We start from the raw sequence: 115,343 nt of genomic DNA, 5'->3' as shown, positions 1-115,343 counted from the left end.
CAAAGCTTTTAAAAGATGACTCTTTAAAAGAACAAGAAGCTTTAGGTGAGGGTGATATACCTGTTATTGCTTCTTTTGCTGTAATTTTAGGACTACAAGCTTCTTTAATGGTTATGTTTTTTGCAGCACTTTTTGCTATAATTCCAGCAATATATAATAAGTATAAAAATAAAGAGATTGAAATACCTTTTATTCCTTTTTTATCTTTAGGTTTTATAGTTGAATATTTTTTTGAAATTACAAAGGTTATTTTTTGAAATTAAAGCAGTATTTATTTAATCAATTAGCACATACATTTTTTCCTATTTTTTTAGGATTATATTTTATTACATCTATTATATTTCTTGTTAAAATTGCAGCACTTACCTCTGTAATTACAATGGATTTTTTTGAGTTATTAAGACTCTATATGTATATAATACCTACGATTTTATTTTATACTTTACCCATATCTTTTTTTATATCTTTAGTTATTACCTTATCTAAACTTTCAAGTGAGTATGAACTTATTGTGATTACTTCTTTTGGTTTAAACCCTGCAAGAATACTAAGAATATTTTTACCAATTACTTTAATTTTGAGCATTTCTTTACTTTTTGTATCTGTTGGATTAATTCCAAAAGCAAAGTTTTTAAATGAAAGATTTTTAGAGCAAAAGAAAAAGGAAGCAAATTTTAATATAAAAGCCTCTGAGTTTGGACAAAAATTTGGAGATTGGCTTATTTATATTAATGAAAAAGATGATAAAACTTATCAAGAGTTAAAACTTTTTAAAACAGAAGACAATAAAGATCAATTTATTATTTCAAAAAGTGGGCAGTTAAATAATGATAGAGGAGACTTAAGTTTTGAATTATTTGATGGAAAATCATTTTATATTGATGAAGAAGAATTAAATCAAATTAATTATAAGAATCTTATTATCAATGATTCCATAAAGAAAACAGAAAATGAATTCTTTATAGACTCTTTTTCTTATTGGAAAGAGCACTTAACAAAAAATGATCTTGTAGATAAATTTACATTTTATATTTTAACTTCAATTTTTCCTTTAATATCGTTATTCTTAGTTGTTATTTTTGGTTATTTTAACCCAAGATATGAAAAAAATAGATCTGTGATGTTTGCTATGGTTTCTGTTGTAGCCTTCTATGTCTTTATAGAGTTTTTAACTGAGAGTACTTTGCTACATTCACTTTATTTAGTACCGATAATCTGGTTTATATGTACATATTTCTTATATATAAAGACTGTAAAATATCAATATTAAAATGAATGCAAAGTTTATAATTTCCTATGATGGAACACAATTTCAAGGAAGTCAAACTCAACCTAATGGTTTAAGTGTTGAAGATAAAATTCAAGAGGCATTTAAACAAATTAATATTAGTACAAAGATAGTTTTAAGTGGTAGAACAGATAAAGATGTTCATGCCACAGGACAAGTTTTTAACTGTATTCTTCCAGATTTTTGGCAAAACTTAAAAAAATTAAAAAGAGTATTAAATAGACATCTTCCTTCTTCTATAAATATAAAAAGTATACAAGAAGTGGATATTGATTTTCATTCAAGATTTCATGCTAAAAAAAGAGTATATAGATATTTAGTTTCTTCAAGGAAACCTTCTGTTTTTGAATCAAATTATCTTTCTTATTGTGAAAATATAGATGAAAAGAAAATAAAAGAAGCAATAAAACTTTTTGAAGGAGTTCATGATTTTGAATATTTCCATAAAAAAGGAAGTGATAAAGATAATACAGTAAGAGAAATTTTTGCTACAAAATTTTATAAATATAAAAATACTTATGTTTTTTATTTTTGTGCAAATTCATATTTACGTTCTCAAATTAGACTTATGGTAGGGGCTCTTCTTAGAGTTTCAGAAGGTAAGTTATCCCTTGAAGATTTACAAAAACAATTAGAAAAAAAACATCATAAATTTAAAACCCCAGCAAGTCCTTATGGCTTATATTTAGCAAAGGTTTATTACTAATGTTTAAAAAAAGAAAGTTTTATACGCTAGGAGATATAAAAAAACATTTAATCTTTACTCCTATTTTTTTTGCAATAGTTCTTGCTATTATTTCTATTTTAGTAATAATCTCCATTTTAGAATTTGAAAAAAACAATGAAGTAAAACTTTTATTGCAAGAAGCAGCTTATAAAAAAAAGAGTTTACTCTCTGAGTATGTAAATAATATAAAATTTAATGTTAGTGGTAATTTTGATAAAAATGAAACGATTTTAAATAAAGCAGTAACTGAAATAAGTGGTTATGTAAAAAATTCTTCAAAAAATATTGATTTAAAAGATTTAAAAAAAGCCTTAAAAAACTATGAGACAAAACACAATGTGGATTTTGTTATTTTTAATAAAAAAAATTATGAGATACTTTATGGTGAAAAAAGTATTGATTATCTTATGGATATTACGGACTCAGAGATAAGACTAAGTAATTTCCAGTATCATATATTGAAAAATATTCAGTATATAGGGGATTCAAACTTAATATATTGGATTGATAAAGAAAAAAGAAAAATTCAATTAAGTTACTTTGTTAATATAGAATCAAAGGCTTGGTTCCTTGGTGCTTTTTCTAAAATTGATGATATGGAAAATCTAACAAGACTTACGATTATTGATTCAATATACAAAAAAAGTAAGTATTTTGATGATATGTACTTTTGGTTTTATGATTATGATTTAGGATATGTATATAACTATTATAATAGAGGTCAAAAACTTGATGCAAAATATATTTTAGAAAAAGATAGATTAAATAGCTCAAATGAGATTTTAAAAAAATATAATAATCAAGAGAGCAATATGAGTGAAATCTATAAATTTGCTAAATATAATTTTTTAGTATCTATCAAAAGTAATAATCCTTCTTTTAAAATTGATAAGCTAAAAGCTAAGTATGATTCTAAATTAAGAATTTCTATTTCTATAGTTATTTTAGTAACTCTATTTTTTATTCTAGCTTCAATTGTTTTTTCAAAATTTATTAATACTATTTTTTATAGATATAACAAAAGAATTGAAACTAGAAATAAAATGTATAAAAAATGGAAAGATAGATATGAACTTGCAATTATTGCTTCAAATGATGGACTTTGGGATATTAATTTAAATACAAAAGAGATTTATTTTTCTAAAAAATGGTTAGATATGTTTGGTTATGAAAAAGGTGATATAAAAAATATTGAAGAGTGGTTAAACAAAATACATAAAGAAGATAGACCCATTGTTGAGAATAGATTAAAAACCCATTTAGATGGGAAAACTGAACACTTTGTTAGTGAATATAGAATAAGAAATAAAAAAAATGAATATAAATGGGTTTTAGTAAGGGGAAAAGCTTTTAATGATACGAAAGTAAACCAAAAAAGAATGTTGATGATGTCAATGGATATTGAAAGAAGAAAAAGACTTCTTGAAGAACTTCAATACGTTGATCTTTTAGTAGAATATGGAAGAATTGTTATTTTCAAATGGAAAAATGACAAATATTTAAGTCCTGAATATGTTTCAAAGTCAATAAGTTCTTTTGGCTATACTAGTGAATACTTTGAAAGTGAAAAGAAAAGTTTTTTAAACTTTGTTCATAAAGATGATTCTTTAGATTTGCAAAATGAGCTAGAAGAAGCAATAAAAAAAGATAATAAATCTTTTACAAAAATTTTTAGAGTTATAGAAAAAGATAAAACTATTAGATGGGTATTTAATAGAACAATTTTTTTAAAAAATGACTTTGGTAATGTGACACATCTTTATGGTTATATTTCAGATATCACAAAAATGAAGTTAACAGAAGAAGAATTAAAATTAAAAATTGCAGAAGAAGTATCTAAAAATACTGAAAAAGATAGAATTTTAGTACATCAAAGTAAACTTGCAGCAATGGGAGAGATGCTAGGAAATATTGCCCACCAATGGAGACAGCCTTTAAATAATATAAACCTTTTAACTCATTTTATTAGAGATAATTATGGAAATCTAAGTAAAGATGATATTGAAGATATTGTTTCAGATACAAAATTACAAATTGATTATATGTCACAAACAATTGATGATTTTAGAAACTTTTATCAACCCACAAAAGATAGAATTAAATTTGATATTAAAGATTCAATTCTTTCTTCACTAAAGATTGTAGAAACTCAATTTGAGAAAAATAATATAAAAACAGAAGTAAATCTAGAGAATGTTGAATTAACAAGTTATCAAAATGAATTTCAACAAGTTATTTTAAATATATTAAATAATGCAAATGATGCAGCAATTATAAAACAAAAAGAAAAAGGCTTTATTGCAAAAGTTTTTATAAATATTAAAAAAGAATGTAATCAGGTTAAAATAGAGATTGGTAATAATTGTGGTGAAGTTCCTTTTAAAGTTATGGAAAGAATGTTTGAACCTTACTTTACTACTAAGTTTGAGGAACAAGGAACAGGAATAGGACTTTATATGGCTAAAATTATTATTGAAAAGAATATGAAGGGTCAAATTCAAGTAGAAAATATAAAAGGTGGAGTTGTCTTTACGATTTCTTTACCGCTATAAAGTTATAATTACACAATAAAATAATATGGGAATTTATCATGAAAGAGTATCAAACAAGAGTTTTATTAGTTGAAGATGAAGATGTTGCAAGAAAAACTCTATCTTTTTATTTAAATACAATATTTGATGAGGTTGTTGTGGCATGTGATGGACAAGAAGCTAGTAATATTTTTAAAAAAGAGTATGAGCATAAAAAATCTTTTGATTTAGTATTAACAGACTTAAAAATGCCAAATAAAGATGGAATGTCAATGATAGATGATATTCGTAAACTAGTTTCCAATCAAAGATTTATAATAGTTAGCGCACATAAAAATGAAGACGACCTACTTAAACTTATTAATTTAAGGGTTTTAGGATATTTTGTAAAACCTTTAAATATAGATAATATGATGGAGATGTTAAAAAAAGCAAAAGAAGAAGTATTAGCTGATAACCTTCCCAAAGAAGAAAGTAAATTACTTAATCTAAATAAACGCTATACTTACGATAAAGAGAATAATAAACTATATAATCAAGAAAGTATAGTAAAACTATCAAAAAAAGAGTTAGATATTTTAACTGTTCTAGTTGATAACTTAGGAGAAGTAGTTCCCGTTGAGAAATTTAAAGAAGTTGTTTGGAATGATATAAATACTAATGATTCAGCTTTTAGAACAGTAATGAAAAGATTAAAAGATAAAGTAAAAGAAGATGATTTTATTATCTCACATAAAGGCTATGGTTACATAATTGAAAAGCAATTAAGAAAATAGAAAGAAGAGATTAAGAGACCGTTTAAAAATCTGTGTCAAGTAACTAATTGTAACTAATTTACACCTCTAAAAAATCATCTAATCTTCCCTCAAAAAATATAGCTAATTGAGAGAGGGTTAGATTCCAGTTCCTAACTGGCATTGTCCATTTTTCACTTGCATTTTGTATTCCCATATAGAGTAATTTTAATAATGAATTTTCATTTGGAAATGCTCCCTTTCTTTAGGATTTTAAACATATAATTATCTACCTTAAAATAATAATACCTTTTATAATAAGGTAGATCTAAATTTTAAAATAAAGGCTCTATTCTATCTTTATCACTTATATCATCTATAGATTCAATCACTTTTGTTTTATCCATTGGTTTATTTATATTAATACTATCACTTTGAGAATCTATATAACAATCTATAGAGTCTCCATATAAATCTATTTTAATATTATATGAAATTTGAGAATCCATTCCACTAAATAAGTATGTATCACATACATATACCTGCTTTGTAGAAATATTTTCTAATTCTAAATACAATTCATTTGCAAACTCTAAATATTTTTTTTCAAAACTCATAGGATAAAAAGATTGATATTCATTAGCCTCTATTTTTCCTGAAATTGATATATATTTACTACTATTTTGTTTATAATATGAATTAGATTCATACTTTTTTTTTGAAACAAGATTTACTTTAAACTTTTGTTCTGAATCTATAGAAGAAGTTAAAACTAATTTTTTTTCCTTTTTTACTTCAACTTTTTCTTTTTGATTTTTTATAACACCTTCTTTCTTTAAGATAGTCTTCTCTATTATTTTTTTTTCATATTTAGGAATTTCTACTTTTTTAATCTCTTCTAAATTATTAACTGTATTAATATCTACCTTTTCAATAAAAAGTTCTTTTGTATCTTTTTTATCAGAATTTACAAAGAAAAAATAAATTAAAACAAAACAAAAAATTGTAATAGGAATATAATATATTTTCTTCATTTCTATTCACTATAGCTAACATAGTTATTTAATACTTTTGTATAAAAATCACTTACCTCTTTATACTGTTTAAATATGTCTATATTATCTCTAGTACTATTCATATCTTGTTGAAGTCTTGCTGTATAGTTATATAAAAATTCTTCAAAGTTGATATTTACATCATCTTTATTATGAGGTCCAAACCCAGCAAAGTTTCCAATATTTGCTCCTTCTTGAAATCCAGGTAAAGCCTCCTTACCTGAGGCAAGTTGAGATAGATTTAATGCTAACATACTAAAATAATTACTTCTAACTCTAGGATCTTCGGTTTCATTCATCGTTTTATATAAAACCTTATTAAACTTATCATCCCCTGTATAAGTAGCTGATGCTAATAAATGAAAAGATTTTCCTTTTAATACTCCTATTATTGGTAAATCCATATTACCTGACCAATCTCTTAAGACAACCCCATGCATTGTTTTTGTTTGTTCAAATGATAACTTTTTCATATCTTCATCATCTAAACTACCATCTGATAAAAGCTCTCTAAATAGTTTTGCATCCTCTTCATTTAAACTATCAAAGGCTTTGTGTTTATCTAAATACTCTAATATCTCGCTTTTCTCTTCAACTTTTTCACTATCCATAAGTGATGAAAATGTTTGTGTTTCTTCTGCTTTTGCATTAGATTCACTTTTATTTGCTGAAACTTGACTATTTATTGTTTGATAACTATTATAATTAGTTCCTATTTGCATTTTAATATCCTTATTTAGTATTTTTATATTATTTTATATTATTTTATATTATTTTATAATCTTTTAAGTTAGAAAAAAATAAAAATTTGAGTTATTATAAAAAGGAAAAAAATGAAAAGGTTTATCTTAAGTTTATTTAGTTTGTCATTTGCTTTAGTATTAAATGCAAATGCAAGTGGTTATTTATGGAAGGTAACTGCAATAGAAGGAATTTTATTTCAAGATGGCAAATTTTATGGACCTTATATAGAAAAATTAATTAATGGGAGATATACAACGTATAATTGGTTAACAAATTTTGCACAAGGCGAAGAAGTTTATGTTTATGGTGAAGAATACTATGGTAATATGGTTTGGGTAGAAGTTCACGGTATGCCACACGATGAACCAACTGTTAAAATAGGTACAAAATATGGCGTAATCATGGAAACAGATAACCTTGTAAATAGCTCAAAAATAATATATGGGAAGAGATATAAGTTTTTTGTTCCTAAAATCCCTGTTAGTTCTGTATCTTCTATAACAGATGTAGATTTAAAAGATACCCTAAGAGTTTATGATGGTACATCTCTAAAATTTGAAGCAGGTATTAAGTAAAAATAAGAGACCGTTCAAAAATCTGTGTCAAGTAACTAATTTACACCTCTAAAAAATCATCTAACCTTCCCTCAAAAAATATAGCTAATTGAGAGAGGGTTAGATTCCAGTTCCTAACTGGCATTGTCCATTTTTCACTTGCATTTTGTATTCCCATATAGAGTAATTTTAATAATGAATTTTCATTTGGAAATGCTCCCTTTGTTTTTCTCACACTTAGTGTTCGCTCTAGGCTGTAAGTTTTCTAAATTGCCTATGAACAGACTCAATAATATTAGTCGTGTAAATTACTTTTCTAATTTCTGGTGGATATTTAAAATAAACAGATAAATTCTCCCACTTAACAAATGGATAAATAGATTCTAATGGTCTACTTTGCGATGCTTTTACTTTATCAATAATTTTATCTGTAATTGCACTTATTGTTGCAGTTGATAATTCTACTCTATATATCTCTTCAATATGTTTTATTATATCTCTATAGCTTAATCCTAAGCCATACATTGAGATTATTCTCTCTTCTATTTCATCTGATAAGGAGCTCCTGAAGTAACAGAACAGATTGCTTTTTTCCCTTTGAAGTATCCTTTATCATATCTCATTTTACTAGTATAAAGGCCACCTGCAACAAAAACTCTATCAAACCACCCTTTAAGCATGGCTGGTTGTTGATGCCACCATAATGGAAATTGTAAAATTAGTAAATCACATCTTTTGACTTTTTCTATTTGTTCTTTAACATCTTTTGCTAAAGTATCTGTTTTATATGCATTTCTTTGTTCTGATAATACATCAAATTTAGAGTTATTTACTCTATTTTTATAATGTATTGCTTTTTCTACTGGATCAAAATCAATTGCATATAAATCTGATATTTCTACACTATGACCTTGTTTTGTCAATGTTTTTTCAGCAATGTTTGTTAAAGATGCATTAAAAGATTGTTTTTCTGGATGACAGTGAACTATTAGTATATTCATAAGAGGAACTCCTTTATATTAGAGCAAAATATTAATAGATCAATTATAATAAAGTATCCTAAATGGATACTTTATTTATAAGGATACTTCATATTTTGAAGTACTCTTTACTTTAATTTAGCTTTTTGGAAAAAATAAATTAAAGCAAAAATAGCTAGTCCTATTAAATAAGATATATAGTGACTTGGTAAAGATAGTTTTGCTTCCATAATTTTTGGTAAGAACATAAATGGAACAATTGATAGGAAAACTAATCTTTCAATTACATTTGTTTTTGTTATAAAATAACCTTGAGTTGCACAAGAAAAAGCCATCATTCCAATAAAAGCAGTAGAAAATATTATTGCTATTTCAAAAGGATTTGTAATCCATATCCATCCTTTTGGATCAGCTGGATTAAGTGCATCAACCCCTGAGATTAAAAGTAATTCGGGATTAAAAAAGAACATAAATGGCAAAATAGCTGTTCTTATATCATATTTGAATCCTTGAATACCTGTTTTTATTGGGTCAGCTTTGGCAATACCTGCAGCAGCATAAGCTGCAAGTCCAACAGGTGGGGTGTCATCTGCTAAGATACCAAAATAAAATACAAATAAATGAGCTGCAATAGCAGGAATTAAAAAACCATTATCTTGAGCCAAAATCAAAATAACAGGTGCTGTTAAAGATGCCATTACTATATAGTTTGCTGTTGTTGGTAAACCCATACCAAGAATTAAAGAAATAATAGCTGCTAAAAGAAGAATAATAAAAATATTACCATCTGATAAAGTTTCAATCACATCTAATAATACCTGACCTAAGCCAGTTAAAGTGATACTTCCTACTACAATACCAGCAAGAGCAGTCGCTACTGCAATTGGAATCATATTTTTTGCTCCACTAATCATCCCTGCTAAAATATCAATAAAACCAGAAAGTAAAATATCTTTTGTAATTTTCTCTTTTGCTAAAAAAGCTCTGAATGGGTGTTGCACAACCATTAAAAGCATTAACAACATAATTGCATTAAAAGCAGCACTTGCAGCGCTTTCTCTTAATACCATAAGAGTATAAAGTAAAAAGAAAATAGGAACTAAGTAGTGAATACCCTGAGCAAAAGTTTTCCATTTAGGTGGAATATCTTCATCTTCCATCCCTTTTAATCCCAATTTTAAAGCTTCTAAATGAACAATATAAAATAAAGCAAAATAAGAAACAAAAGCAGGTATAAATGCAGCAAAAATAACATCAGTATATGCAAGACCTAAGAACTCTGCAATAATAAAAGCAGCAGCTCCCATAACAGGGGGCATTAATTGTCCATTAGTAGAAGAAGCAACTTCTACAGCTCCTGCTTGTTCTGGTCTGAATCCAGTACGTTTCATTAAAGGGATAGTAAAAGTTCCTGTTGTAACAGTATTTGCAATAGAAGAACCACTCATGATTCCAGTGAAACCTGATGCAACAACTGAGGCTTTTGCAGGACCTCCTCTAAATTTTCCAAGCATTGCAAATGCAAGATTAATAAAATACTCTCCGGCTCCAGCTTTATCCAATAAAGAACCAAAAAGAACAAATAGAAATACAAAACCAGTAGAAACGCCAAGAGGCACACCAAAAATACCTTCTGTTGTTAAAAACATATGACCAGCTAGTTTATTTAAACTAGCTCCTTTATGTATAATAAGTTCAGGCATATAAGGACCTAATAAGTCGTAAGCAATAAAAACAATTGCAATTATAGATAATGCAAGTCCAAGAACTCTTCTTCCTGCTTCAAGTAAAATTATTATACCTATAAGTGCAACAATAATATCAATATTAGTATAATCTCCTGGTCTTAGTGCTAACTCTTCAAAAAAGAAAGCTATATAACCAGCAGTACATAAACCAACTAAAGCAAGAGTATATCCAAACCATCTAATTTTATTTAAAAAGTAGGGTTTTCTTATCATAGGGTAAATCATAAAAGCTAAGATTAAAGCAAAAGATAAGTGAATAGATCTAGATATTGTAGAATTTGTTGGTTCAATTACAATGTATAATTGAAATAATGACCATAATAAAGCAAGAGTAGAGATTATCCAAAATTCATAATGTTCTCTTCCAAAAACTCTTTGTCCTTCAAGTTCATGTAAAACTTTTCTTGACTCTTCAGCTTGTTCATTTTCAAGTTCATTTAAAGTATGTGGTTTTTCTTCATAAATCTTCATTATAAATCCTTATGAATTTTATTATATGTAATTTAGAAGTAAACTATATATAATAAAACTAAATTTAAAAACTCAAAGACTTATGCCTTTGAGTTTAGTTTAGATTATAGTAATCCAGCCTCTTTATAATATTTTTTCGCACCTTCATGTAAAGGAGCACTTAATCCATCAAGTAATGATTTTTTTGTAATATTAGAATATGCTGGATGAAGTTTTTTAAAGTCTTCAAAATTCTCTAAGATAGCTTTTACTAAAGTATAAACCGCTTTATCACTAACATCTGTACTTGTTACTAATACAGCTTTAACACCAAAAGTAGGAACAGGTTTATCAACACCTTTATAGATTCCAGCTGGAACATTTGCCTTTGCAAAGTAAGGATTGTCTTTAATCATTTTATCAACAGCTGGTCCAACTATTGGAGTGATTGCTATATCAACAGAGTTTGAGGCATCTTTAATATTTGCAGTTGGATGACCAACCATATAAAAATATCCATCAACTTTATTGTCTCTTAAAGCATCTGGAGATTCTCCTGCTTTTAAAACTCCTGCAAAACTTAAGTCATCTTTTGAAATTCCTAAATAAGGAAATAATGTATCAGCAGTAGAAGCATGTCCACTTCCAGGGTTTCCTACATTTATTTTTTTCCCTTTTATATCTAGAATACCTTTAATACCAGCTTCTTTTCTAGTAACTAAAGTAAATAATTCAGGGTAAATAGCCATTACTGATCTTAATTTATCAACAGCTTTACCTTCATATTTTTTTAGCCCTTTTGACATATTATATACAACATCAGATTGTGCAACACCAAAATCTAATTCTTTGTTTTTAATTGTATTAATATTGTATTCAGAACCACCAGTTGATTCAACAGAACATCTAATCTTAGTCTCTTTTTTATATTTATTAACCAACCTACAAATTGCTCCACCAGTTGGGTAATAAGTTCCAGTAACACTTCCTGTACCAATTGTAATAAATTCAGCAGAAAATGCTGGGATTGTTAAAGCAGCAACTAAAGCTGCACTAGCTAATTTTTTCATGTCTACTCCCTGATTTTTTTAGTTTAGAAAGTACTAATATCCAAAGTTGTTATTAGTGTTTTCTAAATAGTTAAAAAATTGTATTAAAGTTACAATTACAAGTAGTTTATAATATAAAAAATATTATGAAACTTAAAAAAAAAAATTAATTTCTATCAAAAAAATAATTTAGCACTTTTATAAATCTTTTGCTAAAAACAACTTGACATTTACTCACTCATATAGTATAATTCATTTAGCAGTTTAAGATAACAAGTGCTAAAAAATAAATTAGGATATGAATGATTGACAAAAAAGAGTTTTTATTACATTCCATAATTAAAGCATATATTGAGCATTTAGAACCGATAGGTTCAACACAATTAAAATCAATGTATGACATAGCATACTCTCCTGCAACTATTAGGGGTTACTTTAAAAAGTTAGGGGATGAAGGATTTTTAGCTCAAGAGCATGTAAGTAGTGGGAGAACTCCTACAACTGAAGCTTTAAAGCTTTATTGGACTAATAAATTAAATTTTAAACTCAATTTTGTAGATGAAGATGCAATAGAATATCTTTCTAAACATATAGGCATTACAGTTTTTGTGCAAGAACAGAAATCTGATACTTTAAAAGATATATTAAATGTAGAGAACAGATATATGATTCTTGAGTTTAGTTCTTTTTCAATAACTGTAAAATATACAGATATGCTTTATAGATTTTTATCAGATATGAGAGGTTTAGAACTTATTCATATTGTTAATATTTCAAAGCAGGTAGGAGCCTATGAAATTTATGAAAAGGTGAGTTTACATCTTCAAAATAAGAATTTTCATATCTATAATACTAAAGATTTTTTTTCTTTAGCACTTAGATTTGACCTTGATGAAAAAAGTATTAACTCTTTTTTGAAAGGCAAAATTTTAGACTCAATTGATGAAGGTTTATATTTTGATGAAATTATTCCTGAGGGATATATAGGTATTTGTCATAATTGTAAAATAAAAAACAATGATATTAAAATGTTAGTAGTTGGGGAGTTATCTAAAGACTACGAATATTTTTTTAATAAAATAAGTATGATTTAGGAGATAAACTTTGAGTGAAGAAACAAAAGAAGAACTAAAACAAGAAGAACTTCCTTTAGAAGAGGAAGTTAATGAGACAGTAGAAACTACTGAAGAGAATCAAAACTGTGATGAAAATAAAGAATTAAGTCTTGAAGAAAAAGTTGCTGAACTTGAAGGAAAACTAAAAGAGAGTGAAGATAAATACTTTAGAGTTCATGCAGATTTTGAGAATATTAAAAAAAGATTGGAAAAAGAAAAGTATCAAGCAATTGATTATGCAAGTGAGAAGTTTGCAAAAGATTTATTAACACCAATTGACACTCTTGAGATGGCTCTTGCTGCTGAAGAAGCAGCAAAAGAATTGCCTACTGAAGAGCTTTTATCAAAATTAAAAGAAGGTGTAGAATTGACAATTAAGAATTTTTATACTGCTTTTGAAAAACATGATATTACATTAGTAGAAACTGATGGTGAATTTGATCCAAATTTTCATGATGCGGTAATGCAAGTTGATAGTGAAGATCATGAAGATGGACAAATAGTTCAACAACTTCAAAAAGGTTATAAATTTAAAGATAGGCTATTAAGACCAGCAATGGTTTCAATTTGTAAAAAGTAATTAAAATGACCGTAATGTCTATAAACTATTGAATAAAACTAAAAATTAATAATAAAGAAAAGAAGGATAATAAAATGAGTAAAGTAATTGGTATTGATTTAGGAACAACAAACTCTTGTATGGCAGTTTATGAAGGTGGTGAAGCAAAAGTTATTCCTAATAAAGAGGGTAAAAACACTACTCCATCTATTGTTGCATTTACAGATAAAGGTGAAGTTTTAGTTGGAGATCCAGCAAAAAGACAAGCTATTACAAACCCAGAAAAGACTATCTATTCTGTAAAAAGAATTATGGGTCTTATGATGGATGAAGAAAATGCAAAAGAAGCACAATCTAAAGTTGGATATAAAATCGTTAATAGAAATGGTGCAGCAGCAGTTGAAATTGCTGATAAAGTTTATACTCCTCAAGAAATTTCTGCAAAAATTTTAGGAAAATTAAAAGCTGATGCAGAAGAATATTTAGGGGCTCCTGTAACTGATGCAGTTATTACAGTTCCAGCATACTTCAATGATGCACAAAGAAAAGCAACTCAAGAAGCAGGAACAATTGCAGGATTAAATGTATTAAGAATTATTAATGAGCCAACAGCAGCTTCATTAGCATATGGTTTAGATAAAAAAGGTGAAGAAAAAGTACTTGTATACGATTTAGGTGGTGGTACATTTGACGTTACTGTTCTTGAAATTGGTGATGGAACATTTGAAGTACTTTCAACAGATGGTAATGCATTCTTAGGTGGAGATGACTTTGATAATGCAATCATTGATTGGTTAGCAAAAGAGTTTGAATCTGAAAATGGATTTGATATTAAAAATGATAAAATGGCATTACAAAGATTAAAAGATGCAGCTGAAAATGCTAAAAAAGAGCTTTCTTCTGCTGAATCAACTGAAATCAACTTACCATTTATTTCTATGGGTAACGCGGGACCAGTACACTTAGTTAAATCTTTAACTAGAGCAAAATTTGAGTCTATGACTGAGCATTTAATTAATGAAACACTACAACATATTAAAACTGCAATGGATGATGCAGGATTAGATAAAGGTGATATTCAAGAAATTATTATGGTTGGTGGATCAACAAGACTTCCTAAAGCTAATCAAGTAGTTAAAGATTATTTTGGAAAAGATTTAAATAAAGGGGTAAACCCTGATGAAGTTGTTGCAGCAGGTGCAGCAGTTCAAGCGGGTGTATTAAGAGGTGATGTTAAAGATGTATTATTACTAGACGTTACACCTTTATCATTAGGTATTGAAACTCTTGGTGGAGTTATGACTAAGCTGATTGAAAAAGGTACTACAATTCCTGTTAAAAAATCACAAGTATTCTCAACTGCTGAAGATAACCAACCAGCTGTATCAATTCATGTTACTCAAGGTGAAAGAGAGTTTGCAAAAGATAATAAGTCTTTAGGTATGTTTGAATTATCTGACATCCCAGCAGCTCCAAGAGGTGTTCCTCAAATTGAAGTAACATTTGATATTGATGCGAATGGTGTTTTAAATGTATCAGCTAAAGATAAAGGTACTGGAAAAGAAAATAAAATTACTATTTCTGGTTCATCTGGGTTATCTGATGAAGAAATTGAAAAAATGGTAAATGAAGCTGAAGCAAATAAAGAAGCAGATGCAAAAAGAAAAGAAGTAATTGAAGTAAGAAATCAAGCAGATGCTTTATTACACTCAACTAGAAAAACTTTGGAAGAGAATGAAGATGCTGTTTCAGCAGAAGAAAAAACAAAAATTATTGATGCAGCAGCAGCTTTAGAAGAAGTTTTAAAAGATGAAAATGCTACAAAAGAACAAATTGAAGAAAAAGTAAAAGCTTTAACTGAAGTTTCTCACAAGTTAGCAGAAGCTATGTATAAAAAAGAAGGTGGTGACCAAGCAGGTGCTGGTGCACAACCAAATCAAAAGGCTAAAAAAGATGACGATGATGTTATCGATGCTGAAGTAGAGTAATCTCTACTTCATGCAAACTTTAATCTTCTTACTATTAATTTTTTTAATAGTAATCTTTTCTATTCTTTTATATTATAAAAATAAACATTCTAGTGTTGATAAATTAAACAAAGGTATTTGTCCTACTTGTGGAGCAAAACCTAAAACTTTTTATGATGAAAGAACAAAAAGTACTTTTACTGTACCTGTAATTAAAACAAGAATTCTTAAAAATCATGGCTGTTCAGGAGTTAGTGATATTGAATATACTTGTACATCTTGTGGTACAAAAGAAGTTTATTCCCAAAGTTCTTTATCTAATTGTTCTGTGTAATCTTTTATTAACTTTTAGATGTTACAATTTCCAAAAAATTTAGGAAAACTAATGAACAAAATTATCTATTCAATTATTTTATTAATACTTTTTTTTACAGGATGTTCTCAAAAAGAACCACTTAAATTTGAAAAGCTAGATAAGATATCAAAAGCAAATGTAAAAAAAGTTGAATTAGATAAGATACATGGTTTTTATGCTGATGATTTAAATTATGCTCTAGAAGTATTTAAAAAAGATTGTAAAAGAGCAAAAAGATATGAACTTTTTGAAAAAGCTTGTGAAAAAGCAAATGATTATGAAAATGGTTCACAATTTTTTACAGAAAATTTTGTTGCTTATGAACTTTATAATAATGATGGGACAGACACTGGAGTTATAACAGGTTATTATGAACCTTTATTAAAAGGTAGTCTTACTCAAAGTGAAAAATACAAATACCCAATTTATAAAACTCCTGATGATATGTATATTGTTGATTTATCTTCTATTTATCCAGAACTTAAAAAGTATAGATTAAGAGGTAAAATAAAAGGAAATAGAATTATTCCTTATGATGATAGAGAAAAAATAAATGATAGAGATGATTTAGAAGCAATTTGTTATGTTGATGATAGATTTGATTTATTCTTTTTACATATACAAGGTTCAGGTAAAGTTCAACTTGAAAATGGAGATATCTTAAATATAGGATATGCAAATCAAAATGGGCATAAATATAAAGGTATAGGTGGAATGCTTTTAAAAGAAGGAGTTCTTAAAGGTTATGGAGCTTCAATGCAAGGAATTAAAGCTTATTTAAAAGATAATCCTAAAAGAGTAGATGAAATATTACATGCAAATAAGAGTTATATTTTCTTTTCAAAAAGAGGACAAGGTGCAACAGGAGCTTTGGGTACAGAATTAGTAGCTCAAAGGAATTTAGCGGTAGATAGAAAATATATTCCCCTTGGAATGCCTGTTTTTATTAATACAAAGAATAGTGTAACTCAAGAAAAAATTGATAGACTAATGGTTGCTGCAGATGTTGGTGGAGCAATTAAAGGTGAAATAAGAGCTGATTTCTTTTATGGAAATGGAAAAGATGCTGAAGTTTATGCAGGAGGAATGAAAGAACAAGGAAAGCTTACAATCCTTGTCCCTAAAGAATTTGCAAAGTAAATTGAATTTACTTTGCTACATACAGCATCCACTTCCACAACAAGTTGATGGAGCTTCTTGTCTAAAATTGATAATAAAATTTTGACCTTGTTCTACTAAATCAAAATCGTGTTTTTTACAAAATTCTAAATTCATTTGATTTTTCATTTGTATAGCTTTACTTAAAGCTTCATCTTTAGATGTAAATTCAAGATTATTTTCTAAGTCACTTCTTTTAAAACAACCACATTCTTGTTCAACAACAACTTTATGCATACTAAAGTTCTCCTATAATATTTTTTTTGAAGATTATCAAAAAAAAATTTAATTTAACTTATAAGAGTTAATTATTAATATATTTTAAAATCAAGAATATTTTAGATAAAATATCTGTTAATATAATATATAAGGGAAGAGATGCATATAACAAATATAATTTCTCAATATTTTGGAAAGTTTGCAAAAACAGAATTTCCTTCATTTTTTCAAAAAATTATAAATGGAGTCTATGCAAAGATTTTTAAACTTGATTTGAGTGAATTTAGAGGAGCTAAATATTATAAATCTTTAACAGATTTATTTACGAGAGAATTAGCAATTGCCAGAGAAATTGATGAAGATAAAGAAGTCTTTATTTCTCCAACAGATAGTTTAATTACTCAGTGTGGAAATTTAGACGAAGATTTAGCTTTACAAATAAAAGGGATGGAATATTCATTTGAAGAATTATTAACTTATAATTGTGCTAATAATTTTGATAAATTAAAAAATGGTACTTATATGAATTTTTATTTATCTCCAAGGGATTATCATAGATACCATGCTCCTTGTGATTTTGAAGTAAAAAAATTAATTCACATTCCAGGTAAATTATATCCTGTAAATTTAAAATATCTAAATAAACAAATTGATTTATTTGCAGAAAATGAAAGAGTTATATTAGAGTGTATTCATGAAGAGAAATTATTTTATATGGTTTTTGTAGGTGCATTAAATGTTGGACAAATGGTATTTGAATTTGAACCGAAAGTAGAAACAAATACAAAAATTAGAGATATTCAGATTTATGATTATGAAGAGAAGTTTCTTAAAAAAGGTGATTGTTTAGGTTATTTTAAAATGGGCTCAACAGTAGTTATGTTTTGGGAAAAAGGTTTTGTTGAACTTGAAAATCTTCTTGGGCAGTCAATTAAATATGGACAAGGTATTTGTAAAAAACTAGTATAATTTTTTAAGTAAATAAAAGCTATTTTTAGTAAAATTAATAAATAAAAAATAAAGGGTATATTATGGCAACTACTGAATTAGGAACTCTTTCATTAAGTGGAACAAAAAAGGGAGTTATCTCTATTTCTAATGTATCTGAACCATATGGAAAAGGTACAGAAGATATTGTAAGTATCGGTATTTCTTTAAATGGAAAAGACATTGAATGGAAATCACATATTCCATATGCAAATCTAGATGATGTAATTAAAATTTTACAAGAAGCTAGTGAAGCTAAGAAAAAAGAAGAAGAGCAGTAATAAGCTCTTTTTTTATTTATTATATTTTTCTAAATCTTTATCTTCTTCAATCCAAGCTGCAATACCGCCTTCTAAATGTGCAATATTTGTAAAACCATGGTTTTGAATTAAATAATCTGCAACAGTTCTTGTTCTATTTGCATGAGCACAAACTAAAATAATAAGATCATCTTTTGTCGAAATAAGATTTTCAAGTTTTGACATCCATGTTGATATATCACAATTTCCAAACATATCAAAAAAAGTCATTGTGTGAGAGTTTTTAATTATTCCTGTGTGTTTCCATTCATCTTCTCTTCTAATATCAATTATAATACTATTTGTATCTATTAATTCTTCCACTTCTTGAGGAGATAAACTCTTAAGTTTGTTCATTAGTATTCCTTATATTTAAAAAATAGGATTTTACCATTAATTTTATTATTTATTTATAATAATTAATTATAATTGCCCTTTATAAGAAAAATATAAAGGTTTTATAAACAAATGCTTTACAAAATTTGATTATAATATCTTTAAATATTAGAGTAAAGGTATAAAATAAATGAAAAAAATACTAATATTACTACTATTTATGGTAGTTAGTCTATTCTCATTAGAAAGATCTTTTTTAGAACCACACGAAGCTTTTAAAGTAAATATGGAAGAAAAAGATGAAAAAATAGTTGCAAGTATAAAACTAGGGAAAGATATATATTTATATCATGAACAATTAAAAGTTTTAATTACACAACCAAAAGAGATAGACATTACTTCTAAATTACAATTACCAAAGCCAGAAGAGTATGATGGTTTTATTGTACACTTTAATGAAATTTCAATTGATATTCCTTTTTCTGTATTAAAAGATAGTGTTGATGCTTCTTCTTATGAGGTACAGTTTCATTTTCAAGGTTGTTCAAAAGCAGGACTTTGTTATTCTCCAATGGATGAAACAACAACCGTTACTTTAGGGAATGATGCTGGCAATAACTTAGAAATAGTAGAAAGTAAAACTACAAAACCTATAGAGAAAGTTGAGGAAAATAATAATATCTCAGAAAGTGATAGTATAGTAAATACTTTAAAAGATAAAAATATTATTTTAGTTTTAGCAACATTTTTTGGTTTTGGTTTATTATTATCTTTAACACCTTGTGTTTTCCCAATGATTCCTATTCTTTCTTCAATTATAGTAAAGGCAGGAGATAGTGAAAAATTAACTGCTTCAAAAGGTTTTTTCTTATCTTTAGTATATGTACTAGCAATGTCAGTAGCGTATACAATAGCAGGTGTTTTAGCAGGTGTATTTGGAGCTAATTTACAAGTGGCATTACAAAATCCATATGTTCTTTCAGCCTTTGCTTTTATTTTTGTAGTCTTAGCATTTTCAATGTTTGGATACTTTAAATTAGAATTACCACAAGCTTTACAAACAAAAGTGAATCAAACAACAGAAGGGAAAGAAAAACAAGGAGTTTTTGGAGTTGCAATTATGGGATTCCTTTCAGCCCTTGTTGTTGGTCCTTGTGTTGCACCGCCACTTGCAGGTGCTTTAGTTTATATTGGACAAACAGGTGATGCTTTTTTAGGTGGAGCTGCATTATTTGTAATGAGTTTAGGTATGGGTGTTCCTTTATTATTAATTGGACTAGGAGCAGGAAAATTTATGCCAAAACCAGGTGGTTGGATGGAGCAAGTTACAAAAGTATTCGGAATTGTAATGCTTGCAATTGCGGTATGGATGTTAGATAGAGTACTTGACCCAAGTATTGTAATGTATTTATGGGCATTATTATTTTTAGGTGCTGGATTATTTATCAAAAACTTTGAGCATATTTTAGTAAAATTACTTGCTACTTTATTATTAATATACGGAACAGCTACTTTTATTGGTGCTGTAAGTGGAGCAACAAATGTTTTAAAACCTTTAGAAAAATTCACTTCTTCTAAAATTGTAAGCTCTACAAGTAGTACTGATTTAGATTTTAAAAAAGTTAAAAATTTAATGGAATTAGAAAGAGAAATAAAAACTTCATCTAAACCAGTGTTATTAGACTTTTGGGCTAATTGGTGTGTTTCTTGTAAAGAGTTAGATAATATTACTTTCCAAGATGAAGAAGTAAGAAAAGTTTTAGAAAAATTTACTCTACTTAAAGCTGATGTTACAAAAAATAGTGATGATGATAAAGCTTTAATGAAAAAGTTCCAAGTTTTTGGACCTCCTGCTTTAATATTTTTTGATGAAAATAATCAAGAGATGAAAGCAGCAAAAATTATAGGATATAAAAATCCAGAAGAGTTTTTAGCAGTAATTAATAAAAATTTCAAATAAAAATATCTTTATTTTGTTATACTTCCTTAATAGTTTTTAGGAAGTATAATGGAATTATTCTTTTCAACATTTTTAAAAATGTTTTTTATAATGACACCTTTTTTTGTTTTATCAGTTTTTTTAACTGTAACAAGTGAAGTTACCTCTGCTCAAAAAAGAGCCCTTGCAATTAAAGTGACTATTTCAGTAATTATTATTAGCTTAATTTTATTATATTTTGGAAAACATATCTTTGCTGTTTTTGGTATAACTTTAGATGCTTTTAGAATAGGTGCAGGTTCTTTACTATTTCTTTCTGCTGTTGATTTAATAAAAGGAAATAAAGATACTCAAAAAGTAGAGCAAAAAGATATTTCAGAGTTAGCAGTTGTTCCTTTGTCTATTCCTATTACAATTGGACCAGGAACAGTTGGTATTTTGCTTGTAATGGGTGCAAGTTTTGATTCAAATGGTTCTATGCTATTAGGTAGTTTTGCTCTTATTTGTGCAATTTTATTAATAGGTTTTATGCTTTATTCTTCTGCAATAATTGATAGAATAGTAGGGAAACAAGGGTTACTTGTAATTTCAAAAATAACTGGACTTTTTCTAGCAGCTTTATCTGCTCAAATTGTTTTTACGGGAATTAAAAACTTTTTAGGTCTGTAAATGTTTGATTTTAGAAGTGAAATAAATTTTTTAAAGCCAAATATTGAGATTGATTTTAATAAAGTATGTGATGAAAGCTCTTCATATAAATTACTTTTATCTTTACTTGAAAAACGATATAAGGTAAATAAAGAAAATATCGAACTTTTTAACGGTTACTCTTCTGCTATATATTCTCTTTTAAAATATTTAGACTCAAAATATTGTTATATTTATTCTCCTTGCAATTTAGAATATAAAGAAGCTTCAAATAACTTAAGCTATGAAACAAGATTGATTAATAGATTTGAAAATATATATTTACCCATAAAAGAGTTTAGTGTTGTAGTCTTTATGAACCCTTCTTTTTTAGATGGTACCTATTATGAATTAGAAAAACTCTTTGAATATTGGAAGAGTAAAAATGCTAAAGTAATTATTGATGAAACATTGATTGATTTTTGTGGGAAAAAGTCTAATGTTGATTATTTATCAGAATATGATAATCTTTTTATTTTAAAGGATTTAAGTAAATTTTACTCTCGAAAGAACTTAAATATAGCAACTGTTTTTACAAATAATAAGAATATAGAAAAACTTAGAAAGTTTGAACCCCAAAATAAGGTTTCAAATTTTGAAATAAAATATTTAGAAGAGGCTTTGAAAGATATAAAGTTTTCTTCAATAACAAATTCAGTTTATATAAAAAATCGTATAGAACTAGAAAAAGTTTTACAGAAATATAGTTTTACAGACTTTATGTTTCAAAGTAATTCAAATTCAATATTACTAAAACTTAAAAATATCACTTCAGAAGAGTTTGAAAAGCAACTTTTTGAAAATAATATTATTTTAAATTCTTGTTTAGAATATGACTTTATTGATGAAAGCTTTGTAAGTTTTTATATTTCTTCCTTATTTAATATACAAGGCTTAAAAAAGGCATTAGAAAATGCTTTTTGAAAATAAATATATCTATAAAATTTCCATAATAGTTTCAATTGCTTTTCTTATTTTGATTATCTATTTTATAGCTAAATCTTTTTTTATAGTGAAAAACCAATTTATAAGTATTGATGGTGCAACATATGTAAATCAAGTCAGACAAGATGAATATACTTTGAAATTAGCAAACTTTCTAACAAAAGATTGTAATAATGATGAAATTTGTGAAGTTCAGTCTATGCTTGATTTTGTAACAAAAATACCTTATAAAATAAATAAAAGTGTAGCAAGAAGTCCAAAACACGTAGTTGAACAAAACTTTGGAGATTGTGATGATAAGTCAAACCTACTTATTTCTTTACTCAAAACAAAAGCTTATGAAGCTTATTTTGTATTAGTTCCTAAACATATTTTTGTAGTAGTAAGATTGGAAAAAGATTTAAAAAATACAAAAGCTTTATATATAAATGGTAAGGCTTATTACAAATTAGAAAGTACTGCAAAAGGTTCTAAAATAGGTTTTCCTTTAAAGTATAAATTAGAAGAGATAAACGCAGTTATTGACCCTTTTAAAAATAAAAAGTTAGTAGTAGAAAGTTTGGAGTATAGATAAAGAGAGTTTTTATAAATAAACTCTCTTTTAGTAGAAGCTATTTTTTAACAGAATCTACATCTATTTCAATAGAATTCCAATCTTTATCTATTTCCCCATAAATCGTAATAGTATCTTCTGGTCCAACATTAACACCTCTCCAATCATCGTGGTCAATTTCAATTGTTATTTCTCCTGATGAATCACTAAAAAGATATTTATCTTTTCCTAAATGTTTTATAATTTTCCCTTTTATTACTACAGGCTTATCATCTTTTAATGTTTTTGCTTGTTCTATTGTTGTTTTTGAAATACTAGGTCCTGAAAATCCACCTTGAGATTTACTTTCACTCGTATTTCCGGTAAAGTCTGCAAAAACTGTTGTTGAGGCAAATAATAAACTTGCTAATATAAGACTTTTTTTCATTTTTTCTCCTTTTGACTTTATAAGTCATTGTTTTATTGTTGTAATTAAAACAAAGAATTATTAGCAAAAAATTAATTTTTTATTGTATTTAGTTGATTTACCAAAAAAGAGTGATTTTGAAGCCTTTAGGTGAAGTATTTTCAAAAGTAATATTTAAATTATGGAGTTTTGCAATTTGTTTAACAATAGAAAACCCAAGTCCACTTCCTATTTGTTTTTGCCCTGCTGGACGAATAAATCTTTCTCCAATACTTTTTAAGACTTCAGGACTTACCCCTTTCCCATCGTCTTCAATACTTAAACTATTTTTTTCTAGTTTAATCTTTATATTAGTGTTTTGTGTATTGTAGTTTATAGCATTATCAAGTAAATTTCTAAGAAGTAAAGATAACATAAAAGCTTCGCCTTTGATAGATTTATAATCCTTTATATATATAAAGTTTATTGATATATCTTTTTTTTCTGCTTTGCTTTTAAGTTCTTTTATTGTTGTATTAATAAGTTCTACCCAATTTATTGTTGAGAAATTTTCTAAATCTTTAATTGATTCAACCCGTGAAAGTGCCAAAAGTTGAGTAACCATTCTTGTTGCTCTATCTACACCTATTTCTATATTATCAAGTGATTTGAGAAGTGAATCTTTATCTTCTAATGATAGTTTTGCAACTTCCGTTTGAATTTTTAAAGCTGCGAGGGGTGTTTTAAGTTCATGGGCTGCATTTGATGTAAAACGCCTTTCTTTTTCTATCATTATGTTGATTTTTTTAAACAAAGAGTTCAACGCTTTTATAACTGGTCTTAGTTCCTTTGTTGTATTCTCATTTAAGAAAGAATTATCATCGGCATTTTTTAAACTCAACTCTTTTGATAGTTCATTTAAAGGTTTAAGTTCTTTTCTTATCAAAACAATAGTTGTAATAATTAAAAAAGGTAAGATAAAAAACCAAGGATTGAATAAGTCTTCTAACGTATCAAATATTAAGTCATTGACATACTCTTTTTCCTGAGCCACTACGACTATAAAATTTTTATCACTACTTAACATCCATATAATTCTAAACTCATCACTTTCTTCAAAGTAAAAACCATCATAGGTTTTTAATACTTTAGAGTTTAAAATAAAGTCTTTACTATCTTCTCCATCTGTATATAACATATCTCCTTTTGTAGAAAAGATGGAAAAAGTTAAAGCATCATCTTCAATAGACATATATTTTTCAACTATTCTATGGTTTTCATTATCTAAAGAATTAGTAGAAGAGGAGTTAAGTAAAAGCTTTATATTTGAGCTTGAAACTCTTTTTGCAAAATAATAAAGCTGTGTATCAAATAATTCAATTAAAGATTTTCTTGTTTGATACATACTAATAGATGTTGAAATAAGTGAACTTATAACAAATACTAAAAGCATTAAAATCACAAGTCTAAGGCTTAAACTTAAGTTTTTCATTTTTTATCTTCTAGTTTATAACCAGCTCCATATATTGTTTTTATATAGTTATTTCCAAGTTTTTTTCTAATTGCATGAATAAAGACATCTAGAGCATTTGAATTAAGTTCTTTATCAAAATCATAAAGTTTCTCAGCAATAGTTTCTCTACTTAAGACTATATTTTTATTTAACATAAATAATTCAAGTATTTTTATTTCTTTACTTGATAGTTTTATCTCTTTATTATCTTTTAAAACTTTTTGTTGGGCTGGATAGAGCTTAATATTACCAATTTCAAAGTATTCAGCCACTTCTGAACAACTTCGTCTAATTAAAGCATTTATTCTTGCTTGTAATTCAGTTAGAGAAAAAGGTTTACACAGGTAATCATCGGCACCTTTATTTAATCCCTCAACTCTTTGCTCTAGTGCATCTCTTGCTGTTAATATTATTACTGGAGTTTTAATCTTTTTTTCTCGCCAAAATTTTAAGATATCTAGACCATCTATATTTGGAAGTGTTAAGTCGAGAATAACAGCATCGTAATTTGCCATAAGTAAAGCATCTCTTCCTTCAAGTCCATCTTCAAACCAGTCAGTATTAAAACCAAGTTTTTTCAAACCATTTACAATTCCATCACCTATTAAGTTATCATCTTCAATTAATAAAATTTTCATAATAAACTTCTTTTGTACTATTTTAAAATTTATATCACAAAATTATTAGAAAAATATTAAGAATAAGTTAAAATAAGCAAAAAATAATATAAGAGTAATTAATGTCATATATAAAATGGTATAAAGCCCATGGAAACAAACACGCAAAAATAATGGAAAAACTTAAAGATAAAAGTGATGAGGAGGTTATAGAATATTTTAGATTTGATAATATGGTAAAAAATGAGCCTGATTTTTGTCCTTTATATGAAGAAAATAAAAAATGTCATGATTATGAAGAGTTAAATTGTTATTTATGTGCCTGTCCAAATTTTAGATTCAATGATGAAGGTGTAGAGAAACAAGAAGATAAAACTTTATATTCATTCTGTTCAATTGATTCAAAAGATGGTTCTCAATTTGTAGGAGAAGATTATATTCATCAAAATTGCGCAGGCTGTTTAGTCCCACACAAAGAAAGGTATATAAAAAAACATTTTAAACGAGATTGGTTTGAAATTATGAAAAATGTTAATCTATTAAAATAATCTTTAACAATAATATTTTCTTTTTTTCATTATTTCACTTGGATTTTTACCAAAAAATTTTGAAAAAGCATTAGTAAAGTTTTGAACATATTTATATCCTATTATTTGAGCTATTTCAGTGGCATTATATTCACTTTCTTCTAATAGTTTTTTTGCTTCGTACATTTTCATTTCAAGCATAATATTTCCAGGTGTTGTATTAAAAAGATGCTTAAATCCATATTTTAGTTTGTTTTCATTTAATGCTACTTTTCTTGATAATTCATTTATTGAATAAGAAGTTTTATTTTTTATAATTAGTTCCCTAGCTTTGTATAAGGCCTCTTTATCTTTTTCTGTTAATATAATTTTATTATTTTGTATTCCCTTTTTCTTTATAATACTTAGAAATTCTTCATATATTAATTCATAAGTTTTACTCTGTAAATAAATATTATTTAATAAACCATCAAAAGGAGAATTATAAATTTGTTTAGCTAGATGCATAGTTTTTGTGCTTGCTAAAGAAGATTTAAATATTGTTAATTCGTCATTTTCATAATTTTTTTCTATGTGATACCTTTTTTGATCATCTAAGTATTTAAATAAATTTTCTTCAATATAATCTTTTTTTATAAAGATTCCTAATCCTTTTAATTGATCATCTTTTTTTAAATGAGTACATCTCTTCGTATTTCTTGAGTATTTTATAATATCAATATTATTTGGGCAGTTTATATTTTCTTTCGAGTTTTTATTATCTGAATATTTAATAGTACCTTGTATATTTATTGAAATAAATACATCATCAGGACAGTTTGTTGTTTCAGCAATAATTTTTGTCTCTTCTTTAGAGTATAGTTCTTCTTTTATTATGATAATATCTTTAGAGATTTGTTTATCCTCTATTTTCTGATATCCAAAACTTTTAGGAAGAAAAGTTTCATTTGTATTATTAGGAGATTTGGCTCTAATCTCTTCCAAAAAATCATTCAAATTAAATGAATATGCCATAATAATCCTTATTTAATACAATTTAGTTCTTTTTTAATAACAAAAAACTTGAATATGATAATTGGTATTGATTATACTGCTAAAATTATAAATAATTAATGAAAGGAAGATAAATGAGTTATAAAAAAGTTGTTTTATCTTTGAGTACAATATTAGTATTACATAGTAATATTTATTCTGATGATAAGATTTAAACATTACAAAGTATAGTTATAACTGCAAATAAAATAGAAGAAAAACTTCAAGATATTCCTCAAAGTATTACAGTAATAGATGCTCAAGAGATTGAAGAAAAAGAGATAAAAACAGTTTCAGATATAATAAAACAAATACCTAATATGTCAGCAACTCCTGATCGTGGGATAAAAGTAAAATTTAGAGGATTAAATGCTTCTTTATTTACTGAAAACAACCCTGTAGTAATTTATGTAGATGGAATACCTGTATCTTCTAAACGTTCTTATATTATATCTTTAGAAAATATTGAAAGAGTAGAAGTTTTAAGAGGACCACAAGGGACACTTTATGGTAAAGATGCAATAGGTGGGGTTATAAATATTGTAACAAAAGAACCAAGTAATGAAACTAGTGGAAGTATTGGGTTTGAATATGGTAGTAATAATTATATGAGAGGTACTTTTAATTTAAATACTCCTTTAATTGAAGATAAGTTATTTATAAATTTAAATGGAGAACTTACTTCAGATGATGGCTGGGTAACAAATACTTATAATAATGATGATAAAGCAAGTAAAGAAAATAATAAAAACTTTGCAACTTCTTTATTTTATAAATTAACAGATAATCTTTCTACTAGATTATCATTAAAAAAAGAAAGAAGTAAAAACTATGGATTTAAAGGTTATGGAATAGCCTCTCCAAGTGCACAATTTTCTGATTTTAAAAGAGATGATGCTGAAAATCATGGGTTTGAGAATACAAGCTTTGAAAAATATACAATAAATTCTCAAGGTCTTAATATAAAATATGATACAGATAATTATACTTTTGACTCTATAACAGTACATAGAAAAACAAGTGTAAATGGTAAATATGATCTTGATTATACTAATGGAACTTACTTAGATAATTCTAGTATGTTTAATGATGAAACTTTAGAAAATTATTCTCAAGAATTTAGAATATCAAATAAAGAAAATAATGGAATTCGTTGGCTTGGAGGTATTTATTTAGATAAAACAGAACAAAAACATGATCCGTATGGAACTCATACTTTAATGTATGGAATAGACTATGGCACAGCTAATATGAAATCAGATATGGATAATGACACACAAGCTATCTTTGGACAAACAATGATACCTTTATATAAACAACTAGAATTAACATTAGGTGCGAGATACCAAAGAATCAAAAAAAAGATAGATTACGATTATTATACCAATGCAATAAGAACTACTGGTTATAATACTCAAAAAACATGGAATACATTTATTCCAAAAATTGCATTAAATTATAAAATAAATGATAACTTTTCATCTTTTATATCAGTTTCTAAAGGGTATATGCCTGGTGGATTTAATAGTGCAGCATCAGGTTCAAGTATAAACATAACAGAGAGTACATTTGAACCCCAACAATCTACAAATTATGAAATAGGGATAAAAGGAATATATGAAAAGTTTGATTTTACAGCATCTGTATTTAGAATGAATATAGAAGATGTTCATGTCTATAGAAGACTAGCAGGCGGGTCAGTTTTCACAGACAATGCAGATAAAGCACATTCTCAAGGAATTGAATTTGATTTCCATTATTTCCCAACAGATAATTTAGAAATAAGTGGAGCACTTGGTTTTATAAAAACAGAATATGATTCTTATAATGTTGGAGATTTTAATTTTAGTGGAGAAAAAATAGAAACAACCCCATCTCATACTGCAAATTTAAGTATTGGATATTACCATCCAAATGGTTTTTACGCTCGTACAGACATTAAAAATCAAGGCTCAATGAATTTTTATGATGACCTTAATAAAGATTTTGTGAAAGAAGGAAGTTATACTCTAGTGGATGCTAAGCTTGGCTATAAATATTCAGATTGGGACTTTTACGTCTATGGTAAAAATTTAACTGATGAAGAGTATGTTAACATGTATGAAAGTAATAACTTTTTTTCATATGCATCTTTTGGAGATCCAAGATTTTTTGGTGTAGGTGTTAAATATACATTTTAAATTAAAGAGAAACTCCTCTTTAGTTTAAATGTAAATAAATAAAATATCTTTTTGGTTTTAAAGTATTGTTTTCAATATCTAAGCTTTAATCTATTAAAATAGAAAAAATATTTTTTCCTTTATTATGCTTATATATTAGTTTATATCCATGTAAATTTGCAATGGTTTTTACAATATATAAACCTAATCCAAAACCATCACTTCTTTTTTCTTCCTGTGAAAAAGGTTCTGTATAATATTCAAGATTTTCTTTTAAAGGTTCTCCTTGAGAAATAATATCAATTCTGTGTTTATTGGCATTTAAAATTGCATGTGCATTAGGGGAAAATTTAATTGCATTATCAATTAAGTTTTTTAGTGCAACTGAAAGCATAGCTGTATCAGCATTTAAATTAAAGTCTTGAATTTTTGTACTTATTTTATCGGGACTTAAAAGAGCGATTTCTATCGTTCTATTATAAATCTTGAAAAAAGAAGTAAGCTCTTTATATAGGAAAGTATTACTTGAAGTTAATTTCTCAACCATAGCAAGTTCTTTGATTATATCATCCATTCTATGAAAAGCTTTTTGAAGCATATCTCTTTTTTTCTTATCTTCTAAGGTTTCGGCAATAAACATAGCTTTAGTAATTGGAGTCTTAAGTTCATGCATCATATTTCTCATAAATAAATCTTTTGACTTCCTTTGGTTATTTATTTGAGTTAATGCTTCATCAAAGGTTTTTGCAATTGTTCCTATCTCATCTTTACTGTGATATTTAATTCGTACATTACAATCACCTTCTGAAAATTTTTTTATTTCATTATTTAAATTTCTAAGAGGTTTTAGTTTTCTTTTTAAAATATAATATAAAGAAAATAGAACACCAAGAGAAATAGCAATAGCTAAAGATATTATTATTAGATTATAGGTATAAGTTTGAGTATCTTTTATCATTAGGTTATATCCATCACGTTGAACATAAATATATAAAATATCATCTGTACTAAAAATTCTGTAAATACCTTCTGCTGTATCCCTTAAAATAAGAGTTTTCCCTTTATTTATAATATTAAGTTTTCGTTTATTATCTTGAATCTGAATCATTTTAAATTGATCTATAATAAATTTAAGACCATTTTTTGTAGGTTTATTCGATAAAGATTTTAGAATGCTCTCAGCTACTAACTCATATTTCTTTTGCATAGTAATATTATATCTTTGCTTATCAAGTTTAATAAAAATAGCAAAAGTTAATGATATAGCAATTAATGCTAAAATAAATATGGTATTAATAAAAGCAGAGATAGAAATATTACGAATCATATTAACTGGTAACCAATTCCTCTTACTGATTTTATATATGTTTTAGTATTATCTATTTTAGAAAGTTTTGTTCTAATTCTTGAAATCATTACATCAATATTTTTTAAACTACTATCATCTTCAATATGATCACTTGTATAAATAAAGTCTTCTCTAGCAATAACTGCACCATTTCTTTGTATTAGTAGTTTTAGAATATCAAATTCTGCTAAAGTTAGATTTAATACTTCATTTTTAAAAATGATTTGCATATCTTCTTCTTTTAAAATAAAATCACTTTTTTTCTCATTCTCTAAGGCTTTTTTCTCATTTGTATTTATTCTTTTTAAAATAGCTTTTATTCTTGCTTGTAATTCTCTAGGGTTATAAGGTTTAGGAAGGTAATCATCTGCTCCCCTTTCTAATCCCATAACCTTATCAAGAATATCATCTCTAGCACTAGAAATAATAATTGGGATATCAGACTTTTCTCTAATTTTTGGAATAACTTCTAGTCCATCAATTTCTGGTAGAGTCAAGTCTAAAATCAATAATTCATATTTTTTTAGGTTTAACATTGACAACCCATTATATGGGCTATCAGTATTAGTCACTTCAATATTTTGTGAAGCTAAATAGTCTGTAATGATTTGTGCTAACTCTAAATCATCTTCTATCATAAGTACTTGTATTATGGTAAATCCTTTTATTTTATTACTAAAGGTATAGTTTGTCCATATCTATCAATATAAACTCGTTTTAATTTATTATTATATTTTCTTATTGCTTGTTGCATGTCTGGAAAACTTTTTATTTCGATATCCTCAATTTGAACTATAACATCTCCTGGTTCAAATCCAACTTTTTCTGCATCAGAGTTTGGCTCAACACCTACAACTAAAACACCTTTTGTATTTGAACTTAGTCTAAATCTTTGAATCATTTTAGAATTTAATTCAGATAATAGTAAACCACCTAAGAATTTTCCATTATTTGAGTCTGATGTTACAAGTCCTGCTCTATTCCCTAGTGTTATATGAATTTTTATATTTCTTTTATTTCTTTCTAGATTAACAGAAATAGTATCCCCTGGCTTAAATGAAGCAATTACATTTTGTAAATCTTTTCTATCTTCAATTGGTAAGTTATTAATTGAATAAATTAAGTCTCCTCTTTTTAAGCCACCTTTTGAAGCGGGAGTATCATTTGCTACATCTAGAACTAAAGCTCCTTTAGTATGATTATATAATTTTGCAATTTTTTGGTCTAAGTCACCAATAACAACACCTAAGTAACCCCTTGTAACCTTACCATCTTCAATAAGTTTTTTAACTACATCTTTTACCATTGAAACAGGAATCGCAAAACCAATACCATTATTTCCACCAGATTTTGAAATAATAGCACTATTAATTCCTATTAATGCACCTCTACTATCAACTAGTGCCCCTCCTGAGTTACCAGGGTTAATTGAAGCATCTGTTTGAATAAAATTTTCATATCTATTTATTCCTACATGGTCTTTATTTAATGCTGAAATAATACCTTGTGTTACTGTAGTACCTATACCAAAAGGGTTACCAATAGCAAAGATTAAATCTCCAACTTTTAAGTTTTCAGAATAACCAAATTTAATTGCATCAAAATTATTACCTTCAATTTTAATAACAGCTAGGTCACTATCTGAATCTTTACCAATTACTGTAGCATTGTATTCTTTGGGGTTATCCGCAATTGTGACAATAATTTCATCTGCATTTTCAACAACATGATTATTTGTGACAATATATCCATCTTTTGAAATAATAACACCAGAACCTAAAGATCTTTGGATTCTATTTTGTCTAAATTGTTCACTAAATTGATCCCCAAAAAATCTTCGTAGAAATGGGTCATTAAACATTTGAAATGGTATGTTCCCTGCATTTGAAACAACTCTTCTTTTTGCTGCTATATTAACAACTGTTTGCATTGGGTCTTTTATACTATCATTAAATGATAAAACCTGAGTTGGATTACCGGGAAATATTCTTTCTGGGTTTTTAGAAGCCATTTGGAAGTCTATTTTTTGTGCAAATGAACACGTAACTATAAATAAAGTTATTAAAAATAGTTTTTTTATCATTTTTATCCTTTTTAAAATATTTTATTTTAAGAATTATAATAGTTAAGTGTAAACTATTTTTGAATAAATTGTAAATAAAAAATTAATACAAAATTAAATAAAAGAAGTAGTTTCTACTTCTTTTATAAGTCTGTTTTTAAAACAGCCCCACTACTTGCATTTGTTACAAGAGCTCTATATTGTCCTAACCAAGAAGAATTAAGGGGTTTTTTAAGTGGTTTAAATTCTGCTTTTCTTTTCTCTATTTCTTCATCAGTTAGATTAACTGATAAAATATATTGGTCTACATCTATATGAATTTCATCACCATCTTTTAGTAATCCAATCATTCCTCCTTCTGCTGCCTCAGGAGATACATGACCAATAGAAGCTCCTCTTGTAGCACCTGAAAATCTTCCATCTGTAATTAATGCAACTTTATCTCCAAGTCCCATACCCATAATAAGTGAAGTTGGGGCTAACATCTCTTGCATACCAGGGCCACCTCTAGGTCCCTCATATCTAATTACAACAACATCTCCTGCTTGAACTTTACCTTCAACGATTCCCTTGATTGCTTCAGGTTGCCCATTGAAGCATACAGCCTTTCCTGTAAAAACTCTATCTCCTGTGATACCTGCTGTCTTAATAACTGCACCTTGTTGAGCTAAATTACCATAAAGAATAGCTAATCCACCAACTTTAGAGTAGGGGTTATCAATTGTGTGAATAATATTTGTATCTTTAATATAAGCATCTTTAATTTTTTCATAAAGTGTTTCTCCTGAGATAGTAGGGTTATCAATTAAGATATCATCACCTCTTTTAGTCATTTCTTTCATAACTGCATTTACTCCACCAGCTTTATTAATATCTTCCATGTGAACAGTTGATAAAGATGGAGAAATTTTTGCAATGTGAGAAACTCTTTTAGATATATCATTGATATTCTCAAGGTTAAAGTTTACTTTTGCTTCTTTTGCAATTGCTAACATATGTAAAACAGTATTTGAACTTCCACCCATTGCCATATCAACAGCAAAAGCATTTCTTACGGCATTTTCATTTAATATATTTGTTAATTTATATTTATCTCTTGCTTGATTATCTTTAGCTATTTCACAAATTCTTCTAGCTGCTTTTCTATATAATTCTTCTCTTTGGGGAGTTAAAGCTAAGATAGTTCCATTTCCTGGAAGTGCAATACCCATAGCTTCCATTAATGTATTCATTGAGTTTGCTGTAAACATACCAGAACATGAACCACCACTTGGACAGGCATTACATTCAATATCTTTTAACTCTTCTTCATTCATATCACCTTTTTCATATTTACCAACAGCTTCAAAAGCAGTTGCTAAATCAATAGGTGTACCTTCCTTAGTATGACCTTTTTGCATTGGTCCACCACTAACAAATATAGTTGGAACATCAACTCTTAAAGCACCCATAATCATACCTGGTACAATTTTATCACAATTTGGAATAGCAATCATTGCATCTAATTTATGAGCATTCATTACTGTTTCAATAGAATTTGCTATAAGTTCCCTTGATGGAAGTGAAAATAACATACCATCATGTCCCATTGCAATACCATCATCAACTCCAATTGTATTAAATTCAAATGGAACACATCCATTTGCTTTAATCTCTTCTTTGATGATTTGAGATACTTTATCTAAGAAAAAGTGACCAGGGATTAATTCAATAAAAGAATTTGCAACACCAATAAAAGGTTTGTCAAAATCTTCATCTTTTAATCCAGTAGCCCTTAATAGAGACCTATGTGGTGTTCTATCATAACCTTTTTTTATCTCGTTACTTCTCAATTTTAATCCTTTAAATTCCTATTATCTTATATTAAATATTATACATTTTTTGCTGTTGATTTTTCATTAAAATTTATAAATTTTATAAAATTTTGATTTTTTTCACAAAAAGTCTTGACAAATAAAAAAAAATCTATTATAATTCCAGTCCAATTTGAGAAACAAACATTCAAAAAAGGTTTTTCAAATACTACTTTTAAGTGCGAGTGTGGCGGAATAGGTAGACGCGTGGGACTTAAAATCCCATTCCGGTTTCGGAGTGTGAGTTCGATTCTCACCATTCGCACCACTTAATTTTAAATGATGCGAGAGCATCTTTTTTTTTGTTCGTAGTGAGTTGACTGAGTTGGTCGAAAGTACCGGTTTTGAAAACCGGCGAGGTTCACGCCTCCGAGGGTTCGAATCCCTCACTCACTGCCACTTTATTTATTTTTTAACTATTTTATCATAATAAAGAAACCAGGTTATTTATTAAAATTTATTTAAGGTTTAATTGATATAATGTCGTTCACTTTTTTGTGGAGGTATAGCAAAGTTGGTAATGCCCGGGATTGCAAATCCTGTATGCGTCGGTTCGAGTCCGGCTACCTCCTCCAATCTTTAATTAAATTTAATTGTAAATTCAGCTCCTAAATCATTATTCTTAACAGTTATTTTCCCGTTATTAGAGTCTTCAATTATTGTTTTTGCTAGATATAAACCTATTCCTAAGCCTTCTTGTGCTTTTTTTGTACTGAAGTAGGGTAAAAAGATTTTATCAATATTTGATTTTATTCCTCCAGCATTATCAGAAATAATCAATTTTTTTTCATCAATAATAAGTTCTATTTTAGGGTTTGAAATCTTATTTTCTTTTAGTGCATCAATAGCATTATTAATTAACACTATTAAAACTTGAATAATTTCTCCTTCTATACAGAATATCTCTGCATCACTTTTTTCTATGATTTCATAGGCAATTTTATTTTTTGAGAATTTTGTTCTTAAAATAGTCAAACTTTTTTTTATGATTTTTTTTAGTTTATGATTTGCTTTGTTTTTATTAGGATTTAGATAGTTACTAAAGTCTTCTATTGTTTTAGACATATATTGCGTTTGTATTTCTATTTCTTCTAGTTTTTGATTTATTTCTTTGCAAAATATATTTTTTTGCATTAATAGTGTATCTACTCCCATTACTGCAGAGTTTATTGAGTTTAAAGGTTGTCTCCATTGATGGGCAATACTATTAATCATTTCCCCTGTACTTATTAATTTAGATTGATGAAACATAATTTTTTCTTTTAATTTATTCTTTTCTATTTCTTCTTTTACTCTATCTTCTAAATTGTTTTTATAATCTTGTAATAATATATGTGTTTTTACTCTTGAAATTATTTCAATTTTTCTAAAAGGTTTAGTAATATAATCAACAGCCCCAAGGGTAAAACCTTTTTCTATATCATCATCACTATTACTAGCAGTTACGAATATAATTGGTATGTAGTATTTTTCATGGTTTTCATTTATTCTTTTACAAACTTCAAATCCATCCATCTTTGGCATAAAAATATCTAATAGAATTAAATCTATTCTTTCTTTTTGAACAATTGATAAAGCTTCTTCTCCAGACATAGATACTATTATTTCAAACTCAGTACATAAAAACTCAACAAGTATTTTTATATTTGATTGATTATCATCAACTATTAGTATTGTAGGTTTAGGCATTATCTTTCCATCTTTCAATAAGTGAAACAATATTTTTAAAACTATACATTTTTATTTCTTCACTAATTTTTGCTAAAAGTATATGCTCTTTTTCTTTTAAAGTAAAGTTTTTTAGTTTGTCTACAGTGTCTTCAACTTTTTTAGGTCGATTTTTCTTTGCATACAATAATATATCATCAAATAAACTTTTTATATCTTCATCTGAAACTTTTTTTTGATTGTTTTTTATTGGCATATTACTTTCTTCTTTTAAGAATAATTCAATCTCTTCAAGAAGTTTACTCAATAGTTTTTGTAATTTTTCTTCATAAATCCTATTTTGTGTTCGGTTTATTTCTTCGCTAATTAAAAAGAGTTCTTTTGAACCAATATTTTTACTAAAAGATTTTAGTTGATGTACTTCTTTAAAAAAAAAGTCATTTTGTAAGGTGCATAAGTTTACGTTTTTATATTGCTTTAAAAAGTTCACTAAGATATTACTTAAAAGATTTAAATCATTATCAAGATATTTTAACGCATAATTTTTATCTAAATATTTATAATACATACTTTCAATTATATCGAAAATTACATTTCAAATCAAACTATAAGGTTATCTTATAATTTGTGATTATAGAATTAAAAAGAATATCAAAATTACATTTATAAGAAAATATTATACAAAATTAAGTACTTTTTTATTTAAGAGGCAGTATCATTACATTGATTAATTTCATGCATATCTTAAAAAGAAGAACCTTTAATAAGTTTATCTTATGGTTCTTCTTTTTATTCTATTTCTCCAATATAGCTTGTATAAAAGTTTATATATGGACATTTATTTTTTATATCTTTCGTCAAATTATTTACTTGTTTTGATATTGTTTCACATGCACCTAAGTTTTTACTTGTGGGATTAGTTTTTAATAGCCCGTCACATAAGGCATAAATATCTTCTAGTTCTTTAACTTTTGCATTTAAAATTAAATAAGTTAGTAATTCTTTTTCCATTTTTGAATGTAAATAGTTTATTGAACCATAACCAATAATTGCACCAAATATCCCAGAGAATATTATTATTTTAAATAATTTCATTGTCATCCACGCTTTTAGGAATTTTTATATAAAAGCTAGCTCCAAGATATTCTTCATCTTTAAAGTTAAACTTTTCATTTTGAACAGATATTTTACCATTAAAATGCTTTTCTATTATTTCTTTTGTCATAAATAATCCTATTCCTGTCCCTTGACTTTGATGTTTTGTTGTAAAATATGGTTCAAATACTCTTTTTATAATGTTTTCTTCTATACCTTTTCCATTGTCTTTAATATTTATAATACAAGTATCTTTATCTTCTTCATAAATATTTACAAATATATATCTGTTCCCTTCATACTTTTCTAAAGAATCTACAGCATTATTGAAAATATTTATTAATGCTTGAATTAATTCATTTTCATATCCATAAATTTCTTCTTCTGTGATATTGTATATTATTTCAATATCTCTATTTGCAATTTTTGATTGTAAAAACTGTAAAGATTTTGAGATTAATTCTTTTGTCTCTATTCTTATTGATTCTTTATCTTTTTTAAAAAAATTCCTAAAATCTTCTATTGTATTTGAAAGAAATTTACCACTTTTTAGGATTTGATCCATAAACTCGAATAATTCTTCTTTTGATAAACTATTAAGTTCAGTTCTTAGTTTCACACCACTTGCTGAAGTAGTGATTACTGATAAAGGTTGTCTCCATTGGTGAGCAATATTTTCAAGCATTTCTCCCATTGCTGCTTGTCTTGATTGTTGTACAATAAATTCATTTTGTTTTTGAAGTTCAATTTCAAGCTCTTTACTCTTGGTTATATCTTGATGGATTCCTGCAATTATTTCTGGATTTCCATTATTGTCTCTTTTTACAACACTTCCATTTGATAAAATCCATTTTATAGAACCATCTTTAGCTTTCATTCTAAACTGTGCCTCAAAATTTTTTGTAAGTCCCTCAAAATGTCTTTCTAAAGATTTCTTTACTTTTTCTCTGTCCTCTTCTATAATAAAAGAAGTATGGTCTTTATTTTCAATTTCTTCTTTTTTATATCCTAAAATTTCAGCCCATCTTTCATTTATAATATTAATATTTGTATTTATATACCAAGTCCAAGTTCCAAGTCTTGCTCCTGAAATTGTTCTATTTAAATTATTTTCAATTTTTTTTCTCTTTTTTATTTCTATAGATAAAATTACGTTTATTAGGATTATTATTATTAGTACTGTTATTATAAGAATTAATATTTCATAAAAATATTCTGGTAAATCATTTTCAAATTTTACTGTTAACCATTTATTCCTTATCATTTGATGTTGTTCTTCACTTATTGAAGCTATAGTTTTATTTAATATTCCTACTAGAATAGGAATGTCTTTTTGTACAGCAATTCCTAATTTCCATTTTTCATCAAATTTTCCAGCAATTTTTAATTGACCAAAATAGTCTTTTTGTATATTGTATCCTACTGTTGAAAGCACACCAATAAAGCCAAATACTTCTTTTTTAGCAACTTTTTCTAGACCTTCTTTTATATCTTTTACTGAAATAAGATTTAAGTGAGGATAGTTTTTCTTTAAGATTTCTGAATAGGCATAGTTTTCTACTATTGCAATTTTTTCTTTTACTGATGAAATATCATCTACAAAGAGTTCATCTATTCTTGTTGCAATTATTAAAGGTGTTTCTAAATAAGCTTGTGTAAAGTTAAGGAATTTTTCTCTTTCTTCTGTTGGAATGGCTAAAGATAAAATATCACATTTCTTTTCTTTTATTGCTTCAAGAGATTCAGTCCAAGTTTTTGTAGGGAAAAATTTTATTGGTAGGTCTAGTTTTGACTCTATAATTTTTAGGTAATCAGCAGTCATACCTATATGTTTTCCTTTTTCATTTTTTTCTAAAGGCATCCAGTTTGGATCAATACAGACTTTTAACTCTTTGATAGAATTTAAAAAGTTTATTTCTTTATCTATTAAATTTGTTTGATTTATTCTTTTTTTGTCTTGTATTTTTAGAGTTGCAAACCACTCACTTCTTAAGGAAAGCTTCTCAATTTCAGTAATTGCATCTAATCCTTTATTTAGAATAGAAATTGCTTCTGGCCAGTCTTTTCTAATAGAAAATACAAGGTTTACAGGATAATTATTAAAAATATCAATAGTTTTAATATAGTTTAACTTACTTTTTTCAAAAAAATAACTTGAGGTTTCATTTCCTATTAAAGCATCTACTTTTTCTTTTATTAAGTAGTCAATTAATTCTTTAGTATTTTCAACTTCAAGAATTTTTGCTCCCCATTTTGTAGCAATCTTTTTATCTAATAAATTTCCTTTTTGTATTGCAACTACTTTGTCTTTTAAATCTTTTTTTGAAGAGATATCTTTGTTTTTTGAAGATACAATTAAAATCCGATAAGTATTAATATAAGGTTTAGAAAAATTAAAATATTTTTCTCTTTCTTTATGCGCAATACTAGTACTAAGTCCATCTATTTTTTTATTTTTTGCTTTAGTAACTATATTATTCCATTCTCCAAGCTGTAGTTGAAAATTTGAGCCAGTTAGTTTATTTATTTTATTTAAAATAGAGACATCATAACCAATAATAGTTTCAGCATCAGTTTTAATCACATATGGAATCCAAGATTTATCTGTCCCTAATGTAATAGTTTTATGTTTTTCTAAAAATTGCTTCTCTTCTTTTGTTAATTCTATTTCTTTTGCAAAAATATTAATTAAAAATAGAGGAATTATCAGTAAAGCTAAAATTTTTTTCATAACTGATAAACCTCCCTTTTTTATTTATATTATAGCTTAAGAACAGTTATTTTCTCTTATTTTATCAATATAATCAAAAACTAAATTTATATTTTTCTCTACATCTTCTGTAGTTTCAAAAATTTCTTTATTTTCACCTTTATTCCCATATAAGTTAACAGTTTTTTGAACTAATGAGTGAACTTTTTCATGGGCATTCTTAAAGTCTTCCCACTCTGGCATTTTACTAAAGTTTTGATTAGGGTCTTTCTCCACTTGGTCAATCCATTTACCAAGATCGCATTCGTGATGATTTTTTACTGTAAAGTTTTTACCTGGAGCACATTGATTAAAATTCATATTTTTAAAGTTAATATGGTCTGATTTTAAACTATTTAAGTCGAATATTAAATTAGGTTCACAAATTCTTTTTTTAGAGTTAGCATCAAAGCTTGTTTTATTTACAGCATCTTGAAGTTGAAGTGCTAAATCTTTTGTTTCATGAGCCATTTCATAAATATTTGAAGCCAAAGAAGCATTTTGCTGTGTAGCTTTATCTAATGAGTTTACTGTATCATTAATTTGATTCATTGCTTCATTTTGCTCTTTTGTTGCATTTGTAACACTAGTTATTAATTCAATTGTTGTTTCAATATCATGATTTAATTCATTATATCCATGAATCATTTCTCCTGCTACATTTTTTCCTGTTTTTGCTTTTTGCGTTGCACTATCAACTAACTCTTTTATTTGTTTTGCAGCTTCCGCTGATCTATTTGCTAGGTTTCTTACTTCCCCTGCAACAACAGCAAATCCTTTTCCTGCTTCTCCTGCTGTTGCTGCTTCAACAGCTGCATTAAGTGATAAAATATTTGTTTGAAATGCAATTTGGTCAATTACTGTTATTGCTTCGTGAATTGTAGTTACTTCTTCATTTAATTCATCCATAGATTTTGAAGTTTGGGTAGCTAGATTTTTACCTTCTTGTGTAGAAATAGTTACCTTCTTTGCATATTCTGCCATTTTAGAAGTATTTTCATTACTTTGATTTATAGTTGAAGTGATTTCTTCAATAGCAGCAGCTGTTTCTTCAAGTGCAGCTGCTTGTTCATTTGATGAATTACTTAAATCCTGAGATGCACTTGTTAACTCATCAGCACTTGATGTTAATTTTCTATTTGATGAATCTATTAATGCCATTACTTCATTCATTGTTGATTGGGTAACTTTTGTACCACTTATTAATGAAGCTATCATTCCTGTACTATTTTTTATGTTTGGTATTTTATGGTCATATTTTGCTTTTGATAAAGCAACTAAAGTTTCAGATAATATTGTAAGATTTTCTCTACTTTTATCAATCATATTATTTATTTCTGTTACTAATGAATTGATTTCTTCAGAGTCTGCTTTTTGTTTTATTCTATCATTATAAAGTCCAGAATTTACTTTTTCAATTATTTGTTTAGTTTCATCTATTACTAGTCTATCTTGTCTTAAACCTTTTTCAATGGAATCTAAGTATTCATTAAAACTAGATACAACTTGTCCTATTTCATCATTTACACCTACTGGTATTTGTTTTGAACTATTATCTTCTTTTACATTATCTATTGCTTTTTTTAATCTTTTTATTGGAGTTATTATTGAGTTTTTCATATTGAAAATATTTATAAACATTGTAGTTAGTAATGCTATTACAAGAATAATTAATGCAATAAAGATCAAAAACGTTGCTTTGTCTATAGCTACATTTACAATACTAAGAGGTCTTGCTACAAGTGCAATACCTACTTCTTTATTATTAAAATCTTTTAAAGTTGTATAAGTATAAAGATATTTATTACTAACTAAATAGTTTTCTTCTAAAAGTTTTTTTATATTTATTTTATTTGCATCATCTAGGAACTCTTTATTAATAAATTTTTGTGAAATTGTGTAATTATGAAATTGTTTTTTTTCATCAAGTTTGGCAACAGCTAATTTATTATCCATTAGTAATAAAAAATTATCTTTTCTTTTATCAAAAATTTTTGCTACTGAATTTACTCCTTGCATAAATTCTAATGAACCTAAATGTTCCTTATTGTAATTAATAATAGGAACTACTGATCTTATACTTAATCCAGCTTTCCCAACTTCAAAAGTATTAACTGTAGTTTTTGAAGAATTAACTTTTACAACACTATCCCTAAAAGAGCTTAAATCATCACCAAACTTTTCAACTTTCCAATTTCTTAAAAAAGAGTGATTGTCTTTTGTATGGATATGTACTTTTATATTTTTAAAAGGAGTATGATTTTTCATGTTTTTTGATAATTTAGCTAAAGCTTTAATTGCTAAATCTCTATTATTTGTTGATAATGCTTCTTTTAATATACCATCATTTGAAATTGATATAGCATTTGAAATACCCACATCAAATTTATGCTGAAGATTATTTACTAAATCACTTTTTAAAGAATTAGCTTGTTTTAAATAAACATCTTTTTTTATATTGTTTTTATATGAATTAAGAATAAAAAAACTAATTAGTAATGTTATAACTGTAACTAAAATAGTTATAAAAGAAGACCTCTTTAAAATTGACGACTTTTTCATGCATTGTCCTTGATTTTAACTTAATAAAAAATTATATTATAATGTTACAATGCTTTTAGTTATAAAATGATTAACTATAATAAGAAAAGTTAATAATAGCTTTTTTTAATTGTTTATTTAGAAGTTAATTTTAAAACCTACTCCAGAGATATTCTTAATAGTATCTTTCCCTATTTTTTTTCTTAATTTATTCACTAGATTTTTTAATGCTGAATCTGTAATATCTATGGAATCTTTCCATATGATGTCTTTTATTATTTCATATTCTAAAACTTTATTATGGTTTTCAATTAATAAGTCTAATAGTTCTATTTCTTTTGCTGTTAATTCTAACTCTTTTTTTTCATTTTCAAGAAATAATGTTTTATGTAAAACATCATAAGAAATATTATTTGAAAAATTAATTATGAATTTGCCATTAAGATATATTTCTTCCGCAGCTTTGTTTAAAGAATTATTAAGTGTATTAAAATCGGTTGGTTTTATCAAGTAATCAACAAGTTTTAATTTAGTTGCTTCTAGTAAATAGTTTTTATCAGTGTATGCTGTTAATAAAATTATTGGAATATCAATATATTTTTCTCTTAGAGACTTAATAAATGATAAACCATTTTCTTCTTTTAAATTAATATCAGAAATAATAATATTAATTCTTTCTTTTTCTAATACTTTTATTGCATCATTAATAGATTCTACATCAAAAACTTTAAATGCAATAAGATTTAAAGTCTCAGTTATATTTTTTCTAATATTTTTTTCATCCTCTAAGTATAGAATATTTAGGTGTTTTAGAATAATTTTAAAAGTTTTTTTATTATTGGGTGTAATTTTCATCATTAAATAATCTTTTTATGGTAAAATTAAGTTTAAGTATATAATAAAATAACTCATTTTGCAAATTAAAATTTTCAAAAGGGTCAAAAACGGAGGTAAAAAATGTATAAGAAAGTCAAAAAAATTATTTTTTTGAAGATGTTTATTGTAATATTTGCTTCTTCTTTATCTGCTACAAGTTTAAGGGATAGTGTTCAAGAAGTAATAAATACAAATCCAAATGTAATTGCTGAAAGAAGAAATCAAGAAGCTTTTAGAAAATATGTTGATGAAAGAAAAGGAAGCTATCTTCCTACTATAGATATTGAAGCATATTATCAAGATGGAAAAATAAGAAGAAATAGAGATAGTGTAGAAAATGATGGAAAATGGGAAACACAAAATGGATATAATGCTGCAATTATATTTAAACAATATATATATGATGGAGGTTTAACCCCTGCACAAGTTGCAGAAACTAAATATCAAGAGCTATCTAATAAATATAGAAGTTTAAATGTTATTGAAAATACAGTATTAGAAACAGTAAAAGCATATAATTCTCTTGTACAATCAGATGAAATACTTAAATTAACAGAATCAATGATTAAAGTTAATGAAGAAAATTTAGTAACTGCAAAACAGCAAGAAGAAATTAGTGGCGAAGTTTTAGAAACTTATCAGGTTTCTTCTAAATTACATTTTACTAAAGATAGATATATAGAAGAAAATGAAACTAGAACAAGTTCTTTGGCTACATATTATAGATTAGTTGGAAAAGAAATAAAAGATAAAACATGTAGACCTGGAATTGATGAAACTAAATTACCTAAAAATTTAGATGAAGCTATTAAAGTAGCAGTTATTTCAAATCATAAAATATTAGAACAAATTCAAAAAATTAAATTACAAAGAGAAAAAATCGCCCAAGCAAATGCAGCTTTTTTACCTACTATTGACTTAGAACTTAAAGCTTCTTTAGATAATGATTTAGAACTAAATGAAGACGGAAGAGAAGATGAAAAGTATGCGAGAATAAATTTAAGCTGGAATTTGTTTAATGGAAATAAAGATAAAACTACTTCAGAACAAGAAAAACTATTTTTACAAGAACAAAAGAAAACTTTAGATGATATAACAGCAGAAGTTGTAGCGGAAGTAAAGTCTTTATATAATAAACATTATACATTGGAAAAAAGAATTAATGAATTGAAAAAATATGTAGCAGCAAATGTTAATATTGTAGAGGTTTATAGAGATGAGTTTCAAGCTGGTACAAGAACCTTTGTTGATATTCTAAATGCAGAAAGTGAATTGTATGAATCTACAAAAACTTTGATAGAAATAGAATTTTCTCGTTTAAATAATTATTATGATTTAATGTATAATCTTTCTGGTTTAACTGATTCGATTTTATATTCATCAAACCAAGATTGTATAAATATTCCTCCAAGAGTGGTTGAATATAAACCTAAGAAAAATGAGAATACTTTGGAAATGGAGTTAGACGGATTAATTAGTGATGAGGATAGTGAGTTAATAAGAAAAGAATTAGAACTAGATAAATAGCAAAATTAAGACTTCATATAAAGATAAAGATGTAGATAATACATCTTTATCTCTTCTTTTCTGTAAAAATAAGCTATATAGTGATATATTGTTAGACTTAGAAATCAATTGATTAATCAAGGTTCCAAATTGCAAGAAAATACAAAAGACTTAGACCAAAATTTAAATACTCTAAAAGATAGAAGAACTGTTGATTCCTTGTTAGAATGTTTAGTTTTTCTTTCTAAATATTATAAGAGAGAAGCTTCTGCAGAATCATTAAAGTTCAATCTACCGATTCATAATAGGTCCTTAGATGTTTATATGTTTATTGAATCTGCAAAGAGAATAGGCTTGGTATGTAAAACAGTAAAAAGAAAAATTACAAAATTGACAAAATTAGCTCTTCCTGCTGTTTTACTTCTTGAAAAAAATAGATCCTGTGTACTTCTTGATTATGATGAAGAATCAGGAATAGCAAAAGTAATTTTACCAGGACTTAGTTCCGGTGAAACAGAAATGACTTTAGAGAAATTAAATTCAGAGTATACAGGGGAACTCATTATTATAAAACCAGAATTTAATTTCAACAATAGAGTTGAAAAAGATATTATGGTTGACAGTCCAAGAGAATGGTTTTGGGGGACACTTTTTCGAAACAAAGGAATATATAAGCAGGTTATATTAGTATCTTTATTTATTAACCTTTTTATTTTGGCAACTCCTTTATTTACGATGAATGTTTATGATAGAGTATTACCTAATAATGCTATTGAAACTATGTGGGCATTATTTATTGGGATTAGTTTAGTAATGCTTTTTGATTTTATTTTAAAAATTTTACGTTCCTATTTTTTAGGAATAGCTAGTACTAGAACAGATACTATAATTTCCAATAAAATTTTCAATCATGTTCTAAATATAAAAATAAATTCAAAACCCGCTTCTACAGGACAATTTGTTAGTAGATTACAATCTTTTGAAAGTGTAAGAGAATTCTTTACAAGTGCTACAATTGCTGCTTTTGTGGACTTTCCTTTTGTTATTATTTTTATAATAGTTATTTTTTATATTTCAGGACCACTTGCTTATATTACTATCGCAACAGTACTTATATCTATTTTAGTTTCTTGGTATATGCAAAGACCTCTTAAAACAATAATAGAAAAATCAGTTAAAGAAGAACAATTAAAACAAACAACTTTAATTGAAGCAGTAACAGGATTAGAGATTATTAAAAGTGTAAGAGCACAGAATAGAATGAGAACTAACTGGGAAGAATCAGTAAATAAAACCATACATTATACTGATAAAGGACACTTTTTATCTCAAAGTATAACTTTCTTTACAGCTTTTATCTCTCAATTTTCTAATATTGCAATTGTTGCAGGAGGGGTTTATTTAGCAAGTGAAGGTGAAGTTACTATGGGGGCAATAATTGCTTCAATGATTTTAAATGGAAGAGTAATAGCCCCTGTTTCTCAACTTGTAGGACTTATTATTAAATTTGATAAAACAATGCTTTCTTTATCAAACCTTGATGAGGTTATGAAAATGCCTGTAGAAAAAGAAAATAAAACATATATTAATAGACCTATTTTAAAAGGAAAAATAGAATTAAAAGATGTGAACTTTGCTTATAAAGACCAAAATCACCAAACTTTAAAAAATATAAATTTAACAATTAAAGAAGGTGAAAAAGTAGGAATTTTAGGAAAAATTGGATCTGGAAAATCTACCTTATTAAAATTAATTATGAATCTATATGAACCAACTTCTGGTTCTGTTTTAGTTGATGAACTTGATACAAGACAAATTGATCCAATTGATTTAAGAAGGGCAATGGGATGTGTTCCTCAAGAACCTTTTTTATTTATGGGAACAATAAAAGATAATATCACTATTGGGGAGCAATACGTTGCAGATGAAGAGTTATTAAAAGTCTCTAAAATTGCTGGACTTGATGAGTTTTTAGGTAAACATGAAGCAGGATTTGATTTGATGGTAGGAGAAAGAGGTGAAGGACTAAGTGGAGGAGAACGGCAATCAGTGACTTTGGCAAGAGCATTAATCTCAAATCCAAATATTATTATGCTTGATGAGCCAACTAATTCAATGGATAGGCAAACAGAAAAAGCATTTATTAATAAAATTGAGAAAATAATTGAGGATAAGACCTTGATTGTTGTGACCCACAAAACTTCAATTTTACAACTTGTTGAAAGAATTATTATTGTTGAAAATGGTCAAATAGTTTTTGATGGTCCCAAAGAAGAAGTTTTTAAATCAAAAATAGGAGACAATAATGTTTAATTGGCTTTCTAAGCTATATGGTTTAAATAAAGAGAAAGATGAGGATTTAGAATTTATCTATACAAGTTATGCCCATGCAAATGAAAATCCTAGTAAGATAGCAAATATTGCTTTTTTCTTTATAATTACTTTTTTTTCAATTGTAATTATTTGGGCTTACTTTGCAAAGGTTGATGAGTTAGCAAGGGGAAGTGGAAAAGTTATTCCTTCTGATAAAATTCAAAGAGTACAATCTTTAGATGGGGGTATTATTTCAGAAATTCTTGTAAGAGAAGGAGAAATTGTAAAAAAGGGTGCTCCTTTAATGAAAATTGATACAACAAGATTTCAAGCAACATTAGAAGAAAGTAAACAAGAATATATAAGTTTATTAGCCGTTAAGCAAAGATTAGAAAAAGAATCAATTATTGATATAAATAAGCCTATTCCTAAGTTAAAATTCCCTAAAGAAGTTATGGAAGATTTTTCAAGGTATGATATCTTAGAACAAAGATTATTAGAAAATAGGTTTAAAGAGTTAAAGTCAACAATACAAGTACTAAAAACTCAATTAGGACAAAAAAAACAAGAATTAAGAGAAATAGAAAATACAATTAAAAATTTAAAAAAGAGTTTTGCATTAATAAAAGAACAAAAAGTAACTATACAAAGATTAGTTAAAAGAGGTGTAAAATCAAAATATGATTTATTGGATATAGAAAAAGAATATACTAAAACTGCCGGGGATTTAGAAGCTGCATTATTATCTGTAAGGCGTTCAGAATTAGCAATCCAAGAAGCAGAAAATAAGATTTTAGAAAAGTTAAATAGTTTTAGGGCAGAAGCTTCAAATACTTTGCAAGAAACAGTAGGAATGATAAATAGATTTGAAGCTAGATTAGTTGGCGATAAAGATAAAGTTGCTAAAACTACTATTAGTTCTCCTGTTGATGGAATAGTAAAAACTTTAAATTTTAATACTATAGGTGGTGTTGTTCAATCTGGAATGGATTTAGTTGAGATTGTTCCTCAAAGTGATATTTTATTAGTTGAAGCAAAAATTGATCCTCGAGATATTGCCTTTATAAATCCTAGTCAAAAAGCAATTGTTAAAATTACAGCATATGATTTTTCTATTTATGGAGGACTTGATGCTAAAATTGTAGAGATATCTGCTGATAGTATTATAGATAAAGAATCAAAAGATGGAAAAAGTTATTATCGAGTAATTGTAAAAACAGAAAAAAATTATTTAGAAAGAAATGGTGAAAAACTTCCTATTATTCCAGGTATGATTGCTTCTGTTGATATTATAACAGGTAAAAAAACTATTTTAGATTTTATTCTAAAACCAATTCTTAAAGTAAAACAAAATGCATTACATGAAAGGTAGTTGAAAATGAAAAATTATATAGTTATTTTAATAACTTTATTTTTTATAGGATGCGCTAAGCAAAATAGTCTGCAAAAGGAATCTTCTTTTGTTTCAGAACCTTTGCATAATGCTGTAAGAAGCAATAATAAAGAGTTAGTAAATTCATTAATTAAAGAGAATAAAGAACTTTTAAATAAAAAAGACAGATTTGGTTACACTCCTTTACATCTTGCTTCAAGGTTCAATCATTTAGAAATAGTAAAACTACTTATTGACAGTGGTGCAGAAGTAAATACTCAAGATAAGTATGGTGATACACCTTTAATTGATGCTACAAAAAATAATTTTACTTCAATATCTAAATTATTAGTATGTAATAAAGCAGATGTTTTAGTAGAAGATAAATATGGTAAAAAAGCTTTAGATTATGCTCAGAAATTAAATAATGTATATATCAGTAAATTAATAAAAGCAGATAACTCTGAATATCTATGTAACCCTACTAAAGTTAAATATCATGATCTTATAGCAATTGATAATTATAATACAATAATTGAAAGTAATCCTACTATTTGCGGTAATATTTTAGATTCTTCAGTTTCACGAGTCCAAGCTTCTTTTGATGGTGGGGAAACTATACTTGAAGGGCAGCTATATAAAGATGAAAAAAGATGGTGTGTAAAAAATTATAGAAAGTTATTAAATGGTAAATATTTATTGGCAGTAATGGCAATAAATAAAAAAGGGCAAAAAGCATTAGTAAAGAAAACTATAAAAATTGATAAAAAAATAAGTTTAGCTACAAGATTGAATAATGAATTTAAAGACGATTTAAAAAAATGGAATGCAGAAATTTTAGATAATGAATTGATTTTTAGATTTAAAAATCCTAGTTTATTATTTGAAAGAGGAAGTACTAATTTAAATCCAACATTTAAAAATATTTTAGATAAATTTATTCCTAAATATATAAATATAGTGAAAGATTATAAAGAGAATATTTCTTTAGTTTCAATAGATGGACATACGTCATCTAAGTACAAAAGTGCTAGGACTTTTGAAGAAAAATTTGAAAAGAATAGACTTTTATCTCAAAAAAGAGCAGACAGTGTTTATGATTATATAATAAGTATTGTAAATAAAGATGATAAAACTTTTATAAAAGATAATTTTATTGCAAAGGGTCTCTCTTCTAAGAAATTAATTCTTAATAAAGATGGAAGTGAGAATGTGGAATTATCAAGAAGAGTTGAATTTAAAATAGAAAAGTAAGGAAAATAAAATGAATATAAAAATTATAATATTAAGTTTAAGTATTGCCTTATTCTTTATTTCTTGTAGCTCAAAAGATGGTTTTGTAATTGTTGAAAAAAATAATAAATATGGAGTTTTGCAAAAGAATGGTAAAGAAATAATTCCTCCTTTATATGATGAAATACTTATATCTTCTGATAAAAAAAATAAAAATATAAAAACAGAACATTTACATCCTATTAATTTACATTGGCTTCATAATTATAATGGGAATAGATATGTAATCGTAAAGAAAGATAATAAATATGGAATCGTATCTTTAACTAATAAAATATTAGTTGAACCTATATATGAATATATATCAAAAGAATACAATGGATATTTTATCATAAAAAAAGATAATAAATATGGATTATTAAATACTGATTTTGAACTTGAAGGGGATATCCTTTATAGTGATATTATTAACACTTCTGAAATTATTTTCCTTAAATCTAATAATAAATGGAGTTGTTTTATTGATAATAAGATTAAAGAAAAAGAAAAGTTTGATGAAATCTATCCTTTAATTGATAATTATTCAAGATTTGTTATTGATAAAAAGTGGGGATTTATTGATAAAGAGTGTAATGTTATTTCTTCTGCAAAATATGATTATGCGTATGATTTCTCAAATGGTTATGCAAAAGTTATTAAAGAAGAAAAAATTTTATATATAAATGATGAAGGTGATGAAATAGTAAAACCTTCTTTCCATACTGGACAAAATTATTAAAGAAGATGAGATGAGACAAACTAAAATTGATGATTTTCTAGAATTAGAAAAAGAAAATAAAAAATTAGAAAAACTTGTTGCTATTGAAGTAGAAAAAAATAGACAAAAAGATAAGATAATGTTCCAGCAAAATAAAATGGCTGCAATGGGAGAAATGCTAAATAACATAGCTCATCAGTGGAGACAACCATTAATGGAGCTTTCTTCCCTTTTTATACCTATTCAAGCAAAATTAGAGATTAACAATCAATTAAGTAAAACTCAACTTTTAGATTCTATTGAAAGACTTAATAGTATTACTAAATATATGTCAAATACAATAGATGACTTTAGAAATTTTTTTGTTAATGATAAAGAAAAAGTAAGATTCAAACTTTCAGATCAGATTAATTCTTCAATGGGAATTTTAAGTGTAGGTTTGAAGAAAAATGATATTATGCTTGATATTATAATTAAGAAAAATCCTACTTTATATGCTTGTAAAAATGAATATACACAAGTATTAATAAACATAATAAATAATGCAAAAGATGTTTTAATACATAGACAAATCTTAAAACCTAAAATAATTATAACATTATCAGAAGATGAGGAATTTGCAATTCTTTCTGTGGATGACAATGCTGGAGGAATAAAAATAAATAATATAGAAGATATTTTTAAACCTTTTTTTACGCATGAAAAAAAAGATGGTACAGGGGTGGGGCTTTTTATGTCTAAACTAATTATTGAAAATAATATGAATGGTAAATTAGAAGTATCAAATACTGAAAAGGGAGCCTCTTTTAAAATTAAAGTACCCAAAAAACTAGCTTAATAATAATTCTTAATTATAGTTTCTAAATATAAAGAAAAAGTGACTAAAAAGAGACTTTTTTTATATATAATTAAAGTAGAGATAAAAATCAAAGGATTAAGCTATGATTAAATTAATAATTAAAAACCCTGATGGAACTAAAGAAGTTCTAAATATAACTGAGAATATTAACTTTAAGCCAGAATCTGGACAACAATTTTATTTTGAAAATCTTGATGGTAAAAAACACATATTTAATTTAACAGATGGAGAGTCATCTGTTGAATTAGTTTTTACTTCAAATGATGAAAAACTTATTTTTAATTTTGAAGGTATGGCTGACCTAATAAAAGAATCAAATTCTATTGCAGGTCAAAAAAGTAAAACAGTTCTTGGAATCATAAACGATGAAGAAGGGCTTGAGGAGTTAAATTCAACAGCATTAAATCCTGATTTTAAAGGTGATGATGTAATTATTAAATTAAAAGAATTATTAGCTGAAACTGATAAGGGTGAAGATTATCAAAATGGAATTATCATAGATGATTTCGGTTCGTTAGCAGAACAATTAGATGCTGCAGCAGCTGGAGGAGCAACTTCAGATGCTTCTACAAGTCCTTTTAATATTGATGGTCCTACTGTTAATACTTATGGAGTTGAGGGAAGAGACCGAGGTTCTGAATTTGATGACCAGACACTTGACTTCGGTGGAGAAAATACAGATACTATAATATCAACAAATGAGCCAGAACCAGAACCTGAGCCAGAACCAGAACCAGAACCTGAGCCAGAACCAGAACCAGAACCAGAACCAGAACCTGAGCCAGAACCAGAACCAGAACCTGAGCCAGAACCTGAGCCAGAACCAGAACCAGAGCCGAATTCTGTACCAACAGTAGAAGTATCAGATTTAACAGCAGAAGTAGGCGATAATATAATTGCAGAAGATGCAACAACAGCAGTAAGTGGAACATTTACAATCGCAGCGGAAGCAGGAGTAGAATCAATAAGTGTAGATGGTACTACAATTACAGAAGCACAGCTTAAAGATTTAAGTGCAAATCCAGTAGAAATCACAACAAGTGATGAGGGTGGACAACTTACAATCACAGGATATGATGAGTCAACAGGTGAAGTAAGCTATGAGTATGTACTAAATCAACCAAAAGACCATAGTGCCGGTGAAGATAGTGTAATAGATACAATAGCAATAACAGTAACAGATGCGTTAAACCAAACATCAGCTGTAGATACCTTAGATATTTTAATAACAGATAGTACGATTGAAGCAGTAGGTGAAGAACATAGTTTAACAGAAGATTCAGCAATAACAACAGTTTCAGGAGATACCTTATCAAATGAAGCAGATCCATTCGATGGAGATGTAAGTTTCGTATCATGGGATAGTACAACAGCTAACTATGGAACAGTAACATTAAATGCAGATGGAACATATAGCTATACACTAGATAATACAAATCCAACAGTAAATGCATTAAATGATGGTGACACATTAACAGAGACATTTACATATACAGTACAAGATGGAGATGGAACAACATCTCAAACAGAAGTAGTAATCACAATAAATGGTTCAACAGATTCTGTACCAACAGTAGAAGTATCAGATTTAACAGCAGAAGTAGGCGATAATATAATTGCAGAAGATGCAACAACAGCAGTAAGTGGAACATTTACAATCGCAGCGGAAGCAGGAGTAGAATCAATAAGTGTAGATGGTACTACAATTACAGAAGCACAGCTTAAAGATTTAAGTGCAAATCCAGTAGAAATCACAACAAGTGATGAGGGTGGACAACTTACAATCACAGGATATGATGAGTCAACAGGTGAAGTAAGCTATGAGTATGTACTAAATCAACCAAAAGACCATAGTGCCGGTGAAGATAGTGTAATAGATACAATAGCAATAACAGTAACAGATGCGTTAAACCAAACATCAGCTGTAGATACCTTAGATATTTTAATAACAGATAGTACGATTGAAGCAGTAGGTGAAGAACATAGTTTAACAGAAGATTCAGCAATAACAACAGTTTCAGGAGATACCTTATCAAATGAAGCAGATCCATTCGATGGAGATGTAAGTTTCGTATCATGGGATAGTACAACAGCTAACTATGGAACAGTAACATTAAATGCAGATGGAACATATAGCTATACACTAGATAATACAAATCCAACAGTAAATGCATTAAATGATGGTGACACATTAACAGAGACATTTACATATACAGTACAAGATGGAGATGGAACAACATCTCAAACAGAAGTAGTAATCACAATAAATGGTTCAACAGATTCTATTTCAGTTTCAGATTCAAAGGCAGTTGTCTCAGATGAAGGTTTACCTGGAGGAAATGAAGATGGATATCAAAAGAATCCAAATTATACAGGACCTGATTATACTGATCAAACTAATTCAAATTCATATATTGGAACTTTAACAATTGCTTCAAATAGTAATAGTTTAGTACATACTTTAGAAATTGATTTATCAACCTTACCAACTAATTTAAGTTCATCTGGAGAGGAAATATCTTGGTCTTATGATAATGGAAATAAAGCTGTTGCTCTGGGTAGTACAAATAATGGAGAAGTAATAAAAATAGAATTAAATAATGGTGACTCTGAACTTAATTCAACAAGTACAGACATTCCTTCGTCTGTAGAATATAAAATAACAACTTCTGATTCTATTGATCATCCTGTAAATAGTGTTGAAGATACACTAGATTTTGATTTTGATGTAACATTATCAGATGGAGTTAATACTCCTGTAAATGGTACTGTTTCTGTTACTATTGAAGATGATATGCCATCTGCAAATGATTCTTCAACAACAATTAATATTGAGCCTTCATCTGTTAATTTAATTGTAGCACTTGATTTATCAGGAAGTATGAATGATAAGCTTGCATTAGCAAAAGAATCTATTATAAATTTAATTAATAAATATGAAGACCAAGGTGAAGTTAAAGTTCTTTTAACAACATTTAGTGGATATAGTGAAGTAGAAACAAATAATACAGGTTCAGTTTGGTTAGATGCAAGTGAAGCTATCTCTATAATAAATAGCTTACGTGCGAATGGTGGAACAAATTATGATGATGCCTTATTGAAAATCATGGATGCATTAGAAGATGAGCCTGCTCCATTGGATGGAGATACAGTTTCTTACTTTATTTCAGATGGAGAACCAACTTATGGAATGCATGAGGATACATATTGGTCTTGGGATGATTGGGCATATATTACAGGTTATGTAAGAGATGGGGATGGTCGTAATGAAACAGACGTAAATGATGATATTGTAAATGATTGGCTAGCTCTAGGTATTGATAAAATGTATTCAGTAGGAATTGGAGATGATTCTTTAACTACATATTTAGATGAAATTTCTGATTCATCGAGTGATGTTATAATTGTAAATGATGCTAATGATTTAGATTCAACATTAAGTGATACTGTAGTTGTTGAAACTGGCTCTTTAGATTTCTCTTTTGGAGCAGATGGTGCAGCAGATGGTTCTGGTATCAAATTAGATGGTGGTAAGCTAGCTTTTACTTGGGAAACACCAAGTGCAACAGGGAATGATGCTTCTTCTATTTCATGGAGTGTTAATGGAACTACTTTAATTGGTACAATTGCAGGACAAACTGTAATTAAAGTTGAAGCAACTGAAATAAATAGTGATAATCCTCAATATAAAATTACGGAATTAAGTAACGAACTTGATATAAATAATATATCTTTCCCTTATACTATTACAGATGGTGATGGAGATAGTATGTCTGCAAATTTAGATGTTACTATTACAAAAGTTACACCAACAGCAATAGTAATATTAAATGATGTTAATGTTGAAGAAGGATCAGGAGTAGCAACTATAGGAGCAACATTAAACCATACTCCTAATACAGACTTTATAGTTACTCTTTCAAATGGTTCAACAGTTACTTTTGGTACAGATTATGTACCAGGAACTATTGTTGAGTCAACAGAATTTAATATTCAAGAAGATGATGTTTATGTTGATGCTGAATCATATGATGTAACAATTACAGGTACTCAAGGTGGAGGTTTTAAAGATTTAAATACTGAAGATACAGCAACTGTAACTATATCAGATACTATTACTCCTGTTGATGTAACAATTGATGCTGTAGCAACAACTCCTAAGGTTATAGATGTAACTACTGCAACAGATGGAACGACTGGTGTTAAAATAACTGCTATAGGAACTTATGGTGAGACTGATTTATCAATTATTACAGGTACAGATCATGATGGATTTGGAGTAGAAAGTAGAAATGACTCAGATGGAGATACTAGAGAACTTGGAATGAATGAAAAAATCATCGTTGAATTTACAAATGATGATGGTTCTACAAAAGATGTAAATTCATTAGATGTTTCTTTTGCTTGGCGAAATAATCATGAAACAGCAAAAATTACTTTTATAGATGATGGAAATATTGTAGGGTATGCAGAGGTTAGTGGTGATGGACAAAGTACAACAAAAGCTTTTGTTACATATTTTGATGCTAGTGGAAATGAAATAAAACAAGTAGAAGCAAGAGGAAGTTCTGATAAAGTAGATGAATCATTTACTTTTGAGTTACCAGATTCAAATGGAGATATTGTAGCTTTTGATAAAGTAGAGTTTTCTGCTCCAACTAGGGTAGATGATTATTTAATTAATAAAATTGTGTATACAGAAGTAGTTGATACAACAATAACAGATATAGAAACTTCTGATGGACAAATTACATTTAATATTCAAGTAGATGAAAACTATCCTCCTCAAGGTGATGCAATAGCTAAAGTCGAAATAAATGGAAAAGAGTATGATGTTGAATTAAATGCCACAGGAAGAGGAACTATATCAATTAATTCAAGCGAATTAGGAGATTTATCTAATGTAGAAGTAAAACTATTAGAGGTAAATGGTGGAAACTATGAAAAAGTAAATACTTCAGAAAAAACATTTGATTTTTCATCTTCTTTGGAAGATGAATTAAGTTCTACTGATGACAGTATTATTACTGATGAAGATACAGCTTATACTTTAGAAGAAACAGACTTTGGAGAGTATGGAGATAATATAAAAGAATTCAAAATTACTGAGTTACCACAAAATGGAAAACTTTTCATCAATGTTACAACAGGTGATACAGTAATAGATAAAGATGGAAATTCATATGTAGTTACAGAAGATTCAAAAGTTGAGATTTTTGAAAATCAAATTCTTTCTTTAGCAGATGTTGGTGCAGGAAAAGTTGTATTTGAACCAAATGCAGATACAGATGAAGATGGAAGCTTTGGTTTTGCAGTTGGTGATGGTGAAGGAAACTTTAGTGATGATACATATTCAACTACTATTGAAGTAAGAGCTGTAGCAGATACTCCAACAACTACAATAAGTATTGATAGTTCAAATGATTCTACTATAGGATCTTCTACAAAGATTGAAGATGGAGACTCAATTGACAATGTTGGTACAGCAGATAGTGATATTATTGAAGTTAATAAAGAATTAGTAATGAATGATAAAATTGATTTAAAAGAAGGAAATGATACTTTAATTTTAAATGAAGATATTAATCAGGTTACTCTTACTTTAGGTGAAGGGAATGATACTATTATTATTAATGGAGAAATTAATGGAACAAATAATATTGACTTAGGTAGTGGTGATGATGTAATTAAAATAAATAATATTGTTACAGATAATACTCATATCTTAGGTGGAGACGGAAAAGATACACTTTATTTAAGTGGTGATCAATCAGACTATAAAGTTAATTGGCAAACGAATAATAATGGTATGATAGAAGGTTCTATAACTGATATTGTAGGTGGTGGAACTATTCAATATAATCAAATGGAAACTATAGTTTTTGGAGATGGTAGTTACCTTGGGTCTGAACCACAAACAAATTCAAATGAGTATAATATAGATTTTAGTGCAGCTTTAACTGATATTGATGGAAGTGAAAGTTTAAGTGTTCAAATCAGTGGAGTTCCAAATGGAGCTACTTTTAATTCTCCAAGTATAGTTGAAGTAGGAAATGGAGTATGGGAAATAACAGTTTCAGATTATGAAGATGCTAAATCAATTAGTGACAGCATAAAAATGACAGTACCAGAAGGTACAAAAAATATTGACTTAACTATTACTGCTACATCAACAGAGACAAGAGATGAACAGGACTCTGCACAGAATTCAGATTCTGATAGTATAATAGCTAGTTTATCTGGTTCAGATGTAGAATTGATTGGTGATGATACTAATATTCAAACATTTGAATTTGGTTTAGAAAATGCTAATTCGATGGTAACAGTTGCTTTTGATGCAAGTCAATTTGGAGATTGGGAAACATCAGGAAGACATAAGGATAAGTTTACTGTTGAGATTAATGGAGAAGAAAAAGTTGTTACATATAATCCTGATTCTGAAGAGTATTCATTTGATATCCAAGCAGATGCAAATGGTGATGTTGTAGTTAAGTTTATTACTGATACAACAGCAGAAGATGAAGGTGTGGAAGTTGATACATTAACAGCAACCTTAATAGATGGAATAGTTGAAGGTGTAAGTTATGAAACTACTTCAGGAGTAAAAGGATTAACAGACTCAAATGGGAACTTTAGCTATAAAGAAGGAGATAGTGTAACCTTTAGTGTAGGAAATGTAGTACTAGGAGTAGTAACGGCTCAAGAACTTGCAAATGGACAAGTGTTCTTACAAGATATAGCAAATGTAGATAAAACAGATTTAAATGATGAATACCTTGAAAATTTAGCAACATTCTTACAATCAATTGACTCAGATAGTGGAGATAATATAGTAATAACACAAGAAACAAGAGATTCTTTAGTGAATTCATATATTAACCTTCAAACAGCAACAGAAAGTGAAGTAAAAGCATTGATTGAAAGTATAGGTAAAACTTATGTTGACGAAGAAAGTGCAATGGATCATGTTCAAGAGATGTTACAACAATATGCAAATATAGATGCAAGTGAATTCGATGAACATATAGATGATAGTATCATGACAGCAACATTTGGAATAGATGCAATAACAGGGATTACATATACAACAAGCTCAGGAATAGAAGGAATCACAAATGAGAATGGACAATTCTCTTATGATATAGGAGATGTAATTACTTTCACAAATGCAGCAGGACAAGTAATAGCACAGTTAGATTCAAGTTTAATAGGAAGTGATAGTTTAATCACACTAAGTGAACTAGGAATTACAGTTGATGATATAATTTCAATTTCTCAAGAAAATGAAGATTCAGAAATAGTAGAAGCAAATGTAAGTGAAACTGAAAATGAAGAATCTTCTACTGATGATTCAGAAGAAAAAACTGCAATAGAAGAAGTAAAAGAAGATGAAGATTCTGAAACAATAACAGTAAGTGAAATGGATGAAGAAGATGAAGAAGTTGTTAATACTGAATCTGAATCAGAAGAAGAAATAGTAGTTGAAGAAGAGATTGAAGAAAATGAAATTACAGAAGATAGTATCTTAATTATTGAAGAGAATGAATCAATAGATTTAAGTACAATAGAAACAAATAAAGAAGAGACTCAAGAAAATACAAATGTTCAAACACCAGACTTAGAAGAATTAGTTGTAGAAGAAGAGGAAGAATTGAAAATCTTTAGTGAAGAAGAATCAGATAAGATAGCCTTAGAAGGTGGAGAGAACAATTGGACAAGTAATGGACAAGAGGAGATAAATGGAGAGACATTCGACTCTTATCAAGGAACAGGCGCAACATCAAATGTAAAAGTTCTAATAGATGAAGATGTATCAATAGAATCAGATATATAAAAAAGAAAAGGAGAAATCCTTTTCTTTTAAACTTTCCAATTACACTTCAAAAATCATTTAACTATTTTTAGATATAATCTACTAAAATTAAGAGAATAGAAACTACAATTTTAGGATAATTATGTCAAAACAACTACTTCAAAAACAAGCAGACACAATCAGATTTTTAGCTGCAGATATGGTTCAAAAGGCTAACTCAGGACATCCAGGTGCACCAATGGGAATGGCTGATATTGCTACAGTATTAAGCTCTCACTTAAATTTAAACCCATCAAATGATAAATGGTTAAATAGAGATAGATTAGTATTTAGTGGAGGACATGCTACAGGTTTAGTATACTCTTTATTACATCTTTGGGGATTTGATGTAAGTATAGCAGATATGAAAGAGTTTAGACAGCATAACTCAAAAACTCCAGGGCATCCTGAATATGGACATACTCATGGTATTGAGATTACAACTGGACCTTTGGGGCAAGGTATTGCAAATGCAGTTGGATTTGCGATGGCTTCTAAATATGCAAAAAATATTTTAGGTAAAGATGTTATTAACCATAATGTTTATTGTCTTTGTGGAGATGGAGATTTACAAGAAGGTATCTCTTACGAAGCATGTGCAACAGCAGGACATTTAAATTTAGATAATTTAGTTGTTATCTATGATTCAAATGAAATCACAATTGAAGGTGATACTTCTATTGCCTGGTCTGAAAATGTTAAGAAAAGATTCCAAGCAATTAATTTTGAAGTATTAGAAGTAGATGGTCATAATTTTGATCAAATAGACAAAGCAATTATTTCAGCAAAAGCTTCAGATAAACCAACACTTATTATTGCTAATACTGCTATTGGAAAAGGTGCTGCTACTATGGAAGGAAGTCATCACACTCACGGTGCTCCTTTAGGTGAAGATGAAATTAGAGCTTCAAAAGAAAAAGCAGGATTTAATCCCGATGAAACTTTTGTAGTACCTTATGATATAAAAGGTGCATTTGATAAGTTAGTAAAAGGTGCTGAAGCAGAAAACACTTGGGCTGAATCATTATCTAGTGAAACAAAAACAAAAATTGAAGAATTACAAAATCCTAATTTTGATGCAATTTCTTTTCCAGAGTTTGAAGCAGGAACTAAAGTAGCAACAAGATCTTCAAACCATAAAATATTAAATGCGATTGCAGATGCAATACCAGGTTTTTTAGGTGGAAGTGCAGATTTAGCTCCATCAAATAAAACTGATTTAAAAGATAAAGGTGACTTTCCAAATGGAAGAAATATCCATTTTGGTATTAAAGAACATGCAATGGCAGCAATGACAAATGCAATGAACCTTTATGGATTATTTAAAGTTTTCTCTGCAACTTTCTTTGTATTTTCTGATTATCTAAAACCAAGTGCAAGAATTGCAGCATTAGCTTCTATTCCTCAACACTTTGTATGGACTCATGATTCAATTGGTGTTGGAGAAGATGGTCCTACACATCAGCCAATTGAGCACTTATCACAATTTAGAGCTTTACCAAACTTTTATACATTTAGACCTGCTGATGCAACTGAAAATGTTGACTCTTGGAAAGTTGCTCTTAAGATGTCTGCTCCAACAGCATTTGTTTGTTCAAGACAAGATTTAGAAGTATTAAAACCTGAAAAAGCTTATGGTAATGTATCAAATGGTGGTTATTTATTGAAAGAAAGAGAAGGTGCAACTGTTACAATTATGGCTTCTGGTTCTGAAGTTTCTTTAGCTCTTAAAACTGCTTGTGAGCTTGAAAAAGATGGTATTAAAGCAAATATTGTTTCGGTTCCTTGTTTTGATTTATTAATTGAGCAAGATAAAGAGTATATCTCTAAAATCATCAAACCTGATACAAAAGTATTTGCAGTTGAAGCTGCAAGAGGTATGGAGTATTATAAATTTGTAGATGAAGTATTTGGCATGGATACATTTGGAGCATCAGCACCAGCAGGAGAACTTTTCAAAGAGTTTGGATTTACTGTTGAAGCTTTATCTGAAAAAATAAAAACTAATCTATCTTAATATTTAAGAGGATTTATTCCTCTTTCTTATTCTCTGATTCTTAAATTAATATATCAAGATATCTTGATATATTAAGAAAAATATGATATACTTTTATAATTACAAACATAGGATATTTTTATGGAAATTTTTTTAAAGTCTGTATCAGCATTAAATGATGAGACTAGAGTGAAATTATTAAAATTTTTAAATATTCATGGAAAATGTTGCGTATGCGATTTAGAAAACTCTTTTAATATGATTCAATCAAGACTATCAAGGCACTTAAAGATACTAAAAGAAGCAGGGTTTTTAAGAGTAGATAGAGAAGGGCGATGGGCTTATTATTCAGTAAGAACTCCCCTTGATGAGTTTAGACAAGCTTCAATAAAAGAGATTATGACTTTAGATATTGAGCTTCCAATTTTAACAAAGGCTTGTAATTTATAATGACTGAAACACTATTTGTTTATGGAACACTTATGCCAAACTGTCCAAATGGACATGTTTTGGAAAATATTGTAGGTAAATTTGTACCTGCAACGGTAAAAGGAAGACTTATTGATGCTGGATGGTCAGCTTCGATGGGATATCCAGGGATTAGACTTGATGCAGGAGAAGATACAATTCATGGATATCTATTTTATTCATCAAATTTAATAGATAACTGGGATTATTTAGATGAGTTTGAAGGTCAAGAGTTTCAAAGAACTCCTGTAATAGTTGAGAGATATGATGAATTAGAAGTAGATACTTTTATTTATACTCTTAAACAAGAAGTATTAGATATGGAAGAAGAGTAACCAAAAGGTTACTTTTTTTTACTATAATACATCAAGGTATCTTGATATATTGATTTTAAAATAGGAAAAATTTTATGATATTAGCAAGTTCAATTTTTTTGGTTACTTTGATATTTGTTATTTGGCAACCAAAAGGCTTACAAATAGGAACTACAGCAGTACTTGGAGCAATAGTTGCTCTAATTGCTGGAGTTGTAAGTTTTGAGGATGTATTAGTTGTAAGTGATATTGTTTGGGATGCAACCTTAGCCTTTATTGGAATTATTCTTCTTTCTATGGTTCTAGATGATATTGGTTTCTTTGAATGGTGCGCTATTAAAATGGCAAAACTCTCACGTGGTAATGGACATTTGATGTTTGTATATGCACTACTACTTGGAAGCTTTGTTTCAGCACTATTTGCAAATGATGGAGCAGCATTAATTTTAACACCAATTTTATTAGCAAAAATGAGAATACTTAAACTAAATGCAAAGACAATTTTAGCTTTTTTACTTGCAGGTGGTTTTATTAGTGATTCTGCTTCTTTACCATTTGTTTTTTCAAACCTTACAAATATAGTAACAGCTAACTATTTTGATATAGGTTTCTTGGAGTATTTATCTCGTATGTTTGTTCCCTATATTGTAAGTACAGTAGTTACTATCTCTTTTTTATGGGCATTTTTACGAAAAGATATTCCAAGAGAAATAGATGTAAGTTTGCTAAAAAATCCAGATGATGTTTTAAAAAATAAAACACTATTTAAATTTTCTTGGGTTTTTCTAGCCTTACTTTTAGTAGGATATTTTGTTGGTGACAACTATGACTTACCTGTTTCTGTATTTGCTTTAGGTGGTGGATTAATCTTTTTAGCTATTGCAAGTTACACAAAAAGTGCAAGGGCTTGGCTTACTATTAAAACTGCACCTTGGCAAGTTGTATGGTTTAGTATTGGTTTATATATAGTAGTTTATGGTTTAAAAAATGCAGGTCTTACTGATTATTTAGCAACTATTTTACAAGATTTAGTTCAAAGAGGTGATGTGATTGCTATTTTAGGAACAGGATTTATCTCTGCATTTTTAAGTGCCATTATGAATAACATGCCAACGGTTATGATTATGGATATTGCTTTAACTGATATTCCAAATGAGACATTAGCTTATGCAAATATTATTGGATGTAACTTAGGACCTAAAATGACACCATTTGGTTCTTTAGCTACACTCCTTTGGCTTCATGTTTTATCACAAAAGGGTGTGAAGATTGGTTTTTGGCAATATAGTAAATTTGGTTTAATAGTAACTCCACCTATTTTATTTGTGGTGTTATTAACTTTAGTATAAATTATTAATTAGGAGTTTTGATGAAAAAAGTATTAATTTTATGTACAGGAAATTCTTGTAGAAGTATCATAGCTGAAGCACTTATAAACGCAAAGTTAGATGGTGTAAGTTCAGATTCATCTGGTGTAAAAGCAAGTGGAAGAGTTAATCTAAATGCACAAAAACTATTAGAGCAAAAAGGTATTTGGAAAGAGGAATATCATTCAAAAACTATTGATAAGGTTTTAGACAATGAGTATGACTTAGTAGTAACTGTTTGTGACCATGCAAATGAGAGTTGTCCAATGTTTCCTAAGGTAACTAAGATTATTCATGTTGGTTTTGAAGATCCAGATGGAAAAGATTTTTCTGCATTTATTAAAACATATGAAGAGATTGAATCTGAATTATTACCAAAAGTTAAAGAGGCTTTAGGTTTATAAGATGTTTTTCTATTGGGAAAAATTTGTAGACTTTTTAGTTTATGATTCATTAGGTCTTACAAAGGGTGAGCATTTAGCTGATGCACTTCATTTTTTTATTTATGATACAGTTAAGATATTTATTCTTCTAGTGACTATTATTTATATAGTTAGCTTTTTAAGAAGTTATTTCCCTGTTGAGAAAATAAGAGATTATCTAAGTGGAAAACATAAACTAATAGGTCATGTCTTCGCTTCATTTTTTGGAATGTTAACTCCTTTTTGTTCTTGTAGTGCCATACCACTTTTTTTAGGTTTTTTACAAGCAAGAATTCCCCTTGGAGTAACTTTCTCATATTTGATTTCAGCACCTCTTAGTGATGCGGTTGTTATTGCACTTTTATTTTCTCTTTTTGGAATTAAGATTACTCTTCTTTATATTGGTACAGTAATTCTATTAGCAATAGTAGCAGGTCTATTAATAGGAAGTTTGAATCTAGAAAAAGAGGTTTTAATAGATGTAAAACCAGTTGCTTCTTGTTGTGGAAATGAGAATGAAGAGAGTCAAAGTTTACAAAATAGAGCAAAAGATGCTTGGGCATCTAGCATGGATATCTTTAAAAAGATTTACATTTATGTAATAATTGGCATAGGAATTGGAGCATTTATTCATGGATATGTTCCAGCTGAAACTATTGTGAAGTATGCAGGCGGAGATGCTTGGTGGGCTCCACTTATGGGTGTAATAATGGGAATACCTATGTATTCAAGTGCAGCAGGAATGTTACCACTTATTGAAGTTCTTACTTCAAAGGGAATGTTGCTTGGAACTGCACTTTCATTTATGATGGCAGTTGTTGCACTTAGTCTTCCAGAAGCATTGATTTTAAAAAGAGTATTGTCAATGAAACTTATTTCAATATTTTTTGGAACGGTAGGTGTGGCAATATTTATAGTTGGAGTTGTTTTTAACTCTATTTTATAAGATATAATGATATTAAGTATTATTTAATTTGTGAAGAAGTAGAATCATCCTCACAATCTTATTAAATAGGAATTAAAAATGCAAATAACAAGTAGTCCATATTCAAATTATAATCAAAATACAGTAGTATCAAAAATTGAGAATTCTTCGGAAAATTCTTTTTCTTTATTATTAAATCAAGAGAAAGAACTTGAAGAAAAAGGGAAATATTTAACATATGTTGACCAATTTCATTATTTGGATTCTTTAGCAAAAGAAGATAGAAAAATTATTCGTGATATATTAAGAGATGATAAAATAACTATAGAAGAGATGGATAGTCTTTCTTATGAACAAGCAGAAAAATTAGCAAAATATTATATCCCTCAAGGTACTGTTACAGTAGAACAGGTTAGGAATAGTCCTATTATACATAAATCAAATCAAATAGCTGATATGTTTACTGCTACAAAACTTACAAATGATAAAAGTTTCAATGAAGCTATGTATAAAACAGCGAGAGAACTTGAAAATGATATTTTTAGAGGAAAAGTTTTTAATGAAGTGATTTTTAGTATTTCAAAAGCTCTTTCTGAAGAAACTGGAAAAGTGATTATAAATCAATGGGAATGGGATATTAAAAATATGAATATAAATTTTGGTAGTTTATTAGATGATGTTATCTTAGAACATATGAAAGCTATAGAAAATGCTACTACAAAAGATTCAGAATTTATTAAACAACATAAAGAATCAATTCATGGATTATCTATCGTTCAAAAATATTATAGTGATTTAAAAAAAGAGAATAAATAAAAGGAGAAAATATGAAAATTGAAATTTTAGGTACAGGTTGTACAAAGTGTGAAGCATTACTTCAAAATGTAAAACAAGCAATTGCAGATGAAAAAATATTTGCACAAATAGAAAAAGTAGATGACCCAATTAAAATTATGGAATATCAAGTTTTATCAACACCAGCATTAGTAGTAAATGGAATTGTTAAAAGTAGTGGAAAACTACTTAATAAAGAGGAAGTAAAAGAGTTTTTAAAATAAGGTATTTAACAAATTCTTTATAAAAATTGGATATAACTACAAGCTTTATTTATCTGAAGAAAAAATTACTGTGGAGAGTATATGAAAAAAAAGAAAAAAATGTCAGTAAGACTACGAGAATGGCATAGAGATTTAGGTTATTTAGTTATAGGAATTACGATAATTTATTCTTTATCTGGAATTGTATTATCTTTTAGGGATTTACACCTTTTTGAAAAAGAATACCTTTTGACAGAAAAAATAGAAAAAGCTATTGAAAAAGAGTCTTTAGAAGATAAAATAATCTCAATATATTCAAAGAAAGATAAAACTAGCTTACCAACTCATATTGCAAAAAAAGCAGTACTTGATAAATTCGAGTTAATAGAAGATAATAATGAATTTATAAAGTATCAGATTTCAAGAAAAAAAGATATGAAATTTGTAACTTATTATAAAAACTCAGGGGAACTTATTTATTCAATTAGTGGATATCCTACTATTATTAATACTTTTATAAAAGCTCATAAATCTTCAAGCCAAGATAGATGGTCTTATTTAGCTTTAGCATATTCAATAATATTGTTCTTCTTAGCTATTTCTGCAATATTTATGGTAAGTGGAAAATATAGTTTTAGAAAAAGAGGTATATATTTAACTTCTATAGGAATAGCTTTAGTCATATTATTTTTATATATTTAATTTTAAGAGGACAAATAAAGAGTTAGTTTACTCTTTATTTGTAGATAAACTTTCAATTATATCATCTTGTTTACCGCAAAAGTTTCCATTTTTTTCAATCAAAAATAAATCTTTTGCCATACCTTTTATTGAACTAACTTTTGCTGTTTCTATTTCAATATCAAAATCGTCAAAAACATTTGCAATATATGCAAATAAACCTTTTTGGTCTTTCGCTGTAACTTGCATTGAAGCTAAATATGTAGTATGGTTACAGTTGATTTCAATACCTTTTTTATCAATTTCAGGGATTAATAATTTTGTTTTTTTAGACATATCAAAAGAGTTTTCAATAATTTGTTCTATAAGTGGAATATCTTCATCATCTACTTTTTCAGAAAAATTTATTTCAAAAAATTTCTTTTCATCATAAAGTTTAAATATATTCATTGTAGAAATATTTAAGAATTCGAGTTTCCCTAATAGAAAAGCTAAATTTAAAGGTATTTTTCTAATGATTTTAATTGATAGTTGGTCTTTATTTATTATTTTATATGAGAAATCTTTTACTTCATATGCTCTTAGTGCAATATCAAGTATTTCATCTGCTTTACATTTTAAGAACATCTGATTAGAGGCAATATATGTGATCTTTTTTTTCATTAGATTTGAAAGTTCTTTATATTTTTTTAACTGTTTTATTCTATTTTGTTTTGCAATTCTTCTAGCATTCTCACTTAATAGTGGAGTGTTCTCAAATGCAGGTAAAGCTTGTAAATATAATTGTTTTAGTAAAGAAGCTGTTGAACTTTTATAAACAGAATCTCCTACTGCTGAAATATCCGCATAAGTCACTACATACAACATTTTTAGTGCTAGACGTGTTTTAAGTAGTGCAGTAAAAGCAAGGATTACTTTTTCTGAATAAATATCTTCACTTGAAGCAACTTTACTCATCATATTATGGTTTCTAACAAGTAAACTACCTAGTTGAATATGTATTTTATCTAAATCAAAAGAAGTCATCATATTTTTAAATAATTTTTCTCCAGCAATATGATGATCTGTAACTCTTCCTTTTCCTACATCATGAAATAAACAAGCAAGTCTCACAATAGTTTTTTCCTTATCATCAAAAGAATCAAATATTTTTTTTACATAATCATCTTTTATATTATCAAGCATTTTTAGTGTCTTAATAGAATGAACATCAACAGGATGTTGATGATATCCGTCAAATTGTGGTTGATTTACTATCTTTTTTGTAACAGGTAATACTGTTTGAAATAATCTTGCATTATAAATCAACTTTATAATTGGATATAGATTGTTTTTATAAAGAAGTTGTTTAATAATTCTTTTTAACTCTTTTGTTTGTTTTGTAGGTAACTTTGTTTTTCTTGCATACTCTATATATGAACGGTCAAAATGTTTTACATTTTTTGGTAAAGAAATTAGTTCCTTTAATAAGGCATTTAATGTTTTTGGTTTTGCATTAAAAGAGGTATATAATCTATTATCATAAATATATAAATTTTTTTTAAATCTATATTTTCTAAGTTTTGCAATATTTTCTTTTTCAAAAAGAATTTTTCTTGTAAATTTTTTAACCATAATAGTTGAGAAAAAGTGTACACGATGAAGTGATTCTAATAATTTAGACATACACTGCCTCTCTTTTGTTAGTCGAGGTCTATTTTTAAAGCCCATTTTAGAACTAAGTTCAGGTAAAACATCAAAGTTTACAATATCAAGTTTCTTTTTTGAAATACTATGCAAATAGTTTCTAACTCTAAATATAAATTCTAAGGCACTTCTATACCTTTTATATTCTTCTTCAGAGAAACTTATATTTATTAATTGTCTTATATCATTAACTCCATAAGATATCGTAGCCATCCAGAAAATCATATTTGCTTCTCTCATCCCTCCAAAACCATCTTTAATATTTGGTTCCATCTTTAAAGGATATTTTAAAAGTCGTTTTTTATGTTCCTCAAGCTTTTCTAAGACAAACTCTTTTTGATTTGTTTTTCTTATTTTTTTTAAGATATTTTGATACGAAAACCATAAATGTTTTGAACCATAAATCATTCTTGATTCTAAAATTGAAGACTTTATAGTTATATCCTCTTTTACAGAAGAATCTATTTCTTTTATCTCATGTACTCTTGAACCTAGTTTTAAACCACAATCCCAAGCTAAGGTTACAAGTTCCTCCATTATAACTTTTAAGTTATATCCTTGTATTTCCTCATATAAAATTAATAAATCAACATCAGAATAAATGCAAAGTTGTTCTCTTCCATAACTTCCTAATGCAATTAATGTAATAGGAATTGAAGTACTCATTGGTTGATAATCGCCAAAATGTTTTCTTAATATATATTTGTATAATTGGATTAAGAACTTATCTGTATGTTTTGTATGTTTTACAAAAAAATCTTTTCCTCCTGTTGTCTCTAAAACAGAATCAATAGAGGCAACATAAGATTTAAAATGATTTCTAAATACTTTTGAAATTTCAAAGTCTTCTGCTTTTTCAGATATAAGTTCTTCAATTTGGATATTTAATTCAGTCATTTAAATAAACCTTATGTATATCAAGTTTTTTTCTAAGAGTAATTCTATTTAAACCTAGATGTTTAGCCATCTGAACTTGAGATTTATATTTTTTAGTTGCAGCTTTTAATAAAGGAACTTCAAATAAATATATAAAATCTTTATATGAAGTTTCTCCTTGCATATTTGAAAACATATAGTTTTCCATAAACATTAAAATTTCATCTTCTCCTATTGTTTCAAAAAGATAAGAAAAATATATAGACTTTCTAAGACTATGGGCATTATTAGAAATATTTACCATAAGTTTATTTGATGAAATAGAGGGTAAATCTAAAGTTTTACTTGCTTCTGAAGAAAACTTATTAATCAATTCCTTTACATCTTCTTCTCTATCTTTTAATTCAGGTAGCTCTATAGTAATTGAAAATAGTTCTGTTAGTTTGGAGTTTAAGTCTTGTTTTAAAGTAGTAGCTACAACTCTAATATTATTTTCATTTATCCACTTTACAAGAAGTTCTATATTTGTTATATTCTCAATTTTATCAATTATAATTGCAGTATCTTGTATAGAAATTATATTATCACTAATATCTTGTTGAAGATTTTTAGCCTTAAATACTCTAGCATTAGGTAAAATATATTTTGCTAAGGACTTTTTCCCTACACCACTATCACCATAAATCAAAGCATTTATTTTCACACTTTGAAGAAGGTGAGCAGAGTTTAGTATTTCTTTTGAGTTCTTAGATTTTGCAATATAATTTTCCATAATTTTCCTTATTAACTTTTATTTCTTTTTTGTAATATGTATAAATACTGATAAAGCGATTAATATTAAAGATATACCAGTTATTAGATATAAAGCATTTATCATTTTATCATAATCACTTAGAGCTATTTTAAATACAACCATTAACGCTTCAATTGATAAAGCTATAATAATAGATATTAAAAACTTTGTTATCATTTTTGTCTCAACTTTAGAATTCTTTGAATAGCTTTTAAAGTAAACTTCTTGCTCTAAAATAGTCTTTGCTAAATCAAAAATTGCAACACCTAAAGTAAGAGCAATAACAGGTTTGAAAACTGTATCTAAGTCAAAAATCCCTTTTATTAAAAATGAATGGGCAAAATCATAAATTGAGTAAAAAATAATAAAAATTGCAAGAAAAAACATCGTATATCCTGCTATTATATAAAAAGCTTTAGTAAGCGTATGAAAAGGCTTATTTAATTCAATTAAGCTTAATCTCTCAAGTAAACTTTCAATTTTGAAATCAAAAAATATAATATCATTGCCTTCTTTTATTGAAACAGTAACGCAATTATGTTTTGTTGCACTACTTATATATACTGAGCTAAATGCAACTTTACAGTTTTCTTTAAAATGAAGTTTTGACAGTATATAGTCCCTTGGTATATCTTTTTCTGTTATATCTTCTTTGTATCTATAATAGTTTGAAGAGCTTTGAGTTTTTGTATCTTTATTTACTATATAAACAAGTTCCAATGAAGGGAATATTTTAAAAAGGGTTTTAAATTTAGTTCTTTCGTGCTTTTTTATTTCACCTAATTTATTTAAACTCTCTTCTATAAAAGTTTCTATTTTGTCTTGATTTTGAATATATACCTCTAGATACTCTTTCATTATAACTCCTATTATTTCAATTATAACATAGAATAAAAAAAACCATTGTATAAAAAGTATACAATTATGTAAAAAATATTAAGATGTTAAATTTAGCAAAAAAAATAAAAAAATTTAACAAAAAATAAAAGTAAGTTCAAGTTATTATTTACCGGGATCTTCGAGTATAAATCAATATACTTTTTAATCTTGTCTTGTATATAAAATATACATATATTTTGACTATTTAGTTTTTTTATCTGTTAGAATTTCAGCATATTTACTTTGAAAAGGAAGAATATGGAAAATTTTAATGACTTAAAATACATATTAGATGGTTTTCTATTTGTATTTTCTGGTGTATTAGTTATGTGGATGGCAGCAGGTTTTGCTATGCTAGAGTCTGGTCTAACAAGATCAAAAAATAATGCAACGGTTTTAACAAAAAATATTGCATTGTTTTCTATTTCTTGTATTATGTATTATTTTGTAGGTTACAATTTAATGTATGGTGATGGTTCATCATTTATGGGAAGTTTCTCAACTATTAGTATGGAAAGTGCAGCAGATGCTTCATATCCTGCAGCAGCAGACTTCTTTTTCCAAGTTATGTTTGTAGCAACTGCAGCTTCTGTTATTTCAGGAACAATTGCAGAAAGAATGAAGTTATGGCCATTTTTAATCTTTGTTGTAGTTTTAAGTGGTGTTATTTATCCAATTCAAGGTCACTGGACATGGGGAGGATCTGAATTAGGTGGTTTAATTGCAGGTTTTTCTGATTTTGCTGGTTCAACAATTGTTCACTCTGTTGGTGGATGGGCTGCATTAGCTGGTGTTTTAATTTTAGGTGCTAGAAAAGGAAAATATACTAAAGATGGTAAAGTAAGACCAATTCCTGGTTCTAACTTAACTCTTGCTACATTAGGTACATTCATTTTATGGATGGGATGGTTTGGATTTAATGGTGGTTCTCAGTTAGCATTAGGTTCAAAAGCTGATATTGATGGTATCGCTTTAGTAGTTGCTGATACAAATATGGCAGCAGCAGCAGGTGCAGTTATGGCAGCAATTTTAACTCAACTTCTTTATAAAAAAGTTGATTTAACAATGGTATTAAATGGTGCTTTAGCAGGACTTGTATCTTGTACAGCAGGACCTGACTTAGGGATGTTAGTTGCATTTATTGAAGGTATAGTTGGTGGTGCATTAGTTGTCTTTGCAGTTCCTTTCTTCGATAAGTTAAAAATTGATGATCCAGTTGGTGCCTTATCAGTTCACTTAGTTGCTGGTATTTGGGGAACATTAGCTGTAGGTATTTTTAACCCTGAAGTTACAATACTAGCACAAATTAAAGGTATAGTTGTAATTGGTGCATTTGTATTTATCACTTCATTTATTATATGGAAAATCCTAGATATGATTGTTGGATTAAGAGTTGATGAAGAAACGGAAATTACTGGACTTGATATTCATGAAACTGGTCTAGAGTGTTATCCTGAATTCAAAAAAGCATAATAGATAAAGGAATTTATAATGAAAAAAGTTGAAGCGATAATTAAACCTTTTAAACTAGAAGATGTAAAAGAAGCTTTAGTTGAAAGTGGGATTTCAGGTATGACAGTATCTGATGTGAAAGGATATGGTAGACAACAAGGACACTCAGAATTATATAGAGGTGCAGAATATGTTGTAGACTTTTTAGCAAAAATAAAAGTTGAAGTTATAGTAAATGATGAAGATGTTGATTCGACTATATCAGTATTAGTTGAAGCAGCAAAAACAGGAAAAATTGGAGATGGTAAAATCTTTGTAACACCTGTTGAAGAAGTTGTTAGAATTAGAACAGAGCAAAGAGGAAGTGAAGCTGTTTAAAACTATTAAATAAGGAGATAATATTCTCCTTATTTGAAAACTTAACTTACTGTATAGTTTTTATACATACTATACCTATATTAAACTTTTTAAAAAATATATAATACTTCTTAAGAAAACTTAGGAAGGTTAAATATGGACTTACAATCAATCAGCTATGTGATAGACACGTTTTTTGCAATCTTTTCAATGACATTAATCATTTTTATGGTTCCTGGTTTTGCTATGCTTGAGGCAGGACTTGTTAGAACAAAAAATGTTACAGCAGTATTAATGGTAAATACTATGATATATGCAATTGCATCTTTAGCATTTTTACTTATTGGATATTCAATTGCTTTTGGAGATTTTGGAAGTGATTCTATGTCAAAATGGGCAGCATTTCTTTTTCAAATGGCATTTGTGGGTAAAGCAATTAATATAATGTCTGGAGGAGTTAGTGAAAGAGCGAAAGTTTTACCTTTAGCTTTGTTTACTGTGATTATGGGAGGGTTTATTTACCCTGTAATAGTAAATTGGTCATGGGGTAGTGATATGTTAGCTGGGACACTTTTAGATTTAACAATGTATGATTTAGCTGGTTCAACTGTTATTCATTCCACTGGAGGATGGGCGTTATTAGCTGCAATTTTAATTATTGGAGCAAGACGTGGAAGATATCCAAAAGAAGGAGGAGTTAGAGTAATTCCTGCTTCAAATATTCCTTTAGTTACATTAGGTGCTTTTCTTTTATGGATAGGATGGTTTGGATTTAATGGTGGAAGTGTTGGTTCTATTGCTTCAAAAGAAAATGCAGATTTAGTTGCTTTAACTATAATGAATACAAATACAGCAGGTCTGTCAGGTGCAATTATTGTTGGGGCTTTTATGTATTTTAGATATAAGAAACTTGATATTACAATGGTATTAAATGGTGCTTTAGGTGGATTAGTAGCAATCACTGCAGGACCAGATTTATATGATATTTATACGCCTATTTTAATTGGTTCAATTGGTGGAGCACTTGTTGTTTTTGGTGTATCATTTTTTGATAAATTAAAACTTGATGATCCCGTAGGTGCATTATCGGTTCATCTATTAAATGGTATTTGGGGAACATTGGCAGTAGGAATTTTTGCTTCAAATGGTGAAGATATTACCTTTTTAGGTCAATTAAAAGGTGTAATAGTAGTTGCGATTTTTGCTTTTGTTGTTTCATATCTTATTTTATTTTTGATAAATAAAATAGCACCACTAAGGGCTCATAATGATGAAGAAATGCAAGGACTTGATGTTGAAGAGTGTGGACTAGAAGCTTACCCTGAATTTAAACGAGCATTTTAGTTTCATTAGTTTTGTTTAAAATTATTTAGTTAAAATATAAAGATTAAAAAAAGGATTAATAGTGAAAAAAATAGAAGCAGTAATTAAACCATTTAAATTAGAAGATGTAAAAGATGCTTTAACTGAAGCTGGAATTACAGGTATGACTGTTGCAGATGTTAAAGGATATGGGAGACAACAAGGACACTCTGAGTTATATAGAGGTGCTGAATATGTTGTTGATTTTCTTCCAAAAATAAAAATTGAGCTTGTTGTTGCTGATGAAGATGTTGATAATACAATTGATATTATTATAAACTCGGCAAAAACAGGGAAAATTGGAGATGGTAAAATCTTTGTTTCGCCTATTGAGAAAACAATAAGAATTAGAACTGGTGAAGAAGACGAGGATGCAATCTAGTATGGATACATTTGAAATAGATTCTGCTTTAGATATGCACCTTCACTTACGTGATGGTGATATGCTAAAATTAGTTGGTCCTTTAACATCTGAAACTTTTAGTGGTGCTTTAGTTATGCCAAATTTAGTACCACCTATTACAACAAAAGAAGCATTATTATCTTATAAAAAAAGAATAAAAGAAGCGTGTATTGAGGATAAATTTGAACCTTATGTTACACTTTTTTTCCAAAATGATTACTCATATTCTTTTTTAGAAGATATAAAAGATGATATTATTGCTATAAAATTATATCCTGCTGGAATTACTACAAATTCTGAAACAGGAGTATCTTCAATGGATGTTGAGGTTTTAAGACCAACATTAGAGTCAATGAGTAAATTAGGTATTCCTCTTTGTATTCATGGTGAAACAAATGGTTTTGTAATGGATAGAGAAAAAGAATTTATGCCTATTTATGAATCAATTGCATCATCTTTCCCTGATTTAAAAATTATTATGGAACATATTACAACAAAAGATGCAATTGAGTTACTTGATAAATATGATAATCTTTATGCAACGGTTACATTACATCATTTATTGATTACTCTTGATGATGTTGCAGGAGGTATGTTAAGCCCTCATTTATTTTGTAAACCAATTGCAAAAAGACCAGAAGATAGAGATGCTTTATTAAATGCTGCACTTAAAGCTCATCCAAAATTAATGTTTGGAAGTGATTCTGCCCCCCATCCAAAACATAAAAAAGAGTGTTGTGGCTGTGCTGCTGGAGTATTTACTTCACCTATTGCCTTACAAGTATTAACGCAATTATTTGAAGAAAACAACTCTTTAGATAATTTAAATGCTTTTATTAGTTTAAATGCACAAAAGATTTATGATTTCAAACCATTAAATAAAAAAGTAAAATTAGAAAAGAAGAAGTTTGTAGTTCCTTCATCATATAAGTTTAAAGGTGAGGATGTAGTTCCTATGTATGCAGGAGAAGTTCTAAATTGGAGCATATCTTCAATAGAAGATAAAAGAGATTAAAAAAGGAAATATTTATTAATATTTTCCTTCTTTCCTTTCTTTTAACAGTCTCTTAATATTTTCTGTTGACTCTTTTGCTTTTTTTATTCTTTCTTCTCTCATTGCTCTTAACGCATCTAATGTTTCTTGTTTTTCATGGTCTATATTTGACTCTATTTGAATCGCTTTTCTATTGTTTTGAACACCTGAAACAGCAACAAACTTTTCTGTATTATTAATATATACTTTTGAAGAAGCAGAGGTTGCATTTTTACTAAAAACGATTACATCTTCTGGTTTTAATGCAAGTATTTCAGAAACAGACATTTCAGTTTCAGCCATAATAGCCTCAATATTCATTTTTGCACCAGAAATTAAAGTAGTTATATCTTGTTTTCTACTTGCTTTTTTATTTTTCCCTTCACTAAATATTTTCTCTACAATCTTATTTAATAAAGTTTCAATGTATGAAATTGGATAACAAATTGATAAAAAGCCTGATTCTTCATCTATTGTAATTTCAAGTACAACTAATAAAACAATTTCATGATCAGAAATAATTTGAATTGCATTTGCATTTGTATCTCTTGATTCAATTTTAAAATTTAAAGTTGTAACTTCATCCCAAGCTCTATACAGATGCTTAACAAACATTTTATAAAAATGTTCAAAAATATTTACTTCAATTTCAGTTAATTCTCTATCTAAATTATCACTTGCAGCTACTGCTCCACTTCCTAATAATTCGGCAATAATTTTATGTGAAATACCAGGGTTACACTCAATTACAATTCTTCCTTCAAGTGGCTTAATTGATAAAGTATTAAGTGATGTTAATTGGGGAATTGAAAGAATAAATTCTCCATAAGTCATCTGTTCAATAGAGTATAATTTTATATCAACAATTTTTCTAAGCATTGCTGAAAGATCTGTTATTAAATCCCTAAGCATTTTATCATGAAGAGTTGAAAAGGCTTTAAATTGTTCATTTGATATTCTATTTGGTTTTTTAAAATCATAAATAGAATAGTTTTTTTCTTTTGAAACAATTTGTTCATCTGCAGCAGTTTCAATTTCTTCTCCTGCATCAGCAATATCTAAAAGAGCATCAATTTCATCTTGACTTAAAAATTCAGCCATATTATCCTCTTATCTCCAGTTCAACATCTATTGCTCCAAGGTCTTTAATCATTTTTATAGTATCTATAATTTCTGTTATAGGTAATTTCATAACTTTCATTGCTCTTACTAAATCTGAAACTGTTGGAGTATTTTTTGTATTCATTAAAGTATTATCAATTTCAACGGCAATAGGTTTATTATCTAATTGAACATTATCTCCTATATCTCTTCCTTGATTGATTTGATTATCTTCCCATTCTTGATCAGTTAAATCACTTTTTTTAATTCTTATAGTAAACCCATCTCTAGCAACAGTAACAGGAGATATAGGAATATCTAATCCTGCAACTATCGTCTCCCTTGCAACATCAATAATAATCTTCTTTTTAAAAGTTGAGTCAAGTTGAATATTTTGAATATCAGAAATAAATTTAACAATAGAAATATTTAAAGGTTTTTTTACAAAAATAGTTCTTGTGTCTAAAGCTGAAGCTAAAGGTTTATTGAAGTGTTCATTGATTTTTTCTTCAACTACATATGCTTGTTTTGCATCATTTTTTAGAAGACTTAGTTTTATGCTATTTTCTTCACCAAGTGAATAATCAACTTCATTTTCAACTGTTGCTCCATCATAAATAAAACCAGTAGTATTATTTTGTTCATCTGCTACAATAGAACCTTGAGCTAAGGCGTAAACTTGTCCATCAACTGCCTTTAGTTGAGTTAATAAAAGTTCTCCCCTATCAATTGATTTAGCATCACCAATAGCAGAAATTTTTACTTTTATTTTATCCCCTTGTCTTGCAAAAGGAGGTAAATCAGCTGTTACCATTACAGCAGCAATATTTTTAGATTTGATAGAAGACGCAGGTATTTTGATATATGAGTTTCTAAGTAGGTTTTGTAAACTTTGCATAGTAAATTGAGATTTATCTCCTGTTCCTGCTAGACCTACGACTAGACCATAACCTATTAATTGGTTATCTCGAATTCCAACTACATTTGATATATCTTTGATAGTTACTGCAAATATACTTTGAAATAAAAATAATAAAATTATAAAAAATCTCAATACAACACCTCTATTACAATTGAAAATATTTTATCTAAAATTTTATAAAAACAAGGTATAATTTTTTTAAAAAATAATTTTAGGGTACCTTTTGATTATATACATCTATGGAAGTGATTCTTTTAAAAAAGAAATTAATGAAGTTTTAAAACACTCTAATATTAAGTTTAGGTTAGATTCTCATGGAGAAATTAAAGAACTTAATTCTTTGAATCAGTTGAAAGATGCAATAGAAGAAAACCCTAATAATATTTACTTAATTGATGATTCAAAAATTATTAAAAAAAATCCTTTAACTGATAAGATAAAATTTTTAAGACCCAAAGGTGGGATAGAACAGGAATATTTATTAGACCATGGAATAGGTGATGTTTCTGTGGATTCTATAGATGAACTTTCAAAACATATTGTTAGAAGACTAGATGCAGTAATAAAAAAAGATGAAGAAAATATTGATGATATACAAAACTCAATTGTAGAAATTGTAGAGAATGCTTATGATGAAGATAGTAATTTAGAAGAGAGTAATTCAGAAGTTATTGAGTTAGATGATGAATTAAGTGCTCTTTTATCTTCTTCAAAAGATGATGATACTTTTTTTGAAGAGGAAGAGAATAAAAATCAATTAAGTCCAGAAGAAGAAATTGAAGCTTTACTGAATCAAGTGGAAGAAGTGAATGAAAATGATTTCGTAGAAAATAAAAGTGAAGAAGTTGACCCTTCTGCTGACATTGCAGCCTTAGATGCGTTATTAGGAGAATTAGAAGAGAGTGATAATGAGGAAATTAAAGAAGTTGAGGTTCCTTCTGAAATAGAAGAATTAAATGATAAAGAAGAATTAAATAATGTTTTAAATCAAATAGAAGAACATAAAATCAATGATGAAGATATAAAACAAGATGAACTCAAAGATTTGAGTTTTGACAATAATTTAGATAATATTAAAATAGATGAAGTAGAAATAAAAGAAAGTTCTACTCAAGGAGACAAAATGGCTGATGAATTTTCAGAGTTTGATACTTTAAGTGAAAATGAAATTCTTGAAGCATTAAATGATTTAGATAATGTAACAGTTTCTCATGATATTAAAGAAACAAATAAAAATGAAATTAAAGCTGAAGAAAAAACAAATAATAATGTTGATTTAAGTGATTCTAGTACTGAAGATATTGCAAAACTAATTTCACAATTATTAAATAACAAAACTTTGGAAATTACAATAAAAGTTAAAGAGTAATATGGACTTAATTGCTATTGCTGAAAATACAGTAAAGATAGTCCTGATATTAGGATTGCCTTCTTTAATAGTTAGTATGGTAATAGGTCTTATCATATCTATTTTTCAAGCAGTAACACAAGTTTCTGATGCCTCATTAACTTTTGTGCCTAAGATGATTGTTGTGTCAGTTTTTATTTTAATAACACTTCCTTGGGTAGGAGATCATATTACAACCTATACAAAAGATTTATGGGATATTATTTTAGTCTTTGGAGAGTAAATCATGATAGATAAATTATATGATTTGAAAAAAACTCAAACAGATCAAAAATTAATGCAAAAAGGTCAACTTCAATCAAAAATTGATCATATTGACACAGAAGTTCTATTAACTCAAAATAAAATTAATACTACAGGTGTCCAAAAATATGGAGCTATTTCAGATTTTACAATTTTAGCAATGCATAAAAATACCATGAAGCTACATATTCAAAAACTTGAACAACAAAAGAAGGTATACGTATCTCAATTGGAAGGTATTGTAAAAGAAATTATAGAGCTTCAAAAAGAAGCAGAACAATATGAATATATTTTAAGTGAAGAGAAAAAACAAAGGGTTTTAAAAGTCTTAAAAGCAGAACAAGAAGCAGCAGACGAGTATGTTCAAAGTAAATATATTAGCGGTTAAGGAGGTATTTTGCTTAAGTTAGTTTTATCAACATTTTTCATTTTTATCAGTTTATATGCACAAGAAGAACAAAGAGTTACAAGTGCTGCATTAATAAAACAAAAAATTGAAGTAAAAGAACTAAAAAAAGAGTTGAACTTTTTTTATAATAAAAAAGAAAAAGAGTATCAAGAAAGAAAAAAAGAGTTAGAAGAGTTATTAAAAAAAATTGAAACACAGAAAAAAAATATACAAGCAATTAGAGATGAAAATTCACAACTTCTTCAAGATATTAAAGGTGAAGTTGAAAATAAGACTTCTAACATTTATAATAAGATGAAACCAAAGGTTGCAGCTTCAATTTTTAATCAAATGATTAATGAGGGGAAGATTGAAGATGTTTTTGATATAATCTTAAGATTAAAAGAAAATAATGTAACATCATTAATGAAATTTTTAAGCCCTAAAAATGCAGCTATGTTAACAATAATGTTAAAAGATTATAGGGTAGAAGATCAAGATGAAAGGTAATTATGGCAGAAGAAAATAGTGAGGTTAAAAAATCTGGTTCGAAAGGAATAATGGTAATATTAATTGTTCTTATTGTTGTTTTATTATTAGGTTTAGGTTTCCTAGGATATGTGGTTTATGCAAAAGTTTTAAATGCTCCTGCAAATGGACAAGAACAAGTTGTAAAAGAGGAAGCAGGTGATTCAAATCAAATGTATAAAACTGCAATTAATGACCTTGTTTTAAATATAACAAATGCAAAAGGTAGAGAAAAGTTAATGAAATTATCTTTTTACCTTAAAAGTACTGAACCATCAATTGGCTCTATAGTAGAAGAATATAAACCTGAAATAGTAGATGCTGTTATTGCACAAATAAGCTCAAGAAGTTCGGAAGAGTTGCTAACAGTTGGTGGGAAAGCTTTATTAAAAGAAGAATTAATGGAAGATATTAATAATATTATTAATGAAGTAACATCAAGTAATGATGATATTAAAAGAAATAATATTAAAAATATTCTATTTACAACTTTTGTAATTAAATAAAATGATAGTAGCAGTTAAGACAAATAGTAAAAAAAGATTTTTCATAAAATTAGCATCAGCTATTGTAGTAGTAGGGATGTTTATTCTATATTACTTTCATATGAGTAATGAATTTGCAAATCAACAAAAAAAAGAGCAAGAATCAAAGCTTAAGGCTGTAGAAATTGATAATAAACTTGCAAAACAAAAGAAGTTGGAAAGAATTATTTATAAAGAAGTTGAAACTGCTGTTGATTTAATTGGACAAAGACATGTACAAGATGTGAAAATTATTTCTCATAGAGCTTTAATTGTTGTTGACCTTGGTACAAACTTAGATGCCTTAAAAGTACGATATGGAAGTTCAGCTTTAATAAAAAAAGATTTAAAAGATATTAAAGTTGCAATAGATTTAAAATATATTTTGGAAAGTAAAATAAATGAAGATTAAGTATATACTAATTTCTATAATTCCTTTTCTTTTTACAGCTTGTGGTCAAGAACCTCAAATTCAATTTGAAAAACCAAAATTACAAGTGCCTAAAAAAGAACCTACTGTAAAAAAGAAAAAAGGTTCTTTGTACTCTATGCGTGGTCCATCTTTATTTGCAGATAAAAAAGATTTACAAATTGGAGATATTATCCAAGTACAAATTAGTGAATCTTTATCTTCTAATACAAATAGCAAAAGAGAACTTTCTAATGATAGGGATATGTCTTTAGGTGGTGGTATGCTTACCCCAGTTACAGGGAATCAATTAGGTGGAGTAACAAAAAGTATTGCTAATGAATCAAACTCTTTATTAGGTGTTAATTTTGGAACAGAAAGTTCTTCTTCAAATTCAGGAGAAGTTAAAACAAAACTTAGTGAGAGTTTTTCTACTAATATTTCTGCTATAATTGAAGAAACATATCAAAACGGAAACTATTTTATAAAAGGAATAAAAGAAATGCTTATTGATGGACAGAAACAATCTTTAGTATTAACAGGTATTATTCGTCCATACGATATTACCCCTGATAATGCGGTTTCTTCTTCTCAAATAGCAAATTTAAAAATTCTTTATATAAAAGATGGAGAGGAACAAGATGTTATGAAAGTTCCTTGGGGAATGAAATTGATTAAAAGCTTTTGGCCCTTTTAATCTAAATTTAAGAAATGTAATGTAATAATTTTATAAATTACTATAAAAGGAGTATATATGCTAAATTCTTTACATGTTGCACAAAGTGGTATAAAAGCTATGAACTTAGCCTTTGATAACGTATCTAATAACTTAGCTAATGAAAATACTCCTGGATATAAAAAAAGAGTTGTACAGTTAAGTGAACTAGAAATACTTGATTCTCGATTTACTGGACGTGGAGTAGTTGCAGACGAAGCTTACCGAATTACTTCAGAATATATGTATGACAATATTTTACGAGAAAATACAAAATCTAACTATTATAATGAAACTTCTAGAATGATTGGTAATATTGAAGCAATGTTTGTAGAAACTGAAAAGAGTGGTTTTGCAAGTGACTTAGATAGATATTTCCAAGCAATTGAGAATTTAAGAGCAAATCCCAACTCTGAAATATATAGAACAACATATAAAACTCAAGGTACAGTTTTAGTTGATTCTTTACAAAACTTATATTCAAATATTGAAAAAGAAGAGCAATTAGCCCAAATCTCCCTTGAAGAAAATGTTTTAAAAGTTAATAATTTAATCAATGAAATTGGTGAAATTAATGAACAATTAGGAAGACATGTTGAAGCTTCAAATGATTTATTAGATAAAAGAGATTATTTAGAAAAAGAATTATCAAAATATGTAGATATAGAAGTAGATAGAACTAATAATGAGTATATGCTAAAAGTTGGTGGTGAGATAGCTGTTAGATATAATACAAATATTAGAGAAATAAATTTAGTAGAAGAATATGTTCCTCAAGTAGATAGGTTTGCAACGACTGATGTAAATGGTACTCCTATTGATAGTATTTCTGATCAAGTTTCTTTAGATTTAGATGATGAAATTACATATAAGTTAAATAATGCCCATGAAGTAACTGTAAAAATAGGAGAATCTATTGTTGACGCTTTAGGTAATCCAGTTGATTTAGGTAATGGGACAAATGTAGTTGATTCTAGCAACTATATTAGAGCTTTAAAGCATAAAATAAATAATGATCCAGATATCTCACAAAAAGTAATTGCATATAATGGAAACTATGCTACTGATAAAGATGGAAATAAAGTAGATGCAACAGTAGTTGATAAATTTTTAGTTGTTGAAGCTAGATATGATGGTGAAGATGGACAGTTTGAGGGAAGAGTTTCTGTGACAAAAATGACAGGAGCAACTGTTGATGATAGACAAACTGTTTTTAAAGATGAATATCAAAGTGAAGAAGCAAGTGATAAAGTCTATTTAGCGGTTTATGATAAAGAAATAAATATTAAATCAGGAGTTATAAAAGCTCAAACAGAGAATTTAACCACTAATTCACCAAACAATAAAATAATTGACTATAAAGAAAAACTTGATAATTTAGCAAGAGCTTTAAGTGACATTTACGACAAGTTTGTAAAAGAAGGTGAAGATGAGTATATTTATGGTCATGTAGCTACAGATGAATATAATGGTACAAATAATATTAAAAATTTAAATTTATTTTCTGGTTCAGACGTTAAGTCTTTAGTGTTTAATGAAGAAGCAGTTAATGATTTAAATCAGGCTGATTTAGATTATATGGCAAAAATGCAATGGAAAAAAGATATTGAGTTTGATGGTTTTGCTCAGGATGGTTCAACTCTTAACAAAACATCATTTTCAGAGTTTTATCAAGAAATCAGGGTAAATATATCATCAGATAAAGAAAACAATGATTTTTTATTAGAGGTTCAAGAAACAGTATTTCAATCAATTCAGTACAACTATGAACAACTTACTAAAGTTGATTCAGATGAAGAAATGATTGATTTAATGAAGTTTCAAGCTGCATATACTGCAAATGCAAAAGTAATTACAGCCGCAGATGAAATGCTTCAAACACTTCTTAATATGTAATAGGAGGCTATTATGGCAGAAGGAATTTTAGGACTAGGAAGTTCGGGTGCGAGTTCTTTAAATCAAGAACTTTTAGATAAATTAAAAGAAGCAGAAAGAAAATCAACAGTTGAACCAGTTGAAAATGATTTAGAAGACTGGACAGCAGAAGATGAAAAGTTTCAAGAGATTGTTACAAAAGCTAATGAACTATTAGATTCTATAAAACCATTTGATCTATTTGCTTCTGGAGGCGTAAATGCTTTTAATCAAAAAAGTGCTAACGTAACAGGGAGTTCGGCTATATTTGATGCAGTAGATGCAGCAAATCTTTCTGAAGGGACAACAAGTGTAAAAATAAATCAACTTGCACAAAAAGATGTTTATCAAAGTATTACTTTTGCTAATAAAGAAGCACAAGTTGCAGGTGGAAATGATGCTGGAGATATGATGATTTTATCTCAAAGTGGTAGACCTGTTTATCAAAGTGATTTTACAGTAAATTCTGCATCTGATATTGTTGACCCAAGTGGTGGGGATATTACAATAAATATTGATGGTAGTGATAGAGTATTTGAAGTTTCATCAACTACTACATATAAGCAATTAATTGATAAAATAAATGAAGATCAGGATTTAAGTGCAACAATTACAATTAATGGAAGATTATCAATAAATTCAGCTGATGAAAAAACAGAATTAACAATAAGTAATAATTTAAATAGTACTTCTCTTGGAATGTCTTTAGGTGAAAAATATTCTACTGAAGGCAAAACTTATGAACAGTTAGCAAATGAAATAAATACAAATTCTAATTATAATGCAACAATTGAAACAGTTGGAACAGATACAAATAGATTAGTTATCAAAAGTTCTGCAACAGGACTTGATAATGCTATAAATATTACTCAAAATGGTTTTGATTTAGGTTTAAATTCTTACTCTTCTACTTCAACTGTAACTGGAACAGACTCTTTATCTGATGGATTAAGTATAACTATTGATGGAGAAACATTTACTACATCATCAGATACTTATGATAGTTTTATTGCTAAAATTGATGCAAATGCAAACTTTTCTGCTTCAATCGTTGATGGCAAAGTAAATATTCAAAGAGCTGATGGTACTAATTTAAGTATAAGTAATGATGATTTAAATTTAGGGATGGAAAACTCTAATCATACTTTAAAAGCACAAAACTTAGAAGCAAATGTAGATGGGATTGAGTATGATGTTGCTTCAAATGTTCTTGTTGTAGATGGAGGTTTAAAAATAACAGCTGTTGAGGTTGATACAGAAAGTACATCTTCAACAATATCAATTCAAAATGATACTTCAACAATTTCTACAATGGTAGATGACTTTGTTACCAAATATAATGAATTTATGGATTTAGTTAATGCTGAGTTATATTCAGCTGATAGTTCTATTGATGATAAGTCCACTTTAAGAACGGTTGTTTCAGAGATTAAAGATAAGTTATTTAATAATTATGGTTCTAATGAAGATTTGAATATTTTTAATTTTGGACTTGAAATTGATAAAACGGGATATCTATCATTAGATAGTGCTAAGTTTAATGAAGCTATTGAAGAAGATTTAGATATTGTAAAATCTTTATTTGTTGGTAGTGCTGAAAGTGAAGGAATGGGAACTCAATTAAAAGAGTACTTAGATTCACTTGATTCTTTAGAAGGACTTTTTACTTTCTATGAAGAAAATATGGATAGAAGAAAAACTAATTTAGAGGAAGATAAAACAGAGGCTCAAGAAACATTGGATAGTAAATATGCACAATTAGCTGCACAGTTCGCTCAATATACAACTATTATAACAAACCTTGAAGCACAGTTTTCTAGTTTAAAACTTATGATAGCTCAGTCTTCAGCTTCATAATTTTGTTGAAGATTAGTTCTAATTTAAGTAAACATATAATATACTTATTGCCAATATTGATTGGAGTTAATAATGGGAATTGAAGCTTATCAGCAACATAATGCAGTATCTAATGATCCGTATAAGTTAGTATTAAAATTATATGAAGGAACGTTAAAGTACTTATCTTTCGTAAAAGAAGCAATGGAAATAGGAGATATTGAAGCAAAATTTTCAAATATAAATAAAGCTGTTGCAATTTTTGATGAATTAAGAAATGTACTTGATTTTGATAATGGGGGAGATGTTTCTTATTATCTTGATGGACTTTATTTATATCAAATTGAAACACTGTTTAGTGCAGGAGTTGATGATAATATAAATGCAGTGGATCAAGTGATGAAAGTAGTTCAAGGTTTGATTGACGCATGGAAAGACGAGACTGGTCTTTAAAAGCTCTTGAAGAGCTTACGTATATTGATTCTTTAGAATCATACGAAAGGGCAGATGCTCTTGTAAAATGGTATAATAAATATTTATCTGATAATGGTATAGACGAATTTGATTTACTTCTTTCTGACTTACAACGTTTACAAGAACTTTTTTATAAAAATATTGCTTTTTTAAAAGAGCATAAAGAACAAACAAGAAAAGACATGGTGAAAAATAGAAAAGTGAAAAAGTTTACTTAATAGTTTCTATAACTTTTTCTAGAAAATTATTTTGATAAATATAAACTCTACAATTAATTGGAATTTTATTTATTCTTAACTTTTCTTTTATTTCTTTAGGAATAGGTTCTTTTTCATATGGACAAATATAAATCAAATCTTTTATTATAGAAACTGCAACTCTATGAGAAATGACTAATTCTTTTTGCTTTAAAACTTCATCTCTTTGTTTTTTTGTTAGAATTAAACCTCTCTTTTTTAAGCTTTCATCAATTATTTTAATATTTAAATTATCATCTTTAGTATTTTTATATATTTCTAATTCTTTTTCTTTTAAGACACAAACTATTTTATCTCTTAATGAAGCCAAATCATTTTCTAAATACTCAAAGCTTCTTTTTATTCCTTCTTGAAATTCTTCTAATAATTTATTTGAAAAGTTTTTTCTAAAATAGTTTCTTTTAAAATTTTCATCATCATTTGTTTTATCAATAAAATATTTTATTTTATTGGCTTTTAAATAAGCTAAAATATCTTTCTTAGAAGAGTTGATTAGTGGTTTTATAATTTTATATTCTTTTCTAAAACTAAGCTCTTCAAAAGACAAAAGCTCATTTATTCCAGCTCCTTTTGTAAACTGCATTAAAAACCATTCTAACTTATCATTTAATTGATGTGCAGTAATTAAATTTTCATATAGGTGATTTTCCATTAGTTCATCAAAAAAACCATATCTAATATCCCTAGCTTTTTTTTCAAAATTTGAGAAAGAGTCTACTTGTATATCTTTAATAAAAATAGTTTTATTGTATTTCTTTGCTAATTCTTTTGCATAAGAAACTTCCTCTTTTGACTCTTTTCTAATATTATAATTAATAATTGCAATGTCAAAAGAGATATTTTTTTCAAGAAGAATAAAAAATAAGGCAGAAGAATCAACACCTCCTGAAAAAGCCAGAAGGTTTTTATTTGTATTTATGTTTTCTAATAAAACTTCCATTTACTCAATTACTGTTGCAAGGAGTTTATCTCCTACTAATTCAGTTATTTTTACTTTATACTTTTGTCCAAATTTAATTTGTTGGGCAGTTTGGTTTTCATCTAATAATTGATTATCATTTATATATATTTCTCCATCTATTTCAGGTGCCCAAATAGTTTTTCTTGAACTTAATAAGTACTCATGTTCATCACTTTCTCCATCAACATATACATATGACTCTTTTGAGATTTCTTTTTCTAAAGATTCATTTGTTGTTTGAGAAATAATATTACCCAAAATTTCAGCTCTTTCATCAATAATCTCTTGAGGAACTTTATCCAACATTTCATAAGCACTTGTGCCATCTTCATCAGAATAAGAGAATACATTTGCTCTATCAAATTTGTACTCTTTAACAAACTGACATAGTTCTTCAAAATCTTCTTGTGATTCTCCAGGGTGTCCTACAATAAATGTTGTTCTTACAAAAGAGTTTGGAACTTCTCTCATTGCATTCATTAATTCTTTAAGTTTTTCTACACCTTTTCCTCTTTTCATTATTTTTAATACATTAGAAGAGATATGTTGTAAAGGCATATCAAAATAGTTTTCAAAAACATTTGAGTTTTTGATTTTCTCAATTAAGTTTAATGTTGTAGTACTAGGATATAAGTAAAGAATTCTTGCACTTTCTATCCCTTCAATTTTTTCAACTTCTTCAACTAATCTTTCAAGACCATCTTTTATCCTTAAATCCCTTAAGTATGAAGAAGAGTCCTGAGAAACAAAAGAAAAATCTTTGTAGCCATTTTTAACTAAATTTTTAACTTCTTTAATTAAAGATTCTAAAGTTCTTGAATGAAGTTTTCCTTTGAAGCTAGGAATGGCACAGAAAGAACAGACTTGGTTACAGCCTTCACTTAATTTTATATAGGCATGGTATGAAGACCCTGTAATAACTCTATCATTAGTTTCATTTAATAAAAAAACCTCATTTGTAAAAGCACTTCTTTTTTCTTCTACCAGCTTATCAATTTTATCATAATCTCCAACGCCTGTAAAAATATCTATTTCAGGAAGCTCTTTTTGTAGTTCTTCTTGATATCTTTGCGTTAAGCATCCAGCCATTACAAGAACAGACTCTTCTTTTCTTTCATCATGTAGATTTAAAATGGTATTGATACTTTCTTCTTTTGCACTATCAATAAATCCACAGGTATTTACAATAATAACATCAGCAATACTTGAATCATTTGTAATTTCATACTCTTTTAGCTTTCCTAGCATAATTTCAGAGTCAACTAAATTCTTTGTACAGCCAAGACTAACTAAATGTAAAGTTTTTGTAGGTTTTGTTTCACTAAATTTCATTCTTTCTTATCTTCTTTAATTTTTTTTGGATTTTATCATAAAATCAATTTTAAAGCCATATATTATCAAGTAGTCTAGTATTATCAAATCTAGCAACGACTAAAATAATAGAATTTTTTAATTGTATTTCTTCTATTTCATTGAAATTTCTATCTACAATAGCCACATATTCTACATCTAAATTTTTCATTACATCATAGATTTTTGTCTTTAAAATACTTGAAGATCTTTCACCTTTCCCTACTAAAGAAGCAGCTAAATATAAGGATTTAGATAAAAATAGGGCTTCTTTTCTTTGTTCTTCATTTAAATAAACATTTCTAGAACTTAGTGCTAAACCATCTTTTTCTCTTACAATTTCACATGGAACGATTTCTATTGGTAAAAATAAGTTTTTAACCATTTGTTGAATTAAAGTAAGTTGTTGAGCGTCTTTTTTCCCAAAGTAAGCTTTTGTTGGTTGTACCAAATTAAATAGTTTTAAGACTATTTGCAATACTCCATCAAAATGTCCGGGTCTAGTTTTACCTTCAAGAACATAGCTATTATTAGGTGCTTTTATCAGTACTTCTTCTTCACTATACATTGTAGTTGAAAGTGGCATAAAAATATAGTCCACTTTACACATTTCACATATTTTTTTATCTGCTTCATCTCGTCTAGGATATGCATCTAAATCTTCTCCTGGAAGAAATTGTGTTGGGTTTACAAATATAGAAACAATAACTATTTCATTTTCAATTCTTGCTTGTTTTATCAAAGAAATATGACCATCATGTAAAGCACCCATTGTAGGAACAAAACCAATTGTTTTATTTTTTTGTATTTTTCTTATTTCTTGAAGTTCTTCTATTGTTTTTAAAATTTTCAATTTTTTTCCTCTTCTTTTAATTATTTGGCATCATAATTAGGGTTTAATTTTAATAATATTAAATCAGCAATCATATTTCCAAGTAAAGTCAATAAAGCACCAATAATAAGTATTCCCATAATTACTGGGTAATCATGACTTAAAGCACTTTGAAAAAATAATAAGCCCATTCCATTTATTGAAAATATGGATTCTAAAATAACACTTCCTCCAATTATTCCTGGAAGGGATAAACCAAGTAAAGTTATAACAGGAGGGTATAAGTTTGGTAATATATAGTATCTTAAAATTTGACTTTTTTCTAATCCTCTTGCTTTTGCAAAAAAGATATAATCTGTTTTTAATATTTCAATAACTAAAGACCTTACATATAAAGTTAAACTTCCAATACCTGCAAAGGTAATAATTGCAATAGGTAAAATCAAGTGCCAAGCATAATCTAAATAATAGACTAAACTTCCATCATCTGGAACAGAATGTAATCCTGCAATTGGAAGTATTTCAAAGTGAATTGAAAAAACCATTATAGAAATTAAAGCTAAATAAAATGAAGGCATTGAAAAACTAATAAGTGATAATTGACTAGCAAATTTATCAAATAGTGAATTTTTATTTAAAGCTGCTTTTATTCCTAAATATAAAGAAATTACAAAAATAAAAAACATAGAGATAATATTTATAGTCAAAGTTACAGGAAGTCTTTGCAAAATCTCATTTTTAACTAACTCTCCACTAGCAAAAGAGATTCCAAAATCAAGATGTAAAATAGCAAGAAACCAAGAAAAATATTGAATATATAAAGGCTTATCTAAACCATAAATTGTTTTTAACTGTTCAATTGATTCCTTCGTGATATTTGGATTTAATTCTCCACTTGCAAAAAAAGAGTTTGGTGCTAAATTTATAGCAATAAAAGAGATTAAACTTATTATGAAAAGCATAATAATTAGATATAATAATTTACGTAAAAATAGTTTCATAAAAGAATTATACAAAGAGATAGGTTAAAAATGATAGGAATTGATGTAACTTCAATAAATAGAATAAAAAAGATGCATGAAAAGTTTGGTAAAAAAGCATATGAACGTTTTTTAGATGAAGAAGAAATCACTCTTATAAAAAGAGTTGAAACTGCTGCTGGCTTTTGGGCTGCAAAAGAAGCTGCGAGTAAAGCAATAGGAACAGGAATAGGTAAAGAGTGCTCTTTTCATGATTTAAAAATAAAAAAGAATAAAAAAGGTGCACCTAAATTAAAATATTCAAAAGAGTTACGAAAGAAATATAAAATAAAAAAGACTTATCTTTCAATTACTCATGATAGTGGAGTTGCAATTGCAGTTATTCAAAATAGTTTAAAATAATTATTGTTTACTAAGATATCTTTCTAAAATAATCTTTGCTGCAAGAGAATCAATTCTTCCATCTCTTTTATATTTTATTTCCCCTTTTATTAAATCTTCTGCTTCAATTGAACTCATATTTTCTTCTTGAAATTCGTATGGAATTTCAAGATTTAATAAAGAGGTAAAATGCTTAATTCTTTTTTGCATATCTTCACTTGCACTTGGAAAACCTATAATTAATTTATCAATTTCCCACTCTTTTAAAATTTTTAAAGTATCATTTGCTGCTTGATTTCTATTTTTTCTTAATATTGCAGGAAGAGGCGTGATAATGTCACTTTGCAAGCAAATAGCTACTCCTATTCTTTTTAATCCTATATCAATGCAGGCTAACTTCAATCAGCTTCCTTTAGTAAAATTTAGATAATATTATAGCCTTAAAAGTATAAAACTAGGAAAATATTAATGAAATTAGCTGTTTTTGATTTTGATTCAACTTTAATGGATGGAGAAACAATTGACTTTTTAGCAAAGCCTTTAGGCTTAGAAGAAAAAGTTGCAAAAATCACTGAAAAAGCAATGGCAGGGGAACTTGACTTTTTTGAATCTTTAGTAGAACGAGTTTCTTTATTAAAAGGTTTAGAATATAAAAAAGCTGTAGAAATTTGTAAAGATTTACCTCTTATGCCAGGAGCTTATGAATTAGTTTCTGAACTTAAAAAAAGAGATTATAAAGTAGTTTGTTTTTCTGGTGGATTTAGAATTGGTACTACTCCTGCAAAGGAAAAGTTAGGGATAGATGCAGATTTTTCAAATATTTTACATGAAAAAGATGGAATCTTGACAGGACTTGTTGGTGGAGATATGATGTTTGGATTCTCAAAAGGAGATATGATTCAAAGAGTACAATCTCTTTTAGGAGTTTCAAAAGAAAATACTTTAGTTGCAGGTGATGGGGCAAATGATGTTTCAATGTTCCCCTATGCCCAAAAAAGAGTTGCATTTTGTGCCAAAGACATATTAAAAAAAGAAGCTAATATTATTGTAGATGAAAAAGATTTAACAAAAATATTAGAGCATATATAAAAAGGATATAATTATGAGTTTAAAAGAAGATATTAATTACTCTTTATGGTGTGATTTTATTGAAAGAGATTTTTTAGAAAATAAATTTCAAGATATTATTAGAAATGAAGTAATCCATGGGGCAACTTCAAATCCAGCAATTTTTGAGTCTTCAATTTCAAACTCAGCTGCATATGATCAGCAGTTACAAATGCTAAAAGCAAATGAAGCAAAAACTATTTATGAAGAATTGGCAGTATCAGATATAAGAAGAGCTGCTGAACTTTTAAATGATTTATATTTAAATGATACAAATGATGGGTTTATTTCAATTGAAGTTGATCCTACTTTATGTGATGATGCAAAAGGAACAATTGAAGAAGGAATGAGATTAAACTCTTTAATTGGTTCTGAAAATGTTATGATTAAAGTACCTGCAACTGAAGCTGGATATGAAGCTATGAAAGAACTTACAACAGCAGGAATTCATGTAAATGCTACTTTGATTTTTTCTCCAGAACAAGCAATAAAATGTGCACAGGCTCTTGATGAAGGAATTAAAGCTTCAAACAAAGATATTAAAGCAGTTATTTCTGTATTTGTTTCAAGACTTGATAGAATGTGTGATACAAAAATGATTTCAAAAGGTTTAGAAACTGGAAAACTAGGAATTATAAATGCAACTAAATGTTATCATGAAGTTGAAAAGTTTGAAAATAAAAATATTAGAACACTTTTTGCAAGTACAGGTGTAAAAGGTGATGAATTACCTGCAAGTTATTATGTTGATAACTTAATTTATCCAAATTCAGTAAACACAGCACCTTTAGCAACTATTGAGGACTGGGTTGAAAATGGTTCAAAAGTACCATCAAAAATTCCAAGTGAAGATGTTTGTGATAAATATTTTAAAGAGTTACAAGTTAATAACATTGATATGTCTGATATCTACAAAAGGCTTTTATCAGATGGTTTAGAAGCTTTTAAAGACTCATTTAAAGATTTACTTGATAAATTAGCTAAAAAAGCAGACTAAGTAGCACTTGCTACTTAAGTTCTTTTTGGATAAAATTTTTCTTCAACAATAGAATTAAAGGCTAAAAATGAAAAATTGGAGTCCAAATAGTTGGAGAGACTACCCAATAAAACAACAACCTACATATAATGATTTAGAAAAATTAAAAAAAGTAGAAAGTGAACTAGCTTCTTATCCTCCTTTGATTTTTGCAGAGGAAGCAAGGAATTTAAAGGCTCAATTAGCTGATGTAGTAGATGGGAAATCTTTTTTACTACAAGGTGGAGACTGTGCTGAGTCATTTAATGCTTTTAATGCAAATAATATTAAAGACTTATTTAAAGTAATGATGCAAATGGCAGTAGTTTTAACTTTTTCAGGTGGTTGTCCTGTTGTAAAAGTAGGACGAATTGCAGGACAATTTGCTAAACCAAGATCTGCTGATTTTGAAGAAATTAATGGTATTTCTTTACCTTCATATAGAGGGGATATTATTAATGATATAGGTTTTAATGAAAAAGATAGAACACCAAAAGCAAAAAGACTCTTAAAAGCTTATAATCAAAGTGCAGCAACACTTAATCTTCTTAGAGCATTTGCAAGAGGTGGAATGGCTGATCTACATAAAGTTCATGCTTGGAATTTAGACTTCGTAAAAGATAATACCCTTGGTGAAAAATATGAACAATTAGCAGATAAAATTTCTGAAACTCTAAAGTTCATGGAGTCATGTGGAATAACAAGTGAAAATACTAAAGAGCTAAAAGAAACAGTATTATATACTTCACATGAAGCTTTATTATTAAACTATGAAGAAGCACTTACACGAAAAGATTCTTTAACAGGTGATTGGTATGATTGTAGTGCTCATATGTTATGGATTGGTGATAGAACAAGGGATTTAGATGGTGCTCACCTTGAATACTTTAGAGGTATTAAAAATCCAATTGGATGTAAAGTTGGTCCTTCGATGAAAGAAGATGAGTTAATAAGACTTATTGATGCTTTAAATCCAGAAAATGAAGCTGGAAGATTGAACTTAATAGTTAGAATGGGACATGAAAACATAGCAGATATTTTTCCTAAACTTTTAAAAAGAGTTGAAAGTGAAGGTAAAAAAATTGTTTGGTCTTCTGACCCAATGCATGGAAATGTTGAAAAAGCTCCAAATGGATATAAAACAAGAGACTTTGCAAATATATTAAGTGAAGTAAAACAGTTTTTTCAAATTCATAAAGCACAAGGTAGTGTTGCTGGAGGAATCCACTTAGAAATGACAGGACAAAATGTAACAGAGTGTACAGGAAGTTCAAGTTCTGCAATTACAGCAGATGGTTTATCAAGTAGATACCATACTCAATGTGACCCAAGATTAAATGCTGACCAATCTTTAGAATTAGCATTTATGATAGCTGAAACTTTAAAAGAAGCAAGAGCTTAAAATATAAATAATAAAGAGACTAAAGAAAAGTCTCTTTATATAAATTTTCATTAAAACCTATAAGAACTTTATTTTTATCATATTCTATAACAGGTCTTTTTAAAAGCATTGGTTCTTTTTTTAACCACTCAATTTTTCCTGCTTCATCAAGATTTAGTTCTTTTAATTTCAAAGTTCTATATTTTGTACCCCTTGAATTAAAAGCAATATCAATACCAGCTTTTTCTACCCATAAGTCTATAGACTCTGCTTCTGGAGTGTCTTTTTTGAAATCAAAAAAATCTACTTCAATATTGTTGTCTTTAAAAAATTTTAAAGCAGATCTTACAGAATTACAAGTTTTAATACCATAAACTTTAATCATCGTTTATTTTCCTTAAAAGTTTAAATTTTATTCAATAATTTTTGGTACTATGAAGTAGTTATCTTCACTTTTTGGAGCATTAGCTAAAATATGTTTTGAAAGCTCTAAATCTTGTGTTGAAACATCTTCTCTTAAAGGAGTACCACCTTCAACTGTATTAAAAGTAGCTTCAATATTTGAAACATCGATTTCATTTAGATTTTCAACAAAGTTAATAATATCAGCAAGCTCTGATTTAAGAACTTCTTTTTTTGATTCTTCAATTTCTAAACTTGAAAGCTTTGCTAATTTATCAATTAATTTATCATCTACAGTCATAGTTTTCCTTAGTCTTCATGTAAATTTTTTTGATTATATCTAAAAAAAGTTTTAAAAGCTTTAATATAATTTGTGTAGAATACCTCAAGAATAATAAATAAAAAAATTGGAGTAATAATGTCAAATAAAAAGAAAGCCTCTATAGATAAAACTTTAATAATCTTAATACTTTTAGTAATAATCTTCTCAGTTATAGTAATAAATAATTTTTTAGCATAAATATTTAGCAAAGTCTTAGGTTTGTAATATATAATAATATTATTATTTGAATACTAAGGTAATAATATGAAATATTTTGAATTAATATGTATGGTAATCATAAAGAAGGATATAGAATATAAGAATATTTTTGATATCTTGTCAAAATATATAAACTATTCTATGTCAAAAGATGTAGAATTAAAAAATCTACATTCCCAAAAAAGAGTTTTTAAATCTTATTGTTTCGGTGGTTTTTATCCTCTTGAAAAAGATAAGATATATAAAAAAGGTCAATCTTATAGCTTCTCTTTAAGAAGTTTAGATGAAAAGTTTATAGATAAATTGTCTAAACTTTTAAGAGAAAATATCAATAATCCAAATCTTCAAGTTATAGAAACAAGTAAAAAAAATATAAAGCAGTTTTTTATAACAGAACTTTATACTGCAACACCTGTGATAGTTTCATTAAAAAGGCAAAAAGGTGAAAAACAAAAGTTTTGGACTACAAATGATGATATTTTTATTTTACAAAATCAATTACAAGATAATTTACTTAGAAAATACAAAGCTTTTTATGGTGAAGATTTAAAACCTATCCAAAATTTTATACAACTTTTTGAGATGAAAAACAAAGTACCACATTCAATATTTTTCACTAAAAATGATAGAACGGTAAGACTCTTTGGAAATAAATTTAAAATAGTACCAAATGAAGATGAAATAAGTCAGAAATTGGCTTTTGTTGCATTGGCTTGTGGAATTGGTGAGAAACAAAGTTATGGTGGAGGGTTTTGTTTATGGAAGTAGTAAAATTACTTTATTTTATGAAATTATATTTCAATACATTTTATGTTTTGGTTCAAGGTTTAATAGAGTAATTTTACTAAGAAATGATACTAAAAGAAGTCTAAGTAAAATATTAAGGCTTAAATATCATAGAATAATATACATTATTCTATGATATTATTGAAACTTGACAAAAGAATAATTTTAAGATAAAATTCAAATATCAAGCATCTCCCAGGCTCTTCACTGTAAAATTTACAGGAGAGGAACACCTGGGCACTACAAGGATATTATACAAGAAAAGAGATAAAAAATCAAGGGGGAAGTAAGTGAATGATTTATTACTTAAAAGTTTAGAATCTTCAATATCTAAAGATAGATTAAAACACTATTCAAATATTTGTCATACAAATGATAAAAAAACACTTATTATAAAATATTTATACAATATAGAACTATCTAAATCTTTATACTTTTCCTTGCAAAAATATGAAATTACCTTAAGAAATAATATACATAATATATTGTCAAAAGAATTGGATAATGAGTTTTGGTTTGATATAGAAAACTTCTTAAATAAAAAATCTTATGAGAAAATTGTTGAAGCTAAACGAAATATTAAAAAAGAAAAAACCTCAGGTAGGATAATATCGGAATTAAACCTTGGTTTTTGGACTGCATTGTTTAAAGGTGAATATGAGCAAAAAATTTGGAATAAATATAGAAAAGATATTTTTCCTAGTATGCCAAAAAATTCTCTAACAAATAAACAACTTAGAATTAAAATTGATGAAATTAGAAAATTAAGAAATAAAATTTTTCATTATGAAACTATAATTAATTATGAAAAGCTACAAGAAGCTTATAACGAAATATTAGAAGTAATTTATTGGTTAAACAAAGATGTTTATATTTTAGTCAAAGAATTAGATGATTTTAATGATATTTATGAAAATGGTGAATTAAAAATAGCACAAAAAATAGATTTAATAGTTTGGAGTGATAATGATTTATGATATTTTAGAAGTATTTGAAGAAGAGTATAAAAAAAGTGGTGATGATTTAATTTTGGGTTCATATAATTTAAAAGATGGATTGTATGTAAAAATAAAAAAAGATGAGACCTTAGAATTCTTTGAATCAAAAACTGTAAAAAGAGAAAAGATTTTTACTGATTTAAATGGCATACAAAATAGTAGTATTTGTGATGATTTTAAAAAGTGGGATTATTATAGCTCTTATATAAATTCAAATAAGGCTTTATTTGATAAAAAAATTCATAATATTAATTATTTATCTTATTTTTTCAAAATTGAAAATAGTGAATATGCAAAAGAAAAAATAGATGAGCACTTTAATGTTCTAGTTGATTTTTCAAAATATAAAGATAAAAAAGACAAAGAAATAATAGCAGTTTTTCAAGATAGGTTAAAAAATGAGAATAGAAAAGAAGATATTCTAAAAAAATGTTTAATTTTGAAAAATAGTTTTGATGAAATAATTCAAGTAGCAAAAGAAAAAGAGATAAAAAACTACATAAAAATATTTTTTGAGGAAGATTTAGAAAATTATAAAAAAGAGAGTGAAATATATCTATCTTTAAAAATATTTAATGATAGTAAATATAATCAAAAGATAGATAATGTGATTTATGGTTTATCAAATTCAAATATGGGATTGAACTCTAAAAAACCTTTTTTAGAAAACAAAAATAGAAAACTTACTATCCCTTTTATGATAAAAAATAAAGATGCTTTGATGTTAAAGAAGTTTTTTGATTGGTTGAAACTTCAACCTTATAATCAAGATAGAATTTTAGATGAACATTTTTTTATACAAAAACATTTAAATAATGATGAAGCTGAAATTACAGAGTTTGATTATATTCCTATAAAAGCAGATGTTATAAATAAATCATTTGAACCAATATATGTAAAAAACTATTTAGAATTAAAAGATAAAGATAAAAAATTGATATCTGATTATGAGATAAAAGAGTTATGGCAATTAGAAGATAAGCTTGATACACTTTTTTATAATGGGCAATTAAAGTTTAATTACTATAGAGATAGTAAAGATATAAAAGTATCAGATTTTTTATCAAAAGAGTTACAATCAATACTTTTTATAACTAAATTTACAATGATTAATTATTTTAGAAAATATGAGGATAGAGGATTTTTAAATATTATAAAAAAATATGGAACACAATTTGTTATAAATCATTATATGAATGAAAGAGAGTTTAAAGCAAAAGAAGCAATGAATTTAAAATTAGCATTACAAAAAGGAAAAAATATGGATATAAAACAAGAGTTGCAAGATTTGAAAAATATATTAGAGGATGAAGAGTATAAATCATTATCAAAAGATGAATATCTTTTTTTAGCTGGCCAATGGGCAGCTTATTTGTTATCATTAAGTAAAGCAAGTAATAAAAATAAAACTTTAGCTTTAGCAGAACAATATTTCAAAGCTAAATATATATTTAAAATACAAAGTATTTTAAATAATGATTTAGAAAAATTTAAACATGAAATAAGACTTAATAATGCTTGGGCATTAAAAGCTAGTTCTCTTTTGAAAGCTTATGAAGATGATAGTAAATTAAGCGATAAAGAAAAAGATAGATTCTTAGTAGGTTTTATGGTTAAAAATACATTTTATGAAAAAAGACAAAAAGAAGAAAAAAAAGAAAATGAGGAGAATATATAATGAAAAGAGTTTATGGAGTAATTGGAATAAAAGCAAAAATGGCAAACTGGAATGCTGATTTTACAGGTCGTCCAAAATCTACAAGTAATGGGGATATTTTTGGTAGTGATAAGGCTTTAAAATATCCTATGAAAAAAATGTGGGAAAATGAAGATAAAAAAGTAATGTATATCAAAAGTTTAAAAGAGGAAAAAGGAAATGTTGTTCCAAATAAGTTAGGTGAGCGATATGCAAATCTTTTTTCAACTATAGATAAAAAGAATACTACTACAAATGAAGTTCTAACAAATCTTTTTAAGTGTATTGATGTTAAAAATTTTGGAGCTACTTTTGCAGAAGAGGGACAAAATATTTCTATAACTGGTGCTGTACAATTTGGGCAAGGTTTTAATAAGTTTGATGATACAAATATAGAAGTTCAAGATATATTATCTCCTTTTGCTGATTCTACAAAAGAAGATGCAAAACAATCAACTTTAGGTACTAAAGTAACTGTTGATGAAGCACACTATTTTTATGGGTTTTCAATAAATCCAAAAGCTTATGATAATTATAAAAAAATATTAAATGATTTTGAAGGCTATACTGAAAAAGACTTTGAAGATTTCAAAAAAGTAGCGCTTACAAGTGCAACTGCTTTTAATACAAATTCAAAATTTGGTTGTGAAAATGAGTTTGCTTTATTTGTAAAATGTAGCCAAGAAGATACTTATTTGCCTGATTTAAGTGATTATATTGTTTTTGATAGTGATAAAAGAGCTATTGATTTATTAAAAGTGGAAGAACTTATCAAAGGTAAATATGAAAGTGTAGAGGTGTATTTTAACCCTTATAAATTGGAAGTAAATACAACATTAGATAAATTTAATATCTTTACACAAGAAAAGTTATAAGATGAATGCTTTAAGCTTTGAAATAAGTGGTAAAAGTGCCATTTTTAAAAAGCCTGATGTAAATTCATATGCATATTTCACATATAACAATATCCATAAACCAGCACTTCTAGGAATACTTGGAGCTATAATTGGACTTGATGGATATATAAAACTATATGATGAAAATATCGAAAATAAGAAGAATAAAAAACCTTTAAATGACGGGTTTCCTGAATATTATGAAAAATTAAAAGATTTAAAGATAAGTATAATTCCAAAAAATGGTAAAGAACCAAATACTGGATATTTTACAAAAAAAATTCAAACTTTTAATAACTCTGTAGGATATGCAAGTAAAGAATTGGGTGGAAATTTAATCGTAAGAGAGCAATGGCTTGAAAATCCAAAATGGCAAATACTTATTATAGATAATGAAACTAAAATATATGAAAAAATAAAAGAATATTTACTAAATGAAAAGGCTGTATTTATTCCATATTTAGGTAAAAATGACCATCCTGCCAATATAGATTTTATAGAAGAGATAAATTTAGAAAGTTCAGAAGATTTTGAAAGAATTGATTCATTATTTGTGGATGATTATTTTGAAATCAAAGATAGTGCAGGAAGAAGAGTATTGCCTTTTATTTTTAAAGAGCTTTCTCCTGTATCTTTACAAAGGGATTTCCATTTTTATGAATATAAAAGTTTGATTTTTACAAATCAAAAGTTAAGTTTAAAAAGTGAGTATAAAAATATATATTCTTTTGAAGATAAGAACTATTTTTTCTTTTAGAAAGGTTATTCTATGTATGTGAATTTAGATGAGCAAAAATATAAAAACTTTTTTGCTCATACTTGTGGAAATAAGCCAAAAGAGAAATTAATTGATCATTGTAATCTAACAAAGTTTTATCTTGAAAAAATTATAAAAGAAAAAAATTTATCAAATCTAATTGATAAAATGATTATTGATTTAGATAAAGATAATTTTATTTTAATAAAGAAACTTTTTTATAATGCTATTTTTTTGCATGACTTAGGTAAAACAAATAATTCTTTTCAAGCAAATAAAATGGATAATAAATTATTTGAAAAAACTACATTATCTTCTGAACATTCAGTATATTCATCAAAAGAGTTTATTAAATTATTTACAGAAGAAGTTGATAAAATAGAAGATGATGAAATATTTGAGAAAATTAATTATATTTTAAATACATTTTCTTATTCAATAACAAAACATCATGGTAAGCTTGATAGTATTGAAGATTATAATATAGAAGAAGATGGTTCTTATGAACTTGTGAAAAAAAAGAGTGAGAAGTATATACATAATCCTTTTGAATTTTATATATTAAATAAACTTCTTTTTTCTCTTTTAGTTTCAAGTGATTATTATGCAACAACACATTATATGGCTGATTTACCAACCACTGATTTTGGTACTATAAAAGATAAGCAAAAAATCATAAATAAATTTGAAGGGTATAAAATTATCAGAAATATTAGAAGTGGTAAAAATATAAAAGGGATAAATAAACTTCGTTCAAAAATGTTTTTGGAAGCAGAAGAAAATCTTCTTAAAAATTTAGACAAAAATATATTTTATCTTGAAGCACCAACAGGTAGTGGTAAAACGCTGATTTCTATAAATCTTGCAATGAATTTGATAAAAGAAGAAGATATTAATAAAATATTTTATGTCTTCCCTTTCAATACTTTAGTTGAACAAACAAAAAAACAACTTGATGATATATTTGCAGCTGAGTTGGATATATCTGTTATCAATTCTATAACTCCCATAAAAGAAAAAACAGATGAAGAACAAGAAGATGAAGAGAGTAAATATCAAAAGTCATATATGAGTAGACTTTTTTTTCATAATGAGTTGATTCTTATGACACATATTGCATTTTTTAATATACTTTTTGGAACAACAAAAGAAGATAACTTTCCACTTTGGCAACTTGCAAATAGTGTGATAATACTTGATGAAATACAAAGTTATGATAATAAACTTTGGTCATATATGATTAAGTTTTTTTCTATTTATGCAAAAGCATTAAATATGAAGATTATTATTATGTCTGCAACCCTACCAAAACTTGATAATTTAATAGATAGTGAAGAAAATAAAGATATTTTTGTAGAACTTATCAAAAACAAAAATGACTATTTTCAAAGTAAATATTTTAAGAATAGAGTAGAAATTGACTTTTCATTATTGGAGCTATACAAAGAGATTGAGTATGATATTTTGATAGAGAAATTAAATATAGAAAAAGAAAACTATTCAAAGATAGTATTTGAGTTTATAAAAAAAGATAGTGCAAGAGAATTTTTTGAGGAAATTGAAGAAGATATAAGATTTAAAGATTTTGAGATTTTTGAATTGAGTGGTGATGATAATAAAGCTACTAGGGAACATATAATACAAAAAATAAAAGATAAAAAAGAATTGAAAATCATATTAGTTGCAACACAAGTTATAGAAGCTGGTGTTGATATAGATATGGATTTGGGTTTTAAAGATATTTCAACTATAGATAGTGAAGAGCAATTTTTAGGTCGGATAAATAGGTCTTGCTTAAAAGTTGAAAATAGATATAAACCAAAAGTGTACTTTTTTAATAAAGATGAAGAAGATAAGATTTATAAAGAAGACAATCGTATAGAAGATAACTTGCGAAAAGATGAATTTAGACAAGTTTTATTAGATAAAAATTTCGAGAATTTTTATAAAAATATATTTAGAAGAATAAAAATTAATGATTCAAAAATAAAAGATGGAATACTTGGAAATTTTGAAAAGTTTAATGAAAAAGTTCAAAAATTAAACTATAAAGAGATACAAGAAAAAATGAGACTTATTAATTCACAAAGTTTTAGATTGTACTTCCCTTTTAAGCTTGATATTTCAAAATATAAAATTGATGAGTTTAAAGATAAAAAAATAATAGCAAAATATTTAGATGAAGATGAGAATTTGGATGGATTACTTATTTGGAAAGAGTTTGAAAAATTAAATGATATAAAAAACTATGCTCAAAAAGAAGTAAAAAGAAGTGAATTAAACTCTTTAATGCAGTTTTTTACCTTTAATATAACAAAGTATTCAGATAAGCAATCATTACCATATTTTGATTATATATGTGGTTCTTATCATTTTATTTCTAATTATGATGATTTTATAAAAAATGGTAAGTTTAATAGAAAAGCATATCAAGATAAAAGTAAGGATATATTTTGGTAAATGGCACTCTCATAAACTACTATTTCCACTGTCAAAGGCAGTGTTATCTTCACGCCAATCGTATAAACCTAGAAGACAATAGTGAAGATGTACGTATTGGTAAAATCTTACATGAGATAAATGAAGAAAAATCAAAAAAATCTGAAATAAGTATTGACAATATCAAAATAGATAAACTAACCCGTGATTATCTTGTTGAAGTAAAAAAGTCAGATAGTGATATAGAGTCTGTAAAGTGGCAAGTTTTACTTTATCTTTATAAGTTAAAGCAAAAAGGTATTGAAAAAAAAGGAAAGATTGAGTTCATAGAAAAAAATAAACAAGATAAGAAATTACATTATGTGGAACTTGATGAGGTAAGTGAAAAAAAGCTTTTAAAAGTTTTGGATGAAATTGAAACTCTAGTTAATCAAGATATTCCACCTCAAGTAAAGTTTGAACCAAAGTGTAAAAAGTGTGCTTATTATGAGTATTGTTTTATATAAGGATAAAAATGGCAAAAAATCATACTAGATATATATTTTCAATGGGTGAGTTAAAAAGAAAAGACAACTCAATAGCTTTTAGAAATGAAAAAGGAAACTTTTATATTCCAATTCAAGACACTAGAGAATTGTATTGTATGAATGAAGTAAGTTTTAATACTAAATTTCTCGATTTTATTTCACGTGCTGGTATCACTTTACATCTTTTTAATTATCATAGAAATTATAGTGGAAGTTTTTATCCTAAAGAACAGCTTGTAAGTGGAGATTTGACGATTAAGCAGTCTTTATGTTTTATTGAAAGAAGATTGGATATTGCCAAAGCTATTGTTCTTGGAATATCTTTAAATATTCATGAAACTTTATATCACTATTTTAGACATGGTAAAAAAGATTTAAAACAAACACTTGATTGGTTAAAAAATGATGTAGAAAAATTCCTTGATAAGAATTTAACTATAGAGCAAATACTTTTTATTGAAGGTCAGGTTTGGAATAGATTTTATGATAGTTTTAAATATTTTTTACCTGAAGATTTTATTATGAACAAAAGAGTAAAAAGACCACCCGATAATCCAATAAATGCACTTGTAAGTTTTGGAAATACCTTACTTTATACAAAAACTATATCAAGTATATATGAAACTCATCTAAACCAAACAATAAGTTTCTTACATTCTCCAAGAGAAGGTAGATTTTCTTTAAGTTTGGATATAAGTGAAGTTTTTAAACCAATAATTGTATTTAAAACTATTTTTGATTTAGTAGGAAAAAAAAGGCTTCAAGTAAGTAAGCATTTTGATAAAAGCCTAAATTATGCTTTACTGAATGATGAAGGTAAAAAGATTTTTATTGATGCTTTTGAAACAAGGATAAATGAAACTTTTATGCATAAAAAATTAAAAAGAAAGACAAGTTTCAAAAACTGTATTAAACTAGATGGCTATAAACTTATAAAATATATTGTTGAAGATAAAGAGTTTAAACCTTTTTTATTAAAAGACAAGGTATAAAGTGGCAAAAAAACAAACTTTTAATTACAATTATATATTTCTATTTTATGATATCGCTGATGAATTTAGTGAAGCAGGAAAATATCGGGTTACAAAAGTCTTTAAAATCTGTAAACTATACTTAAAACATCATCAAAAGTCTATTTTCAGGGGAAACATAACTCCATCAGACCAAATAATGCTAGAGAATAAATTAAAAAAAGTGATAGATAAAGACTTGGATTTTATTTCCATAATTAAAGTACAAAACTCTGGAAGTTTTACTGAAGTCACTATTGGAAATGATAAAAAAGAAGTAGAATCTATTTTTATATAATTTCCAACCTACTTAAAAATAATATCATCTAAAAGTAGCTATAATATGGAACTTTTAAGAGTTCTTTTACAACTTATTGTTTTTATAATAATTGATTGGAAAAAGTTCTTTTAATAGCTATTTTATGGGAAAAATGATTTTAGGAATACCTATTTTGTCTTCCTTGAATCAAAACATATAATGTATTGAAATAAGTGCTAGTAATCTTCAAATAATGCTTTTTAAGAAACTTGAATCAAAACATATAATGTATTGAAATCATAAAATATCATCTATTACTACTCTTATACCTCTTCTTGAATCAAAACATATAATGTATTGAAATACGCTTTCAGCTTGTGCAACTAGACACAGACAAGGTCTTGAATCAAAACATATAATGTATTGAAATTTTGATATAACATTTCTACAGCCTGATTCTTTTTGTCTTGAATCAAAACATATAATGTATTGAAATATTTTAGAGTAAGAAAACCATAATGCAACAATTATACTTGAATCAAAACATATAATGTATTGAAATGAGTGACGCAGATGACCTTAATGCTATTTACCTAGCTTGAATCAAAACATATAATGTATTGAAATAAATGAATACCAAAATTTTATTAATGCTAGAGATACCTTGAATCAAAACATATAATGTATTGAAATTTATTGGTCGCAAAATAGAAAAGATTGTTTCTATCTCTTGAATCAAAACATATAATGTATTGAAATTATTAAATTAAAGGATAAAAGATGACTGAATACAGCTTGAATCAAAACATATAATGTATTGAAATTTGAAATCCCTTTTTTAAAATTGAATTAGATTATCTTGAATCAAAACATATAATGTATTGAAATTACTGTAGAGATTGAAGGTCAAAGGTTATCTTTACTTGAATCAAAACATATAATGTATTGAAATTGTATAGATAACTAAAAAGAGATAGTTTTCTTTGACTTGAATCAAAACATATAATGTATTGAAATAGAAAAATATATAGGACTAAAAAGAACAAAAAGACTTGAATCAAAACATATAATGTATTGAAATCTGTTAGAAAGTATGGACGAGTTAACAGATGCAAAACTTGAATCAAAACATATAATGTATTGAAATCCAATAGAAAAGCCATGCTTCTTTATAAGTGTTTCTTGAATCAAAACATATAATGTATTGAAATGGATTTACCTCAAAACCATCTGTAATACCGTCATAACTTGAATCAAAACATATAATGTATTGAAATATTGAAGGTTTAAGGATAGATCTGTCAATTTCGCCCTTGAATCAAAACATATAATGTATTGAAATGTAGCATTTAAAAAGCTTCAAAAAAGAAAAGATTTCTTGAATCAAAACATATAATGTATTGAAATTTAGGTTATTTTGTTTTAGCATTACTTTCTCATTTGCTTGAATCAAAACATATAATGTATTGAAATAGTTGCATTCTTGCAACATAAGGAACACCTTTTCTCTTGAATCAAAACATATAATGTATTGAAATAAAGATGGAAAACCTCATGTATTTAAATTTGAGACCTTGAATCAAAACATATAATGTATTGAAATAGCAGATGCAATGACTAATGTTAATTCTAAATTAAACTTGAATCAAAACATATAATGTATTGAAATTTGTGAAATGTCTTTAATAGATCTATTACTTTCTTACTTGAATCAAAACATATAATGTATTGAAATGGAGAGAGCAAAGAGGTAAAAGAACTTGCAAAACTCTTGAATCAAAACATATAATGTATTGAAATCGGCTTCTGGATAACCTGCTTCGCCTATAAGACCTACTTGAATCAAAACATATAATGTATTGAAATAAGTATCAATTTTACTCTTTATCTGAAAGAGATTTACTTGAATCAAAACATATAATGTATTGAAATAGATACTTTTTTAATGAGTGTATTAATATTAAAGTTCTTGAATCAAAACATATAATGTATTGAAATTCTTGAGGTAAAGTTTTACTAAAACTCATCTTATGGCTTGAATCAAAACATATAATGTATTGAAATATTGGATTTAATAGACACTACTGATTCTTGGGCTAACTTGAATCAAAACATATAATGTATTGAAATTTAATTGAAAAAGTCTTAAAATGTGGTTCAATATGACTTGAATCAAAACATATAATGTATTGAAATTTGACAATTGATACTATTATCGTACTAGAGGCATTCTTGAATCAAAACATATAATGTATTGAAATGGAAGTACTTTGTTTCCAGAACTAACCCATGCATCTTGAATCAAAACATATAATGTATTGAAATAGGGTTGAAATACTTTCTTTAAAGTACTTAACTGTACTTGAATCAAAACATATAATGTATTGAAATTGGACAGCTATTGCTCAAGCGTGGGCTTTGGGTTATCTTGAATCAAAACATATAATGTATTGAAATAAAAATTGGAGAAAATGGCGTGACATGGTCTGCTAACTTGAATCAAAACATATAATGTATTGAAATTTGTTTTACTTGTTCTTCTTTTTGTTTATACTACTCTTGAATCAAAACATATAATGTATTGAAATAATTGTTAGATTGATTACAAAAAGTAACACCAAACTTGAATCAAAACATATAATGTATTGAAATTCATATTTCTTTTGTGATTTATTTGAACAATCTTTACTTGAATCAAAACATATAATGTATTGAAATACATCAAAAAAGTCAATATCTTGACTTTTACATCCTTGAATCAAAACATATAATGTATTGAAATAAGCTTTAACAATAGTCTTACTTATTAATTGTCTTACTTGAATCAAAACATATAATGTATTGAAATACTGTTAGACACAATAGAGCAAGAGGTAAGCATAAACTTGAATCAAAACATATAATGTATTGAAATCTTTCTAAGTCTAGCATAGAGAAATCGTTAGCAGGTCTTGAATCAAAACATATAATGTATTGAAATTTGTATTGTGCTTCTAAGTCAATTATTAAAAAGCCTTGAATCAAAACATATAATGTATTGAAATAAGGAAAAAATTGCAAGATTAGCTTTTTATAATGCTTGAATCAAAACATATAATGTATTGAAATCTTAAAGATTTAATTTTAATAGCTTCTATTTTGACTTGAATCAAAACATATAATGTATTGAAATAATTATTTTAAAATATTAAATAGAGATTAGATTAGCTTGAATCAAAACATATAATGTATTGAAATTTATTTAACTTCTCGTTAAATTGTTTCCATTGTTCCTTGAATCAAAACATATAATGTATTGAAATACGCCTTCGCTAAATACCTGCCCAGTTACTTCTCCACTTGAATCAAAACATATAATGTATTGAAATATTGTTGTTGCAATTTGATTAAAGTTTATATCTGCTTGAATCAAAACATATAATGTATTGAAATTCCTCTTTTTCTGAGTTATATGTAGGCTTAGGTTCTTGAATCAAAACATATAATGTATTGAAATTTTTCTTTTTGCCATTTCCAGCGCAATAGATCTTCTTGAATCAAAACATATAATGTATTGAAATAAAAGCAGAGATTTTTAAACTAAAAGAAGCTAAACAACTTGAATCAAAACATATAATGTATTGAAATTGGGAAAATTATTATGAAGCTATTAGTGATTACTCTACTTGAATCAAAACATATAATGTATTGAAATACTAAAGAATTAAATCTTACACAAGAAGAGCAACTTCTTGAATCAAAACATATAATGTATTGAAATAAGATATGCCCGTAAACATTTGCAAAAAGTTGAGCTTGAATCAAAACATATAATGTATTGAAATAAATTGAAAAATATTTAAAAAACAGATAAAAATATTCTTGAATCAAAACATATAATGTATTGAAATAAAAAGAACAGAAGAACTCTTGTTTTTAAATAAGTACTTGAATCAAAACATATAATGTATTGAAATCCTATATCACTATTCGATACTTTTTCCATATTTACTTGAATCAAAACATATAATGTATTGAAATTAGTGGAGCTAGAAAATGCAGGCTCTTATGCAGTTACTTGAATCAAAACATATAATGTATTGAAATAAAATATTCCAATATCCATAAAAGCTTAAAAGAAACACTTGAATCAAAACATATAATGTATTGAAATAATTTTACACAAACAGTTTTGGCAAAAAGATAGGTTCTTGAATCAAAACATATAATGTATTGAAATGTTCTAAATAGTAAATTGTTTATTGCTATATATGCCTTGAATCAAAACATATAATGTATTGAAATTTAGATTTTTGGTAATCTTTTACCTTAAATCCTAACTTGAATCAAAACATATAATGTATTGAAATAATAATCTAGGAACTATAGTTACTGTTGTAGGAGTCTTGAATCAAAACATATAATGTATTGAAATAGTTACAAAACTGTAGAGTTCTTTTCCATGGTCCATCTTGAATCAAAACATATAATGTATTGAAATTAATATAAACTCTTGACAAAGTTGCGAATTTATAATCTTGAATCAAAACATATAATGTATTGAAATTTTCTCGACTTAGATTTGGCATTTGTTTTAGCTTACTTGAATCAAAACATATAATGTATTGAAATCGTTCTGGCATAACCCAAACTGGTTTTATATATTTACTTGAATCAAAACATATAATGTATTGAAATAGAAATAGATGAAAGAGAGAAAAAAGTAGCAACTAACTTGAATCAAAACATATAATGTATTGAAATTCTTCTCTCTTTTCTTAGAGTGTAGATGCATGGCTACACTTGAATCAAAACATATAATGTATTGAAATTTTTCTATCTCCTTATGATATTTACTATCTTGAATTCTTGAATCAAAACATATAATGTATTGAAATTAAATTGATTTTAGATCTTTTGTAATATCTGTAATCTTGAATCAAAACATATAATGTATTGAAATTCTTCAGTTTCATAATTTTCTAAAAGAATTGAACCCTTGAATCAAAACATATAATGTATTGAAATTGGACAGCTATTGCTCAAGCGTGGGCTTTGGGTTATCTTGAATCAAAACATATAATGTATTGAAATAAAAATTGGAGAAAATGGCGTGACATGGTCTGCTAACTTGAATCAAAACATATAATGTATTGAAATCTATGAGACACACCTTTTACTATCTCGTTATACCCTTGAATCAAAACATATAATGTATTGAAATTATTCTGTTGGAGAATTAGCACAAGCTAAAATTACCTTGAATCAAAACATATAATGTATTGAAATCAATCTCTGCCTTTAATCTTAGCTAAAGTTATTTCTCTTGAATCAAAACATATAATGTATTGAAATGTACCTTCCTTAGAATATTCTAAAGCAGACTGTGTCTTGAATCAAAACATATAATGTATTGAAATTATATAAAAGGTTCTAAGGTAAGTGTAGCTGCAGATCTTGAATCAAAACATATAATGTATTGAAATAGACGAAACAAGTAAATCAATAGAAAATAGCCTAGCTTGAATCAAAACATATAATGTATTGAAATAAAACATCTTGTACCCATTCATTCATACTTTGTGTCTTGAATCAAAACATATAATGTATTGAAATGTTCGAGAGTTTAGAAGATACTTCTTTAAGTCAATCTTGAATCAAAACATATAATGTATTGAAATCTAGGTTTTTTAACCATTATAGACCAAGTATTAACCCCTTGAATCAAAACATATAATGTATTGAAATTTTCTTAGTGTATTTACCTCGTCTCTTACATCGTCTTGAATCAAAACATATAATGTATTGAAATCATACTTTAGAAGATATGCAGTTAGTTCAATTTTAGCTTGAATCAAAACATATAATGTATTGAAATCAATAAGCTTCAACAAGTCTATTAAATTCACTTGAACTTGAATCAAAACATATAATGTATTGAAATTCAGGAGTGATATTAATATCTCCATTTAAATTATAGACTTGAATCAAAACATATAATGTATTGAAATTCAAAAGCCGAATCACTTTCAAACTCTTTTTTTACTTGAACTAAAACATATAATGCATTGAAATCCTACCCAACCAAATGGGGCTTTTAATGTTGTTCTTCTTGAACTAAAACATATCCTATCTACCCTTTTATATCTTTTTGATATAATATTTTTATGAATTATTTTGATAACCCACTAAATATTTTTACGACTTTTATAATTTGTGCTATTATAGGAATTATATTGGCTTTCATACTTGCTCTTTTATAATTTTATTGTTAGAGTAAAATCAATTTGAGAAAGAAGTACTAATTACTTCTTAGAACTTCTTTTCTCATAAAATTCTTTTTTAAACTCTACCCAATTATCAGCCAAAATAGCTTCTCTTGCTTGGCTCATTAGATTCAGATAGTATCGGATATTATGTAGTGAAGCTAGCCTAAAGTATGTAATCTCTCCAGCACGATATAAATGATTTAAGTAAGCTTTAGAAAAATTTTGACAAGTATAGCAATCACACTCTTCATCAATAGGAGAATTATCTTCTTTATACATTGCTTTTTTGATATTTACTCTTCCTGTGCTTGTAAAAAGTGTTCCATTTCTTGCATTTCTTGTTGGCATGACACAGTCAAACATATCAACACCACGTTCAATATTTTCAATTAAGTCTTCAGGTGTTCCCACTCCCATAAGATATCTTGGTTTATCAAGAGGCATAAAATCAGTTGTCCATTCAACTGTATCATACATATCTTGATTTGGTTCTCCTACACTTAAGCCTCCAATTGCAAATCCATCATAATCACTCAAGGCACATAACTGTTCAGCACTCATTTTTCTGAACTCTTTATCTGTTCCACCTTGGATAATTGCAAAAATATTTTGATTTACACCTATTCCTTTTGCTTGTTGTTCTTTATGATAACTTATTGCTTCTTTTGCCCATTTTGTAGTTCTTTCAATAGATTTTTTTATTCTTTCTTTTGTATTTGGTAATGCCACTAGGTCATCTAAAATCATCATAATATCAGAACCTAAATCATATTGTGTATCAAGTACACTTTGTGGTGTAAAGTAGTGCTTACTTCCATCAATATGAGATTTAAAAGTTATTCCATTTTCATCTGGTTTTGAATTATCACTTAAAGAAAAAGCTTGAAACCCTCCTGAATCAGTTAAGAATGAGTTCGGAAATTTTGAAAAACCATGAAGTCCACCAAATTTCTTTATCAATTTACTCCCTGGTCTTAAATATAAATGATAAGTATTTCCTAAAATAATTTTTGCACCCATACTTAATAAATCATTTGCATCAAGGGCTTTTACTGTTCCTTGTGTTCCAACTGGCATAAAAACGGGTGTCTTTATTTCACTATGGGCTGTTTTTATCGTACATGCTCTTGCTTTGTGATGAGAAGTTGCATCTATTTTAAATTCCATAAAAAATCTTCCTTTTTGTATTAAAAAGCGATTATAACAAATAGTATATTTAATTCTCCTCCTTGCTTTATATTGTTTTTAATTGATTCTTAATATAATTTGCGCGAGGAAGAAAAATGAAAAATATATTTATATTACTTTTTATCTTAGTGTCTCATGTTTTTTCTCAAGAAATACAAGTAGACTTAAATAAGGCAATTACTTTTGCTTTAAAAAATAATAGATTAAACACAATTTCAAAGTTAAATCTACAACTTGCAGATTTCCAATATAAGCAAGCCTTAAGTGCAAACTATCCTACTTTAGATTTAATACTTTATGCTAACAGAGATAATAAAGATATAGTTTATCAACAAAGAGGAAACTTTGTTTTATCTTCTGAATTTACAAAAACTTTAGCTTTGGCAAGTACTCTTTCTATAAGTAATCCTACAGAAAGAAGTGCTCAACAAGCATATATAAACTCTCTACCTATAAGTGCCTTTGAAAATCAAACTATAAATGCAAATATGAATACAATAGCAAGAGGTAGGGATACAGTAAGAGGTCAACTTGAATTAAACTATCCTATTTATACAGGTGGTAAAATTTCAGCTTTAATTGAACAAGCTAGATTAAATAAACTTATAAAAAAAGAGAATATTGTAAGAGATGAGAATAGTGTTATTTTTGATGTGAAAAAATATTTTTATGGTTATATTCTTACTGATGAGTTATATACTTTATTAAGTGAAGTTTATGAAAATATGCAGTTTAGTAGAGACCTAACAAAAGATTTTTTAGAAAATGGAACAGATTTAAAAATTAAACAAACTGATTATTTAAATATAAAACTTTTAACATCTTTATTAAAATCATCTTTAAATAAATTATATTTAAATAAAGAGTTAATTAAAAATGCTATATCAAATGTAATGGGTCTTAAATATAGTGATAAATTAGAATTAATATATGATAAAAAAGATATTTTAAAGCAAAATAAAAACTTAGAAGAACTTATAAAGAAAGCAAATAGTTTAAATCCTGAAATAAGAGGTATAAATTTAGCATTACAAGTTAAAGAAGCTCAAATTAAAGAAGCAAATGCAAATGCTTATCCTATGATGAATCTTTTTGCAAATGCAAGTCATACTTATAATTCTTATGAATATGGGTATTTAAGTGATGATGATGAAAATAGATGGAGTTTAGGGCTTGTTGTAAAGTATTCACTTTTTGATGGAAACAGAACAAGAAATAGTGTTTTAGAAAAAAAAGTTGATAAGAAAATATTAAATGAGCAAAAAATGTTTTTAGAAGAAGCTATTGCTTTACAACTTAAAAATGAGTTTTTAAAAAGTAGTATTGGGTATGAACAAATAAACTTATTAAAAGAGGCTGTTCAAGCAGCAAATGAAAATAGTCAAATGAATCTAAAAGCATATAAATATCAAATGGCAGAGACAAGAGATTTAGTTCAATCTCAGCTTATGGAAGTTTATGTAAAAGTTGATCTCTTTAAAAATACATATGATTATTTACTTTCTTTAGCAACGATTGATAAACTTATAGGTGAACAACTTGATAAAAAAATTTATTAGTTTAATCTTTTTAATTAATTTCCTAAATGCAAATCCTTTAGATGAAAGCTATAGTTTTGCAGTAAATATCAATAATTATAATAAGGTTTATCAAAATAAAATAAAAAGTGTAATAACAAGAATCTCAAAAGAGTTTGAAAACTTACATGATAAAAAGCATATTGTAAATGTAAGCTTTATTGATAATAGTAAAAGTGACTTTCTAAATAGTTATGTAAACTATTTAAAATTTAATGGCTTAGTTTCTTATACAAGTTATTATTTAAGAAATAAAGAGGCGTTAAAGAAAGCTTCTAAATACTTTTTTACTTTCGACCATAATCAAGAGTTTCAACAATATATTTTACTTGTAAATAAAAAAGCCAATATCAAAAGTTTAAAAGACTTAAAAGGTAAGAGGTTTGTCTCTTTTATTGCAAATAATAATTACAATGATTGGTTAGATTACTTAACTCTTAAAGGCTTAAAACAAACATATAAAAATCTTATTAAAAAAGAAAATAAAGTTCAAAAAGATTCTACTTTAGTTTTAGATTTATATTTTGATAAAGCTGATTTTACAGTTATTAGAAAAAGCATTTTTGAAGATATTGTTTCATTAAATCCCGCAATTTTAAAGAAGGTATCAATAATAAAAGAGTCTGAACCAATTTTTTTATATGGTATTGGAATGTTTCATAAAAATACACCTAAAAAAATTATAGAAGGTTTTGATTTGATTGTAAGAGATGGTACTTTTAATAATTCTTATCAACAGGTTTTAAAAGTTTTAGGAAATACAAAAATAAAAAAAACAAGTTTTAATGATATAAAGAAACTAGAAGACTTTTATGATGAGTATATGGAGTTAAAAAGAGCGTATAATGATAAAAACAAATAAAATATTTACAAAAATATTTATTGTGATGTTTTTTGCAATTTTATTTTTTTCAATACTTTTTTCAATATATTATATTACAAATCAAAAAAATGAAATTTTAAAATCAATGGAACAAGAAGCTAAAACAATGGCAAAAGTTATTGTGTATAGTATTTCAGATGCTATAGTTTTAAATGATAAAGCTTTTATTGTAGAGTTTAATAATGAGTTTATCTCACAACATGAATTATTAGATACCATAATTATTTCTAAAATAGATAAAGAATATTTTTACATAAAAAAAGACTCTTGGACTTATAATAATAGTTTAAATGATGAAATAAAGGTCTTAGAAAAGAAAGAACCTTCTTCTATAATAATAAAAGATAGCAGTTCTAAGAGTAATACATTTCATTATTCATATCCTATGATTTTTTCTGGAATGACTTGGGGATATGTTCATTTAGGTTTTTCTTTACAAGAGTATGATAAAAAGATTTCAAGTATGTATGTTAGTTTTTTTATATTTTTTATTGTTTTATTATTTATTACTTTTTTACTCTCTTTTTATGTTGCAAAAAATCTTTCTAGACCTATAATTAGTTTAAATGATATTGCAAATAAAATTTCAGATGGTAATTTAGATTTAAGAAGTACATATAAAAGTCATGATGAAATAGGTCAACTATCAAAAACTTTTAATGCTATGATTTCTAAAATTCAATCTTCTCAAAAACTTTTAAAAGAGTCATATGAAAAACTAGAAGATAGGGTTGAAGAAAGAACAATAGAGTTACATGAAGCTAATAGACAATTAAAAGATAAAACATATGAGTTAGAAATTTTAAATAAAAACTTAGATAATAAAGTAAAAGAGGAAGTTGCAAAAAGTGTAAAACAAGAAGCACTATTGATTCAGCAGTCAAGATTTGTAGCCATGGGTGAAATGTTAGGAAATATCGCTCATCAATGGAGACAACCTTTATCTTTGATTTCAACAGTTGCCTCAGGAATAAAACTTGAAAAAGAGATGGGGGTTTCAAGTGAAAAAAAAGAGATAGAAAGCTTAGAAATGTTGATAAATACTTCAAAATATTTATCTAAC

The 115,343-nt window shown here is 27.1% G+C and carries 101 protein-coding genes, 3 tRNA genes, 2 pseudogenes and 1 CRISPR repeat array (2 of these 107 cut by a window edge); of the genes and pseudogenes, 70 read left to right on the top strand and 36 right to left on the bottom strand.

What is annotated here, in order from left to right; all coding sequences use genetic code 11:
• The 5 genes in view from CP965_RS07240 to CP965_RS07220 are tightly spaced (at most 38 nt apart) and all read left to right on the top strand, a layout consistent with a single transcriptional unit that may run on beyond the window.
• Positions 1 to 257, top strand: the end of a protein-coding gene (locus tag CP965_RS07240) for a prepilin peptidase (RefSeq protein ID WP_129061408.1). It extends 502 nt beyond the left edge of the window; the window shows 257 of its 759 coding nt (coding positions 503-759); its start codon lies off the left edge, out of view; it ends in the stop codon at positions 255 to 257.
• Positions 254 to 1,270, top strand: a complete 1,017-nt coding sequence (locus CP965_RS07235) for an LptF/LptG family permease (protein WP_129061407.1) — start codon at positions 254 to 256, stop codon at positions 1,268 to 1,270. Before CP965_RS07240 ends, CP965_RS07235 begins: the two co-directional genes overlap by 4 nt.
• Before the next feature lies 1 nt (position 1,271).
• Complete coding sequence (gene truA / locus CP965_RS07230) at positions 1,272 to 1,994, top strand: tRNA pseudouridine(38-40) synthase TruA (RefSeq protein WP_129061406.1); 723 nt, start codon at positions 1,272 to 1,274, stop codon at positions 1,992 to 1,994.
• Complete coding sequence (locus CP965_RS07225; RefSeq protein ID WP_129061405.1) at positions 1,994 to 4,567, top strand: PAS domain-containing sensor histidine kinase; 2,574 nt, start codon at positions 1,994 to 1,996, stop codon at positions 4,565 to 4,567. The genes truA and CP965_RS07225 overlap by 1 nt, the downstream gene beginning before the upstream one ends.
• A gap of 38 nt (positions 4,568 to 4,605) precedes the next feature.
• The gene (locus CP965_RS07220) at positions 4,606 to 5,322 is read left to right on the top strand and encodes a response regulator transcription factor (protein WP_129061404.1); all 717 of its coding nucleotides are present in this window, start codon (positions 4,606 to 4,608) and stop codon (positions 5,320 to 5,322) included.
• 58 nt (positions 5,323 to 5,380) lie between these two features.
• Here CP965_RS07220 and CP965_RS07215 read toward each other — a convergent pair.
• From CP965_RS07215 to CP965_RS07205, 3 genes and pseudogenes are all read right to left on the bottom strand, one after another.
• Positions 5,381 to 5,542, bottom strand: a pseudogene (locus tag CP965_RS07215) (IS256 family transposase); the annotation flags it as partial.
• A gap of 73 nt (positions 5,543 to 5,615) precedes the next feature.
• Complete coding sequence (locus CP965_RS07210) at positions 5,616 to 6,314, bottom strand: hypothetical protein (RefSeq protein ID WP_129061403.1); 699 nt, start codon at positions 6,312 to 6,314, stop codon at positions 5,616 to 5,618.
• Between the two features lie 2 nt (positions 6,315 to 6,316).
• Positions 6,317 to 7,057, bottom strand: a complete 741-nt coding sequence (locus CP965_RS07205) for a hypothetical protein (protein ID WP_129061402.1) — start codon at positions 7,055 to 7,057, stop codon at positions 6,317 to 6,319.
• A gap of 111 nt (positions 7,058 to 7,168) precedes the next feature.
• On the opposite strand from CP965_RS07205, the gene CP965_RS07200 reads away from it, so the two are divergent.
• The gene (locus CP965_RS07200) at positions 7,169 to 7,654 is read left to right on the top strand and encodes a hypothetical protein (protein ID WP_129061401.1); all 486 of its coding nucleotides are present in this window, start codon (positions 7,169 to 7,171) and stop codon (positions 7,652 to 7,654) included.
• A gap of 40 nt (positions 7,655 to 7,694) precedes the next feature.
• Here the strand turns inward: CP965_RS07200 and CP965_RS14315 are convergent.
• From CP965_RS14315 to CP965_RS07180, 4 genes and pseudogenes are all read right to left on the bottom strand, one after another.
• A pseudogene (locus tag CP965_RS14315) lies at positions 7,695 to 8,200 on the bottom strand (transposase); the annotation flags it as partial.
• Complete coding sequence (locus CP965_RS07190) at positions 8,176 to 8,634, bottom strand: NAD(P)H-dependent oxidoreductase (RefSeq protein ID WP_129061400.1); 459 nt, start codon at positions 8,632 to 8,634, stop codon at positions 8,176 to 8,178. The pseudogene CP965_RS14315 and the gene CP965_RS07190, both read right to left, overlap by 25 nt.
• Before the next feature lie 107 nt (positions 8,635 to 8,741).
• Entirely contained in the window at positions 8,742 to 10,832 is a 2,091-nt protein-coding gene (locus tag CP965_RS07185) for a TRAP transporter permease (RefSeq protein ID WP_129061399.1), read from the bottom strand.
• A 104-nt stretch (positions 10,833 to 10,936) separates the two neighbouring features.
• A complete protein-coding gene (locus CP965_RS07180; protein ID WP_129061398.1) occupies positions 10,937 to 11,881 on the bottom strand; it encodes a TAXI family TRAP transporter solute-binding subunit in 945 nt (314 codons plus the stop codon).
• 281 nt (positions 11,882 to 12,162) lie between these two features.
• Between CP965_RS07180 and CP965_RS07175 the strand changes: the two genes are divergently transcribed.
• The 5 genes from CP965_RS07175 to mltA are packed head-to-tail and all read left to right on the top strand — an operon-like array spanning position 12,163 to position 16,996.
• Positions 12,163 to 12,954 (top strand): heat-shock protein, encoded by a 792-nt coding sequence (locus CP965_RS07175; RefSeq protein ID WP_129061397.1) that lies wholly within the window; start codon positions 12,163 to 12,165, stop codon positions 12,952 to 12,954.
• A 10-nt stretch (positions 12,955 to 12,964) separates the two neighbouring features.
• The gene (gene grpE, locus CP965_RS07170; RefSeq protein WP_129061396.1) at positions 12,965 to 13,555 is read left to right on the top strand and encodes a nucleotide exchange factor GrpE; all 591 of its coding nucleotides are present in this window, start codon (positions 12,965 to 12,967) and stop codon (positions 13,553 to 13,555) included.
• Between the two features lie 44 nt (positions 13,556 to 13,599).
• A complete protein-coding gene (dnaK, locus tag CP965_RS07165) occupies positions 13,600 to 15,522 on the top strand; it encodes a molecular chaperone DnaK (protein WP_228712691.1) in 1,923 nt (640 codons plus the stop codon).
• 10 nt (positions 15,523 to 15,532) lie between these two features.
• Positions 15,533 to 15,835, top strand: coding sequence for a hypothetical protein (locus CP965_RS07160; RefSeq protein WP_129061394.1), 303 nt, complete (start codon positions 15,533 to 15,535; stop codon positions 15,833 to 15,835).
• 51 nt (positions 15,836 to 15,886) lie between these two features.
• Complete coding sequence (mltA, locus tag CP965_RS07155) at positions 15,887 to 16,996, top strand: murein transglycosylase A (protein ID WP_129061393.1); 1,110 nt, start codon at positions 15,887 to 15,889, stop codon at positions 16,994 to 16,996.
• Positions 16,997 to 17,011: 15 nt separating this feature from the next.
• On the opposite strand, the gene CP965_RS07150 is transcribed toward mltA, so the two are convergent.
• On the bottom strand, positions 17,012 to 17,251 hold the full coding sequence (locus tag CP965_RS07150; RefSeq protein WP_129061392.1) for a hypothetical protein: 240 nt from the start codon (positions 17,249 to 17,251) through the stop codon (positions 17,012 to 17,014).
• A 141-nt stretch (positions 17,252 to 17,392) separates the two neighbouring features.
• Between CP965_RS07150 and CP965_RS07145 the strand changes: the two genes are divergently transcribed.
• Together CP965_RS07145 and CP965_RS07140 are read left to right on the top strand one after the other, a co-directional pair.
• On the top strand, positions 17,393 to 18,202 hold the full coding sequence (locus CP965_RS07145) for a phosphatidylserine decarboxylase (protein ID WP_129061391.1): 810 nt from the start codon (positions 17,393 to 17,395) through the stop codon (positions 18,200 to 18,202).
• Between the two features lie 62 nt (positions 18,203 to 18,264).
• Entirely contained in the window at positions 18,265 to 18,501 is a 237-nt protein-coding gene (locus CP965_RS07140; RefSeq protein WP_206732269.1) for a hypothetical protein, read from the top strand.
• 12 nt (positions 18,502 to 18,513) lie between these two features.
• Here the strand turns inward: CP965_RS07140 and CP965_RS07135 are convergent, their stop codons facing one another.
• Complete coding sequence (locus CP965_RS07135) at positions 18,514 to 18,876, bottom strand: rhodanese-like domain-containing protein (protein ID WP_129061389.1); 363 nt, start codon at positions 18,874 to 18,876, stop codon at positions 18,514 to 18,516.
• Positions 18,877 to 19,045: 169 nt separating this feature from the next.
• Here CP965_RS07135 and dsbD point away from each other — a divergent pair, with 169 nt between their 5' ends.
• Genes dsbD through CP965_RS07115 form a run of 4 tightly spaced genes read left to right on the top strand, consistent with a single transcriptional unit; the run spans position 19,046 to position 23,000 of the window.
• Positions 19,046 to 20,815 (top strand): protein-disulfide reductase DsbD, encoded by a 1,770-nt coding sequence (gene dsbD / locus CP965_RS07130; protein ID WP_129061388.1) that lies wholly within the window; start codon positions 19,046 to 19,048, stop codon positions 20,813 to 20,815.
• A gap of 48 nt (positions 20,816 to 20,863) precedes the next feature.
• Complete coding sequence (locus tag CP965_RS07125; protein WP_129061387.1) at positions 20,864 to 21,463, top strand: MarC family protein; 600 nt, start codon at positions 20,864 to 20,866, stop codon at positions 21,461 to 21,463.
• Positions 21,464 to 22,405: an aminotransferase class I/II-fold pyridoxal phosphate-dependent enzyme gene (locus tag CP965_RS07120; protein ID WP_129061386.1), complete on the top strand. Its 942-nt coding sequence runs from the start codon at positions 21,464 to 21,466 to the stop codon at positions 22,403 to 22,405.
• The gene (locus tag CP965_RS07115) at positions 22,395 to 23,000 is read left to right on the top strand and encodes a hypothetical protein (protein WP_129061385.1); all 606 of its coding nucleotides are present in this window, start codon (positions 22,395 to 22,397) and stop codon (positions 22,998 to 23,000) included. Before CP965_RS07120 ends, CP965_RS07115 begins: the two co-directional genes overlap by 11 nt.
• 37 nt (positions 23,001 to 23,037) lie before the next feature.
• Here the strand turns inward: CP965_RS07115 and CP965_RS07110 are convergent, their stop codons facing one another.
• From CP965_RS07110 to CP965_RS07100, 3 genes are all read right to left on the bottom strand, one after another.
• A complete protein-coding gene (locus CP965_RS07110; protein WP_129061384.1) occupies positions 23,038 to 23,406 on the bottom strand; it encodes a YgiW/YdeI family stress tolerance OB fold protein in 369 nt (122 codons plus the stop codon).
• Between the two features lie 97 nt (positions 23,407 to 23,503).
• The gene (locus CP965_RS07105; RefSeq protein ID WP_129061383.1) at positions 23,504 to 24,856 is read right to left on the bottom strand and encodes an ATP-binding protein; all 1,353 of its coding nucleotides are present in this window, start codon (positions 24,854 to 24,856) and stop codon (positions 23,504 to 23,506) included.
• A complete protein-coding gene (locus CP965_RS07100) occupies positions 24,853 to 25,515 on the bottom strand; it encodes a response regulator (protein ID WP_129061382.1) in 663 nt (220 codons plus the stop codon). Before CP965_RS07100 ends, CP965_RS07105 begins: the two co-directional genes overlap by 4 nt.
• 101 nt (positions 25,516 to 25,616) lie before the next feature.
• Between CP965_RS07100 and CP965_RS07095 the strand changes: the two genes are divergently transcribed.
• On the top strand, positions 25,617 to 26,042 hold the full coding sequence (locus CP965_RS07095) for a hypothetical protein (protein ID WP_129061381.1): 426 nt from the start codon (positions 25,617 to 25,619) through the stop codon (positions 26,040 to 26,042).
• Positions 26,043 to 26,045: 3 nt separating this feature from the next.
• On the opposite strand, the gene CP965_RS07090 is transcribed toward CP965_RS07095, so the two are convergent.
• Entirely contained in the window at positions 26,046 to 27,035 is a 990-nt protein-coding gene (locus tag CP965_RS07090; protein WP_129061380.1) for a helix-turn-helix domain-containing protein, read from the bottom strand.
• A gap of 206 nt (positions 27,036 to 27,241) precedes the next feature.
• Between CP965_RS07090 and CP965_RS07085 the strand changes: the two genes are divergently transcribed.
• Entirely contained in the window at positions 27,242 to 29,233 is a 1,992-nt protein-coding gene (locus tag CP965_RS07085; RefSeq protein WP_129061379.1) for a TonB-dependent receptor, read from the top strand.
• An 85-nt stretch (positions 29,234 to 29,318) separates the two neighbouring features.
• Here the strand turns inward: CP965_RS07085 and CP965_RS07080 are convergent, their stop codons facing one another.
• The 4 genes from CP965_RS07080 to ilvD all read right to left on the bottom strand — a co-directional run bounded on the left by CP965_RS07080 (position 29,319) and on the right by ilvD (position 34,454).
• Positions 29,319 to 30,539: an ArsS family sensor histidine kinase gene (locus tag CP965_RS07080; protein WP_129061378.1), complete on the bottom strand. Its 1,221-nt coding sequence runs from the start codon at positions 30,537 to 30,539 to the stop codon at positions 29,319 to 29,321.
• On the bottom strand, positions 30,536 to 31,213 hold the full coding sequence (locus tag CP965_RS07075; protein WP_228712689.1) for a response regulator transcription factor: 678 nt from the start codon (positions 31,211 to 31,213) through the stop codon (positions 30,536 to 30,538). The genes CP965_RS07080 and CP965_RS07075 overlap by 4 nt, the downstream gene beginning before the upstream one ends.
• 11 nt (positions 31,214 to 31,224) lie before the next feature.
• Positions 31,225 to 32,643, bottom strand: a complete 1,419-nt coding sequence (locus tag CP965_RS07070; protein WP_129061376.1) for a Do family serine endopeptidase — start codon at positions 32,641 to 32,643, stop codon at positions 31,225 to 31,227.
• A gap of 122 nt (positions 32,644 to 32,765) precedes the next feature.
• Positions 32,766 to 34,454, bottom strand: a complete 1,689-nt coding sequence (gene ilvD, locus CP965_RS07065; RefSeq protein ID WP_129061375.1) for a dihydroxy-acid dehydratase — start codon at positions 34,452 to 34,454, stop codon at positions 32,766 to 32,768.
• A gap of 202 nt (positions 34,455 to 34,656) precedes the next feature.
• Here ilvD and CP965_RS07060 point away from each other — a divergent pair.
• The 3 genes from CP965_RS07060 (at position 34,657) to CP965_RS07050 (ending at position 35,050) form a co-directional block, all read left to right on the top strand.
• Positions 34,657 to 34,743 (top strand) — tRNA-Leu (locus CP965_RS07060).
• A 42-nt stretch (positions 34,744 to 34,785) separates the two neighbouring features.
• A tRNA-Ser gene (locus CP965_RS07055) sits at positions 34,786 to 34,874 on the top strand.
• Positions 34,875 to 34,974: 100 nt separating this feature from the next.
• Positions 34,975 to 35,050 (top strand) — tRNA-Cys (locus tag CP965_RS07050).
• A gap of 4 nt (positions 35,051 to 35,054) precedes the next feature.
• Here the strand turns inward: CP965_RS07050 and CP965_RS07045 are convergent.
• The 6 genes from CP965_RS07045 to CP965_RS07020 form a co-directional block, all read right to left on the bottom strand.
• Positions 35,055 to 36,164, bottom strand: a complete 1,110-nt coding sequence (locus CP965_RS07045; RefSeq protein ID WP_129061374.1) for a hybrid sensor histidine kinase/response regulator — start codon at positions 36,162 to 36,164, stop codon at positions 35,055 to 35,057.
• Positions 36,157 to 36,711 (bottom strand): hypothetical protein, encoded by a 555-nt coding sequence (locus CP965_RS07040; protein WP_129061373.1) that lies wholly within the window; start codon positions 36,709 to 36,711, stop codon positions 36,157 to 36,159. The genes CP965_RS07045 and CP965_RS07040 overlap by 8 nt, the downstream gene beginning before the upstream one ends.
• Before the next feature lie 221 nt (positions 36,712 to 36,932).
• Complete coding sequence (locus CP965_RS07035) at positions 36,933 to 37,238, bottom strand: hypothetical protein (RefSeq protein ID WP_129061372.1); 306 nt, start codon at positions 37,236 to 37,238, stop codon at positions 36,933 to 36,935.
• Complete coding sequence (locus CP965_RS07030) at positions 37,225 to 39,969, bottom strand: transporter substrate-binding domain-containing protein (RefSeq protein WP_129061371.1); 2,745 nt, start codon at positions 39,967 to 39,969, stop codon at positions 37,225 to 37,227. Before CP965_RS07030 ends, CP965_RS07035 begins: the two co-directional genes overlap by 14 nt.
• Positions 39,970 to 40,005: 36 nt before the next feature.
• Positions 40,006 to 42,549: a methyl-accepting chemotaxis protein gene (locus tag CP965_RS07025; RefSeq protein ID WP_129061370.1), complete on the bottom strand. Its 2,544-nt coding sequence runs from the start codon at positions 42,547 to 42,549 to the stop codon at positions 40,006 to 40,008.
• A 117-nt stretch (positions 42,550 to 42,666) separates the two neighbouring features.
• A complete protein-coding gene (locus CP965_RS07020) occupies positions 42,667 to 43,386 on the bottom strand; it encodes a response regulator transcription factor (protein ID WP_206732268.1) in 720 nt (239 codons plus the stop codon).
• Between the two features lie 99 nt (positions 43,387 to 43,485).
• On the opposite strand from CP965_RS07020, the gene CP965_RS07015 reads away from it, so the two are divergent.
• The 16 genes from CP965_RS07015 (at position 43,486) to CP965_RS06940 (ending at position 66,527) form a co-directional block, all read left to right on the top strand.
• Positions 43,486 to 44,931: a TolC family protein gene (locus CP965_RS07015; RefSeq protein WP_206732267.1), complete on the top strand. Its 1,446-nt coding sequence runs from the start codon at positions 43,486 to 43,488 to the stop codon at positions 44,929 to 44,931.
• A gap of 129 nt (positions 44,932 to 45,060) precedes the next feature.
• On the top strand, positions 45,061 to 47,223 hold the full coding sequence (locus CP965_RS07010) for a type I secretion system permease/ATPase (protein WP_129061368.1): 2,163 nt from the start codon (positions 45,061 to 45,063) through the stop codon (positions 47,221 to 47,223).
• The gene (locus CP965_RS07005) at positions 47,216 to 48,595 is read left to right on the top strand and encodes an HlyD family type I secretion periplasmic adaptor subunit (RefSeq protein WP_129061367.1); all 1,380 of its coding nucleotides are present in this window, start codon (positions 47,216 to 47,218) and stop codon (positions 48,593 to 48,595) included. The genes CP965_RS07010 and CP965_RS07005 overlap by 8 nt, the downstream gene beginning before the upstream one ends.
• Positions 48,596 to 48,601: 6 nt before the next feature.
• On the top strand, positions 48,602 to 49,849 hold the full coding sequence (locus CP965_RS07000) for an ankyrin repeat domain-containing protein (protein WP_129061366.1): 1,248 nt from the start codon (positions 48,602 to 48,604) through the stop codon (positions 49,847 to 49,849).
• Positions 49,850 to 49,859: 10 nt separating this feature from the next.
• Positions 49,860 to 50,606, top strand: coding sequence for a WG repeat-containing protein (locus CP965_RS06995; RefSeq protein WP_129061365.1), 747 nt, complete (start codon positions 49,860 to 49,862; stop codon positions 50,604 to 50,606).
• Between the two features lie 10 nt (positions 50,607 to 50,616).
• Entirely contained in the window at positions 50,617 to 51,423 is an 807-nt protein-coding gene (locus CP965_RS06990; protein ID WP_129061364.1) for a sensor histidine kinase, read from the top strand.
• A 103-nt stretch (positions 51,424 to 51,526) separates the two neighbouring features.
• Positions 51,527 to 59,278 carry a VCBS domain-containing protein gene (locus CP965_RS06985; RefSeq protein ID WP_129061363.1) on the top strand — a complete coding sequence of 2,584 codons (7,752 nt, stop codon included), beginning with the start codon at positions 51,527 to 51,529 and terminating at the stop codon, positions 59,276 to 59,278.
• A 121-nt stretch (positions 59,279 to 59,399) separates the two neighbouring features.
• On the top strand, positions 59,400 to 61,313 hold the full coding sequence (gene tkt, locus CP965_RS06980) for a transketolase (RefSeq protein WP_129061362.1): 1,914 nt from the start codon (positions 59,400 to 59,402) through the stop codon (positions 61,311 to 61,313).
• Positions 61,314 to 61,433: 120 nt separating this feature from the next.
• Positions 61,434 to 61,742, top strand: a complete 309-nt coding sequence (locus tag CP965_RS06975; protein ID WP_129061361.1) for an ArsR/SmtB family transcription factor — start codon at positions 61,434 to 61,436, stop codon at positions 61,740 to 61,742.
• A complete protein-coding gene (locus CP965_RS06970) occupies positions 61,742 to 62,095 on the top strand; it encodes a gamma-glutamylcyclotransferase family protein (RefSeq protein ID WP_129061360.1) in 354 nt (117 codons plus the stop codon). Before CP965_RS06975 ends, CP965_RS06970 begins: the two co-directional genes overlap by 1 nt.
• Positions 62,096 to 62,169: 74 nt before the next feature.
• Positions 62,170 to 63,423, top strand: a complete 1,254-nt coding sequence (locus tag CP965_RS06965; RefSeq protein ID WP_129061359.1) for an arsenic transporter — start codon at positions 62,170 to 62,172, stop codon at positions 63,421 to 63,423.
• Between the two features lie 20 nt (positions 63,424 to 63,443).
• Positions 63,444 to 63,845 (top strand): arsenate reductase ArsC, encoded by a 402-nt coding sequence (locus CP965_RS06960; RefSeq protein ID WP_206732266.1) that lies wholly within the window; start codon positions 63,444 to 63,446, stop codon positions 63,843 to 63,845.
• Between the two features lies 1 nt (position 63,846).
• Complete coding sequence (locus CP965_RS06955; RefSeq protein WP_129061357.1) at positions 63,847 to 64,809, top strand: permease; 963 nt, start codon at positions 63,847 to 63,849, stop codon at positions 64,807 to 64,809.
• Between the two features lie 78 nt (positions 64,810 to 64,887).
• Entirely contained in the window at positions 64,888 to 65,604 is a 717-nt protein-coding gene (locus CP965_RS06950) for a hypothetical protein (RefSeq protein ID WP_129061356.1), read from the top strand.
• A gap of 11 nt (positions 65,605 to 65,615) precedes the next feature.
• Positions 65,616 to 65,846 (top strand): thioredoxin family protein, encoded by a 231-nt coding sequence (locus CP965_RS06945; RefSeq protein ID WP_129061355.1) that lies wholly within the window; start codon positions 65,616 to 65,618, stop codon positions 65,844 to 65,846.
• A gap of 81 nt (positions 65,847 to 65,927) precedes the next feature.
• The gene (locus CP965_RS06940; RefSeq protein WP_129061354.1) at positions 65,928 to 66,527 is read left to right on the top strand and encodes a hypothetical protein; all 600 of its coding nucleotides are present in this window, start codon (positions 65,928 to 65,930) and stop codon (positions 66,525 to 66,527) included.
• Positions 66,528 to 66,554: 27 nt separating this feature from the next.
• Here the strand turns inward: CP965_RS06940 and CP965_RS06935 are convergent, their stop codons facing one another.
• Genes CP965_RS06935 through CP965_RS06925 form a run of 3 tightly spaced genes read right to left on the bottom strand, consistent with a single transcriptional unit; the run spans position 66,555 to position 70,719 of the window.
• Positions 66,555 to 69,089 (bottom strand): [protein-PII] uridylyltransferase family protein, encoded by a 2,535-nt coding sequence (locus CP965_RS06935; RefSeq protein ID WP_129061353.1) that lies wholly within the window; start codon positions 69,087 to 69,089, stop codon positions 66,555 to 66,557.
• Complete coding sequence (locus CP965_RS06930) at positions 69,082 to 69,840, bottom strand: sigma 54-interacting transcriptional regulator (RefSeq protein ID WP_129061352.1); 759 nt, start codon at positions 69,838 to 69,840, stop codon at positions 69,082 to 69,084. The genes CP965_RS06935 and CP965_RS06930 overlap by 8 nt, the downstream gene beginning before the upstream one ends.
• Before the next feature lie 18 nt (positions 69,841 to 69,858).
• Positions 69,859 to 70,719, bottom strand: coding sequence for a hypothetical protein (locus CP965_RS06925; protein WP_129061351.1), 861 nt, complete (start codon positions 70,717 to 70,719; stop codon positions 69,859 to 69,861).
• A 279-nt stretch (positions 70,720 to 70,998) separates the two neighbouring features.
• Here CP965_RS06925 and amt point away from each other — a divergent pair, with 279 nt between their 5' ends.
• From amt to pyrC, 5 genes are all read left to right on the top strand, one after another.
• Positions 70,999 to 72,213 (top strand): ammonium transporter, encoded by a 1,215-nt coding sequence (gene amt, locus CP965_RS06920; protein ID WP_129061350.1) that lies wholly within the window; start codon positions 70,999 to 71,001, stop codon positions 72,211 to 72,213.
• Positions 72,214 to 72,231: 18 nt separating this feature from the next.
• The gene (locus CP965_RS06915) at positions 72,232 to 72,570 is read left to right on the top strand and encodes a P-II family nitrogen regulator (protein ID WP_129061349.1); all 339 of its coding nucleotides are present in this window, start codon (positions 72,232 to 72,234) and stop codon (positions 72,568 to 72,570) included.
• 135 nt (positions 72,571 to 72,705) lie between these two features.
• A complete protein-coding gene (locus tag CP965_RS06910) occupies positions 72,706 to 73,893 on the top strand; it encodes an ammonium transporter (protein WP_129061348.1) in 1,188 nt (395 codons plus the stop codon).
• A 61-nt stretch (positions 73,894 to 73,954) separates the two neighbouring features.
• A complete protein-coding gene (locus CP965_RS06905) occupies positions 73,955 to 74,293 on the top strand; it encodes a P-II family nitrogen regulator (protein WP_129061347.1) in 339 nt (112 codons plus the stop codon).
• Between the two features lies 1 nt (position 74,294).
• The gene (pyrC, locus tag CP965_RS06900; protein WP_129061346.1) at positions 74,295 to 75,329 is read left to right on the top strand and encodes a dihydroorotase; all 1,035 of its coding nucleotides are present in this window, start codon (positions 74,295 to 74,297) and stop codon (positions 75,327 to 75,329) included.
• Positions 75,330 to 75,344: 15 nt separating this feature from the next.
• Here the strand turns inward: pyrC and fliM are convergent, their stop codons facing one another.
• Both fliM and CP965_RS06890 read right to left on the bottom strand, forming a co-directional pair.
• On the bottom strand, positions 75,345 to 76,448 hold the full coding sequence (gene fliM, locus CP965_RS06895; protein ID WP_129061345.1) for a flagellar motor switch protein FliM: 1,104 nt from the start codon (positions 76,446 to 76,448) through the stop codon (positions 75,345 to 75,347).
• Between the two features lies 1 nt (position 76,449).
• Complete coding sequence (locus CP965_RS06890) at positions 76,450 to 77,502, bottom strand: flagellar basal body P-ring protein FlgI (protein WP_129061344.1); 1,053 nt, start codon at positions 77,500 to 77,502, stop codon at positions 76,450 to 76,452.
• A gap of 91 nt (positions 77,503 to 77,593) precedes the next feature.
• Between CP965_RS06890 and CP965_RS06885 the strand changes: the two genes are divergently transcribed.
• From CP965_RS06885 to CP965_RS06830, 11 genes are all read left to right on the top strand, one after another.
• Positions 77,594 to 78,739 (top strand): hypothetical protein, encoded by a 1,146-nt coding sequence (locus tag CP965_RS06885; protein WP_129061343.1) that lies wholly within the window; start codon positions 77,594 to 77,596, stop codon positions 78,737 to 78,739.
• Between the two features lies 1 nt (position 78,740).
• Complete coding sequence (locus CP965_RS06880) at positions 78,741 to 79,001, top strand: flagellar biosynthetic protein FliQ (protein WP_129061342.1); 261 nt, start codon at positions 78,741 to 78,743, stop codon at positions 78,999 to 79,001.
• A 3-nt stretch (positions 79,002 to 79,004) separates the two neighbouring features.
• Positions 79,005 to 79,409, top strand: a complete 405-nt coding sequence (locus CP965_RS06875; protein WP_129061341.1) for a hypothetical protein — start codon at positions 79,005 to 79,007, stop codon at positions 79,407 to 79,409.
• A gap of 9 nt (positions 79,410 to 79,418) precedes the next feature.
• Positions 79,419 to 79,919, top strand: coding sequence for a MotE family protein (locus tag CP965_RS06865; protein ID WP_228712685.1), 501 nt, complete (start codon positions 79,419 to 79,421; stop codon positions 79,917 to 79,919).
• Positions 79,920 to 79,921: 2 nt separating this feature from the next.
• Complete coding sequence (locus CP965_RS06860; RefSeq protein WP_129061340.1) at positions 79,922 to 80,443, top strand: flagellar basal body-associated FliL family protein; 522 nt, start codon at positions 79,922 to 79,924, stop codon at positions 80,441 to 80,443.
• Position 80,444: 1 nt separating this feature from the next.
• The gene (locus CP965_RS06855; protein ID WP_129061339.1) at positions 80,445 to 80,873 is read left to right on the top strand and encodes a hypothetical protein; all 429 of its coding nucleotides are present in this window, start codon (positions 80,445 to 80,447) and stop codon (positions 80,871 to 80,873) included.
• Positions 80,863 to 81,567: a flagellar basal body L-ring protein FlgH gene (locus CP965_RS06850; RefSeq protein ID WP_129061338.1), complete on the top strand. Its 705-nt coding sequence runs from the start codon at positions 80,863 to 80,865 to the stop codon at positions 81,565 to 81,567. Before CP965_RS06855 ends, CP965_RS06850 begins: the two co-directional genes overlap by 11 nt.
• 57 nt (positions 81,568 to 81,624) lie before the next feature.
• Entirely contained in the window at positions 81,625 to 83,481 is a 1,857-nt protein-coding gene (locus CP965_RS06845) for a flagellar hook-associated protein FlgK (protein WP_129061337.1), read from the top strand.
• 12 nt (positions 83,482 to 83,493) lie between these two features.
• Positions 83,494 to 85,356, top strand: coding sequence for a flagellar filament capping protein FliD (gene fliD, locus CP965_RS06840; protein ID WP_129061336.1), 1,863 nt, complete (start codon positions 83,494 to 83,496; stop codon positions 85,354 to 85,356).
• A 72-nt stretch (positions 85,357 to 85,428) separates the two neighbouring features.
• Entirely contained in the window at positions 85,429 to 85,788 is a 360-nt protein-coding gene (gene fliS, locus CP965_RS06835; protein WP_129061335.1) for a flagellar export chaperone FliS, read from the top strand.
• Positions 85,764 to 86,027, top strand: a complete 264-nt coding sequence (locus CP965_RS06830; RefSeq protein ID WP_129061334.1) for a hypothetical protein — start codon at positions 85,764 to 85,766, stop codon at positions 86,025 to 86,027. Before fliS ends, CP965_RS06830 begins: the two co-directional genes overlap by 25 nt.
• On the opposite strand, the gene tilS is transcribed toward CP965_RS06830, so the two are convergent.
• From tilS to CP965_RS06810, 4 genes are read right to left on the bottom strand one after another with little or no spacing between them, the layout of a single operon-like run.
• Entirely contained in the window at positions 86,020 to 87,006 is a 987-nt protein-coding gene (gene tilS, locus CP965_RS06825; RefSeq protein ID WP_129061333.1) for a tRNA lysidine(34) synthetase TilS, read from the bottom strand. The genes CP965_RS06830 and tilS overlap by 8 nt on opposite strands.
• Positions 87,007 to 88,359, bottom strand: a complete 1,353-nt coding sequence (rimO, locus tag CP965_RS06820; RefSeq protein ID WP_129061332.1) for a 30S ribosomal protein S12 methylthiotransferase RimO — start codon at positions 88,357 to 88,359, stop codon at positions 87,007 to 87,009.
• Positions 88,360 to 88,408: 49 nt separating this feature from the next.
• Positions 88,409 to 89,230, bottom strand: a complete 822-nt coding sequence (gene panC / locus CP965_RS06815; protein ID WP_129061331.1) for a pantoate--beta-alanine ligase — start codon at positions 89,228 to 89,230, stop codon at positions 88,409 to 88,411.
• A gap of 20 nt (positions 89,231 to 89,250) precedes the next feature.
• The gene (locus CP965_RS06810; protein ID WP_129061330.1) at positions 89,251 to 90,210 is read right to left on the bottom strand and encodes an ABC transporter permease; all 960 of its coding nucleotides are present in this window, start codon (positions 90,208 to 90,210) and stop codon (positions 89,251 to 89,253) included.
• A gap of 30 nt (positions 90,211 to 90,240) precedes the next feature.
• On the opposite strand from CP965_RS06810, the gene acpS reads away from it, so the two are divergent.
• The gene (acpS, locus tag CP965_RS06805; RefSeq protein WP_129061329.1) at positions 90,241 to 90,591 is read left to right on the top strand and encodes a holo-ACP synthase; all 351 of its coding nucleotides are present in this window, start codon (positions 90,241 to 90,243) and stop codon (positions 90,589 to 90,591) included.
• Here acpS and ruvX read toward each other — a convergent pair whose 3' ends face one another.
• The gene (gene ruvX, locus CP965_RS06800; RefSeq protein ID WP_129061328.1) at positions 90,592 to 90,972 is read right to left on the bottom strand and encodes a Holliday junction resolvase RuvX; all 381 of its coding nucleotides are present in this window, start codon (positions 90,970 to 90,972) and stop codon (positions 90,592 to 90,594) included.
• Positions 90,973 to 91,038: 66 nt separating this feature from the next.
• On the opposite strand from ruvX, the gene serB reads away from it, so the two are divergent.
• The 3 genes from serB (at position 91,039) to CP965_RS06785 (ending at position 94,094) form a co-directional block, all read left to right on the top strand.
• Positions 91,039 to 91,659: a phosphoserine phosphatase SerB gene (gene serB, locus CP965_RS06795; RefSeq protein ID WP_129061327.1), complete on the top strand. Its 621-nt coding sequence runs from the start codon at positions 91,039 to 91,041 to the stop codon at positions 91,657 to 91,659.
• A 13-nt stretch (positions 91,660 to 91,672) separates the two neighbouring features.
• Positions 91,673 to 92,674, top strand: a complete 1,002-nt coding sequence (locus CP965_RS06790; RefSeq protein WP_129061326.1) for a transaldolase — start codon at positions 91,673 to 91,675, stop codon at positions 92,672 to 92,674.
• Between the two features lie 67 nt (positions 92,675 to 92,741).
• On the top strand, positions 92,742 to 94,094 hold the full coding sequence (locus CP965_RS06785; RefSeq protein WP_129061325.1) for a class II 3-deoxy-7-phosphoheptulonate synthase: 1,353 nt from the start codon (positions 92,742 to 92,744) through the stop codon (positions 94,092 to 94,094).
• 19 nt (positions 94,095 to 94,113) lie between these two features.
• On the opposite strand, the gene CP965_RS06780 is transcribed toward CP965_RS06785, so the two are convergent.
• Positions 94,114 to 94,458, bottom strand: a complete 345-nt coding sequence (locus tag CP965_RS06780; protein WP_129061324.1) for an arsenate reductase family protein — start codon at positions 94,456 to 94,458, stop codon at positions 94,114 to 94,116.
• 27 nt (positions 94,459 to 94,485) lie between these two features.
• Positions 94,486 to 94,776 carry an Asp-tRNA(Asn)/Glu-tRNA(Gln) amidotransferase subunit GatC gene (gene gatC / locus CP965_RS06775; protein ID WP_129061323.1) on the bottom strand — a complete coding sequence of 97 codons (291 nt, stop codon included), beginning with the start codon at positions 94,774 to 94,776 and terminating at the stop codon, positions 94,486 to 94,488.
• Positions 94,777 to 95,061: 285 nt separating this feature from the next.
• Here gatC and cas6 point away from each other — a divergent pair, with 285 nt between their 5' ends.
• From cas6 to cas2, 9 genes are all read left to right on the top strand, one after another.
• The gene (cas6, locus tag CP965_RS06770; RefSeq protein ID WP_129061322.1) at positions 95,062 to 95,784 is read left to right on the top strand and encodes a CRISPR-associated endoribonuclease Cas6; all 723 of its coding nucleotides are present in this window, start codon (positions 95,062 to 95,064) and stop codon (positions 95,782 to 95,784) included.
• Positions 95,785 to 96,092: 308 nt separating this feature from the next.
• Entirely contained in the window at positions 96,093 to 96,779 is a 687-nt protein-coding gene (locus CP965_RS06765) for a hypothetical protein (protein WP_129061321.1), read from the top strand.
• Positions 96,769 to 98,478, top strand: a complete 1,710-nt coding sequence (locus CP965_RS06760) for a hypothetical protein (RefSeq protein WP_129061320.1) — start codon at positions 96,769 to 96,771, stop codon at positions 98,476 to 98,478. Before CP965_RS06765 ends, CP965_RS06760 begins: the two co-directional genes overlap by 11 nt.
• Positions 98,478 to 99,371, top strand: a complete 894-nt coding sequence (locus CP965_RS06755) for a type I CRISPR-associated protein Cas7 (protein ID WP_206732265.1) — start codon at positions 98,478 to 98,480, stop codon at positions 99,369 to 99,371. The genes CP965_RS06760 and CP965_RS06755 overlap by 1 nt, the downstream gene beginning before the upstream one ends.
• A gap of 1 nt (position 99,372) precedes the next feature.
• Positions 99,373 to 100,149, top strand: coding sequence for a type I-B CRISPR-associated protein Cas5b (cas5b, locus tag CP965_RS06750; protein ID WP_129061318.1), 777 nt, complete (start codon positions 99,373 to 99,375; stop codon positions 100,147 to 100,149).
• A 12-nt stretch (positions 100,150 to 100,161) separates the two neighbouring features.
• A complete protein-coding gene (gene cas3, locus CP965_RS06745; RefSeq protein WP_129061317.1) occupies positions 100,162 to 102,609 on the top strand; it encodes a CRISPR-associated helicase Cas3' in 2,448 nt (815 codons plus the stop codon).
• On the top strand, positions 102,603 to 103,094 hold the full coding sequence (gene cas4 / locus CP965_RS06740; RefSeq protein WP_323807969.1) for a CRISPR-associated protein Cas4: 492 nt from the start codon (positions 102,603 to 102,605) through the stop codon (positions 103,092 to 103,094). Before cas3 ends, cas4 begins: the two co-directional genes overlap by 7 nt.
• 8 nt (positions 103,095 to 103,102) lie before the next feature.
• Positions 103,103 to 104,107, top strand: coding sequence for a type I-B CRISPR-associated endonuclease Cas1b (gene cas1b / locus CP965_RS06735; protein ID WP_129061315.1), 1,005 nt, complete (start codon positions 103,103 to 103,105; stop codon positions 104,105 to 104,107).
• Between the two features lies 1 nt (position 104,108).
• Complete coding sequence (gene cas2, locus CP965_RS06730; protein WP_129061314.1) at positions 104,109 to 104,423, top strand: CRISPR-associated endonuclease Cas2; 315 nt, start codon at positions 104,109 to 104,111, stop codon at positions 104,421 to 104,423.
• Positions 104,424 to 104,585: 162 nt separating this feature from the next.
• Positions 104,586 to 110,438: a CRISPR direct-repeat array (repeat unit 30 nt; unit sequence CTTGAATCAAAACATATAATGTATTGAAAT).
• Between the two features lie 230 nt (positions 110,439 to 110,668).
• Here the strand turns inward: cas2 and tgt are convergent.
• The gene (gene tgt / locus CP965_RS06725; protein WP_129061313.1) at positions 110,669 to 111,799 is read right to left on the bottom strand and encodes a tRNA guanosine(34) transglycosylase Tgt; all 1,131 of its coding nucleotides are present in this window, start codon (positions 111,797 to 111,799) and stop codon (positions 110,669 to 110,671) included.
• A 116-nt stretch (positions 111,800 to 111,915) separates the two neighbouring features.
• On the opposite strand from tgt, the gene CP965_RS06720 reads away from it, so the two are divergent.
• The 3 genes in view from CP965_RS06720 to CP965_RS06710 are tightly spaced (each overlapping or abutting the next) and all read left to right on the top strand, a layout consistent with a single transcriptional unit that may run on beyond the window.
• Positions 111,916 to 113,379: a TolC family protein gene (locus tag CP965_RS06720; RefSeq protein WP_129061312.1), complete on the top strand. Its 1,464-nt coding sequence runs from the start codon at positions 111,916 to 111,918 to the stop codon at positions 113,377 to 113,379.
• Positions 113,360 to 114,259, top strand: a complete 900-nt coding sequence (locus CP965_RS06715; protein ID WP_164971002.1) for a PhnD/SsuA/transferrin family substrate-binding protein — start codon at positions 113,360 to 113,362, stop codon at positions 114,257 to 114,259. Before CP965_RS06720 ends, CP965_RS06715 begins: the two co-directional genes overlap by 20 nt.
• Positions 114,243 to 115,343, top strand: partial view of an ATP-binding protein gene (locus tag CP965_RS06710; RefSeq protein ID WP_129061310.1) — the 5' portion only. 495 nt of this gene lie beyond the right edge of the window; only the first 1,101 of its 1,596 coding nucleotides appear in the window; the start codon lies at positions 114,243 to 114,245; its stop codon lies beyond the right edge, outside the window. The genes CP965_RS06715 and CP965_RS06710 overlap by 17 nt, the downstream gene beginning before the upstream one ends.

The sequence above is a fragment of the Halarcobacter mediterraneus genome, assembly GCF_004116625.1.
In the GTDB taxonomy this organism is placed as follows: domain Bacteria; phylum Campylobacterota; class Campylobacteria; order Campylobacterales; family Arcobacteraceae; genus Halarcobacter; species Halarcobacter mediterraneus.
Note: the sequence above shows the minus strand (reverse complement) of the source record. Positions and strands in the feature narration are given on the sequence as shown.

Excerpts from the sequence above, each read along its gene's own strand:
- fliM (WP_129061345.1), bottom strand. The coding sequence starts at position 76,448 with ATGGCTGAATTTTTAAGTCAAGATGAAATTGATGCTCTTTTAGATATT.
- CP965_RS07035 (WP_129061372.1), bottom strand. The coding sequence starts at position 37,238 with ATGAAATTATTTAAAATAATAATATTCTCTGGGATATTTGGTGCAATT.
- CP965_RS06970 (WP_129061360.1), top strand. The coding sequence starts at position 61,742 with ATGACTGAAACACTATTTGTTTATGGAACACTTATGCCAAACTGTCCA.
- CP965_RS07070 (WP_129061376.1), bottom strand. The coding sequence starts at position 32,643 with ATGATAAAAAAACTATTTTTAATAACTTTATTTATAGTTACGTGTTCA.
- CP965_RS06960 (WP_206732266.1), top strand. The coding sequence starts at position 63,444 with ATGAAAAAAGTATTAATTTTATGTACAGGAAATTCTTGTAGAAGTATC.
- CP965_RS06855 (WP_129061339.1), top strand. The coding sequence starts at position 80,445 with ATGATAGTAGCAGTTAAGACAAATAGTAAAAAAAGATTTTTCATAAAA.
- CP965_RS06755 (WP_206732265.1), top strand. The coding sequence starts at position 98,478 with ATGAAAAGAGTTTATGGAGTAATTGGAATAAAAGCAAAAATGGCAAAC.
- truA (WP_129061406.1), top strand. The coding sequence starts at position 1,272 with ATGAATGCAAAGTTTATAATTTCCTATGATGGAACACAATTTCAAGGA.
- CP965_RS07180 (WP_129061398.1), bottom strand. The coding sequence starts at position 11,881 with ATGAAAAAATTAGCTAGTGCAGCTTTAGTTGCTGCTTTAACAATCCCA.
- CP965_RS06760 (WP_129061320.1), top strand. The coding sequence starts at position 96,769 with ATGATTTATGATATTTTAGAAGTATTTGAAGAAGAGTATAAAAAAAGT.
- CP965_RS06845 (WP_129061337.1), top strand. The coding sequence starts at position 81,625 with ATGCTAAATTCTTTACATGTTGCACAAAGTGGTATAAAAGCTATGAAC.
- CP965_RS07025 (WP_129061370.1), bottom strand. The coding sequence starts at position 42,549 with ATGAAAAAGTCGTCAATTTTAAAGAGGTCTTCTTTTATAACTATTTTA.
- CP965_RS07175 (WP_129061397.1), top strand. The coding sequence starts at position 12,163 with ATGATTGACAAAAAAGAGTTTTTATTACATTCCATAATTAAAGCATAT.
- tilS (WP_129061333.1), bottom strand. The coding sequence starts at position 87,006 with ATGGAAGTTTTATTAGAAAACATAAATACAAATAAAAACCTTCTGGCT.
- CP965_RS07140 (WP_206732269.1), top strand. The coding sequence starts at position 18,265 with ATGGCAACTACTGAATTAGGAACTCTTTCATTAAGTGGAACAAAAAAG.
- CP965_RS07220 (WP_129061404.1), top strand. The coding sequence starts at position 4,606 with ATGAAAGAGTATCAAACAAGAGTTTTATTAGTTGAAGATGAAGATGTT.
- CP965_RS06785 (WP_129061325.1), top strand. The coding sequence starts at position 92,742 with ATGAAAAATTGGAGTCCAAATAGTTGGAGAGACTACCCAATAAAACAA.
- CP965_RS07015 (WP_206732267.1), top strand. The coding sequence starts at position 43,486 with ATGTATAAGAAAGTCAAAAAAATTATTTTTTTGAAGATGTTTATTGTA.
- serB (WP_129061327.1), top strand. The coding sequence starts at position 91,039 with ATGAAATTAGCTGTTTTTGATTTTGATTCAACTTTAATGGATGGAGAA.
- tkt (WP_129061362.1), top strand. The coding sequence starts at position 59,400 with ATGTCAAAACAACTACTTCAAAAACAAGCAGACACAATCAGATTTTTA.
- amt (WP_129061350.1), top strand. The coding sequence starts at position 70,999 with ATGGAAAATTTTAATGACTTAAAATACATATTAGATGGTTTTCTATTT.
- CP965_RS06950 (WP_129061356.1), top strand. The coding sequence starts at position 64,888 with ATGCAAATAACAAGTAGTCCATATTCAAATTATAATCAAAATACAGTA.
- CP965_RS07115 (WP_129061385.1), top strand. The coding sequence starts at position 22,395 with ATGCTTTTTGAAAATAAATATATCTATAAAATTTCCATAATAGTTTCA.
- cas5b (WP_129061318.1), top strand. The coding sequence starts at position 99,373 with ATGAATGCTTTAAGCTTTGAAATAAGTGGTAAAAGTGCCATTTTTAAA.
- CP965_RS06955 (WP_129061357.1), top strand. The coding sequence starts at position 63,847 with ATGTTTTTCTATTGGGAAAAATTTGTAGACTTTTTAGTTTATGATTCA.
- CP965_RS07110 (WP_129061384.1), bottom strand. The coding sequence starts at position 23,406 with ATGAAAAAAAGTCTTATATTAGCAAGTTTATTATTTGCCTCAACAACA.
- CP965_RS06965 (WP_129061359.1), top strand. The coding sequence starts at position 62,170 with ATGATATTAGCAAGTTCAATTTTTTTGGTTACTTTGATATTTGTTATT.
- CP965_RS07000 (WP_129061366.1), top strand. The coding sequence starts at position 48,602 with ATGAAAAATTATATAGTTATTTTAATAACTTTATTTTTTATAGGATGC.
- CP965_RS06975 (WP_129061361.1), top strand. The coding sequence starts at position 61,434 with ATGGAAATTTTTTTAAAGTCTGTATCAGCATTAAATGATGAGACTAGA.
- cas6 (WP_129061322.1), top strand. The coding sequence starts at position 95,062 with ATGAAATATTTTGAATTAATATGTATGGTAATCATAAAGAAGGATATA.
- CP965_RS07200 (WP_129061401.1), top strand. The coding sequence starts at position 7,169 with ATGAAAAGGTTTATCTTAAGTTTATTTAGTTTGTCATTTGCTTTAGTA.
- CP965_RS07160 (WP_129061394.1), top strand. The coding sequence starts at position 15,533 with ATGCAAACTTTAATCTTCTTACTATTAATTTTTTTAATAGTAATCTTT.
- CP965_RS06935 (WP_129061353.1), bottom strand. The coding sequence starts at position 69,089 with ATGACTGAATTAAATATCCAAATTGAAGAACTTATATCTGAAAAAGCA.
- CP965_RS06850 (WP_129061338.1), top strand. The coding sequence starts at position 80,863 with ATGAAGATTAAGTATATACTAATTTCTATAATTCCTTTTCTTTTTACA.
- CP965_RS07090 (WP_129061380.1), bottom strand. The coding sequence starts at position 27,035 with ATGGCATATTCATTTAATTTGAATGATTTTTTGGAAGAGATTAGAGCC.
- CP965_RS06780 (WP_129061324.1), bottom strand. The coding sequence starts at position 94,458 with ATGATTAAAGTTTATGGTATTAAAACTTGTAATTCTGTAAGATCTGCT.
- CP965_RS06915 (WP_129061349.1), top strand. The coding sequence starts at position 72,232 with ATGAAAAAAGTTGAAGCGATAATTAAACCTTTTAAACTAGAAGATGTA.
- fliD (WP_129061336.1), top strand. The coding sequence starts at position 83,494 with ATGGCAGAAGGAATTTTAGGACTAGGAAGTTCGGGTGCGAGTTCTTTA.
- CP965_RS07105 (WP_129061383.1), bottom strand. The coding sequence starts at position 24,856 with ATGAAAAACTTAAGTTTAAGCCTTAGACTTGTGATTTTAATGCTTTTA.
- CP965_RS06830 (WP_129061334.1), top strand. The coding sequence starts at position 85,764 with ATGGAAAGACGAGACTGGTCTTTAAAAGCTCTTGAAGAGCTTACGTAT.
- CP965_RS06940 (WP_129061354.1), top strand. The coding sequence starts at position 65,928 with ATGAAAAAAAAGAAAAAAATGTCAGTAAGACTACGAGAATGGCATAGA.
- rimO (WP_129061332.1), bottom strand. The coding sequence starts at position 88,359 with ATGAAATTTAGTGAAACAAAACCTACAAAAACTTTACATTTAGTTAGT.
- CP965_RS07100 (WP_129061382.1), bottom strand. The coding sequence starts at position 25,515 with ATGAAAATTTTATTAATTGAAGATGATAACTTAATAGGTGATGGAATT.
- CP965_RS07150 (WP_129061392.1), bottom strand. The coding sequence starts at position 17,251 with ATGCATAAAGTTGTTGTTGAACAAGAATGTGGTTGTTTTAAAAGAAGT.
- CP965_RS07020 (WP_206732268.1), bottom strand. The coding sequence starts at position 43,386 with ATGATGAAAATTACACCCAATAATAAAAAAACTTTTAAAATTATTCTA.
- CP965_RS06875 (WP_129061341.1), top strand. The coding sequence starts at position 79,005 with ATGATAGATAAATTATATGATTTGAAAAAAACTCAAACAGATCAAAAA.
- CP965_RS06880 (WP_129061342.1), top strand. The coding sequence starts at position 78,741 with ATGGACTTAATTGCTATTGCTGAAAATACAGTAAAGATAGTCCTGATA.
- CP965_RS06945 (WP_129061355.1), top strand. The coding sequence starts at position 65,616 with ATGAAAATTGAAATTTTAGGTACAGGTTGTACAAAGTGTGAAGCATTA.
- CP965_RS06990 (WP_129061364.1), top strand. The coding sequence starts at position 50,617 with ATGAGACAAACTAAAATTGATGATTTTCTAGAATTAGAAAAAGAAAAT.
- CP965_RS07145 (WP_129061391.1), top strand. The coding sequence starts at position 17,393 with ATGCATATAACAAATATAATTTCTCAATATTTTGGAAAGTTTGCAAAA.
- CP965_RS07205 (WP_129061402.1), bottom strand. The coding sequence starts at position 7,057 with ATGCAAATAGGAACTAATTATAATAGTTATCAAACAATAAATAGTCAA.
- pyrC (WP_129061346.1), top strand. The coding sequence starts at position 74,295 with ATGGATACATTTGAAATAGATTCTGCTTTAGATATGCACCTTCACTTA.
- CP965_RS06860 (WP_129061340.1), top strand. The coding sequence starts at position 79,922 with ATGGCAGAAGAAAATAGTGAGGTTAAAAAATCTGGTTCGAAAGGAATA.
- mltA (WP_129061393.1), top strand. The coding sequence starts at position 15,887 with ATGAACAAAATTATCTATTCAATTATTTTATTAATACTTTTTTTTACA.
- CP965_RS07210 (WP_129061403.1), bottom strand. The coding sequence starts at position 6,314 with ATGAAGAAAATATATTATATTCCTATTACAATTTTTTGTTTTGTTTTA.
- cas1b (WP_129061315.1), top strand. The coding sequence starts at position 103,103 with ATGGCAAAAAATCATACTAGATATATATTTTCAATGGGTGAGTTAAAA.
- CP965_RS07030 (WP_129061371.1), bottom strand. The coding sequence starts at position 39,969 with ATGAAAAAAATTTTAGCTTTACTGATAATTCCTCTATTTTTAATTAAT.
- CP965_RS06985 (WP_129061363.1), top strand. The coding sequence starts at position 51,527 with ATGATTAAATTAATAATTAAAAACCCTGATGGAACTAAAGAAGTTCTA.
- dsbD (WP_129061388.1), top strand. The coding sequence starts at position 19,046 with ATGAAAAAAATACTAATATTACTACTATTTATGGTAGTTAGTCTATTC.
- CP965_RS07045 (WP_129061374.1), bottom strand. The coding sequence starts at position 36,164 with ATGCCTAAACCTACAATACTAATAGTTGATGATAATCAATCAAATATA.
- CP965_RS06930 (WP_129061352.1), bottom strand. The coding sequence starts at position 69,840 with ATGGAAAATTATATTGCAAAATCTAAGAACTCAAAAGAAATACTAAAC.
- CP965_RS07190 (WP_129061400.1), bottom strand. The coding sequence starts at position 8,634 with ATGAATATACTAATAGTTCACTGTCATCCAGAAAAACAATCTTTTAAT.
- cas3 (WP_129061317.1), top strand. The coding sequence starts at position 100,162 with ATGTATGTGAATTTAGATGAGCAAAAATATAAAAACTTTTTTGCTCAT.
- CP965_RS07095 (WP_129061381.1), top strand. The coding sequence starts at position 25,617 with ATGTCATATATAAAATGGTATAAAGCCCATGGAAACAAACACGCAAAA.
- CP965_RS07120 (WP_129061386.1), top strand. The coding sequence starts at position 21,464 with ATGTTTGATTTTAGAAGTGAAATAAATTTTTTAAAGCCAAATATTGAG.
- CP965_RS07005 (WP_129061367.1), top strand. The coding sequence starts at position 47,216 with ATGTTTAATTGGCTTTCTAAGCTATATGGTTTAAATAAAGAGAAAGAT.
- CP965_RS07080 (WP_129061378.1), bottom strand. The coding sequence starts at position 30,539 with ATGATTCGTAATATTTCTATCTCTGCTTTTATTAATACCATATTTATT.
- tgt (WP_129061313.1), bottom strand. The coding sequence starts at position 111,799 with ATGGAATTTAAAATAGATGCAACTTCTCATCACAAAGCAAGAGCATGT.
- CP965_RS07040 (WP_129061373.1), bottom strand. The coding sequence starts at position 36,711 with ATGTATTATAAATATTTAGATAAAAATTATGCGTTAAAATATCTTGAT.
- CP965_RS06995 (WP_129061365.1), top strand. The coding sequence starts at position 49,860 with ATGAATATAAAAATTATAATATTAAGTTTAAGTATTGCCTTATTCTTT.
- CP965_RS06720 (WP_129061312.1), top strand. The coding sequence starts at position 111,916 with ATGAAAAATATATTTATATTACTTTTTATCTTAGTGTCTCATGTTTTT.
- gatC (WP_129061323.1), bottom strand. The coding sequence starts at position 94,776 with ATGACTGTAGATGATAAATTAATTGATAAATTAGCAAAGCTTTCAAGT.
- CP965_RS06925 (WP_129061351.1), bottom strand. The coding sequence starts at position 70,719 with ATGAAAGAGTATCTAGAGGTATATATTCAAAATCAAGACAAAATAGAA.
- CP965_RS06910 (WP_129061348.1), top strand. The coding sequence starts at position 72,706 with ATGGACTTACAATCAATCAGCTATGTGATAGACACGTTTTTTGCAATC.
- CP965_RS06810 (WP_129061330.1), bottom strand. The coding sequence starts at position 90,210 with ATGAAACTATTTTTACGTAAATTATTATATCTAATTATTATGCTTTTC.
- CP965_RS07135 (WP_129061389.1), bottom strand. The coding sequence starts at position 18,876 with ATGAACAAACTTAAGAGTTTATCTCCTCAAGAAGTGGAAGAATTAATA.
- CP965_RS07225 (WP_129061405.1), top strand. The coding sequence starts at position 1,994 with ATGTTTAAAAAAAGAAAGTTTTATACGCTAGGAGATATAAAAAAACAT.
- CP965_RS06790 (WP_129061326.1), top strand. The coding sequence starts at position 91,673 with ATGAGTTTAAAAGAAGATATTAATTACTCTTTATGGTGTGATTTTATT.
- acpS (WP_129061329.1), top strand. The coding sequence starts at position 90,241 with ATGATAGGAATTGATGTAACTTCAATAAATAGAATAAAAAAGATGCAT.
- CP965_RS07125 (WP_129061387.1), top strand. The coding sequence starts at position 20,864 with ATGGAATTATTCTTTTCAACATTTTTAAAAATGTTTTTTATAATGACA.
- CP965_RS07185 (WP_129061399.1), bottom strand. The coding sequence starts at position 10,832 with ATGAAGATTTATGAAGAAAAACCACATACTTTAAATGAACTTGAAAAT.
- fliS (WP_129061335.1), top strand. The coding sequence starts at position 85,429 with ATGGGAATTGAAGCTTATCAGCAACATAATGCAGTATCTAATGATCCG.